Source organism: uncultured Roseibium sp. (genome assembly GCF_947494555.1).
Taxonomy (GTDB): Bacteria; Pseudomonadota; Alphaproteobacteria; order Rhizobiales; family Stappiaceae; genus Roseibium.
Genome location: NZ_CANLVF010000009.1, coordinates 57,672 through 170,118, shown reverse-complemented (window position 1 = coordinate 170,118; position 112,447 = coordinate 57,672). Strand labels below are relative to the sequence as shown.

95 protein-coding genes and 2 tRNA genes (1 of these 97 running past the window's edge) are annotated in these 112,447 nt (G+C 55.8%); 45 read left to right on the top strand and 52 right to left on the bottom strand.

Features of this window, described 5'->3' with window-relative positions; translation table 11 throughout:
* The first annotated feature begins 213 nt into the window (after window positions 1–213).
* Together Q0915_RS30680 and Q0915_RS30675 are read left to right on the top strand one after the other, a co-directional pair.
* Window positions 214–8,583, top strand: coding sequence for an Ig-like domain-containing protein (locus Q0915_RS30680; protein WP_299484140.1), 8,370 nt, complete (start codon window positions 214–216; stop codon window positions 8,581–8,583).
* 309 nt (window positions 8,584–8,892) lie between these two features.
* On the top strand, window positions 8,893–9,657 hold the full coding sequence (locus Q0915_RS30675) for a LuxR family transcriptional regulator (protein ID WP_299484139.1): 765 nt from the start codon (window positions 8,893–8,895) through the stop codon (window positions 9,655–9,657).
* Window positions 9,658–10,228: 571 nt separating this feature from the next.
* Here the strand turns inward: Q0915_RS30675 and Q0915_RS30670 are convergent.
* Window positions 10,229–10,318: transfer RNA gene (locus Q0915_RS30670), tRNA-Ser, on the bottom strand.
* 742 nt (window positions 10,319–11,060) lie between these two features.
* On the opposite strand from Q0915_RS30670, the gene Q0915_RS30665 reads away from it, so the two are divergent.
* The 8 genes from Q0915_RS30665 to Q0915_RS32155 all read left to right on the top strand — a co-directional run bounded on the left by Q0915_RS30665 (window position 11,061) and on the right by Q0915_RS32155 (window position 17,887).
* Window positions 11,061–12,164 (top strand): septal ring lytic transglycosylase RlpA family protein, encoded by a 1,104-nt coding sequence (locus tag Q0915_RS30665; RefSeq protein ID WP_299484138.1) that lies wholly within the window; start codon window positions 11,061–11,063, stop codon window positions 12,162–12,164.
* 129 nt (window positions 12,165–12,293) lie between these two features.
* Window positions 12,294–13,430: a D-alanyl-D-alanine carboxypeptidase family protein gene (locus tag Q0915_RS30660; RefSeq protein WP_299484137.1), complete on the top strand. Its 1,137-nt coding sequence runs from the start codon at window positions 12,294–12,296 to the stop codon at window positions 13,428–13,430.
* Between the two features lie 105 nt (window positions 13,431–13,535).
* The gene (gene tmk, locus Q0915_RS30655) at window positions 13,536–14,222 is read left to right on the top strand and encodes a dTMP kinase (RefSeq protein ID WP_299484136.1); all 687 of its coding nucleotides are present in this window, start codon (window positions 13,536–13,538) and stop codon (window positions 14,220–14,222) included.
* Window positions 14,222–15,283, top strand: a complete 1,062-nt coding sequence (locus Q0915_RS30650) for a DNA polymerase III subunit delta' (RefSeq protein ID WP_299484135.1) — start codon at window positions 14,222–14,224, stop codon at window positions 15,281–15,283. Before tmk ends, Q0915_RS30650 begins: the two co-directional genes overlap by 1 nt.
* 93 nt (window positions 15,284–15,376) lie before the next feature.
* The gene (locus tag Q0915_RS30645) at window positions 15,377–16,183 is read left to right on the top strand and encodes a TatD family hydrolase (RefSeq protein WP_299484134.1); all 807 of its coding nucleotides are present in this window, start codon (window positions 15,377–15,379) and stop codon (window positions 16,181–16,183) included.
* The gene (locus tag Q0915_RS30640; protein WP_299484133.1) at window positions 16,180–17,016 is read left to right on the top strand and encodes an MBL fold metallo-hydrolase; all 837 of its coding nucleotides are present in this window, start codon (window positions 16,180–16,182) and stop codon (window positions 17,014–17,016) included. The genes Q0915_RS30645 and Q0915_RS30640 overlap by 4 nt, the downstream gene beginning before the upstream one ends.
* Complete coding sequence (locus tag Q0915_RS30635; RefSeq protein ID WP_299484132.1) at window positions 17,006–17,539, top strand: RecX family transcriptional regulator; 534 nt, start codon at window positions 17,006–17,008, stop codon at window positions 17,537–17,539. Before Q0915_RS30640 ends, Q0915_RS30635 begins: the two co-directional genes overlap by 11 nt.
* A 144-nt stretch (window positions 17,540–17,683) precedes the next feature.
* Complete coding sequence (locus tag Q0915_RS32155) at window positions 17,684–17,887, top strand: helix-turn-helix domain-containing protein (protein WP_366525361.1); 204 nt, start codon at window positions 17,684–17,686, stop codon at window positions 17,885–17,887.
* Between the two features lie 256 nt (window positions 17,888–18,143).
* Here Q0915_RS32155 and Q0915_RS30630 read toward each other — a convergent pair whose 3' ends face one another.
* The 3 genes from Q0915_RS30630 to Q0915_RS30620 all read right to left on the bottom strand — a co-directional run bounded on the left by Q0915_RS30630 (window position 18,144) and on the right by Q0915_RS30620 (window position 20,729).
* Window positions 18,144–18,590 carry a hypothetical protein gene (locus Q0915_RS30630; RefSeq protein ID WP_299484131.1) on the bottom strand — a complete coding sequence of 149 codons (447 nt, stop codon included), beginning with the start codon at window positions 18,588–18,590 and terminating at the stop codon, window positions 18,144–18,146.
* 483 nt (window positions 18,591–19,073) lie between these two features.
* Window positions 19,074–19,961 (bottom strand): MBL fold metallo-hydrolase, encoded by an 888-nt coding sequence (locus Q0915_RS30625; RefSeq protein ID WP_299484130.1) that lies wholly within the window; start codon window positions 19,959–19,961, stop codon window positions 19,074–19,076.
* 303 nt (window positions 19,962–20,264) lie between these two features.
* On the bottom strand, window positions 20,265–20,729 hold the full coding sequence (locus Q0915_RS30620) for a GNAT family N-acetyltransferase (protein ID WP_299484129.1): 465 nt from the start codon (window positions 20,727–20,729) through the stop codon (window positions 20,265–20,267).
* Between the two features lie 788 nt (window positions 20,730–21,517).
* On the opposite strand from Q0915_RS30620, the gene Q0915_RS30615 reads away from it, so the two are divergent.
* From Q0915_RS30615 to Q0915_RS30605, 3 genes are all read left to right on the top strand, one after another.
* Window positions 21,518–23,164 carry a tetratricopeptide repeat protein gene (locus Q0915_RS30615; protein WP_299484128.1) on the top strand — a complete coding sequence of 549 codons (1,647 nt, stop codon included), beginning with the start codon at window positions 21,518–21,520 and terminating at the stop codon, window positions 23,162–23,164.
* A gap of 218 nt (window positions 23,165–23,382) precedes the next feature.
* Window positions 23,383–23,610: a hypothetical protein gene (locus tag Q0915_RS30610; RefSeq protein ID WP_299484127.1), complete on the top strand. Its 228-nt coding sequence runs from the start codon at window positions 23,383–23,385 to the stop codon at window positions 23,608–23,610.
* Between the two features lie 43 nt (window positions 23,611–23,653).
* On the top strand, window positions 23,654–24,067 hold the full coding sequence (locus Q0915_RS30605) for a hypothetical protein (protein WP_299484126.1): 414 nt from the start codon (window positions 23,654–23,656) through the stop codon (window positions 24,065–24,067).
* Between the two features lie 302 nt (window positions 24,068–24,369).
* On the opposite strand, the gene arfB is transcribed toward Q0915_RS30605, so the two are convergent.
* Together arfB and rutR are read right to left on the bottom strand one after the other, a co-directional pair.
* On the bottom strand, window positions 24,370–24,831 hold the full coding sequence (gene arfB / locus Q0915_RS30600) for an alternative ribosome rescue aminoacyl-tRNA hydrolase ArfB (RefSeq protein ID WP_299484125.1): 462 nt from the start codon (window positions 24,829–24,831) through the stop codon (window positions 24,370–24,372).
* A gap of 2 nt (window positions 24,832–24,833) precedes the next feature.
* Window positions 24,834–25,508, bottom strand: coding sequence for an HTH-type transcriptional regulator RutR (gene rutR, locus Q0915_RS30595; RefSeq protein ID WP_299484124.1), 675 nt, complete (start codon window positions 25,506–25,508; stop codon window positions 24,834–24,836).
* A gap of 480 nt (window positions 25,509–25,988) precedes the next feature.
* Here rutR and Q0915_RS30590 point away from each other — a divergent pair, with 480 nt between their 5' ends.
* From Q0915_RS30590 to Q0915_RS30540, 11 genes are all read left to right on the top strand, one after another.
* Entirely contained in the window at window positions 25,989–27,317 is a 1,329-nt protein-coding gene (locus Q0915_RS30590) for an aspartate aminotransferase family protein (protein WP_299484123.1), read from the top strand.
* A 25-nt stretch (window positions 27,318–27,342) separates the two neighbouring features.
* The gene (locus Q0915_RS30585; protein WP_299484122.1) at window positions 27,343–27,630 is read left to right on the top strand and encodes a cupin domain-containing protein; all 288 of its coding nucleotides are present in this window, start codon (window positions 27,343–27,345) and stop codon (window positions 27,628–27,630) included.
* A 10-nt stretch (window positions 27,631–27,640) separates the two neighbouring features.
* Window positions 27,641–28,897 carry a Zn-dependent hydrolase gene (locus Q0915_RS30580; RefSeq protein ID WP_299484121.1) on the top strand — a complete coding sequence of 419 codons (1,257 nt, stop codon included), beginning with the start codon at window positions 27,641–27,643 and terminating at the stop codon, window positions 28,895–28,897.
* 199 nt (window positions 28,898–29,096) lie between these two features.
* On the top strand, window positions 29,097–30,554 hold the full coding sequence (gene hydA, locus Q0915_RS30575) for a dihydropyrimidinase (RefSeq protein WP_299484120.1): 1,458 nt from the start codon (window positions 29,097–29,099) through the stop codon (window positions 30,552–30,554).
* A 141-nt stretch (window positions 30,555–30,695) separates the two neighbouring features.
* Window positions 30,696–31,487 carry an ABC transporter ATP-binding protein gene (locus tag Q0915_RS30570; RefSeq protein ID WP_299484148.1) on the top strand — a complete coding sequence of 264 codons (792 nt, stop codon included), beginning with the start codon at window positions 30,696–30,698 and terminating at the stop codon, window positions 31,485–31,487.
* Between the two features lie 19 nt (window positions 31,488–31,506).
* Window positions 31,507–31,983 (top strand): hypothetical protein, encoded by a 477-nt coding sequence (locus tag Q0915_RS30565; RefSeq protein ID WP_299484119.1) that lies wholly within the window; start codon window positions 31,507–31,509, stop codon window positions 31,981–31,983.
* Window positions 31,980–32,903, top strand: a complete 924-nt coding sequence (locus Q0915_RS30560) for an ABC transporter permease (protein WP_299484118.1) — start codon at window positions 31,980–31,982, stop codon at window positions 32,901–32,903. The genes Q0915_RS30565 and Q0915_RS30560 overlap by 4 nt, the downstream gene beginning before the upstream one ends.
* A gap of 29 nt (window positions 32,904–32,932) precedes the next feature.
* On the top strand, window positions 32,933–34,057 hold the full coding sequence (locus tag Q0915_RS30555; RefSeq protein WP_299484117.1) for an ABC transporter permease: 1,125 nt from the start codon (window positions 32,933–32,935) through the stop codon (window positions 34,055–34,057).
* A gap of 151 nt (window positions 34,058–34,208) precedes the next feature.
* On the top strand, window positions 34,209–35,042 hold the full coding sequence (gene mazG, locus Q0915_RS30550) for a nucleoside triphosphate pyrophosphohydrolase (protein ID WP_299484116.1): 834 nt from the start codon (window positions 34,209–34,211) through the stop codon (window positions 35,040–35,042).
* 103 nt (window positions 35,043–35,145) lie between these two features.
* Complete coding sequence (locus Q0915_RS30545) at window positions 35,146–35,847, top strand: hypothetical protein (protein WP_299484115.1); 702 nt, start codon at window positions 35,146–35,148, stop codon at window positions 35,845–35,847.
* Window positions 35,848–35,938: 91 nt separating this feature from the next.
* Window positions 35,939–37,210: an MFS transporter gene (locus Q0915_RS30540; RefSeq protein WP_299484114.1), complete on the top strand. Its 1,272-nt coding sequence runs from the start codon at window positions 35,939–35,941 to the stop codon at window positions 37,208–37,210.
* Between the two features lie 94 nt (window positions 37,211–37,304).
* Here the strand turns inward: Q0915_RS30540 and hflX are convergent, their stop codons facing one another.
* The 9 genes from hflX to dusB form a co-directional block, all read right to left on the bottom strand.
* On the bottom strand, window positions 37,305–38,615 hold the full coding sequence (gene hflX / locus Q0915_RS30535) for a GTPase HflX (RefSeq protein ID WP_299484147.1): 1,311 nt from the start codon (window positions 38,613–38,615) through the stop codon (window positions 37,305–37,307).
* A gap of 120 nt (window positions 38,616–38,735) precedes the next feature.
* Window positions 38,736–38,993, bottom strand: coding sequence for an RNA chaperone Hfq (hfq, locus tag Q0915_RS30530; protein ID WP_172670818.1), 258 nt, complete (start codon window positions 38,991–38,993; stop codon window positions 38,736–38,738).
* A 188-nt stretch (window positions 38,994–39,181) separates the two neighbouring features.
* On the bottom strand, window positions 39,182–40,045 hold the full coding sequence (locus Q0915_RS30525; RefSeq protein WP_299484113.1) for a D-amino-acid transaminase: 864 nt from the start codon (window positions 40,043–40,045) through the stop codon (window positions 39,182–39,184).
* A gap of 103 nt (window positions 40,046–40,148) precedes the next feature.
* A complete protein-coding gene (gene trkA / locus Q0915_RS30520; protein ID WP_299484112.1) occupies window positions 40,149–41,525 on the bottom strand; it encodes a Trk system potassium transporter TrkA in 1,377 nt (458 codons plus the stop codon).
* A gap of 50 nt (window positions 41,526–41,575) precedes the next feature.
* Complete coding sequence (locus tag Q0915_RS30515; protein WP_299484146.1) at window positions 41,576–42,943, bottom strand: sigma-54 dependent transcriptional regulator; 1,368 nt, start codon at window positions 42,941–42,943, stop codon at window positions 41,576–41,578.
* Complete coding sequence (locus tag Q0915_RS30510; protein ID WP_299484111.1) at window positions 42,933–45,197, bottom strand: PAS domain-containing sensor histidine kinase; 2,265 nt, start codon at window positions 45,195–45,197, stop codon at window positions 42,933–42,935. The genes Q0915_RS30515 and Q0915_RS30510 overlap by 11 nt, the downstream gene beginning before the upstream one ends.
* Before the next feature lie 310 nt (window positions 45,198–45,507).
* Complete coding sequence (gene ntrC, locus Q0915_RS30505) at window positions 45,508–46,947, bottom strand: nitrogen regulation protein NR(I) (protein WP_299484110.1); 1,440 nt, start codon at window positions 46,945–46,947, stop codon at window positions 45,508–45,510.
* A gap of 2 nt (window positions 46,948–46,949) precedes the next feature.
* Entirely contained in the window at window positions 46,950–48,065 is a 1,116-nt protein-coding gene (locus Q0915_RS30500; protein ID WP_299484145.1) for a nitrogen regulation protein NR(II), read from the bottom strand.
* 32 nt (window positions 48,066–48,097) lie between these two features.
* The gene (gene dusB / locus Q0915_RS30495; protein ID WP_299484144.1) at window positions 48,098–49,045 is read right to left on the bottom strand and encodes a tRNA dihydrouridine synthase DusB; all 948 of its coding nucleotides are present in this window, start codon (window positions 49,043–49,045) and stop codon (window positions 48,098–48,100) included.
* Window positions 49,046–49,272: 227 nt separating this feature from the next.
* Here dusB and Q0915_RS30490 point away from each other — a divergent pair, with 227 nt between their 5' ends.
* The 5 genes from Q0915_RS30490 to Q0915_RS30470 all read left to right on the top strand — a co-directional run bounded on the left by Q0915_RS30490 (window position 49,273) and on the right by Q0915_RS30470 (window position 52,813).
* Entirely contained in the window at window positions 49,273–50,526 is a 1,254-nt protein-coding gene (locus tag Q0915_RS30490; protein WP_299484109.1) for a bifunctional 2-C-methyl-D-erythritol 4-phosphate cytidylyltransferase/2-C-methyl-D-erythritol 2,4-cyclodiphosphate synthase, read from the top strand.
* A 7-nt stretch (window positions 50,527–50,533) separates the two neighbouring features.
* Window positions 50,534–51,058: a CinA family protein gene (locus tag Q0915_RS30485; protein WP_299484108.1), complete on the top strand. Its 525-nt coding sequence runs from the start codon at window positions 50,534–50,536 to the stop codon at window positions 51,056–51,058.
* 90 nt (window positions 51,059–51,148) lie between these two features.
* Window positions 51,149–51,616, top strand: a complete 468-nt coding sequence (locus Q0915_RS30480; RefSeq protein ID WP_299484107.1) for a hypothetical protein — start codon at window positions 51,149–51,151, stop codon at window positions 51,614–51,616.
* 188 nt (window positions 51,617–51,804) lie between these two features.
* On the top strand, window positions 51,805–52,281 hold the full coding sequence (locus Q0915_RS30475; protein ID WP_299484106.1) for a hypothetical protein: 477 nt from the start codon (window positions 51,805–51,807) through the stop codon (window positions 52,279–52,281).
* 97 nt (window positions 52,282–52,378) lie between these two features.
* A complete protein-coding gene (locus Q0915_RS30470; RefSeq protein WP_299484105.1) occupies window positions 52,379–52,813 on the top strand; it encodes a hypothetical protein in 435 nt (144 codons plus the stop codon).
* Window positions 52,814–52,834: 21 nt separating this feature from the next.
* Here Q0915_RS30470 and Q0915_RS30465 read toward each other — a convergent pair whose 3' ends face one another.
* The 11 genes from Q0915_RS30465 to Q0915_RS30410 all read right to left on the bottom strand — a co-directional run bounded on the left by Q0915_RS30465 (window position 52,835) and on the right by Q0915_RS30410 (window position 62,341).
* A complete protein-coding gene (locus Q0915_RS30465; protein WP_299484104.1) occupies window positions 52,835–53,287 on the bottom strand; it encodes a type II toxin-antitoxin system RatA family toxin in 453 nt (150 codons plus the stop codon).
* A 31-nt stretch (window positions 53,288–53,318) separates the two neighbouring features.
* Window positions 53,319–54,293, bottom strand: a complete 975-nt coding sequence (gene lipA / locus Q0915_RS30460) for a lipoyl synthase (RefSeq protein WP_299484103.1) — start codon at window positions 54,291–54,293, stop codon at window positions 53,319–53,321.
* A 56-nt stretch (window positions 54,294–54,349) separates the two neighbouring features.
* Window positions 54,350–55,150: a thioesterase family protein gene (locus tag Q0915_RS32150; protein ID WP_366525359.1), complete on the bottom strand. Its 801-nt coding sequence runs from the start codon at window positions 55,148–55,150 to the stop codon at window positions 54,350–54,352.
* A 287-nt stretch (window positions 55,151–55,437) separates the two neighbouring features.
* Window positions 55,438–55,677 (bottom strand): GlsB/YeaQ/YmgE family stress response membrane protein, encoded by a 240-nt coding sequence (locus Q0915_RS30445; RefSeq protein WP_299484102.1) that lies wholly within the window; start codon window positions 55,675–55,677, stop codon window positions 55,438–55,440.
* A 55-nt stretch (window positions 55,678–55,732) separates the two neighbouring features.
* Window positions 55,733–55,981 carry a GlsB/YeaQ/YmgE family stress response membrane protein gene (locus tag Q0915_RS30440; RefSeq protein ID WP_299484101.1) on the bottom strand — a complete coding sequence of 83 codons (249 nt, stop codon included), beginning with the start codon at window positions 55,979–55,981 and terminating at the stop codon, window positions 55,733–55,735.
* A gap of 17 nt (window positions 55,982–55,998) precedes the next feature.
* Complete coding sequence (locus Q0915_RS30435) at window positions 55,999–56,463, bottom strand: hypothetical protein (protein WP_299484100.1); 465 nt, start codon at window positions 56,461–56,463, stop codon at window positions 55,999–56,001.
* 62 nt (window positions 56,464–56,525) lie between these two features.
* Window positions 56,526–57,968, bottom strand: coding sequence for a dihydrolipoyl dehydrogenase (lpdA, locus tag Q0915_RS30430; RefSeq protein ID WP_299484099.1), 1,443 nt, complete (start codon window positions 57,966–57,968; stop codon window positions 56,526–56,528).
* Between the two features lie 72 nt (window positions 57,969–58,040).
* Window positions 58,041–59,366, bottom strand: coding sequence for a pyruvate dehydrogenase complex dihydrolipoamide acetyltransferase (locus Q0915_RS30425; RefSeq protein ID WP_299484098.1), 1,326 nt, complete (start codon window positions 59,364–59,366; stop codon window positions 58,041–58,043).
* 16 nt (window positions 59,367–59,382) lie between these two features.
* Window positions 59,383–60,762: a pyruvate dehydrogenase complex E1 component subunit beta gene (locus tag Q0915_RS30420; RefSeq protein ID WP_299484097.1), complete on the bottom strand. Its 1,380-nt coding sequence runs from the start codon at window positions 60,760–60,762 to the stop codon at window positions 59,383–59,385.
* A gap of 13 nt (window positions 60,763–60,775) precedes the next feature.
* On the bottom strand, window positions 60,776–61,825 hold the full coding sequence (gene pdhA / locus Q0915_RS30415; protein WP_299484096.1) for a pyruvate dehydrogenase (acetyl-transferring) E1 component subunit alpha: 1,050 nt from the start codon (window positions 61,823–61,825) through the stop codon (window positions 60,776–60,778).
* Between the two features lie 174 nt (window positions 61,826–61,999).
* Window positions 62,000–62,341 (bottom strand): septum formation initiator family protein, encoded by a 342-nt coding sequence (locus tag Q0915_RS30410; RefSeq protein WP_299484095.1) that lies wholly within the window; start codon window positions 62,339–62,341, stop codon window positions 62,000–62,002.
* Window positions 62,342–62,466: 125 nt separating this feature from the next.
* On the opposite strand from Q0915_RS30410, the gene Q0915_RS30405 reads away from it, so the two are divergent.
* Complete coding sequence (locus Q0915_RS30405) at window positions 62,467–63,117, top strand: protein-L-isoaspartate(D-aspartate) O-methyltransferase (RefSeq protein ID WP_299484094.1); 651 nt, start codon at window positions 62,467–62,469, stop codon at window positions 63,115–63,117.
* 30 nt (window positions 63,118–63,147) lie between these two features.
* On the opposite strand, the gene mfd is transcribed toward Q0915_RS30405, so the two are convergent.
* Complete coding sequence (gene mfd / locus Q0915_RS30400) at window positions 63,148–66,633, bottom strand: transcription-repair coupling factor (protein WP_299484093.1); 3,486 nt, start codon at window positions 66,631–66,633, stop codon at window positions 63,148–63,150.
* A gap of 17 nt (window positions 66,634–66,650) precedes the next feature.
* Window positions 66,651–66,965: a succinate dehydrogenase assembly factor 2 gene (locus Q0915_RS30395; protein WP_299484092.1), complete on the bottom strand. Its 315-nt coding sequence runs from the start codon at window positions 66,963–66,965 to the stop codon at window positions 66,651–66,653.
* 246 nt (window positions 66,966–67,211) lie between these two features.
* Here Q0915_RS30395 and recG point away from each other — a divergent pair, with 246 nt between their 5' ends.
* Window positions 67,212–69,314 (top strand): ATP-dependent DNA helicase RecG, encoded by a 2,103-nt coding sequence (gene recG / locus Q0915_RS30390; protein ID WP_299484091.1) that lies wholly within the window; start codon window positions 67,212–67,214, stop codon window positions 69,312–69,314.
* On the opposite strand, the gene Q0915_RS30385 is transcribed toward recG, so the two are convergent.
* Window positions 69,315–70,052, bottom strand: a complete 738-nt coding sequence (locus tag Q0915_RS30385; RefSeq protein WP_299484090.1) for a DUF502 domain-containing protein — start codon at window positions 70,050–70,052, stop codon at window positions 69,315–69,317.
* Window positions 70,053–70,194: 142 nt separating this feature from the next.
* Here Q0915_RS30385 and Q0915_RS30380 point away from each other — a divergent pair, with 142 nt between their 5' ends.
* Entirely contained in the window at window positions 70,195–70,569 is a 375-nt protein-coding gene (locus Q0915_RS30380) for a YbaN family protein (RefSeq protein ID WP_299484089.1), read from the top strand.
* Between the two features lie 64 nt (window positions 70,570–70,633).
* Window positions 70,634–71,011 (top strand): hypothetical protein, encoded by a 378-nt coding sequence (locus Q0915_RS30375; protein ID WP_299484088.1) that lies wholly within the window; start codon window positions 70,634–70,636, stop codon window positions 71,009–71,011.
* 44 nt (window positions 71,012–71,055) lie between these two features.
* On the opposite strand, the gene Q0915_RS30370 is transcribed toward Q0915_RS30375, so the two are convergent.
* From Q0915_RS30370 to glmU, 3 genes are all read right to left on the bottom strand, one after another.
* Entirely contained in the window at window positions 71,056–71,496 is a 441-nt protein-coding gene (locus Q0915_RS30370) for a GNAT family acetyltransferase (RefSeq protein WP_299484087.1), read from the bottom strand.
* Window positions 71,497–73,323 carry a glutamine--fructose-6-phosphate transaminase (isomerizing) gene (glmS, locus tag Q0915_RS30365; RefSeq protein WP_299484086.1) on the bottom strand — a complete coding sequence of 609 codons (1,827 nt, stop codon included), beginning with the start codon at window positions 73,321–73,323 and terminating at the stop codon, window positions 71,497–71,499.
* A gap of 113 nt (window positions 73,324–73,436) precedes the next feature.
* A complete protein-coding gene (gene glmU, locus Q0915_RS30360) occupies window positions 73,437–74,792 on the bottom strand; it encodes a bifunctional UDP-N-acetylglucosamine diphosphorylase/glucosamine-1-phosphate N-acetyltransferase GlmU (protein ID WP_299484085.1) in 1,356 nt (451 codons plus the stop codon).
* 181 nt (window positions 74,793–74,973) lie between these two features.
* On the opposite strand from glmU, the gene Q0915_RS30355 reads away from it, so the two are divergent.
* Window positions 74,974–76,197: a hypothetical protein gene (locus Q0915_RS30355; RefSeq protein WP_299484084.1), complete on the top strand. Its 1,224-nt coding sequence runs from the start codon at window positions 74,974–74,976 to the stop codon at window positions 76,195–76,197.
* Between the two features lie 85 nt (window positions 76,198–76,282).
* Here Q0915_RS30355 and Q0915_RS30350 read toward each other — a convergent pair whose 3' ends face one another.
* From Q0915_RS30350 to Q0915_RS30340, 3 genes are all read right to left on the bottom strand, one after another.
* On the bottom strand, window positions 76,283–77,023 hold the full coding sequence (locus tag Q0915_RS30350; RefSeq protein WP_299484083.1) for a cytochrome c biogenesis CcdA family protein: 741 nt from the start codon (window positions 77,021–77,023) through the stop codon (window positions 76,283–76,285).
* A gap of 135 nt (window positions 77,024–77,158) precedes the next feature.
* A complete protein-coding gene (locus Q0915_RS30345) occupies window positions 77,159–78,208 on the bottom strand; it encodes a TAXI family TRAP transporter solute-binding subunit (RefSeq protein ID WP_299484082.1) in 1,050 nt (349 codons plus the stop codon).
* A gap of 214 nt (window positions 78,209–78,422) precedes the next feature.
* Window positions 78,423–78,716: a hypothetical protein gene (locus Q0915_RS30340; RefSeq protein ID WP_299484081.1), complete on the bottom strand. Its 294-nt coding sequence runs from the start codon at window positions 78,714–78,716 to the stop codon at window positions 78,423–78,425.
* Window positions 78,717–79,086: 370 nt separating this feature from the next.
* Here Q0915_RS30340 and Q0915_RS30335 point away from each other — a divergent pair.
* Together Q0915_RS30335 and Q0915_RS30330 are read left to right on the top strand one after the other, a co-directional pair.
* Window positions 79,087–79,162, top strand: a tRNA-Lys gene (locus Q0915_RS30335).
* A gap of 419 nt (window positions 79,163–79,581) precedes the next feature.
* Window positions 79,582–80,748 (top strand): Xaa-Pro peptidase family protein, encoded by a 1,167-nt coding sequence (locus Q0915_RS30330; RefSeq protein ID WP_299484080.1) that lies wholly within the window; start codon window positions 79,582–79,584, stop codon window positions 80,746–80,748.
* A 252-nt stretch (window positions 80,749–81,000) separates the two neighbouring features.
* Here the strand turns inward: Q0915_RS30330 and Q0915_RS30325 are convergent, their stop codons facing one another.
* Entirely contained in the window at window positions 81,001–81,774 is a 774-nt protein-coding gene (locus Q0915_RS30325; RefSeq protein ID WP_299484079.1) for a nucleotidyltransferase domain-containing protein, read from the bottom strand.
* A gap of 290 nt (window positions 81,775–82,064) precedes the next feature.
* Between Q0915_RS30325 and Q0915_RS30320 the strand changes: the two genes are divergently transcribed.
* Entirely contained in the window at window positions 82,065–82,709 is a 645-nt protein-coding gene (locus Q0915_RS30320; protein ID WP_299484078.1) for a hypothetical protein, read from the top strand.
* Between the two features lie 213 nt (window positions 82,710–82,922).
* The gene (locus Q0915_RS30315; RefSeq protein ID WP_299484077.1) at window positions 82,923–83,165 is read left to right on the top strand and encodes a hypothetical protein; all 243 of its coding nucleotides are present in this window, start codon (window positions 82,923–82,925) and stop codon (window positions 83,163–83,165) included.
* Window positions 83,166–83,243: 78 nt separating this feature from the next.
* Here the strand turns inward: Q0915_RS30315 and Q0915_RS30310 are convergent, their stop codons facing one another.
* The 7 genes from Q0915_RS30310 to tpiA all read right to left on the bottom strand — a co-directional run bounded on the left by Q0915_RS30310 (window position 83,244) and on the right by tpiA (window position 92,183).
* On the bottom strand, window positions 83,244–83,621 hold the full coding sequence (locus Q0915_RS30310; protein ID WP_299484076.1) for a thiol-disulfide oxidoreductase DCC family protein: 378 nt from the start codon (window positions 83,619–83,621) through the stop codon (window positions 83,244–83,246).
* Between the two features lie 192 nt (window positions 83,622–83,813).
* A complete protein-coding gene (locus tag Q0915_RS30305) occupies window positions 83,814–86,963 on the bottom strand; it encodes a multidrug efflux RND transporter permease subunit (RefSeq protein ID WP_299484075.1) in 3,150 nt (1,049 codons plus the stop codon).
* Window positions 86,964–88,127: an efflux RND transporter periplasmic adaptor subunit gene (locus tag Q0915_RS30300; RefSeq protein ID WP_299484074.1), complete on the bottom strand. Its 1,164-nt coding sequence runs from the start codon at window positions 88,125–88,127 to the stop codon at window positions 86,964–86,966.
* A 188-nt stretch (window positions 88,128–88,315) separates the two neighbouring features.
* Window positions 88,316–89,143, bottom strand: a complete 828-nt coding sequence (locus Q0915_RS30295; protein WP_299484073.1) for a VOC family protein — start codon at window positions 89,141–89,143, stop codon at window positions 88,316–88,318.
* Between the two features lie 27 nt (window positions 89,144–89,170).
* Window positions 89,171–90,799, bottom strand: coding sequence for a CTP synthase (locus Q0915_RS30290; RefSeq protein WP_299484072.1), 1,629 nt, complete (start codon window positions 90,797–90,799; stop codon window positions 89,171–89,173).
* A 132-nt stretch (window positions 90,800–90,931) separates the two neighbouring features.
* Window positions 90,932–91,315, bottom strand: coding sequence for a preprotein translocase subunit SecG (gene secG / locus Q0915_RS30285; RefSeq protein ID WP_299484071.1), 384 nt, complete (start codon window positions 91,313–91,315; stop codon window positions 90,932–90,934).
* Between the two features lie 103 nt (window positions 91,316–91,418).
* Window positions 91,419–92,183, bottom strand: a complete 765-nt coding sequence (tpiA, locus tag Q0915_RS30280; protein ID WP_299484070.1) for a triose-phosphate isomerase — start codon at window positions 92,181–92,183, stop codon at window positions 91,419–91,421.
* Between the two features lie 230 nt (window positions 92,184–92,413).
* On the opposite strand from tpiA, the gene Q0915_RS30275 reads away from it, so the two are divergent.
* From Q0915_RS30275 to glp, 5 genes are read left to right on the top strand one after another with little or no spacing between them, the layout of a single operon-like run.
* A complete protein-coding gene (locus Q0915_RS30275) occupies window positions 92,414–94,306 on the top strand; it encodes a peptidylprolyl isomerase (protein ID WP_299484069.1) in 1,893 nt (630 codons plus the stop codon).
* 17 nt (window positions 94,307–94,323) lie between these two features.
* Entirely contained in the window at window positions 94,324–95,343 is a 1,020-nt protein-coding gene (gene trpD, locus Q0915_RS30270; protein WP_299484068.1) for an anthranilate phosphoribosyltransferase, read from the top strand.
* Window positions 95,344–95,347: 4 nt separating this feature from the next.
* On the top strand, window positions 95,348–96,160 hold the full coding sequence (gene trpC / locus Q0915_RS30265; RefSeq protein ID WP_299484067.1) for an indole-3-glycerol phosphate synthase TrpC: 813 nt from the start codon (window positions 95,348–95,350) through the stop codon (window positions 96,158–96,160).
* 5 nt (window positions 96,161–96,165) lie between these two features.
* Window positions 96,166–96,678, top strand: coding sequence for a cyclic pyranopterin monophosphate synthase MoaC (moaC, locus tag Q0915_RS30260; protein ID WP_299484066.1), 513 nt, complete (start codon window positions 96,166–96,168; stop codon window positions 96,676–96,678).
* Window positions 96,678–97,880 carry a gephyrin-like molybdotransferase Glp gene (gene glp, locus Q0915_RS30255; protein ID WP_299484065.1) on the top strand — a complete coding sequence of 401 codons (1,203 nt, stop codon included), beginning with the start codon at window positions 96,678–96,680 and terminating at the stop codon, window positions 97,878–97,880. Before moaC ends, glp begins: the two co-directional genes overlap by 1 nt.
* 63 nt (window positions 97,881–97,943) lie before the next feature.
* Here the strand turns inward: glp and Q0915_RS30250 are convergent, their stop codons facing one another.
* The 8 genes from Q0915_RS30250 to Q0915_RS30215 all read right to left on the bottom strand — a co-directional run bounded on the left by Q0915_RS30250 (window position 97,944) and on the right by Q0915_RS30215 (window position 110,163).
* Window positions 97,944–99,272, bottom strand: a complete 1,329-nt coding sequence (locus Q0915_RS30250; protein WP_299484064.1) for an HlyD family type I secretion periplasmic adaptor subunit — start codon at window positions 99,270–99,272, stop codon at window positions 97,944–97,946.
* On the bottom strand, window positions 99,269–101,017 hold the full coding sequence (locus tag Q0915_RS30245; protein ID WP_299484063.1) for a type I secretion system permease/ATPase: 1,749 nt from the start codon (window positions 101,015–101,017) through the stop codon (window positions 99,269–99,271). The genes Q0915_RS30250 and Q0915_RS30245 overlap by 4 nt, the downstream gene beginning before the upstream one ends.
* A gap of 321 nt (window positions 101,018–101,338) precedes the next feature.
* Window positions 101,339–102,139: a xanthine dehydrogenase family protein subunit M gene (locus Q0915_RS30240; RefSeq protein ID WP_299484062.1), complete on the bottom strand. Its 801-nt coding sequence runs from the start codon at window positions 102,137–102,139 to the stop codon at window positions 101,339–101,341.
* A gap of 74 nt (window positions 102,140–102,213) precedes the next feature.
* Entirely contained in the window at window positions 102,214–104,574 is a 2,361-nt protein-coding gene (locus tag Q0915_RS30235; protein WP_299483645.1) for a xanthine dehydrogenase family protein molybdopterin-binding subunit, read from the bottom strand.
* A 135-nt stretch (window positions 104,575–104,709) separates the two neighbouring features.
* Window positions 104,710–105,201, bottom strand: a complete 492-nt coding sequence (locus Q0915_RS30230) for a (2Fe-2S)-binding protein (protein ID WP_299483646.1) — start codon at window positions 105,199–105,201, stop codon at window positions 104,710–104,712.
* A gap of 125 nt (window positions 105,202–105,326) precedes the next feature.
* Complete coding sequence (locus tag Q0915_RS30225) at window positions 105,327–106,091, bottom strand: carbon monoxide dehydrogenase subunit G (protein WP_299484061.1); 765 nt, start codon at window positions 106,089–106,091, stop codon at window positions 105,327–105,329.
* Between the two features lie 228 nt (window positions 106,092–106,319).
* A complete protein-coding gene (locus Q0915_RS30220) occupies window positions 106,320–108,557 on the bottom strand; it encodes an EAL domain-containing protein (protein WP_299484060.1) in 2,238 nt (745 codons plus the stop codon).
* A 7-nt stretch (window positions 108,558–108,564) separates the two neighbouring features.
* The gene (locus Q0915_RS30215) at window positions 108,565–110,163 is read right to left on the bottom strand and encodes a HAMP domain-containing sensor histidine kinase (RefSeq protein WP_299484059.1); all 1,599 of its coding nucleotides are present in this window, start codon (window positions 110,161–110,163) and stop codon (window positions 108,565–108,567) included.
* Between the two features lie 562 nt (window positions 110,164–110,725).
* Between Q0915_RS30215 and Q0915_RS30210 the strand changes: the two genes are divergently transcribed.
* Window positions 110,726–111,454 carry an FCD domain-containing protein gene (locus Q0915_RS30210; RefSeq protein WP_299484058.1) on the top strand — a complete coding sequence of 243 codons (729 nt, stop codon included), beginning with the start codon at window positions 110,726–110,728 and terminating at the stop codon, window positions 111,452–111,454.
* A 22-nt stretch (window positions 111,455–111,476) separates the two neighbouring features.
* Here Q0915_RS30210 and Q0915_RS30205 read toward each other — a convergent pair whose 3' ends face one another.
* On the bottom strand, window positions 111,477–112,286 hold the full coding sequence (locus Q0915_RS30205) for an alpha/beta hydrolase (RefSeq protein WP_299484057.1): 810 nt from the start codon (window positions 112,284–112,286) through the stop codon (window positions 111,477–111,479).
* A gap of 154 nt (window positions 112,287–112,440) precedes the next feature.
* Here Q0915_RS30205 and Q0915_RS30200 point away from each other — a divergent pair, with 154 nt between their 5' ends.
* Window positions 112,441–112,447, top strand: partial view of an acyl-CoA synthetase gene (locus Q0915_RS30200; protein WP_299484056.1) — the 5' portion only. Its footprint extends 1,574 nt past the window's final position; only the first 7 of its 1,581 coding nucleotides appear in the window; it begins with the start codon at window positions 112,441–112,443; its stop codon lies beyond the right edge, outside the window.

Here is a 112,447-nt window from a genome sequence, read left to right as displayed (position 1 = left end):
AATGGCGGCATCATTCGTTTTGGCGCGGGGATCGGTCCCAATGATATCCGGCTCTTTCGCGATCCCTCCGACCCGCGCGACCTGATTGTCCAGGTCGGTTCCGACAGCATCAGGATCAATTCTCAATACACATCCGGCACCGCCAGTGGATCGACGACAACAGCGATCAGTTCCATTGAGTTCAGTGACGGCAGCCAGGCCATCGATCTCACTATGGATGGTCTCACCTTCACCGGAACGGCTGGAGATGACACGATCTTAGGGTCGAACCAATCGTACGTTCTGAACGGCGAGGGCGGTGACGACACGATCACGGATGGGGCCGGTTTCAGCACCATCAATGGCGGCACGGGCGACGACAACATGTCCGGTGGTTCGGGACTTGATGTCTATGTGTTTAACCCTGGTTTCGGCAAAGACACTATCAGCGAGTCAACCGGCCTCAATGGCGGAATCATCCGCTTTGGTGTTGGGATCGATCCGAGTGATGTCCGTTACGAAAGATTTTCGGGCAACAGCCGGGATTTACTCGTTGTCGTAGGTGCGGACTCAATCCGCATAGATGGCTTTTACAACTCAACTTCGACAAGTGCTTCGAACAACCAATTGATCCAGAGAATCGAGTTCGACAACGGCGAAACCATCGACATGACTGGCGCTCTGCCATTCGTCGGCACAAGCGCGAACGATTCAATCGTCGGCACATCGTTGGAAGAAACCATTACCGGACTCGCTGGTGATGATGATCTGAACGGCGGGTCTGGCCTGGATATCTACGTTTTCGCGCCGGGTTTCGGCAACGACACTATCAACGAACTGTCTGGCGCCAGTGGTGGTATCATTCGCTTCGAAGGCGGCATCCTGCCAGAAGATATCCGCTTCGAGAGGTTTTCCGGCGACAGACGAGATTTGCTCATTGTCGTTGGCAACGACACCATCCGGGTTGATGCGTTCTACAGCTCGACTTTAAACAGCGCATCCAACAACCAATTGATCCAAAGGATCGAATTCGAAAGCGGCGACACCATCGACATGACCGGTGCTCTGCCATTCGTCGGTACAGGCGCAAGCGATACGATCCTTGGCACCGTGCTGGCGGACACGATCACCGGGCTTGCCGGTGATGATGATCTGAGTGGTGGTGCGGATCTCGACGTTTATGTCTTCGCTCCGGGATTCGGCAACGACACAATCAACGAATTGTCAGGCGCCAGTGGTGGTATCATTCGCTTCGAAGGCGGCATCCTGCCAGAAGATATCCGCTTCGAGAGGTTTTCCGGCGACAGACGAGATTTGCTCATTGTCGTCGGCAACGACACCATCCGGGTTGATGCGTTCTACAGCTCGACTTTAAACAGCGCATCCAACAACCAATTGATCCAGAGGATCGAATTCGAAAGCGGCGACACCATCGACATGACGGGTGGGCTGCCATTCGTCGGTACAGGCGAAAACGATACGATCCTTGGCACCGTGCTGGCGGACACGATCACCGGACTTGCCGGCGACGATGATCTGAGCGGTGGCGCGGACCTCGACGTTTATGTCTTCACCCCCGGCTTCGGCAACGACACAATCAACGAGCTATCTGGTGTCAATGGTGGCGTGATTCGCTTCGGCGGCGGGATCCTGCCCGAAGACATCCGCTTTGAGAGGTTTTCCGGCGACAGACGAGATTTGCTCATTGTCGTGGGCAACGACACCATCCGGGTTGATGCGTTCTACAGTTCGACATCAAACAGCGCATTCAACAACCAATTGATCCAGAGGATCGAATTCGACAACGGCGACACCATCGACATGACCGGTGCGCTGCCGTTTGTAGGCACCAGCCAGGGTGAAACGATCCTTGGCACAGCGCTGGCGGACACGATCACCGGACTTGCCGGCGACGATGATCTGAGCGGTGGCGCGGACCTCGACGTTTATGTCTTCACCCCCGGCTTCGGCAACGACACAATCAACGAGCTATCTGGTGTCAATGGTGGCGTGATTCGCTTCGGCGGCGGGATCCTGCCCGAAGACATCCGCTTTGAAAGATTTTCCGGCGACAGACGAGATTTGCTCATTGTCGTAGGCAACGACACCATTCGAATAGATGCGTTCTACAACTCGACATCAAACAGCGCATCCAACAACCAATTGATCCATAGGATCGAATTCGACAACGGCGACACCATCGATATGACCGGTGCTCTGCCATTCGTTGGTACAGGCGCAAGCGATACGATCCTTGGCACCGCGCTGGCGGACACGATCACCGGACTTGCCGGCGACGATGATCTGAGCGGTGGCGCGGACCTTGACGTTTACGTCTTCGCGCCAGGATTCGGCAACGACACAATCAACGAGCTATCTGGTGTCAATGGTGGGGTTATTCGCTTTGAAGGGGGTCTGACAGCCGACGATCTTCTCTTTTTCCGGCCATCCAACGATACGCGTGACCTCTTGATTCAAGCCGGTAGCGACAGCGTTCGTGTCGAGAGTTTCTTCAACTCTGCCGGTCAACCGCTCGGACTGATTGATCTTGTCGAATTCGAAAACGGCCAACAGCTTTCTCTTGCCAGTCTGGTCGTTTCCGACACCGGCGAACTCCTCAACCGGCCGCCGAACGCGACAAACGATGCTGCGACAATCGGACTGGACGAAGACGCTACCATTAACCTGCTCGGCAATGACTCAGATCCCAATGGAGACACTCTCCAGATTACGGCCGTGGCCGATACGCCATTCGTGCCCGATACCGAAATTCTTCTCCCGTCCGGAAGCACAGTCTCAATTTCCGCCTCCGGACAGGCGACCTTTACACCCGGCCAGTCTCTGATCGATGGATTGTCGCCTGGGCAGACTGTCACCGATACGTTCAATTACCAGATCGGCGATGGCCGCGGCGGGTTTGATTTCGCGACAGTTTCGGTGACAATTGAGGCCCCGGACCCTGTTGAGTTGAGCCTGGACATTTCGCCTGATCTTGCACCTGGCGAGGTTGGAACGGCGCAACTCGAGGTGTCCGTCAATGGATCCGGCGGTCTCTCGGCATTTAGCGTGGCCAGTGTGGTTGCACCCCAGGCATATCTGGTCGCGGTCACCGCAGATAAGGGACTGGTCGCCGATGGACTCAGCGGATCCTTCAGCGATACGGCGTTTGTTCTGGCGCGGGGGATCAATGAGGGACAAACAGGAACCATAGATGTCGATATCAAGGGGACGGCGGGCCCGCGCTCAACGCTCGAAGCAACGGCTCAGCTTGCCGACACAGCCGCAATCACCGATATCGCCGCGCGCACAACCGCGCTCCAACCGAGCTTTGTCGAAGCGCCTGTTGTAAGCCGGATTGAGGACAATCTTGTTGCCAGGTTTGGAGAGACCATTGGGACGCTCTCAAATGCCCTCGCGTCTCATGCAACGCAGTTTGAAACCTTCGGCCTGAACGCGACAAGCGCAACGGCTGCCCTTGCATTCGCGATTGAAGCGGCCGGCGATTACGGCTCGATTGCCGAGCGGGGACAGATCGGATCGCTGGGGCAGGGCTGGTCGACAGTCGCGGATATCGGTCTGGCCATTGACGGAACGACGGTTCAGCTCAAGGGGCTGACGGAGATTGCCGCACTCCGATCTCTCTCGGTAGATGCGGCGGCACTTTATACAGTTTCCGCTTCGGCTGGCCGCTCGGTCGCTCTCTCTGGCGAAACTCTGGCACTCACCGCGCCTGTCCGGCCCGTGTTCGAGCAAGGCATTGATGGCCGGTTCAGCACAAGCGGCGCCTTTGAAGGAACGCTGGTTAAGACCGCCGATGGCTACAGGCTTGATCTCGATGATGGCAACGCACTGTTGTTCGACAGTGACGGGATTTTCCTGCGCATGGAGATGAGCGACAGCCGCCAGATTGTCGCGAACCATGATGGTGACATGCGGATCATGGGCCTGTCGGGACCGAACGGCGCGACGCTCGATTTTTCCCGCGACACCAATGGCAGGCTGGACAAAATCGAGGATGCCGACGGACGGACGACAACCTTTTCCTATGACGGTGATGTAAGACTGGCCGCCGTCTCCCGGCCCGAGGGCCAATCGTCTTTCGAGTATACTTCTGATGGCGACCTCTCGAAGGCAACCGCGCCGGGCGACATTCTCTCCGCGTTTTCATATGACAGCTTTGCCCGACTGGACGGCGCTACTTATGGCAATGGCGCGCAAAGCGAAGACTTCGCGTATGACGACAAGGGCGGCCTGACGATCACGGATGGAGCGGGACGGATAACCCAGCTCGACCTGCTGCCGGGCACTGTCGTTGGACGGATAACCGATGGGGCGGGCGGTGCATCGGAAATCCTTTATGACGATGACGGGAACATTTCCGGCGTGCGCGCACCAGATGGAACGGAAACGGGATTTGAGTTCGACGATCAGGGCCGTCTTACCAAGATCACCGACGCAAACGGTGCTGCACTCGGTTTCACTTATGGCGAAAATGGCGAGGAACCAACGAGCTTCACCGATGCCGGTGGCAACACCCGCAGCTTTGAGTATGATTCTGGGGGCCGAATTACAAAGGCGTCCTGGCCTGACGGCACGACCCTGCAATTTGCCTATGACGCGGATGGCAACCTGACTGGTTACGCCAACCGGCGCGGCGATGACGTAACCTATACCTATGACGCCCGCGGACGCCTCCTGTCGGAATCCGACAGCTCGGCAGGGCCGACCAGTTACACCTACGACACCCGCGGACGTCTGACCTCTGCGACCAATGATCAGGGCACAACTTCGCTCGGCTATGACAGCGCAGACCGCGTCACCCAGATCGACTATCCCACCGGCAAGTCGCTCATCTACACATATAACGAGGCCGGGTTGCGCGCCTCGATGTCGGACGGCGGCGACTATAACGTCTTTTATGAATACGATGCGCTTGGTCGCCTGACGGGCCTGCGCGATGAAGATAGCCAAATCGTAACTTATGAATATGATGGTGCCGGCAATCTGGTGAAGGAAACCAACGGCAACGGAACGGTTTCCGAATTCACCTATGACGCCGCCGGCCGCCTGACGCGGATCGAGAACCAGGCGCCGGACGATAGCATCAACTCCTTCAACGAATACACCTACGACGCCGCAGGACAGCGCGTAACAAACACGACCCAGGACGGTTCCTGGACCTATGGCTATGACACCATCGGTCAGCTGACATCAGCGGAATTCATCTCCACCAACCAGGAGATCGCCGACAAGAGCCTGACTTATGAGTATGACGCAGCAGGCAACCGGACGAAGGTTGTCGAGGACGGCGTGGAGACGCTCTACTCCGCCAATGCGCTGAACCAGTATACCAGGGTCGGCGATGCCACCTTCTCCTATGATGCCGACGGCAACATGACGTCGCGCACCGATGGCAACGGCACGACGACCTACACTTACGACCTCGACAACCGCCTGACCTCTGTCACCGAGGCGGACGGCACTTTGCTGGAATTTGCGTACGATGTCTTTGGCAACCGTGTCGCGAAGACGGTCGACGGAACAGAAACGGAATACTTGGTGGATCCAAGCGGTAGCGGCACCACCGTTGTGCAGTACACGGATGGTGCGAGAGCAAACTCTTATTACTATGGACTAGATTTACTTGGTTCCGAAATCAGCAACGAGATATCTTGGTTTGATCTTGATGGCATCGGATCCACCGTAACACTGACGAGTAATTCCGGAAGCGTCCAAAACTCCTATTCATATGATCCCTTCGGGAAAGAACATTTCAAACTTGAAAATGTCTCGAACGAATATGGTTTTAGTGGCGGTTTGGGCGTCACCAAAGATAGTGAATCCGTTCTTTATATGAGATCCCGAAGTACGGACGTTTCGCTTGGGAGATTTCTTACCGAAGATCCGCTTTTCGTTTCCGGCGATGTCGAAAACTTGTATCGATTTGCTGCAAATCAACCGATGAACTTAGTCGATCCTGATGGCGAATTCTGGAACTTTGTTGCGCAAGCGGGAATTTGGATAATAAGAGTCGGGGGTGGTGCCTTGACAGCTAATTCTGTCAAGAATGTTGCTAGGGATGCAATTGTAAAAGAAGCAGTAAAAGCTGACCACCGACTTACAGAAGAGCAGAGAGAATCCTTAATTGATGAGCTCAACAAAGATATAACAAAAGAACTCGTGATGACTGCAGGGCCCTCTATTCTTTATAAAGGTCCAATGAAGCTTGCTCCAAAAGGTATGCCTAATCAACAGGGAGCAGAAGCAGCGTTAGATGGGGTTTGGATTGGTACAACCACTGGTTTGCCTGCTCTAGAAAACCTAAAAAACCCGAATAATGAAGGTGCCGAACCACCAGATCTTGACCCAAGTTCTCCCTTTTCACCTCCAATTCCACCAAGAAAACCGAACCCCGACGTTCCAATCCCAGACCGCAAGCCTGTTTTTGATGTTCCGACTCCACCTAAAAAACCTGCTTTTTTGGGAGGCGCGCCATCAGCTGGATCCGACGGCGACCCCCATATTCGCACCTTCGACGGGGCCGGATACTCTTTCCAGGCGGTTGGTGAGTTCATTCTGTTTCGAACCAAAGATGGGGTGTCAGAATTCCAAGTGCGGCAGGAACCCTGGCGTGACAGCACAACCGTTTCTGTTAATACGGCGATTACGGCGCGGTTTGGCGACGACGTATTGGGTATTTACGCGGGCGAAACCATTCCCCTCGCAGTCAACGGGACGGCTGTGTTTCTACAGGCCGGAGACTCAATCTCGGTCGGCACCGGCTCGGTTTATTTCGACGGCCGCGCCTACACCATCACGGACGCATTCGGCAATGGTGTCTGGGCGCGCCCGAGCAGTTCGTCGCCGTTCATGAACCTGAGGCCCTTTGCAAGCAATGACTTGCGCGGCGATGTTGAAGGGCTGCTCGGAAACGCCGACGGCGACAGGTCGAACGACTTCACGTTGCGCGACGGCACTGTCCTCTCCCAACCGCTGGCAACCACCGTGCTCTACGGCGAATTTGCCGACGCCTGGAGGGTTGATCAGGCGAACTCGCTTTTCGTTTACGGCGACGGCGAAAGCACGGAAACTTTCACGGACCGGGACTTTCCGAATGCCGTCATAACGCTGGACGATCTCGATCCCGGGATACGCGAAGACGCCGAGGCAGCCGCAATCGCGGCCGGGCTGATACCCGGAACGTTCGAATTCGAAACGACTGTCCTCGACATTGCCCTGACCGGTGTCGACGAGTTTGCCGATTTCGTGGAGGACGCACCGGAGTTTCAGCCCGACGGTGAAGAGATCGAAATCATCCCGGTTGAAATCAACGAGGCGCCCATCGCCAACCCGGACAGCGCCGAAGTTGCCGAAGACGGCACTGTTGTGATCGATGTTCTGGCCAACGACACCGACCCTGAAGGCGATCCGCTGGAAATCCTTGGAGCCGGTGATGTCAATGGCGGCACGGTCGACATCCTCAACCAACAGATCGTCTTCACGCCGGCGCCTGGTTTCAATGGCGACACGGTGATTTCCTATCAGCTTGGCGACGGCGCCGGAAATGCGGTACTGGGTTCGGTTGCCGTCGAAGTCGGCGCAGTGCCCGATGCACCCAATGCCGTGGACGACAGCGGCGCCGGGTACGCCACGGACGAAGACACGCGCTTTTTCATTGGCGACTTTCTGGCCAATGATTCAGATGAAGACGGAGATCCGATCACGCTCGTTTCGGTCAACACGGACGGCCTTCTTGGAACCCTGATCGACAGCGGCAACGGCACATACGAATATGTTCCAGGTGACGCGTTCCACCCGCTTGCAGCCGGCAGCTTTGCAACGGACAGCTTCACTTACCGGATCGGCGACGGAACGGGCCTTTTTGCGGAAGCGACCGTCACGATCTCGATCACCGGCCTGAATGATGGTCCCACCCTGAACAGTGACGAAGGCACCGGGTTTTCGACAGATGAAGACAGTGCCTTCACCACTGCAAATGTTCTTGATAACGACAGCGATGTCGACGGCGACACGCTGACCGTGAGCGGTCTCGACACGTCGGGCACGCTTGGTCTCGTCACAGACAATGGCGACGGCACGTTCGACTACGATCCGAATGGTGCGTTTGAGAGCCTTGTCGCCGGCGAAGCCGCAACTGACAGCTTTGTCTACACGGTCTCGGATGGAAATGGCGGAAGCTCAACCGGATCGGTCACGATATCGATCGCGGGCGCGGACGATGCGCCTGACCTCAATCCTGTCTACGGGACGGATGGCAGCGATTACCTTGTCGGCACCGACGCAGATGACGCAATCAGAAGCTTCGCAGGACAATATGACAGGATGCGGGGCGGCGAGGGGGCCGATCAGTTCATCTTCGGCGACGAGGCTTCCAACGGGCTCAGGGAGCGTGACCTCATCTACGATTTTGAGGCCGGCATTGACAGCATAGTTTTCGAAAACGGAGCAAGCCTTTCCTCGGTCCGCGAACTCACCAACCTGGTGATCCTGTATCTGGAAGGCGACAGTGACGCTGTCTTTGTGCGCGGCGACGGCGTAACGGCCGCGAACGTTACGATTGTCGACAGTTTCGAATTTGTCTGAGTGCGCGTGAGTTCGATTGCTCTTGTGATCGAACTGCGACCGGCAGTGCCCAACACGCTGCTCTGGATGAACACGTCGTTTCGTATTAACCGACGTGACCTTGGCCATTGCACCTTAGGAAACGCATGCCCAGGCCTGCGCTCGACCAGGCGCGATCACACTTAAATGAAAATCTCGACGGACCTTTGCGCGCTTATTGGTTGACAAAGAACAATCAATACAACTTAAATTGAACCTATAAGCTGTATTTGATTTCTTTTTGATCCAAAAAAACAGCAACTTTTGGTGTGTGACAATGGTGGGGGGACGGTGACCGACCTGCAGTCCTGCGTCGAGGCTGTGCAAAAAGCGGTCTCGGCCGAGCAAGCTTTTCAGGAATTCTGCAAAGGCGCTTTCTCCTACGGGTATGAGAACGCCGTTTTCTCCCTGATGACAGACCATGTTTCCATCGGGCAGAAGGCGTTTCACGGACATGCAACCAGCTATCCCGACGACTGGATGACGCATTACCGCGAAAACGGGTTGCACGAGATAGATCCCGTCTTTCAACGGATCCTGCTGAAATCAGGCATTTTCAGCTGGTGCCAGGCAATTCCGTTGCTGGAACAGGACCCGCGCTTCAGCACCGCGATGCTGGACCGGGCAAGACAGTTCATGCGCGAGGCTGCCGACGCGGGCCTTGCATCCGGGATCGCGGTTTCAATTGCGAATGAATGGGGCGAGATCGCTGGTATCGGCCTGTCCCGTTCGATCGGCGAACACGAAAAGAACGTCAAGACATTGGCCGAAATCTCGCTGATGTCGTCTGTCCTTCACGAAAAATATCTCAGTTTCTTCAAATCCTGGGAACCGGATCGCCTCACAACCCGCGAAAAGGAAGTTCTCTCCTGGTCGGCGGAAGGCAAAACCGATTGGGAAATCGCCGAGATTATCGGCGTCTCAACAGCAACGATCCGCTTTCACTGGAACAACATTTTCAAGAAGTTGCACATGAACAACAAGATCGCCGCAACGGTTCACGCAATCCGAAGACGGCTGATCATCCCCGACAGCGTTGCGCCGCTGAAAACCTAGTTGATTCAACACAAATGCGCTGGATTTAGGCCAAGTTGGGCCAACCAGTTGGCGTGAGACCCGATCTTCTTCCAGCCTAGCGCAGAGACCTCGGCTTCATTTTTGGCCTTAAGCGGCCTGTTTCGCCTGGATTGATTTCTTGGCGTAATCCTATGACGGCCAGTTTGGCGACGGAGCGACAACACACGGGTTCAATGCGGGTTTTCGGCTTCGGTTTTGAAGTTTAAGGATTCTACGACGAGACCGTAGCCTTCCTTGTGGCACAGCTGCAGGCACCACTCTCGCATTCAGAATGCTGTCGGTCGGAACGCCCGTTCACGCTCAGGCTGTTTGCGTTTCCAGTGTCAATTCCAAAGTCTGTATTGTCCCGGAAGGCACGACAATTCGGGATACAGTCGAAACGGTTGTCTGTGGTTCTGCAATAGCCAACAGATGAGTCGCACAAGTGGGCGCAAAAATTTGATGCCTATCTCAAAGACCGATAGTCGGATCTCTGCATCTTGCTTACACCTGAGGGTCGCGGCAAGTCGTTAGGCGCACGTCGAAGATTGTTTTTTGTTCAAGGAGTTAATGGCGGTGAGGGTGGGATTCGAACCCACGGTACGCTCTCACGCACGGCGGTTTTCAAGACCGCTGCCTTAAACCACTCGGCCACCTCACCTAAGCAGCCATAAAGGCGTGAACGCCGCTGCCAGAGCACCCGTTTCCTTCGTCTTGACTGGAAAGTCAAGAGCTCTCTTTCGAACCCATTGCGAAAACGGAAAAATTCGTGTGGAAGCCAAATTTTTGGTGAAGGCCTTTGGCATGTTCCGGGCCTGTGCGCAGCAGGGTGGGGTAGGGCAGGACGTGCGCGGTGGCACCGGAACATAACCAAAGTGTGAGGGCCGCCGGTCCGGTGTCGTGGGCAGGGTTTTGAACCGGCGGCCAAAGCTGGAGGTGGGGTCCAGCACTGCTGTGACAGGGCGGTCATCAGCAATGAGGTCAACCTACGCGGAACTGCCGATGGCGGATGTGACCTACATCACATCATGAGCATTTGACGATTTTTCCCGCACTGTCACCTGTGTGCAACAGCCGAAACCTTCAAAATTCTGATCGCTTTTTCTGTGATTATTCAGTGACTTATGAAAGCTCTCACGATTGGCGGAAAAGTCGGTTTTTTCCTGGACCGCGCTACGACGGCCATATGTTGAAAACTCGCGCACCAAAAGCCTCGACGCTTCATTTACTTTGAAGTAATAAACTTGCGATTTAAACAGGCGCTATGTGTAGGACGCACAGCGGGGGCAGTGTGTCATGAGGGACCGATCCGTAGGATCGGACCGCAGCCTGGAAAACGGCAAAATGCCGGGGTATCGCGTGAGCTGCGGGGCCGCCAACGCGTAGGTGAGTAGGACGGCAGAATGCAAGGGACAGGCGGGCAGACTTGCCGGTGGGCAGGATCGTCTTCGGGGAAATCGACATCAAGCCGAAACAAAAATGGCTGGCGCCAGATACGAGCCGGCCTTTTGACAATTGCAGCCGTTTCATTCGTTGCGGCTTGCAGCACGGCACCCGAAAAACCAAAGGCGAAATTCAGCCCGGAAAAATATGGCGTCAAGGCCAGCCCGCGCATGGTCACAGCCGGAAAGCCGGTTCCCAAGGGCGGCGGCCGCTACGTGGTCGGCAAGAAGTACAAAATTGCCGGCAAGTGGTACTACCCGGAGCATGATCCGAACTACAGGAAAACCGGCCTTGCCTCCTGGTACGGCCCGACATTCCACGGCCGTAAGACCGCCAATGGCGAGATTTTCGACCGGAACGCATTGACAGCTGCGCATACCACAATGCCGCTACCGTCTTATGCCAAGGTGACAAACACGGCGAACGGCAGGTCAATGATCGTACGCGTCAACGACCGCGGACCGTTCCACGGCAATCGCATTATCGACCTGTCGGAGCGCGTTGCCATGATGCTGGATACCAAATCATCTGGTGTCGGCAAGGTGAAGGTTGAGTATGTCGGCCGCGCGCCGCTGCATGGGCAGGATGAAGAATATCTGATGGCATCCTATAGCGGCCCGGGCTCCGTCGTACCGGGCGGAACGCAGCCTGGCACGCAACTCGCACAAGCAGCGCCGCCGCAAATCATTTTCGGCAAGGTTCCCGCACCGGCTTCGCGGCCATATCTTGCCGCGACGACTGCGTCCGCAGCACAACAGCGCACAACAGTCGCTGCCGCCTTCGATCCGGCGATTGCATTCGAAGCGGGTAATCCTGCGATCAGGGTTGCCTCCAACAATCGCTTCCAGCAAGGCCCGACAGCGCATTCATCCGGATTTGCACCGCAAGACCAAGCGCAAAGCTTCCCGATGCCCGCAAACGCAAACGGTTTCGAAGGCGGAAGCGCGGTCTCGTCCTACACCGCAAACCAACGCATTTCCGAAGCGCATGGTGTCTTGTCCACAATGACCGCATCGGGACTTTCCATGCGCCAATTGGCTGCTAAACTCCCGGCGAGCGAATAACTACCCGCTGTTGCAGTGCGTTTGCTCCTGACTTCAAACAGAAGCAGCGGGGCAGGGTGATACATGGTCTGGCCATTGGCTGAATCGATCGGATTGGCAATTCGGGCGGGAACCTTCCGAAGCATTACGGTGGCTTTCGCATTTTTTGCGGCGCTCGCAACAGCTCCTTCTTCTGCCGTTGAATCGATCGTGACCAAGGCGCCCAAAGCCTATCTGCTGGAGCCCGAATCCGGCACGGTTCTTTATTCGAAAGCCCCGGATGAACCGTTTTCACCGGGCTCGCTCGTAAAGGTGATGACCGCCGCCACGATTTTCCACCTGATCAAGGAAGGAGAGGTCCGCCTGGATCAGCTGTGCACGGTGAGCGAACATGCCTGGCGCACCGGCGGCGCACCGTCCAGAAAAGCCACGATGTTCGCTGCAATCAAATCGGAGATTGCGGTTGAGGACCTCCTCAAAGGCCTGCTTGTTCATAATGCAAATGATGCCGCCATCATCCTCGCTGAATGCGTCGATGGATCGGAGAGCGCTTTTGCCAGCCGCATGACTGAGTTCGCGGTGACGATTGGAATGACCAACAGCCGGTTTTCCAATCCGACCGGGTTTGAAGAAGATCCCAGTCAAACGACTGTGAGAGACCAGGCGGTGTTGGCCGAGTACGTCGTTGAAACGCACGGTGACCTCTACGACCTGTTTGCACTCCCGGAATTCACCTGGAACAAAATCTACCAGAGAAACAAGAACCCGTTGCTCGGCGAGATCAGAAACCTCGATGGGCTGGGCGGTGGCAATGATCCTGAGGATGGATATTCGGGCCTTGCATCCGTTGATCGCAACGGACGCCGCATTATCGCGGCCGTGGCCGGTCTCAATTCAGACAAACACCGCCTGCAATCGTTGAATGAAGTCATCGGTGGCGCCTGGGAATTCTATGCCGTGGAAACGTTGTTTGCCACAGGCGAACAGATTGCCGAGGCGCGCGTTTTCGGCGGCACCGAAAGCACGGTTCCGCTCGTTGCATCTTCTGACGTCGATGTTCTGCTTGCCCGTGGCGGCAGCCTCGATTACAGGCTCCGCGTTGTCTATGACGGCCCGTTCAAGGCGCCGGTGGAAAAAGGGACGCCAGCAGGCGAACTTCGGGTGATCGGCAAGGAAGGCGTCGTCTATCGTGCGCCTCTGGTCACCGGGGCCGATGTCCCTGCAGGGACGATGATGAACCGGGCTGTCGATGGCCTTCAGGAACTGTTGTTTGGCTGGATTGGATAGAAGTTTGCTTCAGCCCATCAACATCTGCCGAAAACCCTGTTAAAAGCCTTTCAAGCGACACCGGACCCGAACCGGTACGACATTTCGAGTAGAGGCGGGGAGCGCTTGCCCGGACATTTCATAACATTTGAGGGTGGAGAAGGCGCTGGCAAATCCACGCAGATTGCCCGCCTGAAAACCTTCCTGGAAAACAAGGGCAAAACTGTCGTTGTCACGCGCGAACCCGGAGGCTCGCCGGGGGCGGAGAAAATCCGCTCTCTGCTCTTGTCAGGAGAGGCGAAGGATCTCGGGCCAAGGGGCGAAGCAATGCTGTTCGCGGCCGCCCGGGCGGACCATGTCGACGCCCTGATAAAACCCGCCTTGAAACGCGGCGACTGGGTGCTTTGTGACCGGTATGCCGACTCAACACGCGTCTATCAGGGAGAGGCAGGGGTCGATCAGGAGTATCTGAAGCTGCTTGAAACGGCCGCGGTTGCGGGGTTAAGGCCCGAATTGACGATATTGATTGACGTACCCCCGGCGATAGGGCTCAGCAGGGTCGCCAAACGATCTCAAACCGATGACAGCGGCGGTCCGGACCGCTTTGAAGACGAGGCGGTTGCAGTGCATGAACGCCGGCGCAAGCTCTTCCTGCAGCTGGCTCTTGAGGAAGCCTATCGTTTTACGATCGTGGATGGCTCCAGGGACCAGGACTTTGTCGAAAAAGCGGTTCAAACCGCCATACGCGAGGCGTTTTCCGAAGACCTCACCGGAGCGAACGAGACGACGCCGGCGGCACAGGTGTCACGCTGATGGCCCGCAGGAACGAACCGGTCGACATTCCGCAGGTCGATGAGCTGCCGGGCTATCCACTACCGCACGAACGCGGGCGGCTGATAGGGCACCGAGCAACCGAGGAGGCGCTTCTTGAGGCCTATCGTTCAAAACGCCTGCACCACGCCTGGATCCTGGGCGGCGCAAAAGGTATCGGCAAGGCGACCCTGGCCTTTCGGTTCGCGAAATTCGTCATTGCAAATCCGGATCGCTTTGGTGGAAGCGTTGCGTCGGCGCCGGACCTTTCTGTCCCTGAAGATCATCCCGTTTCAAGACAGGTGATGTCCGGAGGACACCCAAACATCCTTCATCTGCGCCGCCCATGGGACGAAAAGGCCAAACGGTTCAAGTCCGATCTGCCGGTCGACGAAGTCCGGCGCACCGTTTCTTTTTTCGGCACGACTGCCTCTGCCAAAGCCTGGCGCATCTGTATTGTCGACGCTGCCGATGACATGAATGCAAGCTCCGCCAACGCACTCCTTAAAATTCTCGAAGAACCGCCGGAAAGTTGTCTGTTCCTGGTACTCAGCCATGCTCCAGGGCGACTGCTGCCGACAATCCGCTCCAGATGCCGCCGGCTCGACATGCCTCCGCTGTCGGCCGATGAAATCGCCATCGGGCTCAAAGAACTTTGCAATGGTGACGTGCCGCGTGCGGAAGACCTGATGGATCTTTCACAAACGGCAGATGGAAGCTTGAGGTCAGCGATTACCCTGTTGTCCGGAGACGGCTTGAAGATTGCAAAGGGTGTGAGACAACTCGCCGAAAATTCCGGTCAACTTGATTTGGCGGCGGTCCATGCGCTTGCAGACCTCGTTGCTGCTCGTGGCCAGGCAGACAACTGGGACAGTTTTCAGCACGTTGTGGACGTTTGGCTGCATGAACGCCTAAAGAAAGACATTCACGCCGGCATTCGCACCGCCTATCGCTATGTGGAGCTGTGGGAAAGTGTGAAACGGTCGATCAATGCGTCCGACGCACTCAACCTCGACCGCAAACAAGTAGTGCTCGATTTTTTCTTTGCACTGCGCACGACCTGAAGCACGAACCCCTTGGGGTTTCGGCTAAATCCGGGTATCACATCGCGCTGAACCGCCACTAGGGTTTCAAGAATTTCCAGTTCAGGATGCTTCATGCTTGTTGACAGTCATTGCCACCTCGATTTTCCCGATTTTGACGGCGAACGGGACGAATTGATTTCCCGTGCGCATGAAGCAGGCGTCGACCTGATGGTGACAATCTGCACGCACATCAGGAAGTTTGACCGGATCAGGGCCATCGCGGAGGAATACCCGGAGGTCTATTGTTCGGTCGGCACGCACCCCCACAATGCCGGGACCGAGCGTGGAATTCCGGTGGACGAAATTGTCGCGTTGGCCGCGCACCCGAAAGTCGTTGCGATTGGCGAAGCTGGTCTCGACTACTTCTACGACAAGGCCCCGCGTGATGCTCAGGCGGAAGGATTGCGCATTCACATAGAAGCCGCACGCCAAACCGGGCTGCCCCTTGTGATTCATTCGCGTGATGCCGATCAAGATATGGCGGATATTCTGCGCGACGAAATGGGGAAGGGGGAGTTCCCGGGCCTCCTGCATTGTTTTTCCTCAGGCCGAGACCTTGCTTTGACGGGAATTGAACTGGGTCTTTATGTTTCGTTCTCAGGCATTTTGACCTTCAAGAAATCAGAAGAACTCCGTGAAATCGCAAGAGAATTACCGGCTGACAGACTTCTCGTGGAAACAGACTCTCCTTACCTTGCCCCGCAGGTGCGGCGCGGCAAACGAAACGAGCCCGCATATACCGCGATGACTGCTGCGGTTCTTGCGCAAACCCGAAACGTTTCGGAAGAAGAGATTGCGCAGCAGACGACAGAAAACTTTTTCCGGCTCTTCAGAAAAGTGCCCAGACCCGACAGCCTTGCCTGGGCCGGTCCGCAATGAGCGTTGAACTGACGGTGCTCGGCTGCGGATCCTCAGCGGGTGTGCCGCGCATTGGCAATGACTGGGGCGTTTGCGATCCGAACGAACCCAAAAACCGCCGGTCGCGATGCTCTCTTCTTGTTGAAAAACGCGGCGAATACGGATGTACAACGGTTCTGATCGACACAGGGCCGGATCTCCGGCAGCAGATGCTCACGGCCAATGTCGTTCACGTTGACGCGGTCCTTTATACGCATTCTCACGCCGATCATCTTCACGGCATCGACGATCTGAGAGCTTTCTGGTTGTTCAGCCGGAAAAGGACACCGGTTCATATGGACGCATATACGTATGAACGTGCACATGCTGCCTTCGCATATTGTTTTGAGACTCCGGCCGGTTCAAATTATCCGCCGATCCTGGAACACAAGCTGATTGAACCGGATACGGCGATCGAAATCATCGGTGACGGTGGCACGCTCACGTTCGAGCCGATCTTGGTCACCCATGGCGAAATCAATGCCTTGGGCTTCCGCATTGATAATGCGGCCTACATTCCCGACGTTTCCGACATACCCGAAAACAGCCTCAAGAAACTGAAAAGTCTGGATATTCTGCTTCTAGACTGCCTTCGCAGAAACCCGCATCCAAGCCATTTTTGTCTCGAAGAATCGCTCCAGTGGACGCAGCGCATCAACCCGAAAAACGCGGTCTTCACCAACCTGCATTGCGATCTCGACTATGCCACATTGCAAAGCGAATTGCCGGAAAACATCGCAACTGCGTATGACGGCATGAAAATTGATCTGACGGCACTTTCTGAAGTCATCAGCCGCTCAGAAGATGCCAGATAAACGCCCGCCGAAATTGCCGACCGTTGAACGGCTGACCAAGGCAGCTTTGCATTATTTGGAGCGTTACAGTTCGTCTGAAGAGAACCTGCGCAAGGTTCTGGAGCGTCGCGTTCTGAAGGCCTGCCGGGTTCACGAGCGCGACCCGCAGGACTTTGCAGAACACATTCAGGCAGTCATCGAGAAATGCCTCAGCGCCGGTCTCGTGAATGACCGGATCTACGCGGAAACGAAAACCGCCAGTCTCAGGCGCCGCGGCGGATCGAGACGCAAGATTGAGGCACAATTGTCCGCCAAAGGCGTTAATCGCGCAACGATAGAAGCCGTGCTCAACGGCGACCAGCATTCCGATGCCGAAGCCGCAAGGGTCTATGCCCGCCGGCGGCGTCTCGGTCCATTTCGAAATTCTGCAGACAGAACCGATCGGCGTGACAAGGATCTGGCTGCAATGTGCCGGGCGGGATTTTCCTACAAGATTTCCAAGGCGATTGTCGACGGCACAGCCGAGGATGATGGAACAAGCTAAGCGGACGCGAAAAGAACCATCAACGCACAGGTGAGCCAAGCCATTGGATTTGCTGGTTTTGGCAATCCAAAAATATTCCATAATATTGATTATGCGAATTAGAGATGTAAGAGTTAGTCTGTACGCAAGTTGGTCTGTTTATGAATGTCACACTGCCCGGCTTTAGGTATGAGCCGTTCTTATTCGCATTTGCACTGTAACGAACGCCGCGCGATTTCCACAATGCTCGATCAGAAGTTCAGTCAGTCCGAGACTGGAAAACATCTCGGTCGCGATCGTGCAACGCTCACCGTCTGGATCCGGTGCAGCTCCTGGCGCAGTCGCAAACTCGCAGCTATTGCGCGCTGACTGCTAATGACATCGCACCGAGCCGCCAACGGCCGATTGAAAGGCTACTTCGACGCGAGGATCAGCTGGCCGTTGTGACCGGATATCTTAAAGCCGGTTGATCGTCGAAACGAATTGCCGGACCAGGAAACAAAACGCCGTCAACCAGCGCCATTACCAATACTGCGGCCAAACCGTCTTTCTTCCATCAACAAAGGAGCCAGACCGCCCGCTTAGACACGTCTGTAATCTGTCCGCAAATCGTTAGTGCCACTCACTAAGTAATCTTGAAATTAACAACCTCTCGACCCTGTATTTTACACTCCGCGGACCTTGAGGAATACGATGTGCCAGGTTGATCAAGTTCAAAACTTACACGTACCGTTTGTCTGTATCCGCCGCTGATATTATGTACGGTTTGGTTTCTGATGACCGGATACGGCATTCTTTCTTTTGCGTAATCGACACAAATTTGGTTGGCTACGCTTGCACTGACAGTGTCACGTTTCTCCCTTTCCTTTTGACGTTCTTTTTCAACGTCTTCAGCGGTTTGCCGAGCGATTTTTGCCGTCGCCAGACATTGTGAAAACTCAAGCGTTCCCGGTGTGAAGCCTGAATCGATGCAAATCAACTCGTCCTTGCTTGGTCGAGGTGAGGTTGGAGAATCGTCTGTTACGCACCCGCTGAGGGCAACAAAAGGTAAAAAATAGAGGACTTTATTCATTCTCGCCTCAAAGAATTGTGGGAACCTGGACGACCCAGAACAATCTGGGAAAAGCAATGAAGAAACACTGCAACCCTTGGAGGAGTTGAGTGGATACTCAACGAGGATTTGTGTCAATATCTTTCTTATTCCGTCTTGCGCTCTGACTGATTTTTCGGAGAAAAGTGGTCATTATTTATGGTGGCCGCTAAAGACTGCGACACGCTTGAGCGCTTTGGAACTTATCGGCAAACTGTTGCCTAGTGCCCTGTTGATACAGGAAGTTGCTCCTCAAGTCGTGCCCTGCCCCTTTCTGCGACTTTTCTGCTTAACCCATACGCCGACGAAGTTCGCTAGTGACAACCCGACTTAAGAGTGCACAGTTCCCTAAGTCCTTTTCTGTTTGGCTTGTTGAGCCGTCTGCGTAGTGGTGACAAATCCCGGTCGAAAACATGGCCGGCAAGTTTGACGCTATCTGCCGCGCTCGGGTCCCTTTTGTGTGTCTTACAAAAAATCGACGCCAGCTGCATGAGCAGCGATGGCTGCATTGAGGTTTGATTTGTGGCACCGCTGATAAAAGGCTCTCGTTTGCAACAGCATGTTTGGAGACACCGTGACAAAGTCCTCAAGTTGAAATCCTGGTCGCTCGCTCAGCCCTTCAGCCACACGCGGCACGTTGCGCAAGCCTCTGACCGCGTCACGCAGCCTCGTGAAATAGTCAATGTTCCTGTCGACGATTTCTGGGTCGGCTGTTTGCCCATGCGCGAGAATGACGTGACGCGGATGCAAGTCGCGAATTTGCGTCAGCGATAGACAAAGCTTGCGAAGATCGTCCGGCGACTGGCTCCAGACTTCCGGAATTGGATTTTCGACGGCATCCACTGCAAGGCAGGTACACAGCTCAGGTATCCAGACTGCGACATGGTCCGGGGTATGCCCGGGCGTATGGATAAGTTCGAGTGTCAGATCACCACCATGCAACGACATGGTTCGCCCTGAGAACGTCATTGTTGGCGGGACAATTTCCACTTCTCGGAACCGTGCTTCCTGTGAGCGTTTTTCGGCCAGTTCCTGCGCGGTGTTGGGATCTCGCAAGCGTTTGATCGCTTCGCCGTGCGCTATGATTTGCGTGCGAGCGCCAAGCGCAGCGTTGCCCCAATAATGGTCCCAATCCATATGAGAGTTGATGACAACGAGTGGCCGATTATTGAGGCGGTCGGTTAGCAGTTTCAATGCCCGAGCGCATAAGCTGGGCGTGGCCAAAGTGTCCACCAGCACACCAAAGCGCTCAGTGAGCACAAAAACACTGTCAACCTCGTCGCCAGCCCTTACGACAACGATCCGCTCGTCGAGACCCTCATAAGTAACCAGTTCCAGATCAATGTCTGCCACGGAACGTTCAACCTTTCGAAGTTAGTCGAAGCCAATGCCTCTAATGTGGGTTCTCTTGAAATGCAAATGCCGTTGATTTGCCTTTTTCTCGGAACCGTAACACGCACCGGACGGGTGTAATAAACGCTACCCGAGAACCATGACCCAAGTCGACCTCCCTGCCCTGAAGCAGCATTTAAACCCTTGTTGTGTCAGAGAAAAATTCATTGCAGGGGCACGTCTGACGCTCGCGTGCGATCGAGCCGCGCAGGATCTTTGGAAGTGATGTCCTTCGCCAACAATGCGGCAAAGGACATCTCTCATTTACAAGGCTTTGCGGAAAGTCACCTTGTCATCGCCTGCGGCCCAGAAATCACGGATACGAGCTTCTTCTGCATATCCGTTTCGGGCATAGAATGCACGCGTCAACGCAAACTCATCAGTGCCTGACGTTTCCACGATCAAAATACGTTGGCGCTTTTTTCTAAGCCGTTCTTCTACGGCTTTCACAAGACCGGTTCCAAGCTTCCTGCCCTGCAAGTCCGGTCGGACCGCAAGTGCAAGCATGTTCCAGGTGCCGTCCGCCATTTCTTCAGGCACCGTGTAGCAGAAACCAACGGCAGCTCCGTTGAAATGACTAGTCAGCCAGATTCCTTTGCCCTCGTCAGCAAGCGCCGGTGCAAGCATGTCGGGAAGCATTTCGCTTGGAAACAAGCCGGTCTGATCAAGGACAATTTGCAAGTCCGGAATGTCGTCTTTTGTGGTCAGCTGGATTGACTGGTTTTTCATGGGTTTTGACCCTCGCAGATGTCGTATCGGAATTCCGCGAAAGCGGCCTTGCCCGTGGTGGGAGGGCCTGTTCGTTCATTGTTGGAGTTGATGAACGGCGGCTTCTTCGAACAGGTCGCGCCACCATGCGCCAGCACACACAATATGCGCGGCTCTTGATCTATTTTTTTCAATGGATTGTCTCTTTGATTTTATGTCAGCCAGAAAATGCTCCCGAAACCATGTTCGGAAGTCTCCTCATTCAACCAGGTCCAACCCGTGTGGACCTTAGCGGCGCACCGCAGTTTCAGACATACAATCTCCATAGTCCCGAGCTTTCGCGGGACGATACATTCTGGATAGACCAGGCCGCCGTCACAAGCAAGCAGCCAACAGGCTCGCGCTTACGTGTCCCTTGTCTTGTCGATCCTGTCTCATGTCTAAGCCAACATCGGCCGAAAGGAGTGCCTGATAGCCAATACGGACGCTCTTTCCTTTTTCCTCAGATAAGTTATTGAGACATCTAAGTAAAATTTAAGAGTGAAGCCTTAATCGCTGTTGGAAGGATTTTGACCGGCGTCCGCAAATAACCGCCTCCCGAACGGACGTTAGACGCAATTGAAAGCTGCGCAAATAAACAAACACTCGCTGCTATTTGGTCCGCACTCAAACTTTCTATTGAAAGCAGACTCGCGGGCTGCAAATCAGGGTTGCAGATCGTTGACCCGCCTTTTTGCCTGCGCTAGCTTTTGACAGGCTCAATATACGGTTTGTAGATTGTTTGGCATCCAGATCGCTGGTGTAAACCCTTGAATTTTCCAGACGAGCAGCAGATTTCCGACTATCTGGAGCGCGTGCGCGCTTCCGGTGCCCTGGGCAAAAGCAACCGGCGGCTCTTTCTGTTGGAACACCTCATTCGCGCAGAGGCAGAGGGCTCGGGCGGACAGCTCAAAGCCTATTCCATCGGACTTGATATCTTTGGAAAAGGCCCAGACTTCGATCCCCAATCCGACAGTGTCGTCCGCGTTGAAATCGGACGCCTTAGAACGGCAATTGCCGTATTTGAAAGCAGTGAATTTGCAGACTGCGACCTGCAGGTCGACATCCCCAAAGGCACGTACAGGCCAACACTGACGAGAAGGGAAAACGGCACTCAGGAACCCGAGGCCTTGGTGGCCGACCATGGTCAGAAGAAGAATGCCCCCCTTATGCCCTGGAAGGCAATCGCAGCGGCGGTATTCTTGGCCGTTTGCGTTGGATTGGTGATCATCGGACTTGGCTGGTACCTAACGCCACAAGGTGATCCCAGGATTGCGGTACAATTGGATGACTTTGTTGGTGGAACCGGCCCAGAAACCGCGACGATCCTGCGCCGGGGCCTATCGAATAACAAGGCGGTATCTGTGCTGCTGACGCCTCAAAATGGCAGCACTCATCCCGATGCGGAGTTCATCGTCAGAGGGTCTGTTCGCGCGGAACCGGGTGACACGCAGATCAATGTTGAACTCATCAATGCGGAAACCGACGCAATTTCCTGGTCGAAAACAATCCAAATCGATGACCGGAAGAATTTCGACAAGGAAGTTTCAGAGCGCATCGGTCGTGAACTTCGCGTTCGCCTTTTTGGTGCGTCCAAGCAATTGCTGGAAGGGCTGGACCCTGAAACCCTGACGCCTGAGCAGCTTTTTGTCATGGGCACATGGGTTCCGGGACCCGCGATCAACGCGGTGGAATGGGAACTGGAACGCGTCCAATTGATGGAAATCGCCCTGCGCAAGGACCCCGATTTTGGCGCTGCTCATTCAGTTGTTGCTGACAAACTGGCTTATCTGGCCAATGTTTATGGCCCATCCGATACACCTGAACTCCTCACAAAAGCCCGATGGCACGCGCAAAGGGCAATGGAACTCGCACCGCTTGACGCGAATGTCGTCTTCAATGTCGCGCAATCGCACTGGCACAGCGGGTCGATTGCTCAAAGCCTTGCCACCATGAACCGGGTGACGGAACTGGACCCCAATCACGCCCTCGCCCGGTTCTTGGCCCAGATGATCCCATATTCCTGCGCTTCAGCCCCTGACTCGGTCGTGGAAGAGGCGATCGCATTTGACAAAGCCTTGTCAGCTGACAATCCCATAAGATGGCTGACACTCACATGGATTGCGTGGCTTCACGCCTACAGGGGTGATTATGCCCTCGCCCTGGAATCCGAACAGCGCGCCGCACTCATCTTCGAGATCCCATATACGTTCATGCGGCACGCAATGTTGCTGAACAAACTGGGCCAACCGGAGCAGGCAGCCGCCGTCATAGCACGGCAAAAATCGAATTGGCCCGACATTGATCCCGGGCATTTTTCAAACGTCACGATTCCCCGCCTGTGCAGCGAACAACCCGACAACGCACGTTTCATTGCGTTGTACACCGAATTGGAATTGGCTCTTCAGGATCAATAGTGGATCAATTTTTCTGTTTATTTTCAACAGCATGACAAAAATGTAACATGTGACATCTGTTGCGTTGCGTTCACAACCGAAGCAAAAATACGTACATCCATTGCAGTCAGCCGCGATGCTGGACGCAACCTGACGCAGCTCATTTCACACCGATGGTTTCAACGGAGATGCCAATTCGCGTGTCGGTGCTGCGCCTTCTAAAGACACAGGATGACGTTATGGAAGAGCCCTTCGCAGAGGTTGAGGCGCTTGCCAAGCTTATTTCTGAGAAAGCACAGGCAATGGAGTACCCGGAAGGGCACGACGTTTGCCTGCTGGTTGCGTCTGAATTGATCGAAACGGCTGGTCAACTACTTGCGAGCCGAGAAACGGGCAATCGGGTTAGCGAGCTGATGCTTTTGTCTGCCCGCGTTGAAAATCTGATGAAGGCGCGTGCTTCTCGTTAGAGTTTCGACACTTACATTCTTCGAATTTTAGGGGTCACGACAAATGTCGTACGGATTCATCCGTGGCAAACGGATTCTAGCGGTGTGCGCAAACGAGATCAAAAATACTAGCGACAACAAGGTGGCTGACCTGCAGTCCTGGAATGTTCTGTACTGCGAGACCTTCGAAGAGCTGTTTGAACATGCACGCGCTGGATTATTGGATGCCGTTGCACTGCAGACCAATCCGCATGACCAGAACTGTCCGCGGAAATTGTTGAACCTTTATGAGTATCAGAAGAATGGTCGCCCGATCTTGGTTTCCTATTCCGCCAGCAACCCGGACTGGTTTGAAAACCTCGTCTATATTTCGGGCGCCAACATCCATCTGAAGCACGAACCCAGCCAGGACGAACTGATCCAGGCGTTGGAAGATCACCTCCAGGGCAACAGCCTTGCGCACGCATCGGGCGAATAGTTGTGGAAAGCCCGAGTGAATGGAATATTGCTTCCTCTGGGGTACGGACCCACAAATGAAGTTGACTTGGTTTGAATCGTTTTGGCCAGATGAAAGGAGCGAAAGCGCAGGAAATGTGGTTCATTTTCAAGCCTTTCGCGACGCTGCAGGTGGCCAAAACGGCCAAATCCGAAGGACGGCAAAATGGCTTCACCTCGCAGCGTCAACGTGCTTGACCGGGCACAAAGCTCGCTCTTCGCACGTTTTCTCGCGAGAATTCGCCATTTCTGCCGCCAAATCAGCTTCATTTGTGGGTCCGTACCCTAGTCCTCGATCCTACCGCCACGCCCACGCATCTTCTTGATCTGACCTCGTTGCTTCTTGGCGTCGAGACGCCTCTTTTTCGACCCAAGCGTCGGTTTGGTGGCCTTCCGGGGTTTTGGTTTTTCGGTCGCCCTGCGAAGCAATTCGAGCAGTCGCTCAAGGGCGTCCGCACGATTGCGCTCCCGCGTGCGATAGCGGTCGGCTTGAAGAACAATTTCTCCTTGAAGCGTCAACCGGCTTCCGGCCAGCCTTGCTGCCCGTGACTTAACGTCTTCTGGCAGTGTTTCGTTGGAAGACAGATGAAAACGAAGCTGAACGGCGGTTGAGACCTTGTTGACATTCTGACCTCCCGGACCGGACGCCCGGATGAAATCCTCCGAAATATCGCTCTTCAGGATATAAAACCTGCTGGTTACCGAGATCTGCGAAGACGCATAGGGGTCGTTCGTATCGTCGGCCATGTTCAGGCTGGAGTGTCTTGTGGCGGCGTGAGACCGATTCCGTTCAAGATCAGCGCCGTGACCGAGGCAACGGTCTCGCGGAAAAATTCCGGATCGCTAAGGTCTTTCCCGGTTAGCGCTTTGATCTGGATGGAAAAATCAGCATAGTGCTGGGTCGTTGCCCAGATCGTGAAGATAAGGTGCACCGGTTCCACGCGCTGCATCTTTCCGGCAGTTATCCAGTCCTCGATCACGGCAGACTTTTCGGTAACCAGCCGTTTGAGCTCGCCCTCCAGGATGGGAAGGATCTGAGGCGCTCCCTGCATGACCTCATTTGCAAAAAGTCTGGACGCCTCGGGAAATTCCGCAGACATCTCGATTTTCTGACGGATATAGGCGGACAGCTCCTGGGACGGCGCTCCGCTCGGATCAAGGGTTTTGAGTGGCGCGAGCCAAACCTCGAGAATATGCGCAAGCGTTGCCTTGTAGATCGCCTCCTTGGAAGAAAAGTAATAGAGAAGGTTGGATTTCGACATGCCCGCTTCCGCGGCAATCCTCTCAACGGTGGCTCCCGAAAACCCCTTCTTCGAAAATTCGCCCAATGCCGCATCCAATATGAGGGACCGGTTCCTTTCCTGAATCCGGCTCAAGCCTCCGTTCTTGTGTGCTTCTGAGCCCTGCCCGCTTAGCCCTGTCATAAACTACTTCCGATCACAGCCGATGCGACTGCCTTTCCAGGTTCCTGTCACAACGGACCGGGCCACTTTGAACCCCGCCCCTTCCTCGATCTCGAATGCCTTGACATTGATTGACCAGAAATTGGTCATGTCGACTGGAATTGCATCTTGACCATTTGGTCAAATCCCTCCTAGGGTAAATTGACCAAGTGGTCAGAAGGCTAGTCGAACAACGGGTGCCCTGCAATGGGGAACTCTTGAAGGTTGGCGGCGTTCTGACCATCATGAACAATACCGGCGGCAGCCGGAAAAGGCCGCATGGCCATCCAGAGACATACGGCACTTCGTGATGAGGTAAAATACCCACTGGAAGCGCCGGGAACAGCGTGGGGAGAGGATCAGCGCTGCAAGGTCTGCCAAGCGCGCAGATTGGCATGACGCATGCTCCATCTCCGTCACAATAGACCAGGAGCGGTCCATTCGATGGACCAAGGAGGACGCATGTCAGCATCTATCCAGGCAGCAACCAACAATCTTGAAGCCTTTTGGATGCCATACACGGCCAACCGGCAGTTCAAGCAGTCGCCTCGCATGTTCGTTGCCGCCAAAGACATGCATTACACGACAGCCGACGGACGCCAGGTGCTGGACGGTACGGCCGGTCTTTGGTGCTGCAACGCCGGGCATTCGCGTCCGAGGGTCGTCGAGGCGGTTCAGAAACAGATCGCGGAACTGGACTATGCTCCGGCATTTCAGATGGGCCACCCCAAGGCCTTTGAACTTGCCGCCCGTCTGTCGGCAATGATGCCCTCACCGCTCGACCATGTGTTTTTCACCAACTCTGGGTCCGAAAGCGTCGATACGGCGCTGAAAATCGCTTTGGCGTATCAGCAATCAATCGGACAGGGGACACGCACAAGACTGATCGGCAGGGAACGCGGTTATCACGGAACGGGCTTCGGTGGCATCTCTGTTGGCGGTATCGTCGCCAACCGCAGAACCTTCGGTACGATGCTGACCGGCGTTGACCACATGCGTCACACGCATGATCCGGAACGCAACGCGTTTTCGCGCGGGATGCCGGAAAACGGAGCTGAATATGCGGAAGACCTGATCCGCATCATCCAGCTGCACGATCCGTCTACCATAGCCGCGGTCATAGTCGAACCGGTCGCCGGCTCAACAGGTGTCCTGATTCCACCGAAGAACTACCTTGAGCGGCTGCGCGAAATTTGCGCGAAGAACGGTATTCTCCTGATTTTCGATGAGGTCATCACCGGTTTCGGCCGGCTTGGATCACCTTTTGCGACCGATTTCTTCGGCGTCACGCCGGATCTGGTGACGACCGCCAAGGGCCTCACTTCGGGCGTCATTCCGATGGGGGCCACGTTCTGCTCGGCCGACATCTACCAGGCGTTCATGACGGGCCCTGAGCACATGATCGAACTGTTTCACGGCTATACCTATTCCGGTCACCCGGTAGCCTGTGCCGCGGCGCTGGCGACCCTCGACACCTATGACGAGGAAGGATTGCTGACGCGCGCTGCCGGTCTCGCGCAGCATTGGGAGGACGGGCTTCATTCCTTGAAGGACTGTCCGCATGTCATCGACATCCGGAATCTCGGACTGATCGGAGCAGTTGAACTTGAACCTATCGCGGGCGAACCGACAAAACGCGCTTTCTCGGCTTTTCTGAAAGCGTATGATGATGGCATCCTGATCCGCACAACCGGCGATATCATCGCCCTCTCGCCGCCTTTGATTATCTCAAAGGACCAGATCGACGAATTGTTCGAAAAACTGAGGACGGTTCTGAACGCAATCGACTGAGCTTCGAAAACGAAAGCAGAGCGTGATGCAACGAGCACCTGCCACGGCAACACAACTGATCGACGACGACAGAGTACGGGTTACCCGTTTCGATTTCGAACCAGGCGCGGAAACGGGCTGGCACCGGCACGAGATGGACTACGTCATCACCACATTGACCGATTGCAAAATGCTGCTTGAGGAACCGGGCGGCGAAAGCCGTGAAGTTGTCATCCCTGCCGGCACGGTTTACCGCCGCGACGAAGGCGTGGAACATAATGTAATCAATGGTGGGGACGCACAGATGTCCTTTGTCGAAACTGAATTGAAATAGGAGATTTCCGATGGCTGCTCCGGGCGAAAACCTGAGGATCAATGCGGACCGTCTCTGGGACAGTCTGATGGAAATGGCCAAGATCGGCCCCGGAGTCGCGGGTGGCAACAACCGCCAGACCCTTACAGATGAAGATTCCGAAGGCCGTAAGCTCTTCCAGAAATGGTGTGAAGACGCCGGGATGACGATGGCGGTCGACACGATGGGCAACATGTTCATGACCCGTCCTGGAACCGACCCCGATGCCCTGCCCGTTTATGTCGGCTCCCATCTCGACACGCAGCCGACAGGCGGGAAATATGACGGTGTCCTGGGTGTTCTTGGAGGTCTGGAACTGGTGCGCTCGATGAACGATCTCGGGCTCCAAACCAAACACCCGATTGTTGTGACCAACTGGACCAACGAGGAAGGTACGCGATACGCACCGGCCATGCTCGCCTCCGGTGTCTTCGCGGGCGTTCATACCCAGGACTGGGCTTATGACCGTGAAGACGCGGAAGGCAAGAAATTCGGTGACGAACTGAAACGCATCGGCTGGGTCGGCGACGAGGACGTCGGCTCCCGCAAGGACAAGATGCACGCCATGTTCGAACTCCATATCGAGCAAGGCCCGATCCTGGAAGTTGAAGGCAAGGACATCGGCGTCGTCACCCACGGTCAGGGTCTCTCCTGGACGCAGGTAACCGTGACAGGCAAGGACAGCCATACAGGGTCCACGCCGATGCCGATGCGCAAGAATGCAGGTCTCGGCATGGCAAAGATCCTCGAACTGGTTGACGAGATTGCCTGGTCCCATGCCCCGCATGCGGTTGGTGCCGCCGGCCACATCGACGTCTACCCGAATTCGCGCAACGTCATCCCCGGAAAGACGGTCTTCACGATCGATTTCCGCTCTCCCAATCTCGCCGTGATACAGGACATGGAAGAACGGCTGAAGATCGGGGCCAAGAAGATCTGCGACGACATGGGTCTTGAGGTTGAATTCGAGAAGGTCGGCGGCTTCGATCCGGTCGAATTCGACAAGGGCTGCGTTGAAGCCGTGCGCAATGCCGCCGAGCGCCTTGGCTACAGCCACCAGGATATCATCTCAGGTGCCGGCCATGATGCCTGCTGGATCAACAAGGTCGCCCCAACTGCCATGATCATGTGTCCCTGTGTCGACGGACTTTCGCACAACGAAGCAGAGGAAATCAGCCGGGAGTGGGCCAAGGCCGGCGCGGATGTGCTCTTCCACGCGGTTGTCGAAACGGCGGTGATCGTGGGGTAACGATCTGTCTTGGGCCCCGGATCAGGTCCGGGACGGCGCAGAAAAGAAATTCAACAGCTGTTTGGATTGGGCATAACCGATAGAAGAATTGCCGTCCCGGCCTCGAGCCGGGACCTAAACAGCAGCTCGTAGAATCGTCCCGAAATAAGATCGGGCTTTGAAAAGTGACAGCACGCGGCAAACGAAAAGGGGAACGATGATGGCAAGCAAAGTGATCAAGGGTGGCACGGTTGTCACCGCTGACCTGTCCTATGAAGCCGATGTGAAAATCGAGGGTGGCAGGATCGTCGAGATCGGTCCGAACCTTTCGGGCGACGAGACGCTGGATGCGACCGGCTGTTACATCATGCCGGGCGGCATAGATCCGCATACGCACCTGGAAATGCCGTTCATGGGCACGTTCTCATCCGACAACTTCGACAGCGGCACCCGCGCGGCGCTTGCAGGCGGCACCACAATGGTTGTCGACTTTGCCTTGCCCTCGCCCGGACAGTCGCTGCTTGAAGCGCTTCAGATGTGGGACAACAAGTCGACAATGGCCCACTGCGACTATTCCTTCCACATGGCGATCACATGGTGGGGCGAGCAGGTCTTCAACGACATGCAGGAGGTCGTTCAGAAAAAGGGCATCAACACATTCAAGCATTTCATGGCGTACAAGGGCGCGCTGATGGTAAACGACGACGAGATGTACGCCTCGTTCCAGCGCTGCGCCGAGCTCGGCGCCCTCCCCCTCGTCCACGCCGAAAACGGTGACGTGGTTGCCAGCCTTCAGCAGAAATTGCTTGCCGAAGGCCATAACGGACCGGAGGGCCATGCCCATTCCCGTCCACCGGAAGTCGAGGGCGAAGCCACCAACCGCGCGATCATGATCGCCGATATGGCAGGCGTCCCGGTCTATATCGTGCACACCTCGTCCGAACAGGCGCACGAGGCGATCCGCAGGGCGCGTCAGAACGGTATCCGCGCCTATGGCGAACCGCTCATCCAGCACCTCACCCTGGACGACAGCGAATATTATCATCACGACTGGGACCATTCCGCGCGCCGTGTGATGTCGCCTCCCTTCCGGGACAAGAAACACCAGGACTCGCTCTGGGCAGGTCTTGCCGCAGGATCACTTCAGGTGGTTGCCACCGACCACTGCGCCTTCACAACGGACCAGAAGCGCACGGGCGTCGGCGATTTCACCAAGATCCCCAACGGCACAGGTGGTCTTGAAGACCGCATGCCGATGTTGTGGACCTACGGCGTCAACACAGGTCGCCTGACGCCGAATGAATTTGTCGCAGTGACTTCAACCAACATTGCAAAGATTCTCAATATCTATCCGAAAAAAGGTGCAATTTTGGTCGGCGCGGATGCGGATCTGGTCATCTGGGATCCGGCAAAGGAAAAGACAATCACGGCGGGCAACCAGCAGTCGGCGATCGACTACAACGTCTTTGAGGGCAAGAAGGTCAAGGGCCTGCCGCGCTATACCCTCACGCGTGGCCGCGTTGCGGTTGAGGACGGAACGGTCAATCACCAGCAGGGTCACGGCGAGTTTGTCGCGCGCGAACCGTTCCATGCGGTCAACAAGGCGCTGAGCACGTGGAAGGAACTTACCGCTCCCCGCAAGGTGGAACGGACCGGCATTCCAGCCAGCGGTGTTTAACTGATCGCGCGAAGTGCGGCGCACCGGGCTTGTGTCATAGACCGGCCCGGCATCGCACCTGGCTCGGGTAAAAATTGAAAAAAGGCATCAGGTAAGAGAATGTTGACCGCCGCTGAAATCGAAGACGGACTGGATGATGCAATGAAGGAAGAGGCCAAGCGCGTCATCGACATCGACAAACTGTCCCTGACCTTCCAGACCAATGACGGCCCGGTCCACGCCCTGTCTGAAATCGACCTGAAAATTGACCAAGGCGACTTCGTCTCCTTCATCGGGCCGTCCGGCTGCGGCAAAACCACTTTGCTGCGGGTGATCGCCGACCTCGAGCAACCGACCGCCGGCAGCATCACCGTCAATGGTGTTTCTCCCGAAGAAGCGCGGCTCAAGCGAGCTTACGGGTATGTCTTTCAGGCTGCCGCGCTTTATCCCTGGCGCACCATCGCAAAGAATGTCGCGTTGCCGCTGGAGATCATGGGCCTTTCCAGGGCAGAGCAGCAACAGCGCATTGCGCGGAACATGGAACTCGTCAATCTGGCAGGCTTTGAGCAGAAGTTCCCTTGGCAACTCTCTGGCGGCATGCAGCAACGCGCATCCATCGCGCGCGCGCTTGCGGTCGAACCGGATCTCCTCCTGATGGATGAGCCGTTCGGCGCACTCGACGAAATCGTTCGCGATCACCTCAACGTGCAGCTCCTGGAACTCTGGGCGAAGACCAACAAGACAGTGGTCTTCGTGACGCACTCCATTCCGGAGGCCGTGTTCCTGTCCACGAAGATCGTGGTGCTCTGCCCGCGCCCGGGCCGCATCTACGATGTCATCGAAAGCGACCTGCCTCGCCAAAGGGATCTGGACATCCGTGAGTCACCTGAGTTTCTGAAAATTGCACACAGGGTTCGTGATGGGCTCAGGGCGGGGCATTCCTATGAGGATTGAGAAGGTTGAGATAATCCAAGTGAGTGAAGAACCAAAGCCCGAGAAACTAATGAGAGAAGAAACAATATTTTCTCTTCGCCCGAGATACAAAACAATTCACTTTGTCTACTCAATAACAATTTTTACACCATTACTTTCCTTTCTTTATTATGATACGGATGGTAAATCAAACAGATCTGCTATTTATTTATCGGCAATTCTTGCTTTTTATTCCCTGATGGTGTTTTGGACTGCATTTGCAAAAACCAGGATACGACTGGGAAATGAGTTAAGAAGAGAGTTCAGCTTTACCACGCTAGTTCGGAATTACGACTGCTGGGATTGGGATAAAATCAAAGACTTGCGCAAGACTCACTATGGCAACTCGGACCAAAGCTCGATCGTTTTTAGGTTTAACAACAACGCCGTCACACTCGCAAAAAACCTGGAAGACACTGAGGCAAAGTGGCTTTACGACGCCGTTTCTGAACAACTAGGGAGGAATGTAGCCGCATGACAGATACTGCTCTCTCCTCGCCCCGCAGTCTCAGTCCCTTTGCTGGTCTCATGTCCGGTACCGCCGGGCCTGTTGTTGTCGTTGTGCTTGCGATCATCGCCATATGGTACTTGGGAGCCATCGCCCTGAATGCGGCCTTTCAGCAGGACACGTATGAGCGCGCCGGACGAACAGACGTACCGCTCGTCGAATTCATTGGCGATACGCTTGCCCAGGAGCGGCCAAAACTTCCCGCACCGCATCAGGTTGCCGTCGAACTCTGGAAGACGACCGTCGAAAAGAAGATCACCTCAAAGCGCTCGCTCATCCATCATTCGACGATCACGCTCTCCACGACACTTCTCGGGTTTTTCATCGGCACGTCGCTGGGCATCCTGCTCGCCGTCGGGATCGTACATTCGGGCGTTCTTGAGAAATCTCTGATGCCCTGGGTCATCTCTTCTCAGACAATCCCGGTCCTCGCGATCGCGCCCATGATCATTGTTGTTCTGGGGAACAGCGGAATTACGGGGCTGCTGCCCAAGGCACTCATATCGACATATCTTTCGTTCTTCCCGGTCACCGTCGGCATGGTGAAAGGGCTGCGGTCGCCTGAAGTCATTCACATGGACCTGATGCACACTTATTCGGCGTCACGTTTCCAGACTTTCTGGAAGCTACGTCTGCCCTATGCGCTTCCCTATCTCTTCACCTCCATGAAGATCGGCATGGCCGCCTCACTTGTGGGGGCGATTATCGGCGAACTGCCGACAGGCGCCGTTGCGGGTCTGGGTGCGCGCCTCCTCGCCGGCTCTTATTACGGCCAGACCATCCAGATCTGGTCGGCCCTCTTCATGGCCGCATTCCTTGCAGGAAGCCTCGTTGCCCTGATCGGGCTTACCGAAAAACTCACGCTGAAACGCATGGGGCTATCGAGATGAGCGAACCCGCCGTCCGGAGAAGATTTGACATGGCCTCCATACTGGCCTGGTTTTTGGTCGCCATGGTCGTCTTTGGCTTGTTCAGCCCGATTTTCGACCCGGACTTTCACATAATGGATCTTCCGCGTCTTGCGATCTGTCTGGTGATCCTGGCCATTGCCGGGGTGCGTTACGAACTCGGTTTCATGCGCAACCGCGTCGGCGACATTGCCCTTGGTTTGGTAGCCATGCTTGCAGCCTGGCTATTGATCGCCACGGTCCGGCTTCACGTTGGGACGGCCTCCGCCGGATTCTGGGCGCTTACCGCCGCAACCTGGGCGGCGGCCTGGCTCTTTGTGGAACGGCTGGCATCCTGGCAGGTACAGTCACCTGTCGCCAAACGACTTCTTTTCCTCGCCATTCCTGCGGTGTTCGGTGCAACGCTCCTTGTCCTCTGGGAGCTGATCGTGACAGGTGCAGGCAAACCCGGTGTCGGCATCTCAAATGCGCTCCTGCCCTCGCCGTCTGAAATCTGGCTCAGACTAAGCTCTTCGCTCGACATTCTCTGGACCGATTTCCAACAGACATTCCTGAAAGCCGTTCTGATCGGGTATGCCATTGGCTGCGGATCGGCATTCCTTGTGGCCATTCTGGTCGACCGGACGCCTTTCTTGCGCCGGGGTTTACTCCCTATCGGAAACCTGGTCTCCGCGCTGCCAATCATCGGCGTTGCCCCCATCATGGTCATGTGGTTCGGCTTCGACTGGCCGTCCAAGGCGGCCGTTGTCGTAATCATGACCTTCTTCCCGATGCTGGTGAACACGGTCACGGGCCTCGCAGCTTCAGAGGTCATGCAGCGCGACTTGATGCGCACCTATGCATCCGACTACTGGCAAACCCTCTTGAAACTGCGCCTGCCGATGGCAATGCCCTTCATATTCAACGCACTGAAGATAAACACAACGCTCGCCCTTATCGGCGCCATCGTCGCTGAGTTTTTCGGCTCTCCGATTTCTGGAATGGGGTTCCGGATTTCAACAGCAGTTGGAAGCATGGATTTGGATCTGGTGTGGGCGGAGATTGCCGTTGCAGCCCTGGCAGGGATGTTGTTTTACGGACTTGTTGCGCTGATCGAACGATATGTAACCTTCTGGCATCCATCGATCAGAGGCTAATTTGCCTCTCCACTTGTCGTCCCGGATATGCCAAAAGGCATAGTCCGGGATCCAGCAGTCGATTTGCCGTTGATCAGCAGCATCTTCCTCGCCACGGGCTACTGGATTCCTGCCTTCGCAGGAATGACAAGCAGATTGGAAAAGCGCCTTCATGACTCCCAGCCGTGACATTTCCCGCCTTATTGAAATCATGGCCGCCCTGCGAACACCGGTAACGGGCTGCCCCTGGGATCTGGAGCAGTCCTTCGAAACGATCGCGCCCTTTACCCTGGAGGAGGCCTACGAAGTCGCCGACGCGATTGCCAAGAACGACATGCTCGATCTGCGTGAGGAACTCGGCGATCTGTTGTTACAGGTTGTCTATCACGCACAGATGGCATCCGAAGACGATCACTTTGATTTTGGTGACGTGGTCGAGGGCGTCACAAAGAAGATGATCCGCCGGCATCCGCATGTCTTTGGCGATGAACACGGCGAAAAGGCAGAACACGTCAAGGGAATATGGGAACGGATCAAGGCCGAAGAAAAAGCCGAGAAGCTGGCGGAACGGCAGGCGCTTGGTCTAACGGACGAGCGCAAGAAATTTCTGGACGATGTTCCGACCGCATTCCCCGCGCTTCAGGAAGCCGACAAGCTGCAGCGCCGGGCTTCGAAAGTCGGCTTCGACTGGAACGATCCCAGACTGGTCCTCGACAAAATTCGTGAAGAAACCCATGAACTCGACGAAGAACTTTCAAAGGACGGCCCGGACAAGGATCGCATCGAGGACGAACTCGGGGATACCCTCTTTGCGCTTGCCAACCTGGCGCGGCATCTCGACATCGATCCTGAAGAAGCCCTTAGGCGCACAAACAGAAAATTCAGGCGCCGGTTTGCTGCAATCGAAACACAGGCTGCAGAAACTGGCACAACGTTGGAAAGCATGAGCCTGGAGCAAATGGAAGCGGCCTGGCAAAGCGCAAAGACAATCAAAAATAGCAAATAGGTTGCGTATTTAAATAACTGAAAGAAAACAGTTTAAAACAAATACCTGTTCCGTAGCGGCATAACAGTGTAATACTGGTTGCAGTTGATTGACAGGATTGTTCATGCGCTTGATTCGGTTTCTGTCCTACTGGTTTTTCGCAATCAGTTTTGCGGCCACGTCTGTAAATGCGGAGACCTGGAAAATCGCAAGTCCGGAATGGCCGCCTTATGCCGGTGCGCACCTTCCTGAAAACGGCCGCGCGATTGAAAAGCTGCGCTCTATTCTGAGCAACGCAGGTATTACGCTGGTGGTTGAATTTATGCCCTGGTCACGGGCGCAATCGATCGCGGCCTCCGCCGACTATGTGGGATATTTCCCTGCCCGGGAGCAAGATGTCTGCGAGGAGTTCGCAACGACACATCCGGTGACCTTTTCAAAAGTCGGCGTCATCAAACGGGAAGAGACAACACTTGAATGGTCCGGGCTTGATCTTCTCTTTGAGAACTATCGCATCGGATTTGTCGCGAGCCACGTCTATCCGCCTGATATCCAGCGCCAGATCTACCGTCATTACCAGCCTGAAGACGGAACGGAGAACGAGGAAGATCTCGCCCGCATACTGGCGGCCGGGCGTGTTGAAGCTGCACTGGCGGACCCGGAGGTGCTGTTTCACATCGCCAAGCGATTGTCGTTGAACGGGATAGATCCCAACCCCAGGATCCTTGAACGCCTGCCTTTGGTGCTCGCGCTCTTCAAATCCGAAGGTTATGAGCGGCGGATGAACCTTTTGAACGGGTTGCTGAAAAACAACCCGGCCCGGTAAAGCCGCAGCGTTGTTGATTTTGACAGCCAAGCAGTTTCAAAAACCGCACTTGTTTGCTACCTCAGGAGTCCAAAGGGATCCTGACAGCTGCATGACCGTTCACTACGACAGTTCGGAAAAACGAAATCTTCCTGTTCTAGCCGGACAGAGCACTCTGGCAACGGCAGCCTGGATGATGGCGAGCCCGTCCATAGTCCTGACGTTTCTTGCAGTTTCTCTTGGAATGCCGGTGTTCATGGTGGGTGCGCTGGTGTCCATAAGGCAATTGGCCAGTTCACTGACCGACATTTTCCTGTTCGATGCGATCACCAGGATCCGCAACCGCAAACTGGCGCTGTCTCTGGCTGACATAGCCCTCGCGGTGTGTTTCGGTGCAACCATCGTTGCCGTGCTCTTTGGCAGCAAATCTCAAACGATGGTGGTTTTTGTCGTCTGCGTCTTCGTGATGGGCATGATCGACGAGTTTCAACAATTGCTGCTGACGGACTTTATCAGTGACAATCTCGCCTCCAAGTCGAGACTGACACTGAAATACGTGCAAATGGCACTGGGAGGCAGTATCGCGGTCGCGCTCACCTGGATCGCGCACGAGTTGACGCTTGAATTGCTTCCCGTAAACCGGCACTCGATCTTCGTCGCAATCGGCATCACATGTTTCACTCTTTCGGCATTCGCTCTCATAGCCGTTCAGGATCTGGCTCCGAGATCTCCACGCAAAGACGGACCTATTCGCTCTCCGCTGAAGGCGGTGTCGAATTATGTTTCCAACGTCTTCAAGATGATGCAGCACGGATGGTTCCGCAAATTCATCGCCTTGCGGCTGGTTTTTGCGAGCGTTGTCCTATCGGTTCCATTCTTTTCGCTTATTTCCGCTGAGGCGCATCACACCTCAAACAAGGGGCTTACAGCTCTCATCATATCCTATGCGCTCGGATACATCGTTGCAGGCCCTCTATGGGGCGCTCTGAACAGCATCTCACATCGCTTTGTGATGATGACGAGCGCACTGATGATCGGCGTCGCCGGCCTGACCCTTGCGATCCTGCACATTTACGATATCGACCACGATGTCAGGATCCACGCGGTCGCGATCTTCGTTGTTACAGTCGCCGTGAGAGGCATCATAGCGGTGCTCAGTCTCTACTACATGGATATCGCACCAAAAGACCAGCGCGTGAACGGGATCGCTGTTGCCCGGTCCTTCGTGCGTATTGCGATGATCGTCTTGTCGACGGCACTCGCTGCGATCGCGCATCTCCATGAGACTGTCTGGGCCATCATCTTCATCACGATTGCAAGTGTTATTGCAGCTATCGTCAGCATGATCCTGACTGAAAAGCCTCAGAAGGGAAAAGGTTCGTAGCGAGCGCTCCCTCGACGGCCCAATCTGACTCTCAATATCAAATAATCAGGATGCCTGGCACCGGTATCGCGTCTTTAAAGCTCCGGCGACGTCCTCATTCCACCTGTTCTTCCGGTTCATCAGGAAGTACAAATTCCGAAAACTGATCCCGAAAAGGCCCGCGCTGCTTATCCGATACGCGCACATCGGCGATCACGAATTCTTCCGTATCGCTGCGTTCAAGCACTTCGGACATCTGATAGAGCCTGGCCAAAAGCGCGCCATCGGAGACGGGCAACCGGACGCTCAAGATATCGTCGTGCTGTGCGATGAATGCATCAATCCTGGCGGAAAGCTGATCCACACCTGCTCCGGTGAGAGCGGAGACAGAAACCGGTCCATCACCTGACACCTCTTCGAGCAGCTTTTCCCGGTATGCCGCGTCGAGGCAGTCGACCTTGTTCCAGACCTCGATGATCGGTGCACCCGTCTGCGCATCCACACCAAGCTCTTCTAACGTCTTCTTCACGTCTTCAGCTTGTGCATCTGTGTCTGGATGGGAAATATCGCGGATGTGAAGGATAAGATCAGCTTCCAACACCTCTTCCAGCGTGGCGCGAAAGGCAGCCACAAGATGCGTCGGCAAGTCCGAAATGAAACCGACCGTGTCTGAGAGAATGACGTCCTTGCCATGCGGCAGGGTAACTTTTCGAAGCGTCGGATCCAGCGTTGCAAACAAGAGGTCCTTCGCGAAGACTTCCGACGCTGTCAGCCGATTGAACAGCGTGGATTTTCCTGCGTTTGTATAGCCAACAAGGGCGACAACGGGCTGAGGGATCTTCTTACGTTTTTTCCGATGCAGTTCGCGTGTGCGTCTGACGCTCTCAAGCTGTTTCTGCAGGGCGATGATACGGTCCTGGATCTGGCGGCGGTCGGCTTCAATCTGTGTTTCGCCGGGACCGCCCATGAACCCTGCGCCGCCTCGCTGGCGCTCCAGGTGCGTCCATGACCGAACCAGGCGGCTTTTCTGCCATGTCAGGTGGGCGAGATCGACCTGAAGCCGCCCTTCCTTCGTGCGAGCCCTGTCGCCGAAAATTTCCAGGATGAGACCCGTCCGGTCAATGACCTTGGTATGCAGCCTGCGCTCAAGGTTTCGTTGCTGAACCGGTGAGAGCGCATGATCGATGACAACGAGATCCAGGTCCTCGCTCGCGACTATGCCGGCGAGTTCTGAGACTTTTCCCTCACCAAACAAGGTTCCAGGCTTCGGGTTGTTCACCTTGACGACGCCCGAATGCAGGATTTCCAGATTAATCGCAGCACTCAAGCCGATCGCTTCATCAAGGCGCGCTTCCGGACTTCGGTTGCCACGCAAATCCTGCTGACCTGCTTCGCCCCGAAGCTGCAGGATCGGCTCGATGATCATCGCACGAAAGGGTTGGGGCAGCCGGTCCACCCCAGTCTCTTTTATTCTGAGTGTTTTTTGCCCCGGTTCTTCGCCACCATTTGATTTTGAAAAATCGTCTGCGCGAGACTTCGGTTTCAATCAGCCAGCCTTTTCAGCGTTTTCCTCAGCCTGATCGAACAGTTGAACAGGACCGTTTGGCATAATTGTGGAAATCGCATGCTTGTAAACAAGCTGAGAATGCCCGTCGCGGCGAAGAAGGACGCAAAAATTGTCAAACCAGGTCACGACACCCTGCAATTTCACACCGTTAATGAGAAAAATTGTCAGAGGAGTTTTTTGTTTGCGAACGTGATTAAGGAAAGTGTCTTGGAGATTTTGTGCGCGCTCAGCCATCAGTCTTTTTATCCTGTTAAATCCCCGGATGCGGCCGAGCATCCGGCGTATCGGCAGCTTACCGTCAAAAGCTCTTCAATTTCAAACGCTAAGGTTTGACGAACTGCCCGCTTTTTGTATTGCCCACCAGAAAGACCAGTCTGCCACTGCTCTTTCAGTACCATTCATACGGCCAATTTTGGCCAATCGAATCATGCCGTCTGCAAATCAGTAGCAGTATGGAACAGTTCGCGCAATCGGGTTGCGACAGATCCTGGGTGCCCATTGCCGATAATTTTGCCATCGACCCGCGTCACCGGCATTACCAAAGTTGACGCTGCGGTGACAAATGCTTCCTTTGCTTCAAAGGCTTCTTCCAGACTAAACGGCCTTTCTTCAAAGGTCAGCCCTTCTCGTTGAACAAGGTCAAGCACAACCGCGCGGGTAATCCCCCGGAGGATCCCGCTTTCAGCGGGCCGTGTCACAAGTGCGCCGTCCTTCGTCACAATCCAGGCGTTGGTCGATCCACCTTCAGTGACGTTGCCGTCCTGGTCGATGTACCAAGCTTCCTTCCCGCCGTTTTCCTTAGCATGCTGTTTGGCCAGCACATTTGGTAAAAGTGCCACTGTCTTGATATCGACGCGGGGCCATCTGTTTTCCGGATAGCTGACGACGGCAATTCCCTTTTCGGCTTGCGTTTCAGCCGCACCCGGATTTGTCGACTTCGCCGTTACGACGATAGAGGGCGCGACATCTTCGGATGGGAAAAAGTGGTCTCGCTTGGCAACACCGCGTGTCACCTGAATATAGACAAGCCCGTTTATCACCCGATTGCGCCGAACAACCTGCCGCAACACGAACACAACAGCGCTTCGTGACATCGGCCAGTCGATCTGGAGTTCGCTTAACGACCTGCCGAGCCGGTCCAGATGTCGAGGCATGTCGACAATATTGTCCCGCCAGACTTCGCAGACCTCATAGACACCATCGGCAAACTGATAGCCACGGTCTTCCACGTGCACCGCAGCATCGGCATGCCGCACATACTGGCCGTTGACATAGGCGATCCGGCTCATGAGCCCTCCAGACGAAATACAAACCAAGCCAGTCAACTGGCCTTTTACGCAGTTTTGAACGTTCGGTCAGCTATTTGCAAGGTCAGAAAAGACACAAATAGCCCTAAAAAAAGTCAAGACTGACCCGGAACATTTGCTCAACCTGCCTGACGCGGTTCGCCACTGCAAAAATGACGATCCGATCCTGGGCCTGAATTTGAAGCTCCCCGTTCGGAGTGAGGACTTCGCCGCCCCGAAAGACCGCTCCGACACGGATACCGGACGGCAGATCGATCACACGCAATGGCTTACCCACCAACGGAGAGGTGTCGAGCGCTTCCGCCTCGACAATTTCGGCAGCGCCGTTCTGCAGGGAATGAACACCCCGGATGCGGCCACGACGCACATGCTGCAGGATGCGGGAAATCGTCACGGCACGCGGATTGATGAATGCATCGATCCCGAGCGCGTTGGCAAATGCGGGATAACTCGGATTGTTCAGAAGCGACAGGGAACGCCTGCAGCCAAGCTTCTTGGCCATGACGGACGACAAAATGTTCACCTCGTCCTCATTGGTGAGCGCAACCATCGTGTCTGCGTCACCCGCATCGGCCTCGTTTAGGATGATCTGGTCCAGGGCACTGCCGTGCAGAATAACGGAACGCTTGAGATCGTCGGCGACAGACATGGCCCGTTCACGCGACGCCTCGATCAGCTTGATTTTTGTGCCCGTTTGGCGCTGTTCAAGAGCTTTGGCAACATAAAGTCCGATATTGCCGCCGCCGGCGATGATAACCTTGGCGGCTTCCGGTTCCTCGTGACCGAAGATGCTGAGGGTTCTGCGCACCTGGTCGCGCCGCGCAACGACATAGGCCAGGTCGCCTGTCAGGATTGAATCGCTGCTTTTAGGTACGAACAGCCGATTGTTCCGGTAGAGCCCGACAACCACCGCACCCAGATCGGGAAAGAGTTCCGTCAGCTGCCGGAGAGGCGTGTCGACGACCGGGCAATCCTCTTCACACATGATCCCGACGACAACGACCTGATCGTCCGCAAAGCGGACAGTCTCGACAGCGCCCGGCAAAGCCAGACGTCTCAGAACCATTTCGCCTACCTCGATTTCAGGCGAAATGATCACGTCGATTGGCATGTTGTCACGGGAAAACAGGTTGCGCCAGCGTCCCTGGAGATAGGACTGGGCGCGAATGCGGGCAACCTTGGTCGGCACATTGAACAAGGAGTGGGCCACCTGGCAGGCAACCATGTTGACCTCGTCATAGAGCGTGACCGCGACGATCATGTCCGCTTCTTCCGCGCCCGCCTGCGCGAGAATGTCGGGATGAGCGCCGTGTCCGACAAAACCGCGCACGTCCAGCTGGTCACCGATCGCATTGATCAGTTGCGGTGAGGAATCGATCACCGAAACATCGTTTTGCTCCGCCGCAAGGCGCTCGGCAATGCCGTAGCCGACCTGACCGGCACCGCAAATGACGATTTTCATGGGAATACCCCTTTCCCGCTAGACAATGGCACGCCCGGGTTTCACCGTTCTCATGTCATTCCAAGGGTTTTCAGTTTTCGGTGCAACGCAGATCGCTCCATGCCGACGAATTCGGCGGTGCGTGAGATATTGCCGTCAAACCGCTTGATCTGCGCCTGCAGGTATTCGCGCTCAAAGATTTCCCGCGCCTCTCGAAGCGGAACGGACATCAGATGTTCGCCTGTTCCGGATGTCGGCAGATTGGGAAGCGTTTCGCCGATTTCAGCCGGCAGCAGGTCCGCAGTGATCGTGCTGTCCGGCTCTCCGCGGCTCAGAATCATCAGCCGTTCGACGTTGTTGCGCAGCTGGCGAACGTTTCCAGGCCAGTCATGCGTTTGCAGAACCGCCATCGCATCGTCCCCGATCGGCCGAAGCGGAATACCCGATGCCCCCGAAATCTGCTCCATGAAATGATGGACGAGCACGGGAATGTCTTCCCTGCGTTCGGCCAGACCGGGAACCCGAAGCGGCACGACGCTCAAGCGGTGATAAAGATCCTGACGGAAAAGGCCCGATGCAATGTGTTCTTCGAGATTCTTCGACGTTGATGACAAGATCCTGATGTCGACCTGCACCTTTTGCGTCCCGCCGACACGGGCAAAACTCTGCTCAACGAGAACACGCAGTATCTTGCCTTGGGTTTCCGCCGGCATATCGGCAACTTCATCCAGATAAAGCGTGCCGCCGTGCGCTTCTTCCAGGGCTCCGATCTTTCTGAGATTTCCGTTCTCGTCTTCGATGCCGAAGAGCTCTTCTTCCATGCGGGACGGCGTTATTGTCGCAGCATTCAGGACAACGAACGGGCTCTTGGTGCGCGGTGACTGATCGTGGATCATCCGTGCCGCGCGCTCTTTGCCGGCACCGGACGGCCCGACGATCAGGATTCGACTATTCGTCCCCGCAATTTTCTGGATCGTCAGACGCAGGTTGTGTGCTGCCGAGGAGCCACCGATGATCTCGCTGGTCTCGCCGCTCCGCTGTTTGAGGTCGCGGACCTCCCGCTTCAGACTGGACGCTTCAAGGGCACGTTCGACAATATGGATCAGACGATCGGCCTTGAACGGCTTTTCGATATAGTCATACGCACCACGTTTGATCGCGGAGACCGCCGTTTCGATATTTCCGTGGCCCGAGATGATCACCACCGGAAGATCCGGATCCATCTCCTTGAAGACATCAAGCAGCGCCAGGCCGTCAAGCCGGCTCCCCTGAAGCCAGATGTCCAGGATCACCAGAGACGGCTTGCGTTCCTTGACCGCCGCTAGGGCGCTGTCGGAACCATGTGCCGTTCGCGTTCCGTAGCCATCGTCATCCAGGATGCCTGCAATCATTTCCCGGATATCGGTTTCGTCGTCTACAACAAGAATATCATGCGCCATGAGCTGTAACTGCTTGCTCTTGTTCATCACTCTCCGGCTCGATCTCGGCATGGGCTGCCAGGGTCAAACGCACCAGAGTGCCTGTTTCGTCAGGGGTTGATTTGGGAGCATCGAGCAATTCGACGCCGCCACCATGGTCTTCCAGAATTTTACGGACAATCGCGAGGCCGAGACCTGTCCCTTTTTCGCGTGTTGTCATGTAGGGCTCAAGCAACCTGCTTCTGTTTTCCTCAGGCAGCCCAACGCCATTGTCGATCACATCGACAACGATGCGATCCGAGTTGTTTTCATCCTGCCCGTAGAGACGAACCGTGACGCTCCCTTTCGGCAGATCCTCCCCGGTGCGCGCACCAACGGCTTCGGTTGCGTTCTTTACGACATTCGTCAGCGCCTGCCCGACCAGCCTCGGATCGAACACCGCGTTGACAGGTTCGCTTGGCACATCGGCACTGACGGAGATCTCCGGATTAGCAACCGACTGCATGAAGGCCGCGTCGCGGACGGCCTCGCGCAGATCGCCCGAGACCTTGTTTGGTTTGCGCATACGGGCAAAAGACGAAAACTCGTCCACCATTTGCCCGATATCGCCGACCTGGCGGACAATCGTATCGATACACTGATCGAAAACCTGCCGGTCTTCCTCGATCCGCTTGCCGTAGCGCCGTCTGATCCTCTCAGCCGACAACTGGATCGGGGTCAGCGGGTTCTTGATCTCATGGGCAATCCGCCGTGCAACATCGGCCCATGCCGAATTGCGCTGCGCGGAAACGAGGTCGGTAATGTCGTCAAGCGTGATCACGAAGCCATGCTCGCGCCGCGTGGACTGTTCACTTGTGATCCTGACGTTCAGCGTTCTCAGGCGGCCGCCTCTTGTTACCTCAACCTGAGTTTCAGGCAGCTTTTCGGTGTCGTTTTGCAATGCACTTTCAATATAATCCGAAAGCTCCGGAACGACTTCACTCAGATGCTTGTTCAGGATCTGAACCTCGTCGAGCTGGAGCAGCTCCAGAGCCGATCGGTTGATGAGCATGATAGAGGCTTCGTCATCGACACCGATGACACCGGTCGACACACCCGAGAGCACCGCCTCGTTGAACCTGCGGCGGCGATCGATCTGCTCGTTCGCTGCAAGAAGCGCATCTCTTTGGCCAAGAAGCTGGCCGGTCATCTTGTTGAATGTGAGGCCGAGGTTTGTAAGGTCGCCGCCGGATTTTTCCGTGTGAACTTTTACGGCCAGATTGCCCTTCGCCACTTCATCCGCCGCGGAGATCAACACCTTGATTGGCGAAACCAATCGGTTTGCAAACCCGAACCCGATCCAGATCGCAGAAAGCAGCAGGATCAGCGCGACGCCGAGATAAACGAATGCGAAAGCGATCTGAACGCCGAAGCGGCTGTTTTCCATTTGCTGATATTGCGAGGCACCCGTTTCCGCGAGCCTTAGATATTCAACAACGCGCGGATCAATCACCCGCACCGCATAAAGATAGAAATTCTCATAGGCGGAGAGCTTCATGACGCCACCGACTAGATTGGAACTGCCCGGTGCGATCAGTATGGGATCGCCGGACTGGGCCTTGAAAAAGCTGTCAGCGGGGGGCAAAGGGATCTGGGCATTCGGATCAAGAATGACACGGGTTACGACCTCACCTTTCTCGTCCAGGATCATGGCTCCGAGTATGCCGCGCAGCGAAACCTGGGTTGCGAAAAATTGATCGAAGCGTGTGGGTTCGAATTCATAGATCGCCTTGGCGCGATCGATATCCTTCGTCATGGCGATCAGATCGCCGCGCAGAACTCTGGCGTGTTCCTGAAGGTATGCCTGCGCGACCGTCAGCGCGTTGTCGATGATTTGGCGCGTCCGGTCCTCAAACCATCGGTCCAGACCCCTGTCAAGCGTCACGGCCGCAAGGATTGCCATCATGACGGCAGGCACCGCCGCAACCAGACTGAAGAGCGCGACCACGCGCACGTGGAGACGTGCTGCAGCCCGGCCACGGCGTCTGGCTTGCCAGAGCTTCAGGATCTCGACTGAAACAACGCTCAACAGGACGGCGGCAAGCGCACCATTGATGGCCATCGCCGTCATGATGACGTCGCGCGTCGGATCTATCGATGTCAGCCCCATCAGAATGAAAAAGGTCACAGCAATAGAAATCAGAGCGACAACCATGACAGCGAGACCAGCCCGCCGCCACAGCTTGCCTGAAGAGCTTGATTGCACAACAGATTGCTGAACCGTTTCCAGTATCATGCAGCCTCAAAAGATAGGTACGCCGCCAAGAAACGGTGGCGGCTTCGAAATTTGCTGCAAACTTATCACACAATGTTGCGAAATTACGACAGACTTGCCTGTCGCCTGAAATTTTGCGGTGGACGATTTAAGCCGTCGTTTCAAATTTCCGAGAGGTAGTGAAAACCAAAAAGGCGGTCGCGATCCTATTCGATGCCACGCAGTCTGAATTTCAGTCCCCTTCTGGGGACATTTCTGCCCGAACAATCACAACGCCGAAATCCAGGGCCTGGACGGCGGCCACGTTTCGGCCAGAACCTGATCCGGACGCTCAGCGCGCCGAGCGCATCACCTGGATATCCAGGTCCCGGATCTTTTTGCGCAGGGTGTTTCGATTGACGCCGAGAAGTTCAGCCGCCTTGATCTGATTGCCGCGCGTTGCCGCAAGCGCTGCGCTGATCAGCGGATACTCCACCTCACGCAGAATGCGGTGGTAAAGTCCGGGGGGCGGCAATGCTTCGCCAAACGTGTCGAAATATCCAGTCAGATATTTCTCGACCGACCCTCCGAGATTGACGCTTTCATTGGATTCTTCACTTGCAGAAGAGACACTTGGCTGGCTGAGTTCCTGATCAAGCAGACTTTCGCTGATAATGTCCTGAGGGTAGAGAGCGGCGAGCCGCCGGACCAGATTTTCCAGTTCGCGCACGTTGCCGGGCCACCGATAGCGGCGCAACATATTGAGCGCGCTCTGATCGATCTGTTTCGCCTGCAGGCCCTCTTTCTCGACAAGCGAGAAAAAATGCCGGACCAGATCCGGAATATCTTCCACGCGTTCGCGCAAAGGCGGCAATCTGATCGGAACGACATTCAGTCTGAAATAGAGATCCTCTCGGAAGAGGCCCTGATTGATCAGGTGCCGGAGATCCTTGTTGGTTGCCGCAACAATGCGAACATCCGTCTTGATCGGCGTTCGTCCTCCGACAGTGGTGTACTCTCCCTGCTGCAACACCCTCAGGAGCCGCGTTTGAGCCTCCATTGGCATATCGCCAATCTCGTCAAGGAACAGCGTGCCACCATCAGCTTGTTCGAAACGGCCGGAGCTTCTGTTTTGAGCGCCGGTAAATGCACCTTTTTCGTGCCCGAACAATTCAGCTTCGATCAGGTCCCGCGGAATGGCAGCCATATTGATGGCGACAAACGGTCCGTTGCGACGTTTGCCGTAGTCGTGAAGAGCGCGTGCGACAAGTTCCTTGCCCGTACCCGACTCTCCATTGATCATCACCGTCAGATCAGTCTGCATCAGCCGGGCCAGAATGCGGTAAATCTCCTGCATCGCAGGAGACCTGCCAACGAGCGGCATCCCCTCACCCGCATCTTCCATGTCAAGCGCAGGCCGCTTCTTCGGTTCTTCCAGCGCCCGTTGGACGATATTGGTGAGTTCCTTCAGATCAAACGGTTTGGGCAAATACTCATAGGCACCCTTTTCAGATGCCTTGATCGCGGTCATGAAGGTGTTTTGGGCACTCATCACCAGCACAGGCAATTCCGGCCGCATCTTTTTCATGCGCGGCAGGACATCGAAGATATTCTCATCCGGCATGACCACGTCGGTAATGACAAGGTCGCCATCGCCGGAAGAAACCCATCGCCATAACGTCGAGGCGTTCGATGTCAGCCGGACCGTGTAACCAGCCCTGGAAAGCGCCTGGTTCAGCACTGTTCGAATGGCAGCATCATCATCTGCAACAAGGATCGTACCTGTCGGCATCGTTAGTCGGTTCCCTGGCTTGTCTTGTCTGTGTCCGGTTGCAATTCGCCTGCATACGCGGGCATCAGAATTCGAAAAATTGTGCGCTCTCGCTGACTGTCGCATTCAATAACGCCGCCATGATCACCAATGATCTTTGCAACAAGCGCCAGTCCCAGTCCCGAGCCGTTTGTCTTTGTGGTGATAAAGGGCTCGAACAGGTGCGGCAAAAGATCGTCCGGAACACCGGGGCCGTTGTCCTGTACGCAAAACTCCAACGGCAGGCTCACCCGTGCTTCGGTACCCGGAACGGATAGGCGCACCCCCGGGCGGAACGCCGTTGAGATTCGAATTTCGCCGTCCGGATCTTCGCCGATTGCCTCGCTCGCATTCTTGACCAGATTGAGAAACACCTGGATGAGCTGATCCTTGTTGGCAAAGACCGGAGGCAACGAAGGGTCATAGATCTCGACAATCCGTTTGTTGCGCGCAAAACCGTTGTCGGAAAGGCTCTTCACACGATCGAGGACAACGTGAATATTCACGGGTTCGCGCTCGATCGGCCGCTCATCCGAAAAGACCTCCATGCGGTCCACGAGCTTCACGATCCGATCCGTTTCATCCATGATCAGGCGCGTGAGTGACCGGTCATCGTCTACGACCGACTGCTCCAGCAGCTGTGCCGCTCCCCTTATCCCCGAAAGAGGGTTCTTGATTTCGTGCGCTAGCATGGCAGCGAGACTCGTGACGGTTCTCGCAGCACCCCGCGATGTCAGTTGCCGGTCAATTTTTTCGGCCATTGTGCGTTCTTGGAACATGAGCACAACGGCGCCCGGGCGATCGGCTACAGGAGCAGCATTGATGTCCACCATTTTGGGCGCGCCAATGCGGGGCGACCCAATATCCACCTTGTATTCGTTCACTGGTGCAGCCCGCTCGCGGACCTGTTCGATCAGAGTCAGCAGAGGGCTGCCAAATGGCACAAAGTCACTGATCGGGTGGCGCCTGAGAACCGAGGCGCTCGAACGCATGAAAATTTCTGCCGCCATGTTTGCGGACTCAATGACGCCGTCAGGCGCAACCAGGAGCACCGGATGCGGAAGCGCATCAAGTATGCTAGGTCCGTCGCTCGCGAGCATGGCCGCACGGCCAGTCTCAGATGTCTTGTCGCTCACGCAGCTATCCGTTCGTTTGATGTTGCAAACCAGTCAGCGACCAGCTTCAGAACTTCGGCAGGACGGTCGGATGTCATAACCGTCCTGCGCTCAATGCCCGGCATTACGCATTCCGCGCGGGTTTGAGCGACGTCCAGATACCAACCAAGGTGCTTGCGCGCGATACGGACGCCCTGCGTCTGGCCGTAGTGGCCGAGAATCGCCTCGTAATGTTCCGAAACGAGATCCGAGAACTCCGCTTTCGACGGCGGGTCCGGGAGCTTCCCGTTTTCCAGGAAATGTCCAATCTGCCCGGGAAGCCATGGCCGGCCATACGCTCCTCGCCCGATCATGACGCCATCCGCACCGGACGCTTCGAGCATTTTTTCAGCATCCTCAGTACCCTTGCAGTCACCATTGGCAATCAGGGGGATCGAGATGGCTTCCTTTACGCTCCGGATCGCGTGCCAGTTGGCATTGCCCTTGTAAAACTGGCATCTGGTCCGTCCGTGCACCGTGATCAACTGAACACCGGCAGCTTCTGCGCGGCGCGCCAGCTCCGGAGCGTTCAGGGAATTGTCATCCCATCCCAGCCTCATTTTGACGGTCACGGGAACGCTGACGGCAGCGACAGTTGCCTCTATCAAAGTGAGCGCGTGATCAAGATCCCGCATCAGGGCAGACCCGGAATATCCGGACGTGACCTTTTTCGCTGGGCAGCCCATATTGATGTCGATGACGTCAGCACCCAGATCGGCAATGACCTTTGCGGCCTCCCCCATCCATCGCGCTTCCCTGCCTGCGAGTTGGACGACATGAAGACCGGAGTTCTGCGCTTCAGCACGCATCTGGGTTTCGGCATCACCTTTGACAAAGGATTCGCTGGCGACCATTTCGCTGACCACCATGCCGGCACCATAGCGTGCGGCGATCCTGCGAAAGGGCAGATCCGTCACACCCGACATCGGAGCGAGAACAGCGCGATTGGGCACCAGATGGGGCCCGATCTTAAGTGGTTTGTTGAATTCCGGCACGCGGCTCTCTTCTTCTGCTCATTACCTGTGCAAAATACAATCTGCCTATATTGTAGACAATTTCTGCATCGCAACAAGTCTAAAATTGCGATTTGCATAGGAAGTTCGTTAAAGACGATCAGTGATTTAAGCCAAACCAACCCGCAAGGAGACCGCCTATGGGTAAAACGGCAGCAGCTCTCGTCGTCGCGGCTGGAAGGGGTACGCGCCTGGCGGGTTCTGGCACGGCCCTGCCCAAACAATACCGGTCCATCGCAGGAAGACCGGTGTTGTCACATACACTGGAAGCACTTGCAGCGCATCCCCGAATTTCAACCATCGTAACCGTCATCCATCCGGACGATGTTGAACTCTACAAAACGGCGGCAAGGGACGCGGTTTTGCCGGACACATCCGTCAACTTGGAAACTGCATTTGGCGGCAAAACGCGACAGCTATCGGTACTGGAAGGCTTGAGGACGCTCCGCAAATCGGGCAGCGACCTTGTCTTCATCCACGACGCGGCGAGACCATTCATCTCCATTGAAGTGATGCAAACTCTTTTTGAAAAGCTTGACACTGGTGCCGAAGGAGTTCTCGCAGCTGTACCTGTCGCTGACACGCTCAAGAAGTCGAAAGCGCCTGACGCTCCGCTTGAAACCATAGACAGACGCGGTCTTTGGGCCGCACAAACCCCTCAGGCATTTCCGTTTGAGGCCATTCTCGAAGCGCACACGAAAGCAGCTGCGGAAGGCATTGTCGATTTCACAGACGATACCGGATTGGCCGAATGGGCGGGAATGAGTGTGGAGCTGAGCGACGGAGATCCCTCCAATTTCAAAATCACGACGGCAACGGATCTCGAACGAGCAAATCGGCAAGCAAAAGCTACATTAATGACAGATACTCCTGCCCTCAATCATCCCCTGTCTCAGCTTCAAGATATCCGGACAGGGATCGGCTATGACGTACATGCATTCGACGAGGGCGATCAGGTTACGCTTGGCGGCGTGGCGATTCCGCATATCAGGAAGCTCAAGGGTCATTCGGATGCAGACGTCGTCCTCCACGCAATAACCGATGCTACCCTCGGCGCAATTGGCGATGGCGATATCGGCCAGCACTTTCCACCGAGCGACCCGCAATGGAAGGGTGCCTCTTCAGACCGATTTCAGTTTGATGCGATCGAGCGCGTGAAAAAGCTTGGCGGCCGGCTTGCGCATATCGATGTCACGATCGTATGCGAGGAACCCAAGATAGGACCGCATCGCGCTGAAATCCGAGCTTCAGTGGCCCAAATCTGCGAACTGCCGGTATCCCGGGTTTCAGTCAAAGCAACAACTTCGGAAAGACTGGGGTTTACAGGTCGTAAGGAAGGCATCGCAGCCTTGGCGAACGTGACCGTCCGCCTCCCGTTTCCCGAAAATGAGTGAAACCGCAATGCCAGAAACCAGACTGAACGATCTCGCAGACCTGACGCCGCTGGTAAGCAGCGTTCTGGAGGAACTGAAATCAAACGGCAAAATGATCGTAACGGCAGAGTCATGTACAGGTGGTCTGATCATTGGCGCGCTTACCGAAATTGCCGGATCTTCAGCCGCTGTTGACCGAGGTTTCGTGACTTACTCAAACGAAGCCAAGACCGAGCTGCTCGGCGTCCCTGCCGACCTGATTTCCCGTGTTGGCGCCGTCAGCAAGGATGTCGCAGTCGCCATGGCAGAGGGTGCCCTGACGCGCTCGGATGCGGATATTGCCGTTTCAGTTACAGGCATAGCAGGACCTGGCGGCGGCTCTGAGGACAAGCCCGTTGGAACAGTCCACATTGCCGTCGCGGAAACCAACAAGCCGACACAGCATTTTCATTGCTGGTTTGCAGACAGGGGCAGAAAATCAATCCGTCTGGAAACGATCCAGACAGCTTTGACGTCTGTTCTAAATGCACTGACAATTGAAAAGGATCGTTAAGGATCACACAGGTTCCTGCTGGGTTTCCAAGATAAGCGGACCTATAGTCCCCTCATCCCGGTCCCAACTTTCTGTCGATTGTTTTCCAAGATGAAAAAATCCTTCGCGACGCTGATCGCCTTCCTTTGCCTGAGCACCTCCGTGTCTGCTTCCCCGCTTCCACAACCTGGTGACTATTTTCTGATTTCAAGGGATGCGGCCGGTCAATTCGTCGGAAGCCACAAGCTGTTCAAAGACTTCGCTCCGGACATGAATGAGGTGAACTATTGCGCGAGTGCATATTACGTGCGCAGCAGTTCCGTCGCCTGGACTCAATTGGAAGTCGAACGCGGAAATGTGGTTCATGTAGAATACAATTTTGGACGCGGATGGCGACCCATTTGCGCCAATCCCGAACAGGAGGTCACGCTCAAGGACGTGGGTGTCCTCGTCAGCGCCAGAGAATATCTCGCGAACCTGGAAAATGATAAGCCCGCCACAAGCCGTCTGGCTGCGTTCGGCGCCATGTTTCGACCTGCAAATTCCGAAAACCCGGAGGGAAGTTTTCACAGCAGGTGATGAATTTTCCGATCGATTGCAGAATTATGACGCGCACCCAATAAGGGAACCTAAATTTTTAATAAAACGCCCGTCCCGCTTTCAATCAGTTCTACAAGAAGCAGACATATCTTCTCATCAACAACAACCAAGAGTTATCGCTGGACATAGCAAGACGCGAAGGTCGCTCGCGTTGGAGAAGGCAGATTATGTGGTTCCATAAGTTATTGCTGACACTTGGATTTTTTGTTCTTTCGGCAACTCAGGCCAACGCTCAATCGGAAATTCCGATCGTCGGCGACACCTACATAATCTCGCGTGACGAAAACCGTCACTTTCGGGGCTCCCACCGAATTTACAACAGACGCGCCGAAGACCTGGTGGAAGTCGAATATTGCAATCGGTCCTACTGGGTTCGTTATGCAACCATTGCGTGGACGCAACTGGAAGTGGAACGAAACTATGCTGTTCGTGTCGAATTCAACTGGGGCAAAGGCTGGCGGCCAATATGTGAGCGCCCAGCCGAACAGGTCACTCTGAAGGGCCTTGGAGTTACCGAAGATCCACGGGTCATCATACAAAATGACGGCCTGACGATCGACAAGATCAACCGCTTTGCCGCGATCCGCGACGCCTTCAATGCAAACGGTAAAGACAAGGCCGCCCAGTCGTTTCATGACCAATGAAATCAAAATGTCCTGAGCCGGGTAACGAAAGGGTAAGCTAAGTAACGTATTCTTTATGCCATTGGGGTTAAGCTGGGCTCGTTAGAGGAACTCAAGCATGAAACGCTCGCTGGCATGCATTGCACTGACGCTTATGACCTGTGCCGGTCTGACCGGGACAGCGTTCGCCAAAAGCGATTTCTACATCCGGTCGCAGCATTCCAATGGCAAGTTCACCGGGTTCCACGAGATTCTCTCCAAGCCCAAGTCCGGCTATCACCGTGCAAACTACTGCAACCGCAGTTTTTGGGTCTCATCGACGACGGTCATTTGGACTGAGCAGCAAAATGCCGCAGGTCGAACCCTCATCCTGGAAGAAAACACCGGAACTGTCCGCAGGATTGTCTGCAAGGACAACAGCGCGTTCGCGACTTTGGAAGATCTTGGGCTGTCGAAGCGTGATGTGGCGAAAATCAGAGCGGCGAACAAGCCACTCGACATGAGATCCAGCCGCCTTCAAACCATTCGCGACGCCTTCAAAGAGTACAAGTAACCCGTTTTCGACGTCGGCTGTTCAAGCCCCGTAGACTTCATCTGCGCGCGCTTCAAAAGCGCTTGAAAACTTCCTGAATGCCTTGTCAAACATCACGCCCATGAGCGAGCCGAGAGTCCTGCTCTTGAATTCATAGGAGATGAAGAAGCCGACGTTGCAGCTTGCTTCTTCCGCATCCTCGAATGTCCATTTGTTTTCCAGGTGCTTGAACGGCCCGTCCAGATATTCAACAAGAATGGTGCGCGTCTTTGGGCATAACTCGACACGGCTGGTAAAGGTCTCCTTGAAGAGTTTGTAGGCGACCGTCATATCCGCAACGAGAACCGTGCGGCCATCGTCGAGTTCCTTGCGGCCACGCACATGTAGCCCCTGACACAGCGGAACGAATTTTGGATATTGCTCGATATCGGCGACAAGGCGGAACATGTCCTCCGCCTTGTGATTGACCTTGTGATTGGAAGAAAAACTGGGCATGCAGTTTGTCAGATCCCGTTCGCTGCCGGACCTAGTGGCCGAGTTTTGCTTTTCGAGCTGCCCGCAGTTCAGCGAAATCCTCGCCGGCATGATGAGACGAGCGTGTAAGCGGGCTGGCAGAGACTTTGAGGAAGCCCTTGGCATAGGCTATCCGCTCGTATCCCTTGAATTCCTCAGGTGTGACAAACGACATCACCGGGTGGTGCTTCTTGGAGGGCTGCAAATACTGGCCGATCGTAAGGAAGTCCACATCAGCGGCACGCAAGTCGTCCATTAGCTGCAACACCTCGTTCCGGATTTCGCCGAGTCCGACCATGATACCGGATTTCGTGAACATTTCCGGATCAAGTTCCTTCACCTTCTGGAGAAGGCGAATGGAGTGGAAATAGCGCGCACCCGGCCTGACTGTCAGATACTTCGACGGAACAGTCTCAAGATTGTGGTTGAAGACGTCCGGCTTGGCCGCGACCACCGTTTCCAGGGCACCGTCTTTGCGCAGAAAATCCGGTGTCAGGACTTCAACAGTCGTACTGGGCGACGTTTTCCTGATTGCTTCGATCACATCTGCAAAATGCTGCGCGCCGCCGTCGTCAAGGTCGTCCCGATCCACGGAGGTAACGACGACGTGCTGCAACCCCATTGTCGCGACTGCGTCGGCCACACCTTGCGGTTCGTTTTGGTCGACCGGTCCCGGCATGCCTGTCCTGACATTGCAGAACGCACACGCGCGCGTACAGGTATCGCCGAGGATCATGAAGCTGGCATGTTTTTTTGACCAGCATTCGCCGATATTGGGGCAACCTGCTTCTTCACACACGGTGACGAGGTTGTTTTCGCGAACGACATTTTGAGTTTCGCGATAAACGGGCGACGTAGGCGCTTTGACGCGGATCCATTTCGGCTTGCGCTGAATGGGATTGTCCGGACGATGTTCCTTCTCCGGATGCCGGGGACGTGCATCGGATTTTGCGTTCGGGCGATTGAGCGTGTCGACGATCGTAACCATAGGCCTTAAGTGTCGTTATTCCTCTGAAACGTCAAGATATAATGGAGCTGAGACAGCTATGTGCTGAGCGCAGGTCTCACAAGTTCCGCCAGCCTCTGGCGGGCGTTTTCAGAAAGTGGGGTTGATTTGCGGGTTGCCTCGTTCATCTGAACGATAATCGTGACGGCCTCGGCGACCGGGGTTCCGTCCTGGAACACGCGCTGAAAAAGCTTGAAGGAACTGCGTCCGATCTCCTTCACCGCCGTACCGATCTCAACGGTGCCGGGCCAGTTGATTTCGGCGAGAAAATCAAGCTCGAGCCTTGCGATAACAAATGCCAAGCCTTCCTGCATGAGTTCGTCGCCGTACAGCAGTTCGACCCTGCCTGTTTCCAGAAACGTGTTGAACACTGCGTTGTTGATGTGCCCTTGCCGATCGGTATCCGCGTATCGAAGTTTGTCGGTCGTTCTCAAAGGAAATGCACCTATGCCGCCACGCAGTCGATCCGCGCCGGCTTCACTCTGCTGTTCCGCCACAACATAGATGAAGGCGGAAACACCGCCTTCGTCGGTATAAACGTGTGTTTCGACCCGCCGATAACCTTCCCCTTCGAAGGCGTCCAGACGATCCCAGTGATCAGGGAGGTCAGGCGACTCAAACAGAAAGACCTCCACGTTCTGTCCTTCCTGATCGAGAACAAGTCCGGGAAAACCGAGCGCAGCACCCCAACCGGACTGCACAAGCCGTCCGCGCACGGTGCCTTCACTCCATCGACCAACAAGATCGGCAAGTTGTGTATGATTGGCCCGCCCAGGAGCTAATGTTCCGTAAGTCGCAAGTCGGTTGACCGCTGCCACCGTATCTCGCAGTTTTTTCATGCGTGGTCTCACTCCGTCTTAGGCCATCCTGTTCTGGAGTCTCGTATGAAGAACGCGCCAAGCCGCCAGCAATGGTACCAAAACAAAGAAGATCACAAACGATGTTCTGACACCCAGTGTCAGAGCACCTAAACCAATCAGCAGCGCATACACCCATGACAAACGTCGATGGATAATCGTGTCACGAAAAACGGCTCCATAAAGAATTAGAATTAGATAGATAGCGACCTCAATCGATTGCATATCCATTCAAAAGGATCCCTGATCTACCGAATTTTTCACGGAGGTCATTTGAAGACCTTCTTCCATGTGAACAAAAACAAGATCGCACCGACAGTCGCGACAATCAGGCGGTCAACGACCCCGCCGGCGAGGTTCAGATTGAGGATCGACGCGAGTTCTCCCCCCAGCAGCGCGCCGATCAAACCGACAACCAGGCTGCCGAGGAAACCACCTCGGCTGTTCAGGACACGGTGAGCAACTGCGCCCGCGATCAAACCTATAATTGCGGAAACTATCAGCCCCATACCGTGTCCTCTTCAGTTTTGTGAACCCAGAACGCCATCGCGCGCGACGTTTCAATCAGGCTAGAAGGCGCGCCACCAGCACGACAACGATCGCCCCGACAGCAGCGACGACGATTTCATTTACATACGCGTTGCCGAGATTGATGTTGATGCCTGCGAACTTGAAAATAAACCCACCGACGAAAGCACCGAGAACGCCTGTGAGCAGGTACCGAATGATACCGCCGCCTCCGACAACGACACTTGCAAGCCAGCCTGCAATGATCCCGATGGCAACCCAGATCAGAATTGATTTTGCATCCATCAGACTTCCCCTCTCGTTTAGTCACTCCTGTCGATGCCGTGTTCCGCACGGTCCAGAGCATCAGTGTAACTGAAGGCAGTTTCATCACAACTCACTGAGACCACCTCAATGTCGGCATTCTTGAAAAAGTTCCCAGGCTTTGGAAATTCCAACCCGAACACGACGCCATCGTGCAAGACGCACTTTGCGGTGAGATTACGGCGTTCGACCTTTTGGACGACATTGATAAAATGGTCTCCGGACCCCAGCGGTCCGGCGAACTTCAAACCGGGGTCCATCCGGTAGTAGCGGAAACACGGGATTCGACCGTTCGACATCCGCTCGACAAAATAGCGCTGGGCGAGCTGTGCGCGGGCGACACTCTCAAGATCGCCCGCTAGCCATTCAAGTGCCGCGTTCAGGGTCAGAGCCTCGTGCGGCTTCAGCGACCAGCTTCCCTCGAAACTCAGAAACCTTAGCCCGTCCGCAAGATAGCTCAGCATCGCTTGTTCCCGATCCGGTCAGGCTTCAAGACCTTTTTGATCACCGCAGCCCGCATATCGCGCTACATGTTGAGAACTCGTCCGTAAGCGTCGAGCACCGACTCCTTCATCATTTCCGAAAGTGTCGGATGCGGGAAGACCGTATGCATCAGGTCCTCTTCCGTTGTCTCGAGGTTCATCGCAACGACATAGCCCTGGATGAGTTCCGTCACCTCAGCGCCAACCATGTGTGCCCCCAAAAGCTGGCCGGTCTTCGCATCAAAGATCGTCTTGATCAGACCGTCCGGCTCGCCGAGCGCAATCGCCTTGCCATTGCCGATGAAAGGAAAGCGGCCGACCTTGATATCGTAGCCTGCTTCCTTGGCTTTCGGCTCGGTAAGACCGACAGAGGCGACCTGCGGGTGACAATAGGTGCAGCCGGGGATCATGGACTTGTCCATTGCATGAACATCTTTGCCTGCGATTTTTTCAACGCAGATGACGCCTTCATGCTCGGCCTTGTGCGCCAGCATCGGAGGTCCGGCGACATCACCAATGGCGTAAATACCGGGAACACTCGTGCGACCGTAACCATCGATGACAACGCAGCCGCGATCGGTCTTGACGCCGAGTTCCTCGAGGCCGAGATTTTCGATGTTGCCGACCACACCCACGGCGGAAATAAGCTTTTCCGCAGTAAGATCCTGCTTCTTGCCGTCCTTGGTCTCAACCGTTGCGGTAACGCCCTTCGCGCCTTTTTTGACCTGCGAAACCTTGGCTTCCAGCAAAAACTTGATGCCCTGCTTTTCCATCTTTTTCTTGGCAAGACCCGAAATTTCCGGATCTTCCACCGGCATGATGGTCGGCATCATTTCGATGACCGTGACGTCGGCACCCATGGTTTTGTAGAACGAGGCGAACTCGATACCGATCGCGCCGGAGCCCATGACAATGAGAGACTTGGGCATGGACGGCGGAACCATCGCCTCGAAATAGGTCCAGATATCCTTGCCGTCCGGCTCTATACCTGGAAGCACGCGCGGGCGCGCGCCGGTTGCAACGATAATGTGCTTGGCCTTGTAGACACCCTCACCCTTCGTGCCTTTGGGCGCAGGATGCTGCGGTTCCATGGCCTTCTTGGAGGTCTTGGAAACCGTGACCTCACCAACCTTGGTGACCTTCCCCTCACCCCAGACAATGTCGACCTTGTTCTTTTTCATCAAGAAGCCGACACCGCCGGTAAGCTGGCCGGAAACACCCCGTGACCGCTTGACCACTGCCGCTGGGTCAAAGGAGACATTGTCTGCGGAAAGGCCGTAGTCGTTGGCGTGTTGCATATAGTGGTAAATTTCAGCAGAGCGAAGCAGTGCCTTGGTCGGGATACAGCCCCAGTTGAGACAAATGCCACCCATGTGTTCGCGTTCGACTATCGCTGTCTTAAATCCGAGTTGAGCGGAGCGGATTGCGGTCACGTAGCCACCCGGCCCCGAGCCGATAATGATCACGTCGTAGTTGGTATCAGCCATGGTGTTTTCCCCGGCGAAAGAAGTCATCGTTCGAAAACGGCGCGACGTCGCCGTCGCGCCGGAAAGCATGCATCAGACCAGCATGCTCATCGGATTTTCGATATAGCCTTTGAAAGCGGCGAGCAGTTCCGCCCCAAGCGCACCGTCGACACAACGATGGTCAGTGGAGAGCGTGACCGTCATGACCGTCGCGACCGCAAGCGCATCGTTTTTGACAACGGGACGCTTTTCGCCGGCACCGACTGCGAGGATCGTCGCATGCGGCGGATTGACGACAGCACAGAAGTCCTTGACGCCCATCATGCCCATGTTGGAAACCGCCGTCGTACCACCCTGGTACTCTTCCGGCTTCAACTTGCGTTCCTTGGCCCGCTTGCCGAGGTCTTTCATCTCGTTTGAGATGACGGAGAGTGGCTTTTCTTCCGCGCGGCGGATGATCGGCGTGATAAGGCCGCCAGGGATTGAGACCGCAACGCCCACATCGGCATGTTTGTGCATGACCATGTTTTCGTCGGTCCAGGACACGTTTGCATCCGGAACATCACGAAGCGCCAATGCCAGCGCCTTGATGGTCATGTCGTTTACGGAGAGCTTGTAAGCCGGCTTACCATCCTTGTCGGTTGCCGCTGCCCCGTTGAGTTGCGCCCTGAGCGCGAGCAGCCCGTCCAGTTCGACATCCACGGATACATAGAAATGCGGAATGGTCTGCTTGGACTCTGTCAGGCGTTTGGCAATGGTCTTGCGCATGCCGTCATGCGGGACAAGTTCATAGCTGTCTTCGTCGAAGAGCTTCAGAACCTGTTCTGCCGAAGGACCTGCCGCAGGCGTTGGAGCGGCAGCTGCCTTCGGCGCTTCCGCTGCCGGTGCAGCTTTGCCTGTCCCTGCCGCGAGGGCCGCTTCGATGTCCCGCTTGACGATCCTGCCGTGTGGCCCGGTACCGCTCAGTGCGGACAGATCCAGGCTGTTCAACTTGGCAAGCCGTCTTGCAAGCGGAGAAGCAAAGATACGGGCGCCATCGGCAGCGACCGGTGCCGGACCAGCCGGTGCAGCAGCCGCAGGGGCAGCTGCTGCGGTGGCCGGAGCCGCTGCTTCGGCAGCTGCCGGCGCAGGAGCTGCAGCTGCAGCTGCAGCCGTATCAATGGAACCTGCGTCTTCACCGTCTTCAAGCAGTACCGCTATCAGTGCGTTGACTTTGACGCCTTCGCTGCCGGCTGGGACGACGATCTTGCCGACAGTGCCCTCGTCGACGGCCTCAACTTCCATCGTGGCCTTGTCGGTTTCGATCTCGGCGATCACATCGCCTGCGGAAACCTGATCGCCTTCCTTGACCAGCCATTTGGCCAGGTTGCCCTCTTCCATCGTCGGGGAAAGGGCCGGCATGGTGATATTAATTGGCATGTCCGTCTCCCCCGGTTCAGGCTGTGTAGGTCACGGCCTTAACCGCATCGATGACTTCAGGAACGCTTGGCAATGCGAGCTTTTCAAGGTTTGCCGCATATGGCATCGGAACGTCCTTGCCTGTCACCCGCAAGACGGGAGCGTCAAGGTAGTCAAATGCTTTTTCCTGAACCTGGTAGGCGATTTCGGAAGAGACCGAACACATCGGAAAGGCTTCCTCTATGGTGACGACCCGTCCCGTTTTACGCACGGAAGCAAGAACCGTATCGATATCGAGAGGACGAATGGTGCGCAGGTTGATGACTTCCGCCGAAATACCCATGCCAGCCAGTTCGTCCGCGGCCTTCAACGCATAGGTCATGCCGATGCCCCAGGAAACGAGCGTTACGTCCGTACCGCCGCGTTCGATCTTCGCCTTGCCGATTGGCAGGACGAAATCGTCCATATCCGGAATTTCGAAGGAATGACCGTAGAGGATTTCATTTTCCAAGAAGATGACGGGGTTCGGATCCCGGATCGCCGCCTTCAACAGACCCTTTGCATCTGCCGCGGAATAAGGCTGGATAACCTTCAGACCGGGAACATGAGCATACCATGCGGCATAGTCTTGCGAATGCTGCGCGCCAACGCGTGCCGCCGCCCCGTTCGGGCCACGGAAAACAATCGGTGCACCCATCTGTCCACCGGACATATACAGCGTCTTCGCAGCGGAATTGATGATCTGATCCATCGCCTGCATGGCAAAGTTGAATGTCATGAACTCAACGATTGGACGCAGGCCCGACATTGCGGCACCGACGCCCAGGCCCGTAAACCCATGTTCGGTGATAGGTGTGTCGATCACGCGTTTTTCGCTGAATTCGTCCAGAAGACCCTGGGTGATCTTGTAGGCCCCCTGATACTCGGCCACTTCCTCACCCATGACAAAAACGTCCGGGTCACGGCGCATTTCTTCCGCCATCGCATCCCGCAGAGCTTCGCGGACTGTGGAGGTCTTCATTGCGGTACCGGCCGGAATTTCCGGATCTTCCGCTGGCTCTGACACGACAGGGGCGGCAGGAGCTGCCGGCGCAGCAGCTGTACTCGGCACTTCGGCCTGAGCCGGCGCTGCTGCCGGAGCAGCAGAGGCCGCGTCCATTGCACTTGCGTCCTCGCCCTCACCAAGAAGCACGGCGATTTTCTCGTTGACCTTGACGTTGTCGGTCCCTTCCGGAACCAGGATCTTGCCAAGCGTGCCCTCGTCGACAGCTTCGACTTCCATCGTCGCCTTGTCGGTCTCGATCTCGGCGATCACGTCGCCTGCGGTCACCGCGTCGCCCTCGGCTTTCAGCCACTTGGCGAGCTTGCCCTCTTCCATTGTCGGCGAGAGCGCCGGCATCAAAATATCAATCGGCATTTCTTCCCCCGGCTTACAGCAAAATGTCAGTGTAAAGTTCAGATGCGTCCGGTTCCGGATCATTCTGAGCAAATTCAGCTGCTTCCGCGACCTTCGCACGGACATCCTTGTCGATCGCCTTCAGGTCGTCTTCGCTCGCCCAGCCCTTTTCGATCATCCGAACCCTGACCTGCTCGATCGGGTCATGCTCGGTCCGCATTTTCTGGACTTCATCCTTGGAACGGTATTTCGCCGGATCGGACATGGAGTGACCGCGATAGCGGTAGGTGATCATTTCAAGGATGTACGGCCCCTTGCCTTCGCGGCACCAGGCAAGCGCCTTGTCTGATGCAGCCTTCACGGCCCGCACATCCATCCCGTCAACCTGCTCGCCGGGGATACCGAACGAGGCCCCGCGCTGGGAAAGATCTGTAGTGGCCGAGGCGCGATTGATGCTCGTTCCCATGCCGTATTTGTTGTTCTCGATCACGTAGACGACCGGGAGTTTCCAGAGCTCTGCCATGTTGAAGCTCTCGTAGACCTGGCCCTGGTTGGAAGCGCCGTCACCGAAGAACGCCATGGAAACGTTGCCATTTTCGCGATACTTGTTGGCAAAACCAAGCCCGGTTCCAAGCGAAACCTGGGCTCCGACAATACCGTGGCCGCCGTAGAAATGTTTCTCTTTGGAGAACATATGCATCGACCCGCCCTTCCCTTTGGAAAGACCGCCGCGACGACCCGTGAGTTCCGCCATGACAGCGCCGGGGTCGAGGTCCATTGCCAGCATATGGCCGTGGTCGCGATAGCCGGTGATCATCTGATCGCCGTCTTTTTTGGCCATCTGCATACCGACCACGACAGCTTCCTGCCCGATATACAAATGACAAAACCCGCCGATGAGACCCATGCCGTACAATTGTCCGGCTTTTTCCTCAAATCGGCGGATCAGAAGCATTTCGCGGTAAGCGTGAAGTTCTTCGTCCTTGTCGAACTCGGCGATCGCAGGCTTCGCTTTCTTGGCGGTGCTGCGGGTCCGGCTAGCGCTCTTGGAGCGAGCGGAAGTGGTCTTTGATGCTGTGGCCATAACCCTCTTCTCGGCGTGACGTTTCCCCTAAGACAGGTAGCTGCAACTTATCCTGTTGCTCCTGTCAATCCAATCCAAATAAAACGGGAACTTGAAGCGATTTAAATTATTGCTTTCAATGCGAAAAATAGATTTTAACAAGAATATTGTTAATCACTAAAAATGAACCATTTTTTAGTTCATGGTGTAGCGATGTCCGGGTCGAAGGACGACCAGTTCGTTTGTATGCACAAGATTTAGGTTCAGCCGGGCACGTTCGTCCAGCATATCCGGGTCAAGACTTTCAGGCCTGAGCAGGCTGACGCGGGCTACAAGCTCTTGCCGCTCTCCCGACAGGACTTCGAGCTCGGCCTCGAGCTCAGAGACCCTGCTCTCGATCATGGCTCGGCCAACCAGACCGAGTTCACCGCTCATGGCGTGAAATCCGAAATAACCAAGCGCCGCAATAGCGATAGCGGGCGTAATGAGGCGGCGAATGAAAGACTGTTTTCGCTGGCGGGTAGCTGCTCGGGGCACTCTTGGGACCTTAACGCTGAACTCTTGGTCTCTTTGTTTCTCCACTATGCGGGGTTAGGTTTAATAGAGTCTTGAGACAGTCATTCAAATGCCGGTTAATTCGCAAATGACTGGAGGGGCCGGACATGGACCGATTTGCAGATGCGCGTGAGGAAATGGTGTCGAGGCAGCTCGAAGGCCGCGGTCTTCGCGACAAACGTGTACTGGCCGCCATGCGGAAGGTTCCACGGCATCGGTTTGTCTCAAAGAAACTCTCTGAACATGCTTACCGGGACATGCCGCTCACCATTGGCCACTACCAGTCGATCTCGCAGCCTTACATGGTTGCGCTGATGTGTGAGCTGCTTGAACTTTCTGCAACTGACACGGTTCTGGAGGTTGGAACAGGATCCGGATACGCCGCCGCCGTTCTGTCGGAGCTGTGCGGCCATGTGGTCACCGTTGAACGTATCTCGGAGCTTGCAAAAAATGCCCGTGACGTTCTCGGCGTACTGGAGTGCAACCCGGTCGAGGTCCATTGCATCGACGGCACTATCGGGTTTCCTGACAGAAGCCCTTATGATGCGATCCTGGTTTCTGCCGGCGCACCCGCAGTACCGGAGGTGTTGAAACACCAGCTGAAATCAGGTGGCCGACTGGTTATTCCAGTCGGCAACAGCAGAATGAACCAGGACCTTCTTCGTATTCGCAGAATTTCCGAACAAAAATTTGAAACCGAAAGCCACGGCGGAGTGGCTTTTGTACCCCTGGTCGGCGAAGACGGTTGGTCTGATTAAGCCGTTACATTCCCATCGGCTGGATGCCGATCAAGCCGCCGCAAGTCGCGCCAGCTTCGTCAAAATGGTGGCAGTCCCTTTGAGCCGCGAATCCGTCTTTTCCCAATCCCGGCTTAGCACCACACGCTGGTCCGGACGGATCTTTGCAAGAACGCCCTGCTCCGCGATATAGGAAACGAGACCGGCCGGGTTGGAAAACTCGCTGTTGCGGAAACTGACCACCATGCCCTTCGGACCGGCGTCGACCTTCTCTACATTCGCCTTGCGGCACAGTCCCTTGATATAGACGATCTTCAGAAGATGCTGCACTTCTTCCGGCAAGGGTCCGAACCGGTCGATAAGTTCTGCACCGAACGCGTCGATTTCCTCCGCTTCGGTGACATCTCCCAACCGGCGGTAGAGCTGCAGACGCAGCTGGAGATCAGCGACATAGTCCTCCGGAATGAGGACCGGCGTCCCGATGTTGATTTGTGGTGACCATTGTTCTTCGCCGTAATCAGCGCCACCATCCTTGAGCTGCGCCACCGCCTCTTCCAGCATCTGCTGATAGAGTTCGAAGCCTACCTCCTTGATATGGCCTGACTGTTCTTCGCCAAGGAGGTTCCCTGCCCCGCGAATATCCAGATCGTGACTGGCGAGCTGAAAACCGGCGCCGAGTGTTTCCAGCGATTGCAGCACCTTGAGCCTTCTTTCGGCTGTCGCCGTGAGTGTCTTGTTGGCCGGAACCGTGAAGAGCGCATAAGCCCGTGTTTTGGAGCGCCCGACACGTCCGCGCAGCTGGTAGAGTTGCGCCAGACCGAACATATCGGCCCGGTGTACGATCAGCGTGTTCGCGGTCGGGATGTCCAGTCCTGATTCGACAATCGTGGTTGAGAGCAGAACGTTGTACTTGCCCTCGTAAAAGGCGTTCATAACGTCTTCGAGTTCGCCGGGCGGCATCTGGCCATGTGCAACAGCAACCTTAAGTTCCGGAACCTGCTCTTCCAGAAACGCCAGCCTGTCGGCGATATCAGAAAGCCTCGGACAGACGTAAAAGCTCTGACCACCGCGATAGTGTTCGCGCAGAAGAGCCTCCCGCACGACCAAAGGATCAAAAGGCGAAACAAAGGTCCGCACAGCCAGCCTGTCGACCGGCGGCGTTGCGATCAGCGACAATTCACGAACACCCGTCAGGGCCAGTTGCAGCGTACGCGGGATCGGGGTTGCCGACAGAGTCATGACATGGACGTCAGACTTCAGCTCCTTGAGCCGCTCCTTGTGCTTCACCCCGAAATGCTGCTCCTCATCGATGATCAGCAGGCCGAGATCGCGGAACTGGATCGATTTTCCAAGAAGCGCGTGCGTTCCGACAACGATATCGACGGAGCCGTCGGTAATGCCCTTTTTGGTCAGCGTCAGCTGTTTGGATGGAACCAGGCGCGATGCGTGACCGACATTGATCGGAAGCCCGTGAAACCGTTCGGAAAAGGTCTTGTAGTGCTGACGCGCCAAAAGCGTCGTCGGCACAACAACAGCGACCTGGCGTCCGGACATCGCGGCAATGAAGGCTGCGCGTAACGCCACTTCGGTTTTGCCAAACCCCACATCGCCGCAGATCAGGCGATCCATTGGCCGGCCCGATGAGAGATCATCGAAAACGGCATCAATGGCCGTCATTTGATCGTCCGTCTCCTCATAAGGAAAGCGCGTTGCAAACTCGTCGTACACCCCATCGGGTGTCTCAACCACTGGCGCGGTCTTGAGCGCGCGTTCAGCAGCGGTCTTGACCAAACCATCAGCGATCTCGAGGATACGTTTCTTGAGTTTCGCCTTACGAGCCTGCCAGGCACCGCCACCCAGCTTGTCGAGTTGAGCTTCCTGGTCCTCGGAGCCGTAGCGCGACAGGAGTTCAATATTCTCAATAGGCAGGTAAAGCTTGTCGCCTCCTGCATATTGCAGTTCCAGGCAATCATGCGGTGCACCGACGGCCTCGATGGTTTTCAGGCCGATAAATCTGCCAATGCCATGTTCGACATGGACAACGAGATCTCCTTCGGAAAGCCCCGTTGCTTCTGTGATGATATTCGCGCCCTTGGACTTGCGCCGGGACTTTCTGACCAGCCTGTCGCCGAGAATGTCCTGCTCGCCGATAAAGGCGATGTCCTTGAGTTCAAAGCCGTGCTCGATTCCAAGAACGCACAATGCTGAAGTCTTGGCAGGGAGTTTCTCAACGCCGTCCAGCGTTTCGACATCCTGAACCGAGCCCAGACCGTGGTCGGCCAGGATCTGACCAAGGCGATCGCGGGATCCTTCGGACCAGCAGGCGATAACGGTGCGCTTGCCCTCTTTTTGAAGCGCACGCACATGGCTCGTCAAAGCATCGAAGATGTTGACATCTCCGGCAGCGCGTTCTGCTGCGAAACTGCGCCCCTGCCGTCCTTCGAGCTCGACAATGGTCTTGCCGCTTCCGGGCGGGGGCGTGAACGGGTCGAGTGCGGCACTCGCCCTGTCGGCGATCTCGGACGTCCAGCTGTCTTGTGTGAAATAGAGACTATCCGGCTTTATCGGCATATAGGGGACGGTGCCAGACGCAGACCCCATTTCTCGCGCATCCTGGCGGGCCTGGTAATGCTCGACGATTTGATCGGAGCGTTCACGCACTGCATCGGTGGCATTCGTATCGAGAACCACCGGCGTATCGCCGATATAGTCGAACAGCGTCTCCAGCCGTTCGTGAAACAGCGGTAACCAGTGCTCCATACCGGCATAGCGACGACCGTCGCTGATAGACTGATAAAGCACGTCTTCCCGGCTGGCCGCACCAAATTGAGAAAGATAGGAGCGCCGGAATCGCGAGATTGCGTCTTCGGACAGTACGACTTCGCTCATGGGCACTAGGTCGAGCCGTTTGAGCTGTTTCGATGTTCGCTGGGTCTCTGAATTGAACGATCGGATGGATTCCAGCGTGTCACCAAAAAAATCGAGGCGCACAGGTTCTTCAGCGCCAGGCGCAAAAAGATCCACAATGCCCCCGCGAACGGCGTATTCACCGGTTTCCCGGACGGTTGGGGTCCGCGAAAACCCGTTCATCTCCAGCCAGTTGGTGATGGCTGCCATATCAACCCGGTTGCCCGGGGCCATGGAAAATGTCTGCTCCTCCATGAAGCTGCGCTCAGGCAGGCGTTGGAGGGCTGCATTCAAAGTCGTCAGCAGGATCGTCTTTTTTCCGGCCGGAATTCCGCGCGCCAGCTGACCGAGCGCCAGCAACCGCCGCGCACTGATCGCTGAATTCGGCGATACGCGGTCGTATGGCAGGCAATCCCAGGCAGGCAGCTGTACAACGTCGATAGTTGGATCGAAAAACGCAAGCGCTTCACTGACCATCGCCATGCGCGTTGCATCGCGTGCCACGAACACAAGCGCGAGACCATCAGCGTCGCTTTCCGCCAGAACTCTGGCAAGCGCGTAACTTTCCGCACCGTCCGGCACACCCGCCAGCGTGACGTTGGCCCGATCCTTGAGCAGGCTGTCGAACACAGCAAACGTCCTTTTCGTTATTTCATGAAACCGGCGGGGCCGGACGCTTCGTGATAGGCGATGATCTTGCGGTAAAGAGGCCCGTCCCATTCTGCGGGCAAGGGTTTGCGGCCGGTCATCCAGGCATAAAGATCCTGGTCATGCGCTGTCAGAAGGTGCTCCAGTTCAAGAAGTTCTGCTTCTGAAAGCGTGTCAATCTGGGCGTTGGCAAAGCCGCCAAGCAGGAGATCCATTTCCTTCATGCCACGATGCCAACACCGAAAGAGAATCTTCTTGCAGCGCGGGTCACGTTCACCCTGCGGGTTGTCATTGCTAGCAGTTGGATCGGACATGTGAAGCCTATCAGGAGTTCCACCGGCACGGATCTGAATTCTGAGTTCGCGATGATGCAGCCGGGGACGGTCAAAGAGTGACGGTTATATAACGCCGTAATTCGAGAATGTCAGCGCCTTGCATGAAATTGACGCTCTTATTTGTTCACATAATGTTCTACAGCTTGCGCTCCAACTTCCCTTCATGGCAAAACGAATAGGAAGGTTCCCCAAAGCTCAATCTCAAAGGTTAGAAACCGACAGAAAATGCGACCGCCGGTTCTTGATCCCCTTTTTGCTCCCGTCTCTACCTTGCCCGGGATAGGACCCAAGATTGCAAAACTGGTGTCCGGTCTCATTGGCGGGCAGCAGGACAGGGATACGACAGTTGCCGATCTTCTGTTTCATGTCCCGCACAGCCTGATTGACCGGCGCCACAGACCTGGCATCGCCTATTCGGAAAATGGCGACATCGTTACTCTGGACGTCACAGTCGGCAGACATCATGCGCCGCCCAGGCACTCCAAAGCGCCCTACAAAATCTCCGCCTACGATGAAACGGGCCAGATCGATTTCGTCTTTTTTCACCCGCGAAGGGACTGGCTGGAAAAGACATTTCCGGAAGGCGAGCGCAGGATTGTTTCCGGCAAGGTCGAGTGGTTCAATGACAAACCGCAAATGGTTCATCCGGATTATGCGCTCAACCTCGAAGAAGCAGAGCAGATGCCGTCGATCGAACCGGTCTATCCATTGACGGCTGGCCTTGCTTCCAAAACACTGCAAAAAGCCATGCGCGCGGCGCTCGAACGCGTTCCGCAAATGCCGGAATGGCAAAATGAAGCGCATCACCATCAGACCGGCTGGCCGGACTTTCAGGACGCGTTGCAGACGCTTCACCTGCCAAAAGAACGCCAGGACATAGACCCTCAATCGCCTTTCATGCAGCGGCTTGCCTATGACGAATTGCTGGCAAGCCAACTCGCGCTGGCAATGGTGCGTGCCAACATGCGAACGCTTGGCGGCATTGCCCGGAAACCGGATGGAGCCTTACAAAAGGCGGTGATCGACGCCCTGCCCTTTCGATTGACCGACAGCCAGGCGAACGCAATTCGCGAAATCAACGAAGACCTTGCTGAGCCGACCCGTATGCTCCGGCTGCTTCAGGGTGATGTCGGCTCTGGCAAAACCGTCGTAGCCCTCGCAACGCTTGCACAGGTGATCGAGACGGGCGCACAGGGCGGCCTGATGGCGCCGACCGAGATCCTCGCGCGCCAGCACTTCGCTTCGATGGAACCGATTTGCCAAAAAGCCGGCATCCGTCTAGCACTGATGACCGGAAAGGACAGCCAGAAGGAACGGCGCTTTCTTCAGAAAAAGCTCGATGCTGGTGAGATTGACCTTGTGGTCGGCACGCACGCCCTCTTTCAAGGGTCTGTTTCCTTCAAGAACCTTGGCATGGTCGTGGTTGACGAACAGCACCGCTTCGGCGTCCACCAGCGCCTCGCCCTTTCCGGCAAGGGCCAGGGCGTTGACGTTTTGGTCATGACGGCAACGCCTATCCCGCGAACGCTCGTCCTCACCTGTTTCGGCGACATGGATGTCTCCCGCCTCACGGACAAGCCAGCCGGGCGCAAACCTATCAAGACTGTTTCCGTCTCGCTGGACCGTTTGGATGAAATCATCTCCAGAGTTGGTTCGGCTATCTCGGAGGGGCAAAAGGTCTATTGGGTGTGTCCACTGGTTGAGGAATCGGAAAAGATCGACCTCGCTGCAGTAGAGGACAGGCACCGCGTGCTCGAGCACGCTCTCAGGCAACCGGTGTCGCTTGTCCACGGGCGCATGAGCGCAGACGAAAAAGACGCGGCCATGTCGGCGTTCAAGTCAGGCGCGACGAAGGTTCTTGTGGCAACCACCGTAATTGAGGTCGGCGTAGACGTTCCCGATGCGACCATCATTGTGATCGAACACGCCGAACGGTTCGGATTGGCTCAATTGCACCAGCTTCGGGGCCGTGTCGGCCGTGGCGACAAACCCTCTTCCTGCGTTCTCCTCTACAAGGGGCCTTTGGGAGAAACCGCTGGCGCCCGGCTTAACATCATGCGCGAGACCAATGACGGATTCCTGATTGCAGAGGAGGATCTCAAGCTGCGTGGCGGTGGTGAAATTCTCGGGACACGGCAATCCGGCACGCCAGGCTTCCGCATTGCGCGCGCAGACGAACACGCCGACCTCATGGAAGTCGCGCGCGATGACGCGCGGCTCATTCTTCAAACCGATCCGGATTTGAAATCACAGCGCGGCGAAGCGCTTCGCTGCCTGCTCTATCTGTTCGGCCGGGATGCCGCGATCCGATTGCTGCGGGCTGGGTGATCAGGCTTCTTCACGCTCTCGGATGCGCTCCAGCTTTTCAGGTTCCGCAATGACGTCTTCCAGAATCTCCGGAAGATCCGGGCTGACAAGGCCGGCAGAAATCACCAGTTTAGCCGCGTCTTCAACACCCATCGACAGCTCAATCACGTCTTCCTTTGGGACGAACAGCAGAAATCCCGAAGTCGGGTTCGGGGTTGTCGGCAGGAACACGGATACCGTCTGGGCCGTGTCCTTCAGGCGCTTTGCGACCTCGCCTTTGGTTTCAGTCGAAATGAAAACGATTGCCCACAGACCCTTGCGCGGATACTGGACGAGTGCAGCTTTGGTAAAGCTGTTTCCGCGCTCATCAAGTACCGTCTCAAAAATCTGCTTCAAGCCACTGTAAATATTACGAACAAGCGGCATTCTTCCAACGACACCTTCGCCGAAGGAAATCATGCTCCTCCCCAGGAAATTTGCTGCCAGAAATCCGACGATTGTCAGAACAAAGATCGCGACGATCAGCCCGAACCCGGGAACGGGAAACGGCAGATAAGTTTCCGGGTTATAGACCTTCGGAACGAAGGGTTTTACCCAACCATCCACCCACTTGATGAATGTCCAGGTCAGCCAGAGCGTTATGCCGATCGGCCCCGTAATCACCAGACCGGTCAGAAAATAGTTTCTGAGGCGCGTTGCCGGACCAGCACGATGGCCTATGATCGATGCGTCTTCTGATTTATGTTTGTTTCGGCTCATGGGTAAACCAGCCAAGGTCCTCTCGAGTGCTCGTCTTTCTGTGTCACACACACTAGATAATAATTCTTATCGCAGCGCGGTATCCTTCGCTTGACTAATTTTTCAGCGATATACCCTAAAATTGCCGATTGCGGAGGCACGATTGCGGCGTATCACATTCAAACTTCTGGGAGCCGGATGTGTTGGCGTTGGAATCGTCGGCGCTTTTCTGCCGCTCTTGCCGAGCACAATCTTTTTCATCCTGGCCGCAGGCTGTTTTGCCCGCTCTTCTCCCGCGCTCGAAGCGCGAATACTAAATCACCCCGTTTTCGGACCACCGGTGATCGCCTGGCGCGAGCATGGTGCCATAACCCCAAAAGCCAAAATCGTGGCGGTTATCGGAATGACTATCGGGTATTTGCTGTTCTACTGGTCGGCGTCGCCGAACATCTGGCTCGCTGCAGTTACCGCTATATTCATGTTTGCCTGTGCAACTTACGTTGTCAGCCGCCCTTCGGGACCAAAAACAAACCCATAGGCCAGTCTCGAGCGCTTTTTTGCAAATCCGGGTTCCCAATTAAATTTCGGCAGCAGTCACGATTGTGTATTTCGTTGTCGCTCCGCTCCTGGGTGTTTCGTTCCAGCTCATTCTGACGAGCATATCCTGCACATTCGGCGTTCTGATCTTCATGATCTTCATGTGGGCTTCCGGCAGGATTGGCGGCGGAGCCGCCAAGTTGGTTGCCGCATTGTCACTCTGGCTCGGATTTTCAGCGCCACTTTTTAAGTTTCTGCTGATCCTGACACTCATCATCGCAGGATGGTGGATCGGCGTTGCGCTTTCTCAGCGTATGCTCAGTCGGCCAGTTTCATGGGAATTACCGTTTGTCCCCATCATCATTCCAGTTTTCGTCTACACCTTCATGCAAAGCGAGCTTGATCATCTCATAACCAGCTCGCTCCAGGGCATCAAAGCATAAATGCAGGCTGCAAATACACCGACCGACCGCTAAATATTTAGCCATCAGATGTCCGGAATGAGCCGCTTTCCAAACGGAACCGCAGTTTCTTCGGAATAGCCAAGGTCTTGATAGAACTTCTTCACGGCCTCATTTCCGTGCCGGACAAACAGATTGATCTTCGGACAGCCCTGGCCGATGAGGAAAGCTTCGCAATGATCCATCAACTGTCGTCCGTACCCGGCCGACTGATGCTGTGGATCGACGCTCAGATAATAGATTGCCCCTCTGTGACCGTCATATCCGGCCATGACTGATCCAATGACCCGATCGTCCAGAACCATTACGAAAAAACCACCGAGCGGGTCCGCCAGCTTGCGGTCGATATCCTTGTTCGGATCATTCCAGGGCCGCGTCAAACCGCACGCGTCCCAGAGCGCGACAACATCCTGCCGCATTCCATCGTCGTAAGGAATGATGGCAGGCTCTTTTGCATCGTCCATCATTCATTCCACCGTTACGGACTTTGCCAGATTGCGGGGCTGATCAACATCCGTCCCCATGAAAACGGCTGTATGATAGGCAATCAGCTGGACCGGCAACGCGTAAATGATCGGCGCGACGATGTCCGTCATATCCGGCAGGATCAGGACGTCTTCCGCAGCACCGCCGCTTTCCTCCGCGCCGCGCGCATCCGTGATCAGAACGATACGGCCACCGCGGGCGGCAACCTCCTGCATGTTCGAAACGGTCTTTTCATAGATGGAATCATAAGGGGCGATAACAAAGACCGGCATATTCTCGTCGATAAGTGCGATCGGCCCGTGTTTCAGTTCGCCGGCAGCATAGCCTTCGGCGTGAATGTAGGAGAGCTCCTTCAGTTTGAGAGCCCCCTCCAGCGCAAGCGGAAAGTTTGTCGATCGCCCCAGGTAAAGCGCGTTGTCGGCTTTGGAGAGCGGTTGCGACAGTTTTTCGATATCGACCTCACCGGCAAGCGCTTTTAGCGCAAGGCTAGGCACTTCGGTCAGCTCGGACACGAGTTCCTTTTCCCGCTCCGCGGTCAGGACACCGCGCTCGCGCCCTGCCTGAAGCGCAAGTGCTGCCAGAACCGCCAGCTGACAGGTAAAGGCCTTTGTTGAGGCAACGCCGATCTCCGGTCCGGCAATCGTTGGAAATACCATGTCGGCTTCCCGGGCTATGGTGCTTTCAGGCACGTTCACGATCGCACCGATCGCAGCCCCGTTTTCCTTGCAGTACCGCAGCGATGCAAGCGTATCTGCGGTTTCGCCCGACTGCGAAATGAACAGCGCAGCGTCTTTTTCGCTCACCGGTGTTTCGCGATACCGAAATTCGCTGGCGATATCGATTTCGACTGGAAGGCGCGCATATTTCTCGAACCAGTACTTGGAAACCAGACCCGCAAGATAAGCTGTGCCGCAAGCTGAAATCATGAGCCGCGACAGGTCGTTGAACCTGAGTTTTTCGGCACCGGCCACGTTTGCAGTCATCGCGGAATAGTCGAAGTATCGCGAAAGCGTGTGACCAAGCACTTCAGGCTGTTCATGAATTTCCTTGGCCATGAAATGCTTGAAGTTCCCCTTGTCCATGAGGTTGGACGTGACAGAGGACCTTGCTTCTGCACGCTCGACAGGCGTGTTGTTCTGATCGAAGACTTGCACGCCGGCGCGGGTAAGAACCGCCCAGTCACCTTCTTCCAGATAGGTAATGCGGTCGGTGAAGGGCGAGAGCGCTATCGCGTCGGATCCGAAATACATTTCCCCCTCGCCGTGGCCGATCGCGAGCGGAGAACCTTTGCGAGCCCCGATCATGAGGTCATCTTCGCCTGCAAAAAGCATGGCGAGAGCGAAGGCGCCCTTGAGGCGTGGCAGCGTTTGCGCAACCGCGTCCTGAGGCGATTTACCGGCCTCGATCGCCGCATCAATGAGATGCGCGACGACCTCGGTATCCGTATCGGTGCTTAAGATTGCACCTTTCGAAACAACTTCTTCACGCAGGTCAAGGTAGTTTTCAATGATGCCGTTGTGCACGATGGAAACGGAGCCCGCCTGGTGCGGATGGGCATTTGAAACGGTTGGAGCACCGTGGGTCGCCCACCTCGTATGACCTATTCCCGAAGTACCGGACAAGGGTGAACGTTCAAGCGCAGCCTCGAGATTGCGAAGCTTTCCTTCAGCCCGGCGACGCACAAGATCGCCGCCGACGAGTGTGGCAACGCCGGCAGAATCATAGCCGCGATATTCCAGACGCTTGAGGGAATCCACGATGCGTGGGGCGACGTCATTATTACCTAAAACACCTACAATTCCGCACATGAAAAAGGTCCCTATCAAAAAGACGGTTAGCAACCCTGCTTTAGACGAGAGAGCGCTAACTGTTGAAATCAATACGTGTTTCAGAAAATGTCAGGCGCACTGTCCCAATGTTTTCAGGACTTTGCGTCTTTTTCGGCTTTAAGCCTGTCTCTGAGGCGTCCGGCGGCGCCTTCCTTGACCACCTGTCGTGCTCTTCCGAAGGCCATGGAGTCTTTCGACACGTCATCAGTAATGACGCTCCCTGCCGACACGAAGGCTCCATTCCCCAATCGTACCGGGGCAACCAAGGTCGAGTTTGACCCGACAAAACTCGCCGCACCGATTTCGGTCCGATGTTTGAGATAGCCGTCATAGTTGCAGGTGATGGTACCCGCACCGATGTTGGATCTGGACCCGACACTTGCATCCCCGACATAACTCAGGTGGTTCGCCTTGGCTCCAGTCCCGAATGTCGCGTTTTTGACTTCTACAAAATTCCCTATTTTCGCATCGCTTGCCAAGACAGTGCCTGGCCTGAGCCTGGCATAGGGTCCAACCATGCATCCCTTTCCAACGTCGGCACCCTCAAGGTGGCTGAAGGCACGAATGGTTGCGCCTGAGGCAACCTTCACACCAGGTGCAAAAACGACGTTCTGTTCCACGGTGACACCTGGCTCCAGCCTCGTGTCATGGGAAAAGTATACCGTACGCGGCGCCAGAAGCGTGCACCCGCTTTCCATGGCGAAGCGGCGCATCCGGTCTTGAAAATCTTCTTCGCAAGCCGCCAGTTGGACGCGTGTATTGATCCCTTGTGTTTCCGTTTCGGATCCTTCGACGGCAAGAACTGTAAGACCGCGCTGATTGGCAACTTCCACCGCGTCGGTCAGGTAGTATTCGTGTTTGGCGTTCTGGTTGCCGATAGCCTCCATCAACGAAAGCGCATGTTTGCCGGAAAACCCCATGATGCCGGAATTGCAGAAGGTCACCTTCCGCTCTTCCGGCGTTGCGTCTTTTTCTTCCCGGATGGCGACCAGGCGGCCATCTTCGATCAGCAGCCGTCCGTATCCGAACGGATCTTTCGCCTCGAAGCCGAGGACAACAAGATCCGCGCCGGCTTCAAGCTGACCCCGCACATTCTTGATCGTTCCAGATGTAACGAGAGGCGTGTCGCCAAATATCACAAGAACATCGTCAACCGGGTTTGCAAGTGCCGCTTTTGCGGACAGTGCGGCGTGTGCTGTTCCGAGGCGCTCAGTCTGGACATGACACTGCGCCGCGGGTGTAAGCGTGCGCACCAGCGCCTCCAAATCGGGCATCTCCGGCCCCGTTACCACGGAAACACGGTCTGAGCCGCCAGCCTGGAGCGCTTTCAGGACATGGCCAACCATGGGCAGCCCGCCGATCTCGTGGAGCACTTTGGGCAATTCCGACTTCATACGGGTTCCAAGGCCTGCGGCGAGAACTATTGACAGGCAAGAGCGAGTGGTCATGAACAATCCATCTTAAAATTACGGATAAGAGCCGAACGATCGGGACCCTATATGCCCCGATCCACAGAACATTGGAAGATCTGACCGGCTGGGCATTTCGGTTTTGGTTTCGTTAACCATAATGAACGCCAGATGCGGTACCTTAGCGAAGATTCGCAGTCACGATCCGGAATGAAACGCCTTGCTTGAACCCCAGGCCAGAAAGACAAAACGGGACATCGTTCGCGGCGTGTTTACGGCGCCGCGGGTCGGACTTCTGTCCTGGGCGTTTGCCGCGGTCATCATGGGCACGATCGGTTTTGCTTCATTTCAGTTCGGAGCCCCCTCTTTCTCCCCCTCCTTTGCAGTCCCCGACTCCATTCCCGCTGGATCGCAGTTGCCATCCGGGACCTCACCTGAAACAACCGCGTCAACCGGTCAGATGGTTGCGCTTCCCATTCCTGACGCGCGTGTTCTCAACCAGGACAACGAAGCCGCAAAAAGCCTAGAACAAAGCCAAATCGAAGTTCTGCAGCGTGAAGTCGTCGGACTGCGTCGCCGTTTGACGGCACTCACCGAACAAAACCTTGCTTATTCCAGGCGCATCGCTGCACTTGAACGGGAGGCGGCAACGGCGAAGCTGGCCAATGCAGAGTTCACTGCACTCAAGGCAGACGACTATCCAGAACGCGCGCTGGCACCGCGACCGGGAAAAATCGTGTCCCAGGCACCACGCCCCCAGGTTGGCGCGGCGACTGAAACGCCTGTACCGTCCGGCGAACAGGCCAATTCCAGAAATGAACCGTCGGCACAAACCACACTTGCCGAGACATCGGAGGTGTCTGGTGACACTGTACGCAGTGAGCCGCCAAGGCGCATAGAAACGGCTCAGAAACTGCCGCCACCCGTGTCTGTTCCGGGACCGGATGTGACTGCACAGGAGCCTGTACGCATCGTCGCTGAACCGTCTGAACCAGATGCACCTCTCACAACTGGCTCCATCCCACCTGTTCAGTCGCAGCAAATCGAACCTTTCAACACGACGCCGACGCGTACCAGATTAGCACCAAAGGTGATTACGCCCTCTGACCCCGCAGGCCGGCTCAGGAGCGGCGGCGAAGGCCAGATCAAACGCAGTGATTTCGGAGCCGTTATCGGGCACTACCGTTCCAGAGCCGGCGCTGCAAAGGCATGGGCCGACTTCAAGGAACAGAACGAAGAACGCATGCGGGATCTGCGGCCTCTGCTCATGGAAAAACAGACCGAAGAAGGCGGGATCGCTCTGATGATTGGCCCATTTGCCAATGCAGCCGATGCAGCCGTCGCCTGTCTTCATTTGCTGGATGTCACAGAACTCTGCCGACCTGCTCTCTACGCTGGCGATCCGCTCGTGACGGCAGCAGAATTCAGAGACTCCGCTTTCTAAATCTCGACGCTTGGTTCCATAAGGTTACTGCCGGAAGTCTCCGGATCGCCCAAACCTGCTTCTTCATGGTGATTGTGATTCGGCATCAGCCGATCGTCTGCAGTCCCGGGAAGGTTTCCAGAAGCCAGTAGGAAAGTACGGCCATCTGCCCGGTCAGGAACATGACGCCGGTTAGGACGAGAACCCCGCCCATCGCCTTTTCAACGGTGCCCATATGGCTGCGGAACCGCTTCATAAATCCGAGGAACGGTCCGGCGAAAAGGGCTGCAAGCAGAAACGGAATTCCAAGGCCAAGCGCATAGGCACTGAGCAGAAGCGCCCCTTGCGCGACCGTATCCTCCGTTCCGGCGACGAAGAGAATGGCTGCCAGAATGGGTCCGACGCACGGCGTCCAGCCAAAGCCGAATGCAAGTCCGATTGCATAGGCACCGAACAATCCTGCCGGTTTCTTCTCCACGTGGACACGTGCTTCCTTGTAAAGAAGACCTATTCGGAAAACGCCGAGGAAATGGAGGCCCATGATGATGATCAGTGCGCCCGCGATGTAACCGAGATAATCAAGGTAGGCACGGATAAACTGGCCAAGGAAGCTGGCCGTCGCTCCAAGGATCACGAAGACCGTCGAAAAGCCGAGCACAAAGAACACGGCGCTGATAAAGACACGGCGCGACGCAGTCTTATCTTCGTCGTCCTCGCCGGTAAGCTGGTCCAGGGAGACCCCGGCAAGAAACCCGAGATAGGGCGGAACAAGCGGCAGGACACATGGGGAAACAAAAGACAGGATCCCGGCCAAAAGAGCTCCAATAATCGTGACGTCCTGGATCATTCCATGCTTCCGGTCTGTTTCAATGCGAATCCGGTATAGACCGGTCTGCTTCTGGAGCATTGATTTAGCCCCAACTTGCCTTTTCACAAAGACAAATGCCGCTCACCTTTTGGAGAGCTAACAGGGATTACCGCTTCAGTCGGCGCTTTTCGATCCATCCAGAGGCAAGAGGCCACGGCTTTCGAAATAGGTCAATGCGCCAGGATGAAGCGGCGCGGTCGCATCCAACAAGACAAGATCTTCGTGACGCAAACGGTTAAGCGCGGGATGAAGTGTTTTGAAACTGTCGAAATTTTCGTGAACGGCAGCGACCAGCGCCGTTACGATCTCTTCCGGCATCTCGGCAGACGTGACAACCGTGGCGACGACACCGAATGAACCAACCGGTTCAGAAAGTTGATAAAGACCGGAGGGAATGGTTGCCGCCATGTAATAAGGCTGCTCGTCCACGAACCCCTTCACAGCCATACTGTCTATGCCGACAAGGCGAATGTCGCACAGTCCCTGGGTCTCTTCGATCAGGGCTGCCGGATGGCCAATGAGCTGGAAATAGGCATCGATCTCATCCGAACAAAGCGCCTCTGCGAGTTCGGAACTGTTGCGATTTGAAAAGTTTTGCCTGTCCGTCGCTGACCAGCCGAGATCGTCAACAAGGGCACTCCAGGATGCAGACGATCCAGACCCGGATCCACCCGTATCGACCCTGGCGCCCTTGAGATCGTCGAGTGAGCGATATGCCGACCCTTCCCTGACAACAATCGTCGCGATTTCGGGATGGAGAAACAAGACGGACCGCAAATCCTCAAAAGGGCCTTCATCTTCAAACACGGAGGTTCCGAGATAGGCGTGGTGTTGCCAGTCGGACTGTGCGAAGCCGAAATCAAGCTCACCGGAGCGGATCTGATTGATGTTTGAGATAGACCCGAGTGTCGATTCAACCGAACAGCGCACACCGTGCTGCGATCTGTCGAGATTGACGATTTTGCAGGCGGCAGTGCCCGACGGGTAGTAGACCCCCGTCACGCCTGCGGTCCCGATCGTGATGAAGCGCTGTTCCGACGCATTTCCCTGCGCCCCGGGCAAAAATCCCGAAGCGGCAACAAGGGTCGCCGCAATCACGCCATGCGGCAACAGCATACGAACAAGATTTCTGGAAAGTGCTTTTGCTAATTTCGACACACGCATGACTATTGACGCCCGGCTATCAGGTTTTCAGGGACCGTTCGATGACTTCAGAAATAACAAAGGCTCCGGACGTTGACCAGCGCAGACTGCCCTGAATGAAAACAGGTAAACGCCTGAGGCAGGAATCAAAAAAGGCGCCTCAGCGCCCCTGACACCTGAACCTTTGCAGGTAAATGCATCGGCCCCCTACCCCAAGCCGATCGCATCATGCTGACTAGTTTGACCGCCCTCCGCGAATGACCTCAAAGAGCATTCCCTTGAGTTCCTCTTCCGACTCACCGTCCCGCAGCCCCTGGCGCCACTGGTCGATGATCAATCGCAGGCCAAGCGTCTCGCGGTTATGTGGCAGCTCGCCGATGAAGCTTGCGAAAAACGCATCGAGTTGCTCGCGATCGACCACGCCCTGATCGATCAGTCCGTGAATGAGCGTCATCGTCGCCGCGATGTGGCCTTTCACGAAATCGAACTCCACCGAGTTCGTGTGTGTGTCTATTGTTGTTGTACGCATGTAACCTCTCTCGTCACGTATTAAGGTACAACACAAAACTATATTGCGCTACCTGACAGTTTTTGCAGGAGAATGATCATTATCTTCTTAATTCAGAACATTCTAAACAAATGTTTAGAGAAGAAGATAGGTTCACTGTAAATTATACTACCGCTTGGTATTCATTAATCATTATTTATACTCATAAAGCCGTATATCTAAACGAAAATTTCGAGATGTTTCGGAGTGAACCTCGAATTACTGGCAGAATTGCGACGACCTGTTGAAAAAAACAATTTTGCCTCTTGCAATGTCACTTATGTCGGCATAAACACACGCCACCAACGCGGCGGTGCACCCTTTCGCACCCGCCCGTTCCGGAACTTGGTGAGAGCCGATAGCTCAGCTGGTAGAGCAACTGACTTTTAATCAGTAGGTCCAGGGTTCGAGCCCCTGTCGGCTCACCAAAAATTCCGAAATAAAATCAGCTCATTGTCAGAAAACCCTAAGAACACAGAATGATAGCATGTGGGGCTTGTTCACGTTTCACATCTTGCACTCGTGAGACGTGGTTCCCAATAGTCTAGTTCAGCGTCCCTTCATTCGCGCGCTATTTGGCTTTCGGAGTCCATTTCGCTCATTCGCGAGACGCGCGGTGAATTCCTGTTCTGAACCCATTATGACGGATGTCGCCAGCGCAGAAACGGCTGCTTTCCACCCATGCTCAATACCGGTCGAACGCTGTTTTTCCAGAACGTGCCTCCGTATTCTGCTCATGCGGCAACACAAGCAGACGAGTGTACGCTGTTTGACTACGAATACGACACCGTGCGAAACCACCGCTCAGGCTGAAGTAATCTTCGCAGCTCAGTATTGGTAGTTCGGCATGGATTTTGACAGTAACTGCCTCATCATTGAACGCCATCAGCGGTTGCTGCAAGTCATGTCAGACATGGACGAACCTGCCGTTCTGACATCGAATTCAATAAATATTCTCTATGCCACCGGCGTTCGGAACATGACTGTTTTTAGCCTGATGGGACCATTCAGGTTTTCGCTGACACTTGCTGATGGCTCAGTGTTTCTTTGGGAGTTCGCTGGTTGCGAGCACCTCGTTACCGAAAACCCCATTGTGACTGATGTGCGCCCCGCCCCTGGTCTCACACCAATATCAGGCCCGGGGTTTCAAAATGAAATCGCTCGATTCGTGGCAGACCTCACTGCCATCCTTGGAGACTGCAAACGCATTGCGATTGAGGGCCTTGATGTTCCCGTTTCTGATGCACTCCGCAATTCAGGACTGTATGTCAGCGACGCAACGGGGGTGTTTTCAAGAGCACGGGTGATCAAACAACCGCTGGAAATCTCTGTGATGCGGGAGGCAATTTCGCGGGTGGAGGCAGCAGCAGCGTCCTTGGAAACGTCTATCGTTCCGGGCGTAAGCGAGGTCGAAGCGTGGGCAGCGTTTCACAAACATCTGATCGCGACGGAAGGCGAATATGTCTCGACCCGCTTGTTTCAGTCCGGGCCAAGGACATTTCCTTATTTTCAGGAAGCCGGTCCACGGAAGATGCAAGCGGGAGATCTGGTTTGCTTCGATACAGATGCGCTAGGCTATATGCACTACGCTGTCGATTTCTCCCGGACATTTCTGTGCGGAGACGTTTCCGCAACCGATAAACAGAAATCCTTGTACAAGCTCGCCTATGAGCAATTGCATCATAATGCTGCGCTGATTGGCCCAGGCGTAACATTTGAGAATTTTGCAAAGGCGGCTTGGCCAATACCTGCTGCAAATCGTGGGTACGGGTACTATTGCCTCGGTCATGGCCTGGGTCTTTGTGGCGAATTTCCCTATATCTCGCATCATTTTGATGGTGTCCCGTACGCGCTAGAAGCGGCTTTCGAACCGGGTATGGTTATTTGCATAGAAAGCTACATTGGCGAAGAGCAAGCAGCAGAAGGCGTCAAACTTGAGGACCAATTCCTCATAACAGACGACACGGTAGAACGACTGACAAACTACCCCTTTTGTTCTGCGCTTCTGATTTAGTCTCAGGACAGCGTGACATTTGCCACCTTCCAAAAGCTGCCATATGGGCGTTCGCGCCGAATGAGAATTAAGTCCGTCTTGCGAACCTTTGCACGATGCCTATCTGGGTGACGCTCACGCGCGTGAAACAATCTCATTTCCCGCCCTTCCGCATCCGCTCCAACCGCCTAACGTTGAGCGTATCCAGGGTGCTCTACCGACAATCGACGCGAACCCCGCGGGCACGCAGTTCCACGATGCGTAACAAAGTCGCTATTGACCGTCGCTGTGCAAGACACAACTCATCCAACCCGCGAAAGCCTCAAGTCGATCTGCAAAACACTCAGGCTTTGCGTCGGGCTCTCGAGCCTGCCGCAAAAAATAATCCAGTTCTCCGCCATGAGAGGGATAAAGGCGTTGGAAGCGGACAACATGCTCCTCAAGCGTGTCTGGCCAATCCTGGTCTTCTTCTTTTCTAAGCATATTGGTTGAACGTATCAGCTTGCGAGAAGACTCTGTAAATAGCCTGATCTGGTTGCCTGCCGTTCGAGCTTCATGGAGTAAGCGATGATACTTTCCCAGCACCTGTTCAAAGTCGCCATTCATCTCGAGCGCCAGCTTCCGGGATGGCCGGAACGGTTGGATATCTTCAGATAGATCTTCGCCCGCGATGCATCGGCAATGATGTTTGAGCCAATAACGCCACGCCAAATTTGCATCCACAGAAACAATGTCCGCAAGCAGTCCGATATCGAAATCAACTTTGCTTACAATTGGATGGTCGCTCTCAAGTCTCTGCCGCTTATTTTCAATGAGTTCACAGTCACGCTTCAATGGCTTCTTGTTCAGTATCAGTGTCAGATCAAGATCGGAGCGCGCCGCTACTGCTTTTCCTGTCGCAATACTACCATAGACGTAAACACTATGGATAAACGAAAGTGTTTGAGGTGATAACTCGTGCCGAACCTTCTCCAACAACGAGTGAAAATCAACTTTAAACGGCTGACTTCCCACAACACCAATAAAACCCTGCCGGTCGACACTCATCTGATACCTAACCTTCCAGCGCAGCGCTCGGCTGAATTTGCCTCGCAATAATTGACGGCTATGGCTCCTAGCGAAGATCCGTAATTGCCGCGGCCATTTCCATGTCTCGAGGACCAAAAAATGCCGCTAACTCATTCGATGTGTGCAGTTTGGCGTGTCTGTTCGAGGCTTCATGACATCCGAAACCCCGCCGAGTTCCACTCCGCATCGGCCCGTGTAAAGTTTATGTGAATTCACAATTTCAGGATCGATTGCTACGATACACGCATATGTTGATTAGAGGTTGTATTATGTCTATCCATAGAACTTTTACTACCATATTTGTCGGAGCTGCCCTTTCGCTTCTTGCCAGTCTTCCCGCATCTGCGGTCACCGTACGGTATGAATTGAACGATCATCCGGACAGGGCAAAAAAAGCCTATGACTACGGGATCCGGCTAGATTCGGAAGGCAAGTTCTTCAGTTTCAATGGACCCGACCAGGTTATTTTGAGCATTGACACCGGCGCCGCTACGCCCTCGGCGTCGATATTCGGCAACGTCATTGAAAACGGCACGTCGGACGTTTGGGAACTGAGCTACAGTTTCACCAACGGTGTCACGCTGGATCCCGATGGCGACACGTCCGATGGTGAGTTCACCGCCAATGATGGCGTCGGCACCTTGCGGAATCTGACCAATGTTGCAGCCGCAGTGATCAATCTCACGGGCAAGAGCAATGGCGTCGCCGAGTTCCTATTCCTCGATGACAATCACAGGCTGGCCGGGCATTCCGGCTTTTCGAGCCTGGTGGGCCGCGGCTGGCTAGACGCGTCCGGAACGAATGATTTCCTCTTTACGGCCACTGTCGTCCCCCTGCCTGCCGCGCTGCCGCTGCTCGCCGGAGGTCTTGGCATTCTTGGGCTGGCCGGCTGGCGACGTCCCAAGACAGCCTGAAAAGAGACGGCAACATATTATTTCAAAAGCGGCCTTCGGGCCGCTTTTTTTGTTGGCGCGTCAACGCTCCCTGAAGCGCATCGCGCGAAATCACTTAAGCTGCGGCCGTGTCTCGCGGATTGCTAAGATGCCGTCAATCTGATCAAAGATGTTCTTGTCTAGTAGAGACAATCCACGAACTCCCACCGAAAGCCGCCTTAGGAACCTGCGAACATGAAAGTGCCGATTCCCGACGAACCGACCCATATGGTAACCGCGATCGTTGCCTATGCGGGCATCGCCAAGCGGCTTCATGTTGAACTGCAGAATACGGGTGCCGACCTTGAAGCCATCAAGGCGGATCTGATGCGCGAAGCCAAGAAAACAGTGCCGCACGGCGACTTTGCAAAAGACGAAATCAGTCTCTACAAGACAATGTTTCAGGCAATCGACACGATCTTTGCACCCGGGGAGTAAGCTTTGCTTGCACCCCTCTCAGAGTTTGTTCTGAACGCAATTCGTCCCGGCAGACAATGGTTGGAATAAGTGCAAATGTCAGGACCTGTGCATGTCACTCAGGCTCGACTGACAATGGGTGTGCCTTTTGAAACGGGCATGCGCAAATCGTCTGTAGACGAAATTTGCTGCACTGTAGATGCCTGGTAGCTGCGCGACCCAGGCAAGCGCAGACCACACCCGGAACTGTTTCCAGAGCACGATAAATGCGTCGAGCCCGGTCTGAAGCGCACCATTTTGGTCCTTTACCCGCAGGTACAACAGCGCATCCGCCTGGCTGAGCCCGGTTCCGGCCAAATGGTCCGGCTCATTGGCGATATCCTTCCAGACAATGCTGTGCCTGGACGTCAAACGCTTGTAATAACCGATCTCGCGCGCGCAGAGACCGCATTTGCCGTCGTAGAATACCGAAATCACGTGAACCACCATTTCATTGGCTGACTTCAGTCCGATACGCTTCGTACGCGCGGATGGATTGCCATGAAGCAATCGTCCCGGTCTAGAATTTCGAGAATTGGGACCTTCCCGAACGCAGTTCGTCAATCACATGAAAACGGCCTGTTTCATGGAAACAGGCCGTAAGAGGATTGGTTTTAGCCTTTTGAGATCCTAGCCAGCAGTCGCACTGCGGCTGACATGTCCCGCGCCGCCGAACAGGCTCTTTGCCTTTTCGCGCAGATACTGCAGGCAGACATAAAGCACCGGGATCATCAGGACGCCGATCACCGTCGCAAACAGCATGCCCCCGAAGACGGCAAAGCCGATTGCCTTCTGGCTTGCCGCCCCCGCACTCGACGCGGTCATAAGCGGGACGACACCAAGCAGGAACGAAAGCGCTGTCATCATCACTGCTCGGAAACGAAGATGCGCAGCTTCAGTGGCGGCTTCCGTAATCGACTTGCCGGCGTCGCGCTGCTCCATCGCGAATTCCACGATGAGGATCGCGTTCTTCGCGCCCATCCCGACAAGCATGATCATACCGATCTGCGTATAGAGATTGACGTCTCCACCCGTCACGAACACGGCGACCAGCGCTCCCATGATCGCGAAGGACACCGACATCAGAATGGCGACCGGCATGGTCCAGCTTTCGTACTGGGCGACAAGAAACAGGTAGGTGAACAGGATCGACAGCATCAGGATGAACATGACGATGTTGCCTGAATCGAGCTGCTGCTGCGCGGTTCCGGTCCACTCGTAGGCATAGCCTGGTGGCACCGCTTCCTGTGCCGCTGCCTCGACTTCGTTGATCACGACACCGGTCGATGCGCCCGGTGCCGGATCCGCCATGACCGCGGCAGCGCGGAACATGTTGTAACGTGTCAGGATCTGCGGCCCGAGCACGTTTTCCGTCGTCAAAACGCTTCGCATTGGCACCATGGTACCGTCGGTCGAACGCACATAGAGGCGTCCTATGTCTTCAATCTTGTCGCGGTACTGCCCTTCGGCCTGGATCATCACCTTGTAGACACGGCCGAAGATGTTGAAGTCGTTGATGTAGAAAGACCCGAGATACGCTTGCAAGGTCGTGAACACGTCCGCGACGTTGATGCCAAGCGTCTTGGCCTTTTGCCGGTCAAGATCGACGAAGACCTGAGGCACGTTTGCACGAAACGTTGAATAGGCCCGCGCGATTTCAGGGCTCTGGTTCGCCGAATAGACCATTGAGCCGACCGCAGAGGCAAGATCCTGCGGCGTGCCGCCGCCGGTCTGCTGCAGCATCATCTGTACGCCGCCTGTCGTGCCGAGACCCGGTATCGGCGGTGGATTGAATGCGATGATATTGGCGCCCGGTATCGTTGAAAAATCCGCCCAGAACTTGCCAAGGATCGCATTGATACGCAGGTTCGGTTCCTGGCGATCTTCCCAGTTGCTCATGGTGGCAATGACCAGCGCAGCATTTGAGGATGTCGCCCCATTCAGGATCGAAAAGCCGTTCACTATGACAACGTTGTCAACGCCGGGGACCGCCCGGGTCAGCTCAACCACACGATCCGTTACGGTTTCAGTCCGTTGCAGGGCAGCTCCGTCGGGAAGCTGAACATCCACCATCAGATAGCCCTGGTCTTCCGATGGCAGGAAGCCCTGTGGAAGCGTACTACCAAGCGTCATGATAACCGCAACCGCGCCTCCGACGATGATGATGCCGACAAAGGCGACGCGCACCAGACGGCGGATAATGGCCGTATACCCGTCGCGCACGCCAGTGATGCCGCGATCGAACAGGCCCATAAGACCCTTCGGCGGGCCGGATCGTGCTTTCAGGATAAGGCCGCAGAGCGCCGGCGACAGCGTCAGAGCATTGATGGAGGAGATGACAACGGAGACGGAAATCGTAACCGCGAACTGCGAATAAAGCCGTCCGGTGATCCCCGGCATGAAAATCGTCGGAACGAAAACTGCGAGGAGAACAAGCGTAGTCGCAATCACCGGACTTGTGATCTGCTCCATCGCCTTTGCCGTCGCGTCCTTCGGCGACAATCCCTCTTCCGCGATGATGCGTTCCACGTTCTCAACCACGACGATGGCATCATCAACAACAATGCCGATGGCAAGTACGAGCGCAAACAGCGAGATAGTGTTGAGCGACATGCCAAGCGCAAGCAGAACCGCGAATGTTCCGATCAGGGAAACAGGGATTGCGACCGTTGGAATAACCGTTGCCCGCCAGTTGCCCAGAAAGATGAAAACCACCGACACGACAAGAAGGAAGGTGAGGAAAAGCGTGGCTATCACATCATCAAGTGACGCCTGTACGAAGTCTGTCGTATTGAACGGAACGGCGTATTCCATATCGTCCGGAAAGACAGCGGAGAGGCTTTCCAGGCGAGCAAGTACATTTTCCGATACCTGCAGCGCGTTCGCCCCGGGGGCCTGATAGATCGCAAGCACCGTGGAAGGCTGACCGTTGAATTCGCCGGACGCGTTATAAAATTGCGCACCCAGCTCAACACGCGCGACATCGCCGATGGTTACGACCGCACCGTCATCTCCGGTCCGAAGGACAATTTGCTCAAATTCCTCCGGTGTCGAAAGGCGTCCCTTAGCCTTGATCGTATACTGAAACTGTTGTCCGTCCGGCACCGGAGGCGCACCGATCTGGCCGGCCGCAACCTGGATGTTCTGGTCCTGAACCGCCGCAATAAAGTCGCTCGGGGTCATTCCCAAACTCGTGAGCCTGTCCGGATCGAGCCAGATACGCATCCCATAGGCGAAATCGGTCATCACATCCGCGCGCCCAACACCCTGGACGCGCGCGAGCGCATCTTTCAGATTGATGGAAGCGTAGTTCGACAGGAAAACCGGATCATAGGTGCCGTTCGGCGAATATAGCGTGATCACCAGCAACATGTTCGTGCTGGCCTTTTGAACGGTAACGCCGTTCGCCGTAACTTCGCTTGGCAGCTGGCTGGTCGCCTGTGACACTCGGTTCTGGGTGTTGACTGTCGCGATGTCCGGATCCGTTCCGACGGCAAATGTCACGTTTAGCGAATAGTTGCCGCTGTCATTGCTCGTCGACTGCATGTAGATCATGTCGTCAACGCCGTTGACCTGCCCCTCGATGGGAGCAGCAACCGTTTCCTCCAAAACCTCCGCGTTAGCACCTGTGTAGGTTGCCGAAACGTTCACGACCGGGGGCGTAATGTTGGGAAACTGCTCAACCGGCAGGGAGACGTACCCCAGGATACCGGCGATCGTAATCACGATGGAAATCACCAGCGCAAATTTAGGCCGGTAGATAAAAAAGCGAGAAAACATTTAGCTTTGCTCCGCCGGCTGGGACGCAAGTACAGGATCGACTTCGACACCCGGCCGGACCTTTTGCAGACCTTCCGTTATGACTTCTTCGCCTTCAGACAAACCCTTGGTGACAACGAAATTGGTTCCGATTTGCTGGCCAAGCTCGACGTATTTCTGCTCGACCTTCTTGTCAGAGGTAATCGCCAGTGCAAAAGCGCCCTGCTGGTCCCGCTGAATTGCGGCCTGCGGCACAACAAGAGCCGTCTCGGTATTGGGCGCTTCCAGGACAACGGTGACATAGGTGCCGGCCAGTAGTCGGACATCCTTGTTCTCAAATTCTCCCCGGAACGAGATCGTACCGGTGGTGGCATCGATTTCATTGTCGATATAGACGATTTTGCCCTTTTCGCCGTAGGTGTCCCCATTCGGCAAAACCAGACTGATCAAGGGAGCCTCGTCAGGCGACAGATCCGCAGGACTGATATTGTGCGTTTGGACCGCATTCAGATACTGCGCCTCACTGACGGAAAAATTGACATAGACCGGCGCAAGCCGGATCAGCTTGGCGAGTGCGTTGGTGCCCGGTCCTACAAGTTCACCGACACTATATGCACTTTTGCCGATCTGTCCGGGAAACGGTGCAGAAATGTCTGTGTAGCTCAGGTTGAGTTCCGCCTGCTGTAAGCCAGACTGTGCGGCTTCCACCGAGGCCTCGGCCTGCTGTTTCTGGGCCAGTGTCGCCTCATATGCCGCCTCGGACACGTGTCCCTTTTCGAGAAGGTCCTTGTCGCGCTTTTCATCGGCCGCCTTGAGCGCAGCATCTGCTTTCGCGCTTGCAAGGTCTGCCTTGGCCTTCGTCAACTGGGCTTCGTATTCAGCCTTTTCGATCGTGAAAAGAAGCTCGTCCTGTTTGACGAACGATCCGTCCGGCACCGCTTTGTTCTCAAGGAAACCATTGACCCGGGCGACGAGATCAACCTGGTCGACAGCGGCAATCTGACCCACGAATGACTCACTTTGCCGGACGTCTTCGGACACGACCTTCGCAACTGTCACAGATGGAGGCGGTGCTGCCGGCGCTGCGGCCTGCTGCGAATCGTCTGAACAGGCAGCCAGAAAACCGGCGGCTGCAACAGTCAAAACAAGGTGACGGGACAAAGGGGTGAAACGCAGAAATGGCATACGGGAACTCCGCTTTCAGACCGGTGGGTCGCGCGCGCGATCGGAGTTCACTATAAAAGGACTGATTGATTCAACAAGCGAATTTTCGAGTTCGCTCGGGAAAGGCGATCAAGAACATTACGCCGCGTTTTCAATCCCCGGAGCCATCTCAGTTCTTTTTACAATTGTTTTCTGGCGCCAGTGTTATGTCAGGCGCCGGCAGGTGCCAGGATTAACGTCAGACCGAATAATTCCGTCGCCGGCATGATCTTCTTTTCACCGATAGCGGGTGACGCTATTTCGATTGCTGCGATTTGCGGCATACCGTTCCGGACAGAATCGGCAGCCTCCTGCCCGACCAGTGCGCGATAGGCTTCGGGATTAAGGACGGCTATTTTTCCACGCGCTGTTTGAAGCTCAAGACCGAGGCTGGTTGCGCGCATTTCCCTTTGACCCGTGAAAGCACCCAGAAACTCGTGATGGTCGGAGGGATCGCCGGCAAGCAGATAAACAGACCGTATGTCTTGAGCACCGTTTTTGTGTTTTTGAAAAGCCGGTTTCCAGAAATTCTCAGGGTATTTGTTATGACAGGTAAAGTAGCCGATCTGCGGGCCGAGCGGATCGCTCAGGATTGTGAGATCGAAGGCAACTTTTGCCGTTTCTCCGCCGGGCAGATGTGCGGTTCGTTCAAATGAAAAGGGTTCAAAGAGCTCGAGCCCTGCTTTGCCAAAATCGTCCCTGTCATCATCTGCACCCCGGCTGTCCAGCACCAGCATGCTGGCGCCTTCGCGGGATTTCAGAAAGTCGCGGTTAAACGCGCCGAAGGAAAAGGTCTTGCCAATGGTCTCGGTAATCAGACTGGGATCGGCGATGCTCAGCAGCTCGATAAAGAAACCGTTGAACTGAATGAGCCGGTTAGCGGTTCCGAACGGGTGCCTGTTTTCGGGAGTAACGGTGAAGCCCATCGCTTCATAAGCTTGCCCTGCCGCGTCAAGGTCGTTCACCGCTACGACGAGATGATCCAGGCCCCGCACCATGATTGTTCCCTTTTTCGTGCTCTGGCGTCAGACCAGGCGGCTCTGTTGAACGGCAGCGCCGATAAATGAAGCAAATAGCGGGTGCGGCTCGAATGGCCTTGACTTCAGTTCGGGGTGATATTGTACGCCGATAAACCAGGGGTGATCTTCGATTTCGACCGTTTCCGGCAGAATGCCGTCCGGAGACGTGCCCGCGAAGATCAGCCCGCAATCTTCCAGCTTTTCCCGATAACCGATGTTGACCTCATACCTGTGCCGGTGCCGCTCTGACACATTGGTCTTGCCGTAGATCTCGGCAATTCGTGACCCTGACTGCAGCGATGCCGGGTAAGCGCCAAGGCGCATCGTGCCGCCAAGATCACCGTCCTCGTTCCGGACTTCCTTTTCGTTTCCCTTGGTCCACTCGGTCATCAGTCCGACGACAGGTTGGTCCGTAGGTCCGAATTCGGTTGAATTGGCATCGCTGATATCAGCCATATTGCGTGCAGCTTCAAGAACAGCCATCTGCATTCCGAAGCAGATGCCGAAATAGGGGATCTTGCGCGTGCGGGCAAAATGCGCGGCCGCGATTTTTCCTTCCGCTCCGCGTTCACCGAAGCCCCCAGGCACCAGAATACCGTGAACGCCTTCCAGGTAGGGACTTGGATCCTCCTTCTCGAAGGTTTCCGATTCGATCCATTCAAGGTTGACCTTGACCCTGTTGGCAATCCCACCATGTACCAGCGCCTCGATCAGCGACTTGTAGGCATCTTTCAAAACGGTGTACTTGCCGACAATCGCGATTTTGACGTCACCTTCCGGATTTGCAACAGCCTCCGAAATACCTTCCCAGCGTTCGAGCACAGGCGCAGGGGCACCTTTCAGGCCAAACGCAGCAAGAACTTCATCGTCCAGACCTTCGTTGTGATAGGCAATCGGAACATCGTAGATCGACTTCACATCATAGGCCGGAATGACGGCGCTCTCGCGCACGTTACAGAAAAGCGAGAGTTTCCGTTTTTCCGTTTCCGGTATCGGACGATCGCATCTGATCAACAGGATGTCCGGCTGAATGCCGATCGAGCGCAATTCCTTGACCGAGTGCTGGGTCGGCTTGGTCTTCATCTCACCTGCGCTCGGGATGTAGGGCATCAGGGTCAGGTGAACATAAACCACGTCTCCGCGCGGAAGATCATTGCCCAATTGCCTGATCGCCTCGAAGAACGGCAGGCCCTCGATATCGCCGACCGTGCCCCCGATCTCGACCAGAACGAAGTCATATCCGTCATTACCGGTCAGCACGAAGTTCTTGATCGCGTCGGTAACGTGGGGAATCACCTGAACCGTACCGCCCAGGTAATCGCCCCGCCGTTCCTTTGCAATAATGTCCTGGTAGATCCGGCCGGTCGTGATGTTGTCCTGCTGGTTCGCCGGACGCCCGGTAAACCGCTCGTAATGCCCCAGATCAAGGTCAGTCTCCGCGCCATCGTCGGTCACGAAGCACTCGCCGTGCTGGTATGGACTCATCGTCCCAGGATCAACGTTGAGGTAGGGATCGAGCTTCCGTAAACGAACCTTGTATCCGCGCGCCTGGAGCAATGCGCCCAGAGCCGCAGAAGCAAGACCTTTTCCAAGCGAGGAGACCACGCCGCCAGTGATGAAAATAAATCGCGCCATGGACCAATACCATATCCTTGCCGAATGCCTTTTGGCCACTCGGGAGTTGCGTTCTTAACACATAAAAATACCCTGCGAAAAAAGCCGCAGGGCACTTGTAGTTTTGGGAGCCGGTTGGCCGGCGGCGCAAGCTTACTGCGCGGCCGGAACCTGCGGACCGGAAGGTTCGCTCTGCTGTCTCAACGAGTCCAGGATACCGCCCGAACCGCCGGCGGGAGCGCCATCGTCCGTTGCCGGAGCACCGTCCGTGGTTGCCGGTACAGCGTCAAGAATCGACGCCGGGCTGTCTTCGTTCTGAGCAATGAGGCTGAGCGCAAGCGACGTCGCAAAAAATGCCACCGCGAGAACGGCCGTTGCCCGTGTCAGGATATTTGCGGTGCCGCGGCTGGACATGAGCCCTCCGCCGCCGCCGCCACCGCCAATGCCAAGGGCACCGCCTTCAGAGCGCTGCAGGAGGACAACAAGCACCAGGGCCAACACGACCATCAGGTGGATAACGATGACTACGGTTTCCATCGAATGCCATTCTGTCTAAATTTCAGGTTTGGCGGCCTTCTACACCAGACGCCGCGCGCTTTCTACCCTTCAATTGAGGCTTCGTCACAGAAGCTTCAAGAGACTATTCCTTGGAATAGGCTTTAAGAATACCCAGGAAGTCCTCTGCTTTGAGGCTTGCGCCGCCCACCAGAGCCCCGTCCACGTTCTCCACCGCCATCAGTTCACCTGCATTTGCCGGCTTCACCGAACCGCCGTAAAGCAGCCGCATCCGTGAACCGGCTTCGTCAAATCGACCCTTCAGAGCATCGCGCATGGCAGCGAGCATTTCCTCAACGTCCTGCGCAGTTGGTGTGAGACCTGTCCCGATCGCCCAGACCGGCTCATAGGCGATCACGGTGTTTTCCGCTGTCGCACCATCAGGCACGGACCCGCCAAGCTGGCTTTTGACGACGTCGATCGCCTTTCCCGCCTTGCGTTCTGTTTCCGTTTCACCGACGCAGATGATGGCAACGAGACCTGCGCGCCAGGCAGCTTCCGCCTTTGCATGCACAGTTTGATCGCTTTCCCCATGATCGGTCCGGCGTTCCGAATGGCCGACAATGACAGCCGCAGCGCCTGCGTCAGCCAGCATTTCAGCAGAAACATCGCCGGTGTGCGCACCCGACTTTTCGGCGTGGCAATCCTGACCTCCAACTGCAAGTGCACTTCCCAATGCAACATCACAGAGAGCCGACAAGAGCGTTGCCGGCGCGCAGATCATCGTGTCGACACTTTCGGCAAGATCACTACTCAATCCGGCTTTCATTTTGTGAAATTCCGCGAGGCTGGATCTGAGCCCATTCATTTTCCAGTTGCCGGCCACAAGGGGCTTGATCGTCGCGCTCATAGGTTTTGGTCTCCCGATGAAGAAACAGTGGATTGGCGCCTATAGAGCAGAAGCGCAGATCGGTTGCAATCTTCCGGTTGCCCCGAATTTTGATAGCTGTCACAACTTTGTACCGGGTCGTCTTGCGGCTGGAGCGCCACCTCATTATGATCCGCCCGCCCCGGCATGACCCGGGCCTGCAATACGCCGTGCTTCGCGGTGCTCGAAAAGATAAGAAAACGGGAGTCGTCATGCTTGACGCGCTGCGCAAAGGCGCTGGTACCTGGATTGCCAAGCTGTTCATTGCATTGCTGATTTTTAGTTTCGCCATCTGGGGCGTAACGGATTTCCTTCAAGGCTTCGGTCAGAACACGGCAGCAAAAGTTGGCGAGACGGAAGTCACCATGGTCGACTTCGACAGAACCTACCGTCAGGACCTGAACCGACTGGCTCAGCAGTTCGGTCGCCCATTGACGGGCGAAGAAGGAGCCGCACTGGGCATTCCGCAGCAAGCTCTCGGAAGATTGATCGCGGAAGCCGCCATGAACAACACTGCCCAGGATCTCAAGCTTGGCATTACAGATCAGCGTCTCGCGACACTTATTCAGGCCGACCCGGCCTTCCGGGGCTTGAATGGACGATACGACCGGAGCCGCCTCGATCAGGTGCTGCGGGCGAACGGCTATCAGGAAGATGAATATGTCGTGCAGCGCCGCCGCATTGCCGAAAGAAATCAGCTTGCCGAAGGCCTTGTAGGAAGCCTGTCTGCCCCGCTCAGCTATCTCGAGGCACTGTCCGCCTATCAGGGAGAAACGCGCAACGCTGAATACGTTTTGCTGACAAACGAGGCAATCGGCGAAGTCGAAGAGCCGTCTCTTCCCGCACTCAACACCTTTTTTGAAGAAAACAAGGCCAACTTCAGGGCACCCGAATTCAGGGAAATCAAATATCTTGCGTTAACACCCGAAACGCTTGCACGCCCGGAAGACATTGCTGAGGAAGACGCCCTGTCTGAATACGAACAACGGGCCGAACAGTACTCGCAGCCCGAGCGACGCAAGATAAGGCAAATGTCGTTTCCGTCGAGCGAAGCGGCTGAAGAAGCCGCTGGTGAACTTGCTGGCGGCAAGACTTTCGACGAACTCATGGAAGACCGAAGCCTCAGCAACAACGACGTGACCCTGGGCGTGATGGCCAAAGCCGACTTCCTGGATGAAACACTCGGAGATGTCGCATTTACGCTTGATCAGGGGGCTTCAAGCGGGGCCGTCGACGGACGGTTCTCAACTGTCATCCTGAACGTTGAGGAAATCCTGCCGGAGAGCACAAAACCCTTCGACGAGGTCAAGGAAGAGATCACACAGGATCTTGCCGCGGAACAGGCTGAGCGGGAAATTCTGGATCTGCTCGATGAGGTGGAAGACGCACGCGCCGGTGGAGCCTTGCTGGATGAAATCGGAGAAAGGTTCTCGATCCCGGTCGAAACGGTTGAAGCCTTCGATCAGTCCGGCAAATCCGCATCGGGCACCGATGTTTCGCTCCCCGATGCCGAAGGACTTGTGGCAGGAACGTTTGAGAGCGATGTCGGCGTGGAGAACGACGTTCTGCAATTCGGCTCCCAAGGCTTTCTTTGGTACGAGGTCGACCAGGTCATTCCGGAGCGCGATCGTACCCTTGACGAGGCTCAAGACGACGTGGTCGCGGCTTGGAAAGCCTCCGAGTTTGCAAATCGTCTGAGCGACAAGGCAACCGAACTCCTGAACCGACTGGAGAACGGCACGCCGCTCGATGCTCTTGCGAACGAGGAACAGCTCGAAGTCAAGAGCGTTGAGAACCTCGCCCGCACCGCCCCGTCAGGCGACTTCAATCAAGATGCCATTTCCGCACTTTTCAGTGGCCCTGTCGGAACCAGCGCAATCACACCGTCAGCTGACGGCAATGGAAGACTGGTTCTGACCGTGACGTCTGTTTCCGTGCCGGACTTTGATGCCGCCTCGCCTTCGATCGATGCGCTCAATCAACAGCTGTCACAGCAAATGCGGGACTCACTCGTCGGACAATTCATCTCAGACCGGGAAAACGAAGCCGGTGTTGAGATCAACCAGGTCGGCATCGCACAGGTGATCGGACTGACGCAACATTGACCTGAGGTGGATGGAGGATGAGCACGAGCTCTTTCAAGGACTTAATAGCCAAAGTCGCCGATGGTCATGCCCTTAGCCCCGATGAGGCGAGAGAGGCTTTTGAAGTCATCTTGTCGGGATCAGCGACGCCTTCTCAGTTGGGCGGCTTCCTGATGGCGTTGCGCGTACGCGGCGAAAGCATAGCGGAAGTAACGGGCGCCGTTGCGACGATGCGATCGAAAATGCTTGCTGTCGACGCCCCGGATGATGCGATTGATATTGTTGGAACGGGCGGCGACAGTTCTGGCAGCTACAATATCTCGACCTGCACGGCAATCGTGGTGGCCGGGTGTGGTGTTCCTGTGGCCAAGCACGGCAACAGATCGCTGTCTTCCAAATCGGGCGCAGCCGAAGCGCTTTCCGAATTAGGTGTGAACATAGACATCGCACCAGCGAAAATTTCCGAGTGCATTGAAAAAGCGGGAATCGGTTTCATGTTTGCACCGCTGCACCATGCAGCCATGAAGCATGTCGGGCCAACTCGAATGGAGCTCGGAACGCGCACCATATTCAACCTTCTCGGACCTCTTTCGAACCCTGCCGGTGTCAAACGGCAGATGGTTGGGGTCTTTGCCCACAAATGGGTGGACCCGGTAGCAAAAGCGCTCAAGGAACTGGGGACGGAAAAGGCCTGGATCGTACATGGATCCGATGGCATGGATGAAATCACAACGACGGGACCAACCTTTGTCAGCGAGCTACGCGACGGTGACGTCAGGTCGTTTGAAATCTCACCTGATGATGCGGGTTTGCCCCATGCTGACGCCAGCGAGTTGAAAGGCGGTCTGCCGGCCGAAAACGCAAAAGCCCTTCGCGAAGTCCTTGCCGGCGCAAAGAACGCTTACCGTGATATCGTACTGTTTAACTCTGCGGCTTCTCTCGTGGTCGCGGACAAGGCCTCAAACCTCAAGGACGGTGTTGAGCTTGCGGCGGCCAGCATAGACAACGGGTCGGCTGCCGACACTTTGGAAAAACTGGTTGCGGCCTCGAACGGATAACGACATGGCTGACATTCTTCAAAAGATTGAAGCGTATAAGCGCGACGAAATCGAGGCCGCGAAGTCGGCTGTGCCTCTTCAGGAGCTCAAGGCACGCATCGCGGACACTCCACCTCCGCGCGGGTTTCAGGCCGCGCTCGAGACGAAACATGCGGACAGGCAATATGCTCTCATTGCCGAGATCAAGAAGGCCAGCCCGTCGAAAGGGTTGATCCGCTCGGACTTCGATCCGCCGCTTCTGGCGAAAGCTTACGAGGAAGGCGGCGCTGCGTGCCTGTCTGTCCTGACTGACGCACCGTCTTTTCAGGGTAAACCGGAATTTCTGACCGCAGCAAGGGATGCGGTTTCTCTGCCGGCTCTGCGCAAGGACTTCCTGTATGACCTCTACCAGGTCTACGAAGCGCGTGCGTGGGGGGGTGATTGCATCCTTATCATCCTGGCCGCGGTTGACGACGATACAGCGCACGCGTTGGAGAATACCGCATTCGAGCTCGGTATGGATGTCTTGCTGGAGGTCCACAATGGCGAGGAGCTCGCGCGCGCGCTCAAACTGAATTCGCGGCTTGTGGGCATCAACAACCGAAATCTCAAAACATTCGAAACAAAGCTGGAAACAAGCGAAGAACTGGCGCCGCTGGTTCCCTCCGATCGCATCGTTGTGGGCGAGTCGGGACTGTTTACACCGGAGGATCTCGGCCGGATGAACAAGGTCGGCATCTCGACATTTCTGATCGGCGAGAGCCTGATGCGGCAGGACGATGTTGCCTCGGCAACCCGTAATCTGCTTGCCCGGCCCGCATTGTCGGAAGCGGTTTAAAGTCGATGTCTGAAAAGGACCCGGTACTAACGCATCTGGATGCGACAGGCGCGGCCAATATGGTCGACGTGTCCACCAAAGAAATCACCCACCGGATTGCGGTCGCACGCGGCACCGTCACGATGCGCCCTGAGACGCTGGAACTCATCCGGTCCGGTAACGCCAAAAAGGGCGACGTGATCGGAACAGCAAGGCTCGCGGGCATACTTGCTGCAAAAAGAACCCACGAGCTGATACCGCTGTGTCACCCTCTCCTTCTGTCGAAAGTCAAGGTCGAGATAGAGCCCGATGACACGTTGCCAGGGCTTGTTGTTTTGGCAACGACAAAAGTGAGCGGACAAACCGGCGTCGAAATGGAAGCACTCACGGCGTGCTCTCTTGCCTGTCTGACGATCTACGACATGGCTAAGGCGGTCGACCGGGGCATGGTGATTGGTGACATCCGGCTTGTGGAGAAGGCCGGCGGTAAATCCGGGCACTGGACACTCGAAAAAGACGGCAGCGAAGGCGGAACCTGATGAGCTTGATGCCCGTCGCCGAAGCACTTGAAAAACTCCTTTCCGGCGTTTCGAGGCTTGAACCAGAGCCCATTGCACTCGAAAAGGCAAATGGCCGGGTTCTGGCGGAAAACCTTGTCTCAAAGCGTACACAGCCACCATTTGCCGCGTCGGCAATGGATGGATACGCCACACGCCATCAGGATCTTGCAGTCGGCAGCGAACTTGACGTTATCGGCGAAGCTCCAGCAGGCCATGGCTTCAACGGTACGGTTGGTGCCGGTAAGGCGGTTCGTATCTTCACCGGAGCCCCTGTTCCCGAGGGCGCTGACACGATCCTGATCCAGGAGGATGCCACCCGCGACGGTGACCGGATCACCATCAACGAAGTTCCACGCAAAGGGGCGTTTGTGCGGCCGGCCGGGCTGGATTTTCAAGAAAACCAGATCCTGCTCTCACCGCCGCTCAGGCTGACCTATCGCCACCTTGCTCTTGCGGCGGCGATGAACCATCCGCAATTGCCTGTCGTCAAACAGCCAAAGGTCGCGATCCTCGCAACCGGTGACGAACTTGTCCGGCCAGGCAGCGAGCCGGGACCGGATCAGATTATCGCCTCAAATCACGCAGGCATCGCGGCCATGGTCGAGGATTGCGGCGGTATGCCCGTGGACCTGGGCATCTCGCCGGATGACCCGGTTGCGCTTGCAGGACATGTGCGGCGCGCCTTGAGCGAAGAGGCTGATATCCTGGTGACGCTTGGCGGAGCGTCTGTCGGCGACCACGATCTGGTTCAGGAAGTTCTCGGCCAGGAAGGTATGGACCTCGCCTTCTGGCGTATCGCGATGCGTCCGGGCAAGCCGCTGATGGCCGGCCGGCTTGGACGGACGAGAGTTCTGGGCCTGCCGGGAAATCCTGTCTCAAGCCTGGTCTGCGGCCTTTTGTTTCTGCGTCCGCTGATCCGGAAGATGCTCGGCCTTCCTGCCGGATTGTCGGCCCCCAAACAGGCTTTTCTGGGTGCTGATCTCGGCGAAAATGACCGGCGCCAGGATTATGTCAGGGCTACCTTACACGAAGATCCGGACGGACGTTTGGTCGCGACGCCTTTCGAGACGCAAGACAGCTCCATGCTCGCTCTTCTTGCAAAATCAGGCGCATTGATCATCCGGCCGCCGCACGCCCCGGCCCAGAAAGCCGGAGCCGCGACCGATATTCTGATCCTTTAGCCAAAAAAGAAATCATCCATAGCGGGCAGTATCCCCTGCCCGCTTCCTGTGAGCCAGGATGGCTCATCTTTCCCGCATCGCGTGCGCAATCTGGTCGGTCACCGGTTTGACAAGATAACTCAGGACAGTCCGGTCACCCGTTTGCAGGAAGGTTTCGACCGGCATTCCAGGAACCAGTGTCTGCGATCCGAGTTTCTGCAGTTCCGCATCATCGATAATCAGCTTCGCCGTGTAGTAGCTCAACCCGGTGCGCTCATCCTCGGACAGATCGGCAGAGACCGTCAGCAGTTTTGCATTCAGTTCCGGCGTCGTCCGCTGGTCAAAGCTCGGAAAACGGATACGCGCCTCCTGGCCCGGCGCAAGCTGGTCGATATCGACGGGCTGAACCTGCGCCTCGATAATCAGCTGGTCTTCGCGTGGTACGATCTGCATGACCGTCTCACCCGGTGCGATGACACCGCCGATCGTGTGAACCGAAAGCTGATGCACGAAGCCGTTGCGTGGTGCAAGGATGTCAACCCGGGTCAATTCGTCTTCGGCCGCAATCTTCTGCTCTTCAAGCTGTGCGATGCGCGACCGCGCTTCCTGTAGTTGTTCAAGCACCTCAGCCCGGTAGGATTCTTCGATTTGAAGGATCTGGATCTGCCGCTCGCTGATGGCTTCGTTTGTCCGTGCAATCTGGGCAATGAGGTCGCCATATTCACCGGACAGGCGCGCCTGTTCACGCCGCAGCGCCGAGACCCGGCTCTTTGAAACCAATTGTTTGTTGAGGAGCCCGCTGAGGTCTTCCAGTTCCTCTTTGATCAGCTCGATCTCGGACTCCTTGGCGACAACCTGGGCCTCAAGGCCTTCGGTCTGTTTATTGAACTGACGGATCTGTTCTTCCAGCTGTTTTTTCCGGCCTTCCTTGGAATTTTGCCTCGCTTCCAGGAGCAACTGCTGTCCGCGTTCGATATCGCCGAGCGATTCGATACGTTCCTGCGGCCAGGATATGGCTGCCAGTTCGTCGCGTTCAGCTTCCAGTCGCAGTTCCTGCGCTGTGAGTTCCCGAAGCTGTTTGGTGATGACAGAAAGGTTGGCGCGCGTGACCGTGTCATCGAGGCTGAGCAACAGGTCGCCCGCCTCGACAATGTCGCCGTCTTTCACTTTGATCTCTTTGACGATACCACCTTCACGGTGCTGTACCTGCTTGATGTTGCTTTCAACAACAACAGTTCCAGAGGAGACAACCGCACCGGATATCTCCATGAACGTTGCCCAGCCACCGATGCCGAATACCACGAAAATCGTGACCAGCAGCGAGAAATAAAGATGGCTACGGACTGTCTTGCTGAGGGCTTCGTCAGCCGGATTGGCTTGTGTGGATCCTGTTTGGGACTGTGCCAGTTTCATCGGGCTGCTCCTACTCCCTGACGAACAGGCTGGATCGGTTGAACAACCTGCTTGAGAACTTCTTCCTTGGGTCCGAAGCCGGCCATCTTACCGTCTTTCAGGCACAGGATCTTGTCGACCGTCGCAATGGCGCTTGGCCGGTGCGCGATCACGATGACGATCGAGCCTTTTTCGCGCATCGCCTTGATTGCGTTGGTCAGCGCACTCTCGCCGATTGCATCTAGATTGGAATTCGGTTCATCAAGAACCACCAGGAACGGATTGTCGTACAACGCCCTGGCAAGGGCAAGACGCTGTCGCTGCCCGGCGGAAAGAGACCGCCCGCTTCGGCCGATAACGGTGTTATAACCTTCCGGCAGCCCGACAATCATGTCATGCACATCGGCCAGTTTCGCAGCTTCGATGATTTTCTCCGGTGCGGCATCTTCGCGAAAACGTGCAACATTTTCGGCGATCGTTCCGTCGAACAGCTGAAGGTCCTGCGGCAGATAGCCGATGAACTCGCCCCGCTTTTCGCTGTCCCATTGAGACAGTTCCGCGCCGTCGAAACGGATGACTCCTTTGAGGGGAGACGTCACCCCCACAAGCGCCCGGGCAAATGTCGATTTGCCCGAACCTGATGGTCCGATCACACCAAGACCGTCACCGGCCTGAAGTTCCAGCGTCACGTTCTGCACATATGGCATGGTTTCGCCGAACGGGCCGCAGAACAGCTGTTCAACAGTAATACCTTTGTCGGGAAGCGGAAGATCCATTTTTTCTTCTTCAGCGTCCACAACCACCAATACTTCACGCAAACGTCGCAGAGCCTGCCGGCTTGCAACGAATCCACGCCATTGCGCAACCGCCTGTTCAATCGGCGCCAGAGCGCGTGAGGTCATGATCGACGCTGCGATCATCACGCCCGGAGTGATTTCCTGTTGAATGGCAAGCCACGCGCCGACGGCCAGAATGGCGGACTGCAGGATGAACCGGATTGTCTTGATGGTCGTTCCGAAAATACCAGTGGTGTCAGCAGCGCGGCGCTGAGTTGCCAGGTATTCGGAATTCTGAGCGTCCCACCGGGCGGTCAGTGTGGGCTGCATTCCCATGGCCGCAACCACTTCAGCATTCCTCTGACCGCTCTCGACGGCTGCAGAACGCCGTCCTGCCTGACCGGACGCGTCTTCTGTCGGCCCGCGGGACATGTATTCATTGAGCACGATCAGAATGGAGATGATGATGGCCCCGGCCAGCCCGACCATTCCCAGCAGCGGGTGAAAGAGAAAAACGATCCCCAGATAAAGCGGCAGCCAAGGTATATCGAAAATGGCCGCAGGTCCCGGACCGGACAGGAACTGACGAATCGTGTCGAGATCCTGAACGGGTCGAAGGCGCGACGCCTGACGCCCCAACCGCACCGGTAGACTGTTCGATACCTTGTAGACGATTCCGGACAATCTTGCATCTACGCGCTGTCCGAGGCGTGACAGGATCCGGCCGCGCACACCCTCAAGTATCCCGTAGAAAAGGTAAAGTACCATGGCCAGCGAACCGATAACCACCAGCGTCGGCACTGACCCGCTCGCAAGTACGCGGTCATAGATCTGAAGCATGAAGACCGGACCAGTCAGCATCAATATGTTGATGACAAAACTGACCACCGCCACACCCCAGAATGCGGAGCGAATGGGTCGAAAGGCAACAGAAACAGGATTTTCCCGTCCGCTGCCGGATTTAAGTGCCCGCTGATTTGCTACAGCCATTTATACCTCTGTCCCGCCGTTAATCGCCTTCCGGCATTATGCCACCCGACATTGAAGGTCAAATTAATCGAAATTATGCGTCCATCAGTCCGATTTTGGTGTCCTCACGATCCCGATCATCGCAGTTTGCCGGTATTCGATTAAGGGTTTACCATCTCCGTTCCGGTCTTGCCGTATCGTAAATCACACATCGCGTATTGCCTTGGCGTTTTTTATTTGTCTTGTTTTGATATGCAAAGCACTTCTTTCGGATTTTGAATACAAGAAACCCGGCTTTTATCAAGCCGGGCTTTCAACATCGTGACAATAAAGCAAGGCCTTTTAGCCAGCTGCGCTGACGGCGCGTTTGGCCATGACGGTGACGAGGTTTGCCCTATAGGCTGCGGATCCGTGGATATCGTGCAGCATGGAGCCTGCGTCCACCTTGATGGAAGCGACCGCGTCCGGCGACCAGTTGCCGGCAAGGGCTGCTTCCATGCCGTCGACCCGGAAGACGCCGTAGTGGCCCGCCCCCGTGACCGCGACCCGCACCGAGCCGTCCTGGTGTTTGGCCACATAGACCCCCGCCATCGCATAGCGCGAGGCCGGGTTCGGGTATTTCGCATAGGCCCCCTTCTCGATCAGAGGGAACGTCACCGATACCACGATCTCATCCTCGTCCAGCGCCGTGTCGAACATGCCGACAAAGAAGTCTTCGGCGGAAAGCGAGCGCTTGCTCGTCACAACCGTCGCCCCCAGCGCCACAAGCGCTGCCGGATAATCCGCAGCAGGATCGTTGTTGGCAATCGAGCCCCCGATCGTGCCCATATGCCGGACCGCCGGATCGCCGATGCCGCCTGCAAGCCCCGCAAGGCTCGGAAGCTTCGATTTCACGAGGTCGGACGCGGCAACCTCCGCGTGGGTCGTTGCCGCCCCGATCGACAGGCTGCCATCGCCCTCGCAGATGCCGTTCATCTCCGCGATCTTCGTCACATCCACAAGATCGCTCGGCGACGCAAGACGCTGCTTCATCGTCGGCAGCAGCGTCTGGCCGCCCCCAAGGATCTTGCCGTCCTCAGCCTTCGACACAAGTTCCGATGCTTCGCCAACTGAGCCGGCGCGGTGATAGGTTGTTTCATACATGTCGGGTCTCCCCAAAATCTCTTTGTCGGTGACCGGGCAGGCTGACCCTGCCCGAAGAATTTTCCTCGCGAACCTTATTCGGCCGCCTGCTTCAGCTGCGCCTGGCACAACTGCCACACACGCTCGGGCGTGGCCGGCATCGCAAGCTCGTTCGACCCGACCGCATCCGTGATCGCGTTGATCACAGCCGGCGGAGACCCGATCGCACCGGCCTCCCCGCAGCCCTTCATGCCGAGCGGATTGCCCGGGCAAAGCGTCTCGTGCGTCGACAGGCTGAACGAAGGCACATCATCGGCGCGCGGCATCGTGTAATCCATGTAGGACGCCGTCAGAAGCTGGCCGTTCTCGTCATAGGCCGCATTCTCCAGAAGCGCCTGCCCGATCCCCTGGACAAGACCGCCATGAACCTGGCCCTCCACGATCATCGGGTTGATCACCTTGCCGAAGTCGTCGGCCGCAACAAAGCTCACGATCTCCGTCTTGCCCGTCTCCGGGTCGACCTCGACCTCGCACACATAGGTGCCCGCCGGGAACGTGAAGTTGGACGGGTCGTAGAACGCCCCCTCCTTCAGACCCGGCTCCATGCCTTCGGGAAGATTGTGCGCCGTATAGGCCGCAAGCGCCACTTCGGTGAAGCTGAGCTTCTTGTCCGTGCCCGCAACCTTCAGCTCGCCGCCCTCGATCTGGATGTCGCCCTCCGCGGCCTCCATCAGGTGCGCCGCGATCTTCTTCGCCTTCGCTTCCACCTTGTCCAGCGCCTTCACGATCGCCGACATGCCGACCGCGCCCGAGCGCGAGCCGTAGGTGCCCATGCCGAACTGAACCTTGTCCGTGTCCCCGTGAACGATCGACACCGCATCGCTGTCCAGACCGAACCGCTCGCAGATCAGCTGCGCAAACGTCGTCTCATGACCCTGGCCATGGCTGTGCGAGCCCGTCAGGACCTCGACCGTCCCCACCGGGTTCACCCGGACCTCGGCAGATTCCCACAAGCCGACACCGGCCCCGAGCGAGCCGACCGCCGCTGACGGCGCAATGCCGCACGCCTCGATATAGCAGGAGATGCCGATGCCCCGCAGCTTGCCGCGCGAGGCCGCCTCCGCCTTGCGCGCCGCAAAGCCCGCATAATCAGCTGCCGACAGCGCCGCATCCAGCGTCGCGTCATAGTCGCCCGCGTCGTAGCACATGATCACAGGCGTCTGGTGCGGGAACTCACGCACGAAGTTCTTGCGCCGGAAGTCCGCAGGCGAAAGACCCACCTCCCGTGCCGCCGTCTCCATGATCCGCTCCAGAAGATAGGTCGCCTCCGGACGCCCCGCCCCCCGGTACGCATCCACCGCCGTCGTGTTGGTATAGACCGTCTTCACATTCGCGTGGATCGCCGGGATGTTGTACTGGCCCGACAAAAGCGTTGCATAAAGATAGGTCGGCACCGCCGACGAGAACAGCGACATGTAGGCGCCCAGATTGGCGATCGTCTTCACCCGGAGACCGATAATCCTGTTGTCCGCATCCAGCGCCAGCTCTGCTTCCGACACATGATCGCGGCCATGGGCATCCGTCAGGAACGCCTCAGTGCGGTCCGACACCCACTTCACCGGACGGCCCACGCGCTTCGACGCCCAAAGGCACACCATCTCTTCCGGATAGATGTAGATCTTCGAGCCGAAGCCGCCGCCCACATCCGGTGCGATCACCCGGAGCTTGTGCTCAGGGGCAACATTATAGAAGGCCGACAGGACAAGGCGTGCCACATGCGGGTTCTGCGAGGTCGTATAGAGCGTGTGATGCTCTTCCGCGTCATTGTAGCTTGCAAGCGCTGCCCGCGGCTCCATCGGGTTCGGAACCAGACGGTTGTTGCGGATCTCCATCTTCGTCACATGCGCTGCGCCCGCAAAAGCCGCATCAACCGCTGCCGCATCCCCGATCTCCCAGTCGTAGATCAGGTTGCCTTCCGCCTCAGGGTGGATCTGCGGAGCCCCGGGCTCAAGCGCGGCAACAGGATCGACCACAGCCGGAAGCTCCTCGTAGTCGACAACAACCGCATCGGCCGCATCGCGCGCCTCAGCAGCCGTATCGGCCACAACAACGGCAACCGCCTGCCCCACATGGCGCACAACCTCAGGCTCAAGCGCCCGCCAGCCCCCCATCTTCATCGGAGACCCGTCCTTGGAGTGGATCATCCAGCCGCAGATCAGGTTGCCGATCCCGTCGCCGATCAGCTGATCCCCCGTCAGGACCGCATCGACACCCGGCATCGCAAGCGCCGCACTCGCATCAATTCCGGTCACCTTCGCATGCGCATGCGGAGAGCGCACAAAGGCCGCGTGGCCCATCCCCGGCAGAACCATGTCGTCCGTATACTGGCCCTTGCCCGTGATGAACCGCTTGTCCTCCTTGCGCAGCGCCCGCGCGCCAATCCCCTCAATTGCCATTCTCTCTCTCCCAAAAACCTGATCCGGATCCCACTGACACCTCGCCGCGCCTTCTCCTCAAGACGCTGAACGGACCCTGGACCCAATCGTCAAAACGCGCTGCAAACACAGCGCTCAAATCTCAAACCAACGGCCCTATTCAGCCGCCTCAGCCATCCCAGCCATCTGGTCCGACGCCGCCTTGATCGCCTTGACGATGTTGTGATAGCCCGTGCACCGGCAGATGTTGCCCTCAAGCTCGTCCCGGATCGTCGCCTCGTCCAGATTGCCCGCACCATGACGGTTGATCATATCAACCGCGCTCATGATCATCCCGGGCGTGCAGAACCCGCACTGAAGACCGTGATGCTCCCGGAACGCCGCCTGAACAGGATGAAGCGCATCCGCCGACCCGATCCCCTCAAGCGTCACAACATCAGACCCCGCCGCCTGTGCCGCCAACATCGTACAGGCCTTAACCGCCTTCCCGTCAACATGAACAACACACGCTCCGCATTGCGACGTGTCACAACCAACATGCGTCCCCGTCAGTCCGCGAACATCACGGATCAGAGAAACAAGCAACGTCCGGTCCTCAACATCACACGTCACAGACTTCCCGTTCAAAACCAACGATACCTTCGTCATAAATCAATCTCCCTCGTGAATGCTCAGCGAACGTGCCCGGGTGTTCCGGCTGCCGCTTATCTTTGTCAGGTTGAACCCTGAATTCGTTGTGTTGAGTTTATCAAACCAAATCTGTCCCGCGCGGGTCAACTCGCTAGAGCAAGCACAAGAATGAGGACGGCAAGAAGCGCAAGACCCCAGACCATAGGACCGCCAAAGGCGTTTCGCCCTGCGGCGACTTCGAGATTCTCTTCCGCCTTTTGCAGCGTTTCTTCAACCGCGTGCTCTGCTTCCTCGATTGCATGAATGACTTCGCCGGGTGTTTCCTCAATGGCAATTCGCTTGGCTTCCTCAGCCACACCCGGATCCAACTGATTTTCGACCGGCTCTGCTGCGGCAGATACGGATTCGGCTGTTGACCCTTCGGATGCTGCCTCCGCAGCCGGTGCTGTGACTTCTTGCGGTTTCTGACCTTCGCCAACCAGCTCCGTAAATTTGCCGAAAAACTCTTCGGCCATCTTCTTGGCCGTGGAATCGACCAGCCGGCTGCCCAATTGCGCAAGTTTGCCACCAACCTGGGCCTTCGCCTCATAGGTCAGAACTGTTTCATCGCCGTCTTCTTCCAATTTGACATCAGCAGATCCCTTGGCAAACCCGGCCACGCCACCCTTGCCCTCTCCGGCGATCGTATAACTCTCCGGAGGGTTGATGTTTTCAAGTGTGACAGCACCTTTGAACTTCGCCTTGACCGGTCCGATCTTCGTGGTCACCTGTGCGTTCATCTCGGTGTCGGAGGTCTTTTCCAGACTTTCACAGCCGGGAATACAAGCCTTGAGAATGTCCGGATTGTTAAGAGCCTCCCAGACGGCTTCTCTTTTTGCCGGAATCCGGCGGGAGCCGTTCATGTCCATATTTCTCTCCCTCAGAGCGCACTTAAAAAAAGTCGCGTGAATGGCCGCCGTTCGGGACTACATGAGACACTCCCGTCGGCGGGCATTCACGTTATGAGAGCCTGCTTCGCCACAAAGTTCAATAACTTATCTCAGGAGAGGGAAAGAAAAGACCGTCTCGCTAGGCAGCGGGCAGCGGAAGCTGAACGTTTCCTCGGCATTTATCAGCGAAATCAGACCAATGGAAACTCAGAGAAGCGCGGGATCTGGATCGCCACCACGGCTGATAAAGGATCCGAGTTCCGGAGCGGGAAGCGGCTTGGCGTACAGATAGCCTTGCAGATAATTGCACTGCAGTTCCTGCATCAGTTTGCGCTGATCAACCGTTTCCACGCCCTCTGCCGTAATACTGAGATCAAGTGCCTGTGCAACAGCAATGATCGACTTGACCACCGCCAGGGCGTCGGGGTCCTGTTCCATGTTCATGATGAAACTGCGGTCGATCTTGATACCATCTACAGGGAGTTTGCGAAGATAGCTGAACGAGGAATAGCCCGTTCCAAAGTCGTCGATGACGACCTTTGCACCCTTGTTGCGGAGCCAGGTCAGCAAAGACATGGTCACCTGATCATTGGAAACAAAGAGCCCTTCGGTCACTTCGAAGACCAACCGGTCCAGTGACAGGTCCGCAGCCGACGCCGCATCTTCTATGTCCTTGTAGATCCTATTTGCCTGAACCTGTCTGGGCGACAGATTGACGTTGAGACGGATCCGGTTTGAAAGCCCTTCAAACGTGTTGAATTCCGCAAAGGCTGCCTTGAACATCCAGGCGCCGATTTCGGTAATAAGACCACTCGCCTCGGCCGCCTCGATCATGCGTGCGGTGTTCAGGAAGCTTCCGGAGGGTGTGCGGAACCGCATCAACGCCTCAAAGGAGGCAATACTCTCATCGACGGCCTGCATGATCGGCTGATAGTTCAGCGAGAATTCGGTCTGGTTGTTCTTGCCCGTCAGAAGCGAAGCAAGACGCAGCCTCTCCAGGGCCGCTTCCTGCATAAGCGGGTGGAAGATCGCGTGATTTGTCAGGCCTTTCTGCCTGACGTCATTCAGCGCAATAGAAGCGAAGCGGACAGTTTCCTCTGCACCTCTGCCAACGCTTTCAGCCGTGGCAAATCCAAGCCGCAGCCTGAGCGTGATCTGGTTTTCACCAAGCGCAATGGGGTCCTGGAATGCTTCCTCCACCCGCGCAACGACATCCTGGACCTTGTTCTCCACGCCACCTTTCAGCAGGATCAAGAACTCATCTTTCTCTTTGCGTGCAATCGTCAGCGCATCGGGAAATGTTTGTGAGAGGCGGTGTCCGGTCCGCTTCAGAACCGCGCCCGCCCTTTCATCGCCGATCCCGTCGACGATGACGCGAAATCGCTGAATATCGGAATGAACAACCAGCAGTGGCCGCCCTTCGCCTGCATGCCGTTGAAACGTTTCCAGAAACCCCGAAAACGTGGACAGACCAGTTGTGCGATCGACATAGGCGAGGTTTCGGATGTGTTCCAGTAGCCCCGTTTTTTCGTACCCAAGAGCAACGTTGGAAACAAATAACTGAATGACCTCAGATCCGACCTTCTCATCAAGTTTCGCCATGGGCAGTCCGACATAAATCGCACCCGCCATCCCGTTTCTTGTCACAAGCGGCAACGCGACGCCCTGCGGCGTCGAGAATGGTGACTTGCTGCCGATACATTCTGAAATTGCCTTTCGGACGAGATCCTCACCCACCACATCGAGTGGCAGGTCCACTTTGTCCTCAAAGGCACCAGAGGAAGCCAGGACGCGTACACGCGAAATGTCCTCATTGCCATATTCCGGCAAGGCTTCCATGCCGCATAGCAATCCATCGATAGGCTCACCAACAAGATCGGAAAGATGCGTCAGAACCGCCGATGCAAATTCGCTCAACGCGTTCTTTTCAACGATAGCGGCAAACTGACCATTCAATTGTTTGAGTTTTTGCCGGTTGGCTTCGAGCGACAGGACCAGCTTGTATCCGCGAAGCGCTGTAACGATCGCTGTGATCAATTTGGTTCGCGAAAGTTCAGCCTTTTCCGCGTAGCCATCGATATCGAATTTCATGATGACGTCTGTCTGTGGGGCATAGCCGGGCTGGCCCGTCCTCAGAACCAGACGCGTGAAGGTATTGCCAAGATCGGAGCGGATCCAGCTGACAAGGGCAAGTCCTGCCGTATCGCTTTCCATGACAACGTCGATCAGTGCAACCGCAATATCCTCATGCTCACGAAGCAGCTGCCGCGCTTCTTCAGCGGAAAGAGCGTGAAGCAGAGCGAACGGACGGTCTTCGAAGGAACATCCCGCCACAGCGATTTTGGTGACTTCGTGAACGTCGGGGTCGTCGTCCACAATGAGAATCTTCCAAGGCGCCTGCGTGTCCCCTTTTCCTTCCGGCTCGGGCGGCGCAAGAAAATCCATCACCATTTCAGTGTACTTTCTTTCTTGCCGCGTTCGTGTCGACGCGAGGTGCTTTGATGGGTACTTCTATCGTGAATTCTGTGCCGGAGCCGACCTTTGACGAAACCGAGATCGTTCCGTCGAGTGCTTCCGTGACAAGTTGATAGCAAATGGCCATTCCGAGCCCTGACCCGCCTTTGCCGAACTTGGTCGTGAAAAACGGCTCGAAAACCTTCTTGAGATTTTTTTCCGGAATGCCCACACCAAAGTCTTTGCAGGAAAGAACTATCTTTTTTCCACTTGCTTCGGCGTTGCCGCCGCTCATCGGCAGAACCTTTGAACAGAGCTTGATTCTGCCGTTACTCTGGCCTTCGTAGCCATGTTTCATCGCATTTTCAACCAGGTTGGAAACCAACTGACTGACAGCACCCGGGTAGCTCTCCATCACCGTGTCTGCGTTGAGGTTCAGTTCCAGATCGAATGACGTTTTCTTGAGTGTCGGCTGCAGGGTCGCCAGGGTTTCTCTGATAATATGGTCGAAATTGAACGACCGCATTTTTTCGCTCTGCCGGTCAACCGCCACTTGCCTGAAGTTGCCGACAAGTTCGCGCGCACGTCCAAGCGTTTTTTCAATGATACGGGCGGTATCCTTTATCCGCTCGACTTCGTTTTCCAGCATATCCTTGCTGAGGCGTTCCTGCTCAAGTTCGGTTTTGAGAAACTCGGTGGAATCTGTGATGGTTGTGGCTGCCACAAGCGCGTTTCCGAGCGGCGTGTTCAATTCATGCGACACGCCGGCAACGAGCGCTCCAAGCGCAGCAAGATTGTCGGCCTGGATCAGCTCTTCCTGTACAAGTTTAAGCTGTTCGGTTCGATGTGCGACGAGATCTTCGAGGTTGGTCTGATATTCCTGGATCTTTTTCAAGTCCAGGTGGCGCCTGCGAACCATCGACTGCAGGCTTTCGGCAAGAATTCCTATTTCGTCCGCGCGTTCCGGCATGATCCGCGCTTCGGGTGGGTTCTCGATGAGACGTGGCGTTGAAAGGTAGTCGACGATTGCCGACAGCGGGTGACCGATCAGACGCCGAAAGACCGCTCGAATGACCAAAGCCAATAGGAGAAGGTAAACGATAATCGCCGCCACGATATAGCCGACCGTCAAGACGATTTCATGCGATATCGTATTCCGGTCAATCAGGATGAAAACCTGCCCGATCGCATCTTTGTGGAGGATCGTGCTTGGTGAGTTAAGCGTGTAGCTCAGCGCTTCACCGCGGCGGGGCCCATCGACCGGATCGCCGAAATCGCCGGTGTCCGGAGTTTCAACCCAGACCCGTTCAACCACCTCCAGACTTTCCAATCCCCTGATCAACTGAAGCGTTGCATCTGCGTTCACGGTCCAGATCGCTCTTTCAAAGGGACGCTTGGTTGCTTGAAAAAACGCTTCGGTGACCCGGATCGCGCGCTCGTGCGAAGCGTCCCACGTGATTTTCGTCAAAATTGCGATGAAAACGATGCCGAGAAGGGCAAAAAGGCCGAGTGTATAGAGTATGAACGTTCGTGACAGGCTGACACGGCCCATCTCCTTGGGAGCATATGGCAACGACGCACTGCCGCTAACACTCAAGACATTCACCTCTGACCTGTGGAGATCGTTTCTCCGAATTTCGCTGCAGTTGCGACCTGGAACGTTTTCTTGAGAAACACACCCGCGACGTTTTTCGCTGTCACCAGATTTGCATCAACCGGATATTACATGTTGTTGGTGCCGTGTATTCAATAAAGTCTTTTGGTCCACCTGGACCGCGCCTGCACATTAACATGCATACTGCTTAGGCTTTCTAAATTTTCCATAAAAATCAATTGTTAATTGAAACAGTCTCTCCTGAATTTTCCTTTCGCCTTTCTTCGTTCGATCAACTCATAAGGTTCTTGCCTGGCTAATTGCACCCATTCGCTTTCGGGCTACTTGTGGATTACCGTAAAATTGACCTCCAATGATTTTTCAAAGTTAATCTGCTCCAAGGAGATAATAAAATTAGCCCATTCATTTTGGCACAAGGCAGGACGATCTGTTTTACGCAATCTTACGTACAGACCTGATGAAATATCCGTTATTTTGGGTCCTGAAAAATATGATAAATACTTTACTCTAGGATGGTGCCGGGAAGACTGAAGGAGGGCATTCATTGTTTAAATTGCCGGACAGAGTGCTGACATCTCTGCCAACTGGAGCCGTCAAAGACACAGTGGAACACTTGGGTCGGCGAATTACACTTGGATACTATCCGATTGGTGAAACTCTTCCCAAAGAAGATGAACTGGTCAGTTCGCTTGGGGTTTCCAGAACAGTGATCCGGGAGGCAATCAAAGTCCTGTGCGGCAAAGGCCTTGTCAGAACCGCACGCCGATACGGGTCGAAAGTCTGTTCATTTGACGACTGGAACCTCCTGGACCCGGACGTTATCAGGTGGCACACACCCGAATGTCCGATGACAGCGCGGATTTACGCAGAGGCAACGCAATTGCGGGCGATCTTCGAACCGGAAGCAGCCGCGCTTGCAGCACTCAATGGCACTCAAATTCAGAAAGAAACAATCCTGATTGCGGCGCAAGGCGTTCATTCAGACCACGGACTGGAAGCAATGATTGGCGCCGACTACGCCTTCCACGCCACCATTCTTCAAGCGAGCGGAAATCTGATGCTTGCCCATTTTCAGAACCTCATTCACGCCGTGCTGTTGTCTTCCTACAGAGCCGGCAAGGACCGGATTCCGGAAGAAAAGCTCTCGCGCCAGAACCACATCAGTGTTGCGACTGCAATCCTGTCGGGTGAGCCTGAGCAAGCACGCAAAAATATGCAGAAGATGCTTCAGCTGAACCAGGAAATTGCGGACCGGATCACAGCAAACGCCTGAAATATCCCGTTCCTTAAAGCGGTCACTGCGACACGAGCGTATCGGTCAATTCGCTTTCTGCGTCCAGCAATCCGTCAATGACGTCAAAATGATGCTTGCCTGGCTCCTCCTGAAATCGTGCGTTTGGCCAGGCCTGTGACAAGAGTTTCGACTGCCGGATAAACTCTGGCCGTTCTTGCCCGCCGACCCAGGCGGTGACGGCGCAATCAATTGCCGGCTGCGTCAGTGCTGAACTCTCGGCGATCGCCAGGTCCTCCGACAATGCGAAAGACGCGTTCATGCTTGTGTTGCGAAGGGGCCGAAGGTCATGGAGGCCACTGATGGAAAGGACAGCCTTCACGCGATCAAGGACACTCTTTTCGATCGGCGCGTCCTTGCAGACCATGCGTGTTACAAGGTGCCCGCCTGCAGAGTGCCCTGACAACCGGATCGGCCCGTCCACTCGATTTGCCGCAAACTGAATTGCCAATCCGATCTGACGGGTTATTTGCGCGATTTCCACATCAGGAGACAGATCATAGCTGGGCAGGCAGACCGTCCAGTCGCGATCCAGGGCGCCTTGCGCAAAGTGCGACCAAAAACTCTTGTCAAAGCGCAGCCAGTAGCCGCCATGCACGAATACTACCAACCCCTTGGAAGCCCGCTTGGGAAAAAACAAATCGAGGCATTGCCGCGCAGAGCTCCCGTAAGAGATATCTATTTCCTTCTCAACCCATGACGCTCTGAATTTTTCAGCATCAGATGCCCATCTGGGCGGGTAGGTCTCCGCTCCCGGAATGTGGGCGGCATTGGCGAAGGCATCGTCCCAGTCCGTGATGTTCGTTTCATTCATCGCAATGTTCCCTGCCCTTGCGGTGGATGGATGGCCATAGTTGATCGGCACGCAGCTATGACGGCAAGCACCGCATGTGCAGCGGCTTGTCAAAAGACGCAAGACGGGCCTAACGTCCTTCGAAGACATACGAGGAAGAGGATTTGGTCGTCAAATGATTG

What these genes read in the sequence shown, in the direction of transcription:
- Q0915_RS30680 (WP_299484140.1), top strand. Translation starts at nt 214, where the DNA reads ATGGATGGTCTCACCTTCACCGGAACGGCTGGAGATGACACGATCTTA.
- Q0915_RS30665 (WP_299484138.1), top strand. Translation starts at nt 11,061, where the DNA reads ATGCAAGGGACAGGCGGGCAGACTTGCCGGTGGGCAGGATCGTCTTCG.
- Q0915_RS30650 (WP_299484135.1), top strand. Translation starts at nt 14,222, where the DNA reads ATGGCCCGCAGGAACGAACCGGTCGACATTCCGCAGGTCGATGAGCTG.
- Q0915_RS30645 (WP_299484134.1), top strand. Translation starts at nt 15,377, where the DNA reads ATGCTTGTTGACAGTCATTGCCACCTCGATTTTCCCGATTTTGACGGC.
- Q0915_RS30640 (WP_299484133.1), top strand. Translation starts at nt 16,180, where the DNA reads ATGAGCGTTGAACTGACGGTGCTCGGCTGCGGATCCTCAGCGGGTGTG.
- Q0915_RS30635 (WP_299484132.1), top strand. Translation starts at nt 17,006, where the DNA reads ATGCCAGATAAACGCCCGCCGAAATTGCCGACCGTTGAACGGCTGACC.
- Q0915_RS32155 (WP_366525361.1), top strand. Translation starts at nt 17,684, where the DNA reads ATGTCACACTGCCCGGCTTTAGGTATGAGCCGTTCTTATTCGCATTTG.
- Q0915_RS30630 (WP_299484131.1), bottom strand. Translation starts at nt 18,590, where the DNA reads ATGAATAAAGTCCTCTATTTTTTACCTTTTGTTGCCCTCAGCGGGTGC.
- Q0915_RS30620 (WP_299484129.1), bottom strand. Translation starts at nt 20,729, where the DNA reads ATGAAAAACCAGTCAATCCAGCTGACCACAAAAGACGACATTCCGGAC.
- Q0915_RS30610 (WP_299484127.1), top strand. Translation starts at nt 23,383, where the DNA reads ATGGAAGAGCCCTTCGCAGAGGTTGAGGCGCTTGCCAAGCTTATTTCT.
- Q0915_RS30605 (WP_299484126.1), top strand. Translation starts at nt 23,654, where the DNA reads ATGTCGTACGGATTCATCCGTGGCAAACGGATTCTAGCGGTGTGCGCA.
- arfB (WP_299484125.1), bottom strand. Translation starts at nt 24,831, where the DNA reads ATGGCCGACGATACGAACGACCCCTATGCGTCTTCGCAGATCTCGGTA.
- rutR (WP_299484124.1), bottom strand. Translation starts at nt 25,508, where the DNA reads ATGACAGGGCTAAGCGGGCAGGGCTCAGAAGCACACAAGAACGGAGGC.
- Q0915_RS30590 (WP_299484123.1), top strand. Translation starts at nt 25,989, where the DNA reads ATGTCAGCATCTATCCAGGCAGCAACCAACAATCTTGAAGCCTTTTGG.
- Q0915_RS30585 (WP_299484122.1), top strand. Translation starts at nt 27,343, where the DNA reads ATGCAACGAGCACCTGCCACGGCAACACAACTGATCGACGACGACAGA.
- Q0915_RS30580 (WP_299484121.1), top strand. Translation starts at nt 27,641, where the DNA reads ATGGCTGCTCCGGGCGAAAACCTGAGGATCAATGCGGACCGTCTCTGG.
- hydA (WP_299484120.1), top strand. Translation starts at nt 29,097, where the DNA reads ATGGCAAGCAAAGTGATCAAGGGTGGCACGGTTGTCACCGCTGACCTG.
- Q0915_RS30570 (WP_299484148.1), top strand. Translation starts at nt 30,696, where the DNA reads ATGAAGGAAGAGGCCAAGCGCGTCATCGACATCGACAAACTGTCCCTG.
- Q0915_RS30560 (WP_299484118.1), top strand. Translation starts at nt 31,980, where the DNA reads ATGACAGATACTGCTCTCTCCTCGCCCCGCAGTCTCAGTCCCTTTGCT.
- Q0915_RS30555 (WP_299484117.1), top strand. Translation starts at nt 32,933, where the DNA reads ATGGCCTCCATACTGGCCTGGTTTTTGGTCGCCATGGTCGTCTTTGGC.
- mazG (WP_299484116.1), top strand. Translation starts at nt 34,209, where the DNA reads ATGACTCCCAGCCGTGACATTTCCCGCCTTATTGAAATCATGGCCGCC.
- Q0915_RS30545 (WP_299484115.1), top strand. Translation starts at nt 35,146, where the DNA reads ATGCGCTTGATTCGGTTTCTGTCCTACTGGTTTTTCGCAATCAGTTTT.
- Q0915_RS30540 (WP_299484114.1), top strand. Translation starts at nt 35,939, where the DNA reads ATGACCGTTCACTACGACAGTTCGGAAAAACGAAATCTTCCTGTTCTA.
- hflX (WP_299484147.1), bottom strand. Translation starts at nt 38,615, where the DNA reads ATGATCATCGAGCCGATCCTGCAGCTTCGGGGCGAAGCAGGTCAGCAG.
- Q0915_RS30525 (WP_299484113.1), bottom strand. Translation starts at nt 40,045, where the DNA reads ATGAGCCGGATCGCCTATGTCAACGGCCAGTATGTGCGGCATGCCGAT.
- trkA (WP_299484112.1), bottom strand. Translation starts at nt 41,525, where the DNA reads ATGAAAATCGTCATTTGCGGTGCCGGTCAGGTCGGCTACGGCATTGCC.
- Q0915_RS30515 (WP_299484146.1), bottom strand. Translation starts at nt 42,943, where the DNA reads ATGGCGCATGATATTCTTGTTGTAGACGACGAAACCGATATCCGGGAA.
- Q0915_RS30510 (WP_299484111.1), bottom strand. Translation starts at nt 45,197, where the DNA reads ATGATACTGGAAACGGTTCAGCAATCTGTTGTGCAATCAAGCTCTTCA.
- ntrC (WP_299484110.1), bottom strand. Translation starts at nt 46,947, where the DNA reads ATGCCGACAGGTACGATCCTTGTTGCAGATGATGATGCTGCCATTCGA.
- Q0915_RS30500 (WP_299484145.1), bottom strand. Translation starts at nt 48,065, where the DNA reads ATGCTCGCGAGCGACGGACCTAGCATACTTGATGCGCTTCCGCATCCG.
- dusB (WP_299484144.1), bottom strand. Translation starts at nt 49,045, where the DNA reads ATGTCGGGTGTGACGGATCTGCCCTTTCGCAGGATCGCCGCACGCTAT.
- Q0915_RS30490 (WP_299484109.1), top strand. Translation starts at nt 49,273, where the DNA reads ATGGGTAAAACGGCAGCAGCTCTCGTCGTCGCGGCTGGAAGGGGTACG.
- Q0915_RS30485 (WP_299484108.1), top strand. Translation starts at nt 50,534, where the DNA reads ATGCCAGAAACCAGACTGAACGATCTCGCAGACCTGACGCCGCTGGTA.
- Q0915_RS30480 (WP_299484107.1), top strand. Translation starts at nt 51,149, where the DNA reads ATGAAAAAATCCTTCGCGACGCTGATCGCCTTCCTTTGCCTGAGCACC.
- Q0915_RS30475 (WP_299484106.1), top strand. Translation starts at nt 51,805, where the DNA reads ATGTGGTTCCATAAGTTATTGCTGACACTTGGATTTTTTGTTCTTTCG.
- Q0915_RS30470 (WP_299484105.1), top strand. Translation starts at nt 52,379, where the DNA reads ATGAAACGCTCGCTGGCATGCATTGCACTGACGCTTATGACCTGTGCC.
- Q0915_RS30465 (WP_299484104.1), bottom strand. Translation starts at nt 53,287, where the DNA reads ATGCCCAGTTTTTCTTCCAATCACAAGGTCAATCACAAGGCGGAGGAC.
- lipA (WP_299484103.1), bottom strand. Translation starts at nt 54,293, where the DNA reads ATGGTTACGATCGTCGACACGCTCAATCGCCCGAACGCAAAATCCGAT.
- Q0915_RS32150 (WP_366525359.1), bottom strand. Translation starts at nt 55,150, where the DNA reads ATGAAAAAACTGCGAGATACGGTGGCAGCGGTCAACCGACTTGCGACT.
- Q0915_RS30445 (WP_299484102.1), bottom strand. Translation starts at nt 55,677, where the DNA reads ATGGGGCTGATAGTTTCCGCAATTATAGGTTTGATCGCGGGCGCAGTT.
- Q0915_RS30440 (WP_299484101.1), bottom strand. Translation starts at nt 55,981, where the DNA reads ATGGATGCAAAATCAATTCTGATCTGGGTTGCCATCGGGATCATTGCA.
- Q0915_RS30435 (WP_299484100.1), bottom strand. Translation starts at nt 56,463, where the DNA reads ATGCTGAGCTATCTTGCGGACGGGCTAAGGTTTCTGAGTTTCGAGGGA.
- lpdA (WP_299484099.1), bottom strand. Translation starts at nt 57,968, where the DNA reads ATGGCTGATACCAACTACGACGTGATCATTATCGGCTCGGGGCCGGGT.
- Q0915_RS30425 (WP_299484098.1), bottom strand. Translation starts at nt 59,366, where the DNA reads ATGCCAATTAATATCACCATGCCGGCCCTTTCCCCGACGATGGAAGAG.
- Q0915_RS30420 (WP_299484097.1), bottom strand. Translation starts at nt 60,762, where the DNA reads ATGCCGATTGATATTTTGATGCCGGCGCTCTCGCCGACAATGGAAGAG.
- pdhA (WP_299484096.1), bottom strand. Translation starts at nt 61,825, where the DNA reads ATGGCCACAGCATCAAAGACCACTTCCGCTCGCTCCAAGAGCGCTAGC.
- Q0915_RS30405 (WP_299484094.1), top strand. Translation starts at nt 62,467, where the DNA reads ATGGACCGATTTGCAGATGCGCGTGAGGAAATGGTGTCGAGGCAGCTC.
- Q0915_RS30395 (WP_299484092.1), bottom strand. Translation starts at nt 66,965, where the DNA reads ATGTCCGATCCAACTGCTAGCAATGACAACCCGCAGGGTGAACGTGAC.
- recG (WP_299484091.1), top strand. Translation starts at nt 67,212, where the DNA reads ATGCGACCGCCGGTTCTTGATCCCCTTTTTGCTCCCGTCTCTACCTTG.
- Q0915_RS30385 (WP_299484090.1), bottom strand. Translation starts at nt 70,052, where the DNA reads ATGAGCCGAAACAAACATAAATCAGAAGACGCATCGATCATAGGCCAT.
- Q0915_RS30370 (WP_299484087.1), bottom strand. Translation starts at nt 71,496, where the DNA reads ATGATGGACGATGCAAAAGAGCCTGCCATCATTCCTTACGACGATGGA.
- glmS (WP_299484086.1), bottom strand. Translation starts at nt 73,323, where the DNA reads ATGTGCGGAATTGTAGGTGTTTTAGGTAATAATGACGTCGCCCCACGC.
- glmU (WP_299484085.1), bottom strand. Translation starts at nt 74,792, where the DNA reads ATGACCACTCGCTCTTGCCTGTCAATAGTTCTCGCCGCAGGCCTTGGA.
- Q0915_RS30350 (WP_299484083.1), bottom strand. Translation starts at nt 77,023, where the DNA reads ATGATCCAGGACGTCACGATTATTGGAGCTCTTTTGGCCGGGATCCTG.
- Q0915_RS30345 (WP_299484082.1), bottom strand. Translation starts at nt 78,208, where the DNA reads ATGCGTGTGTCGAAATTAGCAAAAGCACTTTCCAGAAATCTTGTTCGT.
- Q0915_RS30340 (WP_299484081.1), bottom strand. Translation starts at nt 78,716, where the DNA reads ATGCGTACAACAACAATAGACACACACACGAACTCGGTGGAGTTCGAT.
- Q0915_RS30330 (WP_299484080.1), top strand. Translation starts at nt 79,582, where the DNA reads ATGGATTTTGACAGTAACTGCCTCATCATTGAACGCCATCAGCGGTTG.
- Q0915_RS30325 (WP_299484079.1), bottom strand. Translation starts at nt 81,774, where the DNA reads ATGAGTGTCGACCGGCAGGGTTTTATTGGTGTTGTGGGAAGTCAGCCG.
- Q0915_RS30320 (WP_299484078.1), top strand. Translation starts at nt 82,065, where the DNA reads ATGTCTATCCATAGAACTTTTACTACCATATTTGTCGGAGCTGCCCTT.
- Q0915_RS30315 (WP_299484077.1), top strand. Translation starts at nt 82,923, where the DNA reads ATGAAAGTGCCGATTCCCGACGAACCGACCCATATGGTAACCGCGATC.
- Q0915_RS30305 (WP_299484075.1), bottom strand. Translation starts at nt 86,963, where the DNA reads ATGTTTTCTCGCTTTTTTATCTACCGGCCTAAATTTGCGCTGGTGATT.
- Q0915_RS30300 (WP_299484074.1), bottom strand. Translation starts at nt 88,127, where the DNA reads ATGCCATTTCTGCGTTTCACCCCTTTGTCCCGTCACCTTGTTTTGACT.
- Q0915_RS30295 (WP_299484073.1), bottom strand. Translation starts at nt 89,143, where the DNA reads ATGGTGCGGGGCCTGGATCATCTCGTCGTAGCGGTGAACGACCTTGAC.
- Q0915_RS30290 (WP_299484072.1), bottom strand. Translation starts at nt 90,799, where the DNA reads ATGGCGCGATTTATTTTCATCACTGGCGGCGTGGTCTCCTCGCTTGGA.
- secG (WP_299484071.1), bottom strand. Translation starts at nt 91,315, where the DNA reads ATGGAAACCGTAGTCATCGTTATCCACCTGATGGTCGTGTTGGCCCTG.
- tpiA (WP_299484070.1), bottom strand. Translation starts at nt 92,183, where the DNA reads ATGAGCGCGACGATCAAGCCCCTTGTGGCCGGCAACTGGAAAATGAAT.
- Q0915_RS30275 (WP_299484069.1), top strand. Translation starts at nt 92,414, where the DNA reads ATGCTTGACGCGCTGCGCAAAGGCGCTGGTACCTGGATTGCCAAGCTG.
- trpD (WP_299484068.1), top strand. Translation starts at nt 94,324, where the DNA reads ATGAGCACGAGCTCTTTCAAGGACTTAATAGCCAAAGTCGCCGATGGT.
- trpC (WP_299484067.1), top strand. Translation starts at nt 95,348, where the DNA reads ATGGCTGACATTCTTCAAAAGATTGAAGCGTATAAGCGCGACGAAATC.
- moaC (WP_299484066.1), top strand. Translation starts at nt 96,166, where the DNA reads ATGTCTGAAAAGGACCCGGTACTAACGCATCTGGATGCGACAGGCGCG.
- glp (WP_299484065.1), top strand. Translation starts at nt 96,678, where the DNA reads ATGAGCTTGATGCCCGTCGCCGAAGCACTTGAAAAACTCCTTTCCGGC.
- Q0915_RS30250 (WP_299484064.1), bottom strand. Translation starts at nt 99,272, where the DNA reads ATGAAACTGGCACAGTCCCAAACAGGATCCACACAAGCCAATCCGGCT.
- Q0915_RS30245 (WP_299484063.1), bottom strand. Translation starts at nt 101,017, where the DNA reads ATGGCTGTAGCAAATCAGCGGGCACTTAAATCCGGCAGCGGACGGGAA.
- Q0915_RS30240 (WP_299484062.1), bottom strand. Translation starts at nt 102,139, where the DNA reads ATGTATGAAACAACCTATCACCGCGCCGGCTCAGTTGGCGAAGCATCG.
- Q0915_RS30235 (WP_299483645.1), bottom strand. Translation starts at nt 104,574, where the DNA reads ATGGCAATTGAGGGGATTGGCGCGCGGGCGCTGCGCAAGGAGGACAAG.
- Q0915_RS30230 (WP_299483646.1), bottom strand. Translation starts at nt 105,201, where the DNA reads ATGACGAAGGTATCGTTGGTTTTGAACGGGAAGTCTGTGACGTGTGAT.
- Q0915_RS30225 (WP_299484061.1), bottom strand. Translation starts at nt 106,091, where the DNA reads ATGGACATGAACGGCTCCCGCCGGATTCCGGCAAAAAGAGAAGCCGTC.
- Q0915_RS30220 (WP_299484060.1), bottom strand. Translation starts at nt 108,557, where the DNA reads ATGGATTTTCTTGCGCCGCCCGAGCCGGAAGGAAAAGGGGACACGCAG.
- Q0915_RS30205 (WP_299484057.1), bottom strand. Translation starts at nt 112,286, where the DNA reads ATGAATGAAACGAACATCACGGACTGGGACGATGCCTTCGCCAATGCC.